Genomic DNA, 114848 nt, shown 5'->3' with positions numbered 1-114848 from the left:
CTCCGCAATCGGCGCTCTTGCCCAGGGCGCGATAGACCTTTCGCGGGGTGATGATGGCGGTGGGATCGGCCGCGCGCATCCAGTCGATGGCACGGTGGATGTCCTGGTCCGTGATCCCGGTGCAGTGACAGACGATCATTGCGGCCTTCCTGTCAGGGGTGGCGGGCGCGGCCCCCCGCGCCCCGCATCCGGGCGGTCACTGAAAGACCGCGCCCGGGTTGTCGAGACTGTCGGATCCCTCGATGGTCACATCGCCCAGATCCAGCGCGGCGACGACACGCTCGATCCAGCGAGTCTGGGCGATCAGGGCCTCGACGCCATCCATGACAAGCCTTTCCCCGCCGGCATTGCCGCGCTCCAGCATCTGGTCATAGGCTAGACCGGCCTCTGCGGCGGACTTGATCCGCCCAAGCGCCATCATGGTTTCCATCAGGCTCTGCCGCATCCCGATATCCAGCGTCGGGTCCTGGCTGGCCACCAGCTCGGCCAGCGACGGCCCCGATACCCGCGTCCCGTCGATGCGGACATAGTCGCCCAGATACACGTTCGCGATGCCCAGCCCGTCGTAGTAATGGCTGTTGTGGGTATTGTCCGAGAAGCAGTCATGCTCTTCCTCGGGGTCGTTCAGCATCAGGCCAAGCCGCATCCGCTCGCCTGCCAGTTCGCCATAGGACAGCGACCCCATGCCCGTCAGCATCGCGCGCAGGCCCGCGGATTCGTCCGCCGTGACCGCGACGCGCGCGGCGGCGCCCTCTTCCCACTGGCTGGCCATCCATTCCAGGTCCTCGACCAGAAGGTCGGTCACGACCGAAAGATACGCTGCCCGCCGGTCGCAATTGCCATGGGTACAGTCGTCACCCCGGGCGTAATCGGTCCATGGGCGGCTGCCCGCCCCCGGGGCATGCCCGTTCAGATCCTGCCCCCAGAGCAGGAATTCGATCGCATGATAGCCCGTGGCGACATTCGCCTCGATCCCGTCGGCCTCGTGCAGCGTCTCGCGCAGCAATTCGGGCGTGATCCGCGTCGCATCCACCTCGCGACCGGACAGGGTGAAGACCGGGTGGGCAATCACGTTCAGCCCGGCAAAGGGATTCTCGTCGCTCTCGCCACCCATCTCGACATAGTCGATCAGCCCTTCGTCCAGGGGCCAGGCATTGACCCGCCCTTCCCAGTCATCGACGATCGGGTTGCCAAAGCGAAAGACCTCGGTCTGCTGATAGGGCACACGCGCGCGGATCCAGGCCTCGCGCGCGGCCTGAAGCGTTTCGGGCGAAGGCGTGGCAATCAGCGCATCCACCGCTTCCTTCAGCTTGCGCGCCGCCTGCAGGCTGTCGGAATAGGCCGCATGGGCAATGTCGGCATAGGTGTCCAGGACTTCGCCTCGCTCCACGGCCCAGACCGGGAAGGCGGTCGCGGCGGTCGCCGCAAGCGCGGCCAGAAACGCGTGTTTCATCTTGTGCCTCTCATTCAGTGTCGATGGATTGGTTTGCCGGTCACGTCCGGCCTGGGCAGGTGATCGGCGACGCGCGCCACCCGCAGGAAAGCCCGCCCCATCCGCTGTGCCATCCGGACGACCGGATATGCGGCATCACCGCGCGTCAGGGCGGCGGCGAACAGCAGGGCGTCGTCGCAATCCCCGACGGCCGCCGCGGCGATCATGTTGGCAAAGGCGCTTTCGTCGCCGCCAAGACAGCCGCAATCCAGCGCATGGTGCATGATCGGGCGGCGCGCATGGCGCGTCAGGACAGTCATCAGCGCATCGAACTCATCGGCGGCCTCGTCGCCGGCAATCTCGCCCATGACAAGGCGAAAGTCCCTTGCGATATACCCGCGATCGGGCAGGCCCGCGCACCAGGCGCGGAAGTAGAAGACCGCCGTCATCTCCAGTGGCGGCAATTCGCGCAGATGGCCCACCGGGGCCGCGCCACGCTGCGGCAAGGCGCGCCGCGCGCCATCCATGTCCCGAAACCGCAACTTCATCTTCCGATCCTTCGCACGCCGACCCTCTGCCTGCCGAAGCTGGCGCCGCCCGATACTGGGCACCAGTCGCGGCCCACCGGCCCTGCCCGGCCGTCACGTTGACCCCGACAGGCGGCTGGGACGACCGGCATCATGGCTGCCGCTCGATCCGGTCAAGGACATGTTCCAGCCATTGGCCGCCGGGAAATGCCCCTCCGACGGCCAGATGGACCAGCTCCTGCCAGCACAGCGCGCAATCGGAGGCTTCGTCGCGGCCGGTACGGTCGCGCCGGTCGCCGGACGGTGTCTCGACAAGTCTGATCGCGACGGACATACGGATAACCTTACTGCCTGATCCAACTGGGATTGTACGCGCTGCTGGCAGATAAATGACTGAAACAGTCAACTATGTCAATCAATAGTTGACAACTTCACTTGGTAATTTTGCCGTATGCGGCCGCCCGGTTTTCCGGCGGGCCGGGAACTGGTCGATCTCGGGCGCCGGGTTGGCCCCGTCCCTGAAACTCGCCTCTGCCCAGACAACGCCACCGCCAAGCATCGTGGCGCACGGCAGAACACGTATGGCATCGCGATCGACCGGGATTTTCGCGCATCTTGCGAACAACGATCCGGAAGATTCGCGGTATCGAACGCGTGGCGCGGGACGGGTTCGACAACCCGCCCGGTTGTCCGGGACAGGCGGTCAAGTCGATCACGCCGTGGCAGGATTTTTACCAATCGGCCGGCAAGGCGGTCCGCGCAACCCGGCAATCCCATGTGCCTGACCACGTTGCCGACGGGACGCTCGGCATCAAGTGGCATGTGACACCTGCGCGCCGCGAATCGGCCCAAGGACCGAATGAAACGCGCCCGCAGATACTGTTTTCAGATCGACCAGAACCGCCGGGGCACGGTGCGGACGGCGCCCCGCGCCCCGTGGCACAGCCTATGCCGGTGCCGAGTGTCCACGCTCGGCGGCCAGGCGTTTGGCCGCCGCACCGGGTGTTGCGCCCCAGACCGCGATCCAGCGATAGAAGATCGGCGTCAGGAACAGCGTGAACACCGTTGCGAATCCCAGTCCGCCGACGATGACCCAGCCCACCGCGACGCGGGCCTCGGCCCCGGCGCCCGAGGTAAGGACCAGCGGCAGGCCGCCGAACACCGTCGAGACCATCGTCATCATGACCGGCCTGATGCGCAAGCGCAGGGCATTTCGAATCGCGCTGTCGATGTCTTCGCCGACCTCGCGCAGCTGATTGGCGAATTCCACGATCAGGATGCCGTTCTTGGCCATGACCCCGATCAGCATCACCAGCCCGATCTGGCTGTAGTAGTTCAGCGAACCCCCGGTCGCCGCGATGGCCAGAACCGCAGCCGCAAGCCCGAAGGGCACCGTCAGCATGATTGCCACCGCGCTGGCGAAACTTTCGAACTGGGCCGACAGGACCAGAAGCACCACCACCAACGCCACTCCGAAGACCAGGTAGATCGACGACATGCTTTCGTTCAGCGTCGCAGCCTCGCCGGTGAAGATAATGGCCATCCCGTCCGGCAGGACTTCGTCGGCGATCTGCTGCAGCCGATCCATTGCCATGGACAGATCCACGCCTTCTGCCAGATTGGCTTGCGCCGAAACGGCTATTGCCCCCCCCTGCCGTTCGATCTGGGCCGGCCTGACCACGGTTTCCATCGTGGCCAGCGAGGACAGCGGCACGAAAGTGCCATCGTCAAGCCGAACCGAGATCGAGGCAATGTCGGACGGATCGTCCAGCGGCGGTCCGCCGGGAACGACGTTGATGTCAACCTCGGTATCGTCCTGGAAAACGCTCACGGCTACGTCGCCCTGTACCAGCGCGCGGATCAGCGCGGTGACCTCGGAGGGTTCCAGCCCCATGTCATTTGCGGCGTCGTCGTCGACCGTGACCTGCAGCTGCACATCCACGCTGTCATTTGACAATTGCGGGTTCAGGAAGGTTTCATCCTGCGCCATCGCGGCGACAAGGCTTTCCGCGGCCTCGGTAATCGCTTCCAGGTTGGAACCGGTGACGGCAAAGCTCAGCCCGTTGCCCGCCCCGCGTATGTTCAGGCTGTTGGTCGAAATCGCGTTGACCTGCACGCCGGGGATCAAGGCAAGCTGCCGACTGATCTGCGCCATCAGTTCCTGCTGAGTGAAGTCGCGGGCTTCCCAGTCGGGCAGCCGCACGATCGCGAAGGCGCTGGTGCCGCCGCCCACGCCGATGATGCTCTGCACCGCTTCGATCTGGCCGCTCTGTTGATAGTCGGTCAGGATGTCCTCGACCTGGGCCACCTCGCTGTCGAGATAGTCAAGCGACGTGTCCGGCGCGCCCCGCACCCGTATCAGAAAGAAGCCCCGGTCCTCGGACGGGGTTACGGTGGACGGCAGGTTCGCGCCGGTTCCGATGGCGATGATGACGAAGCCGACCGCAACCGCCAGCACCGGCAGCGGGTTGCGGATCGCCCAGTCCATCACCGCGTCAAAGCCGCGGGCAAGACGGGTGGCCGATCTGGGCGCCGCGACAGGCGCCGTCACGCCCCTGCCCGGGTCGAGAATGCTCGCCAGCACCGGCGCAAGTGTCAGCGCCGTCATCGACGAGAGCGTGACCGAAAAGGCCAGGACAAAGCCGAATTCGGAAAAGACGCCACCAGCCTGGCCGGGCATGAACGATATGGGAATGAACACGGCTGCCAGCGTCGCGGTGGTCGAGATGACGGCGAAGAACACTTCGTTGGTGCCCGCGGCCGCCGCCGCGAAAGCCCCCATACCCTGCCGGCGCTTGCGGACGATGTTCTCGATCACCACGATGGCGTCGTCCACGACCATGCCGGTGGCCAGGACCAGCGCCAGCAAGCTGATGGTGTTGACCGAAAACCCGGCAAGCCAGATCGCCGCCACCGTGCCGATCAGCGCGACCGGAATGGTGATTGCCGGAATGACCGTCGCCCGGGGCGAGCGCAGGAACAGGAAGATCACCGCGACCACGATGACCGTTGCCATCGCGATCGACTTCACCACCTCCGAGATCGCCCCCTCGATGAAGATTCCATCGTCCGAGGTGATGACCAGCTGCACATCATCGGGCAGCTGGTCGCGCAGTTCCTTGACCGCATCGTTGACGGCGCGCGAAATCTCCAGCGTGTTGCCGACCGACTGGCGGGTGATGTCCAGCCCGACGGCGGTCTGCCCGTTGACCCGGGAATAGATGCTGGCTTCCTCGGGCGCGAGCTGGACCAGCGCCACATCCGCCACCGAAGTGGTGGCGTTGATGCGCAGATTCTTGATGGTGTCGACGGTGACATCCTCGTTGCCCACGCTCAGCGTCAGGGTCTGCGACTGGCCATCCAGTTCGCCCAGCGGGGTATCGTCGCGCAGGGCCGACAGCGCGTCGCTGACGTCGAAAATGGTCAGGCCCCGGCCCAGCAGCGACGGCATGTCCAGGGTCACGCGGAACTCGTTCTGCCGGTCGCCGCGGATCGTGACCTCGGCGATGCCATCGATGGTCGACAACCTGTCATAGACCGGGCCCTCGGCGATGCGGGTCAGTTCGTCCAGCGTCGCATCACCCATCAGCGCCAGGCGGATGATCGCGTTGGCGTTCATATCGCTCTTGGACACGGTAGGGTCGTCCACGTCATCCGGCAGAGACCGCATGGTTGCGGACACGATCTCGCGCGCCTCGTTGGCCGCGGTGTCCACGTCGATCCCATCCGAAAGGTCGATGGTGATGCGGCTGGAACCCGAGCTGGATTCGGATTCCATGTAGGACAGGCCGTCAAGCGCGCTCAGAGCATCCTCGAGAACCTGGGTCACCTCGGTGTCGACCGTCGCCGGGGTCGCGCCTTCATAGGTTGTGCGGATCGACAGCACCGGCCGATCCACGTCCGGCATCTCGCGCACGTCCACGCCGCTCAGCGCGGCCAGGCCGGCAATGATGACCAGCAGGTTGATGACAAGCCCGAAGATGGGCCGGGCGACAAAGAGATCGGCAAGTCCCGTCCTGTGCAGCACCTTCTCCAGGCTCATGTGTTCGACTCCTTGGCGGAACGCAACGCTTCGACGTCCTGCACCATTGAGCCCTCGCGCAGCTTGGCGGCGCCTTCGATGACGACGCTGGCGCCGACCGGCACGGTGGTATCCAGCCAGACTCGTTCGCCGTCGCGGTACCTGATGGTGACCGGCACGCGCGCGGCGCGGCCGTCTTCGACCACCCAGATGCCCGCCCCCGAGCGGTCCCATGTCACGGCCGTTGCCGGAACGGTCGGCAGGGGATCGGTTTCTTCGATCATGCGCACGGTGAAAGTCATGCCCGACCACAAAAGCCCTTCGGTATTGTCGACCTCGGCCTGTACGGTCACGCTGCGCGTGACCGGGTCAAGACGGCTGTCAAAGGCTGTGACGCGGCCCTGAAACACGCGGCCGGCATGGGTCGGCGTCCCAAGCAGGACCGTTTTGCCGATCTCGAGCAAACCCATGGAGCGTTCGGGGATCTCGAATTCGACCACCAGGGTCGAGGAATCGTCGATGGTCACGATCACGTCGCCGACATTGACCACGTCGCCCACCTGTACGTCGCTCAGCCCCATGCGCCCCGAGATCGGGGCAATGACGCGGCGTTCCTCCAGCGCCAGCCTGGCCATGCCCACGTTCGCTTCGGCCAGCCGCAGCGCAACTTCGGCCTCGCTCAGCGTGACGTCGGTGACGGTCAGGTTGCCGTTGGCGCGCAGGCTCTTGTAGCGCTCATAGGTGTCGCGCGCCTGATCCCGCTCGGCCTCGGCGACCTGCAGCGACAGCCGCTGCGACCGGTCGTCAAGCCGCAACAGAACGTCACCCTTTTCGACATGGGCATTTGCCTTCAACGCGCTCTCGACCACTTCGCCGGTTTCGCGCGCGGTGACGTCGGCCTTGCGAAGCGACCTGGCGGTGCCGACCGTGCGCAGCACAAGGGAATAGCTGGTTTCTTCCAGCGGCGAGATGACCACGGTCGTGGCCTGGCCCCGCCGCATTCCGCCCCCCGGCGGTCCGCCGCGTGCCTGCTGCGCCGTGCCAGCGTCGGCTTCCGAGCTTTCGGGCGTTTTGCCCTGCCACAATTGTGCGACCGGACCAGGCATGCCAAAGGTCATGCCATAGGCCCCCGCGATAATGCCGAGAGAGACGACAAGAATGACTGTGTTTTTCACGAATTTCACCCGGGGTTGTGGCGGCAGCCAGGATAATGCCTCGCTTCAACGGATCGCCGGCCGCTTTCCGTCGCATTTTTTTTCGTCATGAGCGTTGCCCGCTGACACGGTTTCACGACCGCAGACCGCGCCGGACCATGAGCCCGCGCGCATCCGGCAGGGCATGTCGTGACCCATGTCGGCCATGGCCGGGAAAGAAGGGTCTGAATCGGTACGGGTTTGCCGGATCTCCGTCTGCCAGGCAGGATCGCGCATCATCGGCACGACGACGAACACGTTTCCCCAAGATCGCGCGACCCGGTCGGTATTCATCAGCGAGGGTCGGCGCCGATTGGACAGGCGCGGAATTGTGCCGCCTCGTCTGTCTGACGTCCGGACCCACCGAACAAGTTTCGGGGTTCGCGACGGAGGATCTCGCTTCGCGGACCCTCGGTTCCGATAGTGTCCCGGGAATTGGCGTGCCCTTGTTCTTCGGCATTGGCTTGGCCGCAGTTGCAGGGCAGAGATGTTCGCCGCGCCCATGGGGTCAGTGTCGCAAAAGGGGCGACGGTTTCCAGTGTCATGTAGCGCCGCGTGATTGCCCAATCGTCGTCTTGTTCCAGCGGTGAGCCATTGATGCGCCATCCAGGTTGACCGCGACGGCCACTATGGCCACGATGCTGGCGATGAGGCGCGCGACGGCCACTGGTTCGAAGGCTGCCCCGAACGCCACGACGCCGCACCTTGATGTCGGTGGCGCCGCGCCACAGGCAGGGCCATTCGCCTTCCGGCGGGCGGTTCAAGTTTCATCGGGACGGGCGAGGAACGGAGACAGGTCTTGGAAGCTCGGGGAGGCAATTCTCTTCTTGCTGCGATCGCGGCCATCGTCATCGGCATCGCCGCGATCGTCGCGTCCCTGATCTTCCATCATGCCGAGGATGCGTTTCTCGCCACGGCAGTGCGGACGACGGCGACCGTCATCGACAAGGACAGGATCCGGCACCCCAATCCCAGTCGCTCGGATCGCTTCCGCCTGACCTACCGTTACACGATTGACGGACGCACCGTCACCGATACCAGAACCTGGACGACGACGCGGCGGACCTTCAACGCGCTGGACGTCGGGGACAGTATCGAGATCGTATACAGGGTCGACGAGGACGGACGCGGGCATGAAAGCCGGATCCTGACCGGCGTGAACCGGGGCTTGCCGATTGGCCCGATAATGGTCGGGCTGGTGTTTGTTCTTGCCGGAATGGGGCTTGGCATGCGCATTCGGGGCGCCCACTGACAGGCGGGCGGAACCGCGCGACCCGCGCAGTGGGGGATCCTTCCCGGTACAACCCTGAAGCGATGCAACGGGTTGTCGGCGCGGCGCGGGCTTTGCTAAACTTCGAAGGATTTTCAAGAGCAATTCTCAAGGAACAACATTTTGTCCCTTGGCCGGATCACGAAGCTGCGCGGCGACCGCGCGTGGATTTTGCAGACAGGGTGGCCGCCGGCGGTGCGGCCGGGCGCGTCAGGGCATGTAAGACGCGCCTTGGCGGGGGCGGCGCGTGCTTGCGCGGCCATCGCCATACGCCGCGTCCCGCGGATCCTGTGCCTATGCGCCCGTCCGGATCCATGCACCAGTTCAGAAGGAGGGTTCCAGGCATGATCCTTGCCACGCGCCCAAGCGGGCTTTTCGGGGGTCTTCTTGCGATGCTGCTGATGGCCGGACAGGCGCAGGCGGATCTGCTTGAGGCCGCCGAGACTGCTGCCCCCATGCAAAGGCTGGAACTCGCTTCGGATGCCGAGCTTGGCGGCCGTTCGGTTCTGGTGACGGGAGCGGCAGACCCGACCGGGCAACGCTATCATGTCTCCAAGGTCGATGTGATGAGCCCCATCGTCGTCAAGGTTCTGGCCGATGACATCGAAAAGCCCATCGAGGTCAGCCTGCACCGCGTGATCTGGCAGTCCGCAGATGCCGCCGGCACGACCGGCCCGGACGGCATCTTCGACTTTACCGGCCGCATCGACGACGAGTTCGGAATCTGGCTCAGGGCGGACGAGCCGTCGGCCTATCACCTGTTGGTCTGGATTGGCGATCCGGTGCCCGTCGAGGTGCCGCCGACCTTCTATATTGACGGCCAGCCCATCGCGGCTCCGAAGGAGAATTGACCCATGTCGCGCGCTGCATCCCCCGTTGTCGCATGGCTGGCTGCCTTGGCCGTTCCGCTTCTGGCCGCCGCGTCAGTCGAAGCGCAGTCGGATGGCTTGGGTGCCGCCGGCGACTCCGGGATCTTCGTGCCCGGCGGCGAAAGCTCGTCCGTCCCCGGGGACGACTACAAGCCCGAGCCGAAACCGGACCCCAAATCGGACCCCAAGTCCGATCCCAAGTCCGATCCCAAACCCGAGCCCGGTGCGGAAGCCGACGCTGAGGCGCCCAAGGATGGCGCCGAACCGGCCGGTGACGACAAGGGCGATGGCGGAACGGACATCAAGGATGTCGAGCAACGCCTTGAAGTCGCGAGGTCCGACATCCGGTCTTTGCGCGATCAGGTCGCCGCGAATGCGCGCGCGATACAGGAATTGCGCATGTTGCTGGAAAGCGACCGCGATGCCGAGCCAAAGCCGAACGAGGATCTCGTGCCATTGGACGCCGATTGCAAGGGCGACATGTCCTGCGTCTACTGCCTGATGGATGTTCAGGACGAGATGGACGAACTGGCTTTGCTGTTCGAGAAGCTCCAGCTGATCTACAGCCGCTACAAGGACACGTATGATTACGCCGTCGCCTTTGGCGATGCCGCATCCGGTTTCCACGGCGCATCGGGGCTGGCCTGGAACAGTGTCAAGATCGGCCTGTTGAAAGGGCTGAAACAGCTTCAATCCGCCTATGACGACAAGTACGACGAATTCATGGCAAAGGAGATCGAACTGTTGAAGGCGGCAGATGCCTGCCTGCCGCCCGGCGCGCCACCGATCTCGACCTCGATTGCCGCGCGCACGCGCCTGAACATGCTGGCGATCGCCTACAAGCGGAAGGACTGATGAAACACCTGTTGCGCACCACACGGCCCCGCGCCGCCGCGATTGTCGCATCGCTTTGGGTGGCCTGTCTTCTGGCCTTCATGTGGGTTGCGCCGTCGCATGCACAGACTTCGGGGCTTGACGCCTTTCGCCAGCAGCTCGAGGAGCTGGACATCACCGCCCTGCCCAATACTTTCGCGGAGCTTTCGGCCTTCGAGAAGGGGATCGCTCTTGATGCCATCGAACAGCGTCTGGACGCGGCGGATGCGCAGGGTGACGATCGGGCCTATCGTGCGCTCGACCTTTTCCTTTCCTTCCTCAACACCAGGGCAATTCGCGAGGCCGCGGCCCGGGCCGGATCGGAACCCTCTGCCGCGGTCTTCGGTGTCGTCACCGATGCCGGGACAGGCGTTCCCCTGGCCGGGGCGCGCATCGCCTCGGCGGGCTATCATGCCCTGTCGGGGTCAGACGGCAGTTTCCGCCTCGAGGGGCTTCCGCCGGGTCTGCGCAGGTTCACGGTGACGCTTCCGGCGGGCTATGACCCGTTCGAGGAAGAGCTTTTCCTGCCACCGCACGAACCGGTCGAGCTGAACCCAAGGCTGCAGGCGGCCGAGGGCGCCCAGATCGGTCGGATCGTGGGGAGCGTCCGCGATGCCGAAAGCGGCGCGCCCTTGGCAAGCGCCACGGTGCTGATGTCCGTTGCCGGCGGCGAGAACATCGGGCTTGGGCCTCGCGTGGCCCGTACCGATGCCGCGGGTGAATTCGTCTTCGATCAGGTGCCCGCCGGGCCCGCCCGGCTGGTCCTGGACCCGTTTGCGCAAACTGCGGATTTCTACGCCGCGAATGGCTACAAGCTGTTCAGCAGGACGCAAGTCGACATCGAGCTTGCCGCGGGCGAAACCGCCACGCCCGAGATCGTCGTGGCCGTTGCCGGTGCCAAGCCGGTCAGGCGCACGGCAACCGTCACGGGGCATGTCCTCGATTTGGCGAGCGGCGCGCCGATCCCCGGTGTCAGCGTATTCATCGGGCGCAGCAGCGACCAAAGCGCGGCCGATGGCAGCTTTCGCGTACGGCAGATCGAGACGGGCAGCCGCAAGCTGATCGCCGAACATCCAGACTATCTGGAGTATCGGCGCGATCTTGGCGCGCTGACGCCCGGAATCCACGAAATCGAGCCGATCCTGATGCAGCCCGCCGGGACAGGCAATCTTGAAGGCGAAGTCGTGGCCGCCGACACCGGGCGGCCGGTGGCCGGCGCGCGGGTCGTGGTCGGCGACCGCGAGACCGAGACCGACATGGACGGTGTCTTCCGTCTGCTTGCCCTGTCGGCGGGTGACATGGCGGCCACGGTGTCGAAGGAACGTTATCTGCCGGCCACGACCGCGATCGTGGTCGCCGAGGGTGAAACCCTGCAGAAAAGGATCGTGCTGGAGCCCGTCACGACGGGCAGGATTGCCGGAGAAGTGCGCGATGCCGAGTCCGGTCGCGCGCTGGCAGGGGTCACGGTTGAAATCGGCGCGCTTGCGCTGGCGACCGACTCGATGGGCCGGTTCGAAACGCCCGACCTGCCGCGCGGACCGATCACGCTGCTGGCCCGGCACGACAGCTATCACCCGGTATCCCACGGCGCCGAGGTGGTGCCGGCGGAGACCGTCGAGGTCGTGATCGCGCTTGCGCCGATCACGACCGGCGACTTGCGTGTGCGGGTGCGCGACGACGAAACGGGCGCACCAATCGAAGACGCCACCGTGCGACTTCGTGATCGTGTCGCGCGGACCGATGCCGCGGGCGAGGTCAGCTTCGCCGGTATCGAGGCCGGTCACATCGTGGTTTCGGCCGAACGCGAGGGCTATTTCGGGGGCACGATCGAGGTCGAATTGCCGCGGGCATCTGCGGTGACTGCGGAATTGCGGCTGGCACCGGTCACAACGGGCGACATCGTTGGCCGCGTGGTGAACGCCAGCGACGGTAGCCCCGTCCAGGGGGCCACGATCCGCGCGCCCGGCGCCTCGGCCAAGACCGACACGGACGGTCATTTCCGGCTTGCCGGCCTTGCCGCGGGGCCGATCACGCTGAACGCGACGGCAGACTTGTTCGAACCGGCGCAACTTGCCCTGCGACTTGGCCGGAACGAGACCGTCGAGCTGCGCCTCGAGATGACACCGATCACCCATGGCAGGATCGCGGGGCGGGTGATCGACGCCGACACCGGCCGTGCCCTGCCGGGGGCTCGCGTCACGGTGGGCGATCTGGCAGCCGAAAGCGAGACCACCGGAAGCTTCGTCCTTGACCGGGTCCCCGCGGGCGAGATGACGCTGATGGCGCAGTTTTCGGGGTATGTGCCCGGAACGAAGAGCGTCCGGCTTGCGCCCGGCGCGACCCTGGACGTGATCGTCGAGCTTGAACCGATCCGGACTGGCATCATTTCCGGCCGCGTGGTCGATGCCGAGACCGGCGAGCCAATTGCGGGCGCTCTTGTCTCGGTCGGCGGCAGGGTGAGCGAAACCGACGCGAACGGCGTCTACCGCATCGAAGGCGTGGATGCGGGCACGGCCGAGATCAGGGTGCAATATCCTGGCTATCGGGCCACGGCGGCTGCCGGCGAGGTGCCGCCGGGCGGGACAGGGAAACAGGACATCGTCCTGTCGGTGCGTCAGGAGACGGCCGATGAGATCGACAGCGCCCTGTCGCAGGATGGTGCCATTGACCTTTACGGCATATATTTCGACGTCAACGACGACCAGTTCACACCGGCCTCGCTGCCGACCCTGCGCGCGCTCAAGGCTTTCCTTGACGCCAATCCCGAACAGGCTTTCGTTCTCGAGGGACACACCGATTCCGACGGGGCGGAAGCCTATAACCAGGATCTGTCCGAGCGGCGCGCCGCCTCGGTGCTGCGGTGGCTTGCTGAGAACGGCGTCGCGACGGATCGGATCACCTCTGTGGGCCTTGGCGAAACGCGCCCGGTCGCAAGCAATGCAACCGCCGCTGGCAAGGCGTTGAACCGTCGCGTGGTCCTGCGCCGCGGCGGAAACTGACCCAAGGGTCTTGTCCGGGGGGATGAACCGGCGCCGGTTTAACCGGATAGCTGGGCATGTGCCCGAGCACGTGCTTGTGTCTGGAATGGAAATCATCGCCGATGGACCTGTCCCGTTCTTGTGCCGCCCTCGGGAATGGCCTCGTTGTTCTTTTCCGGCATGGGCGTCCCTTGGTGGAAAATCCGGGCGACGCCGGACGCGCATCATCGGAATCTTCCCGGGGGCGTTGCGCCATTAGTTACATACCATCGCTAATCGGCCATCAGGCGGCGGGTGCGGCATCTGCACCGCTTGCGCGATCCGTGTCCCTGCCCCCGCGCACCGCGACGCGCAAGCGTGGGCTCAGACCTCGCCGCACTATCTGGCAACCCGGTCCGGCAGCAGCGTGAACGACCCAAAGGCCTCGGCATGGGGGATCGTCTCGACCGGTGTCTCGCGCAGATGCCGCCGGTGAACGCGGTGGACGACACGGCACCAAAGACGCTGAACCGACTCAATCGTCGATTGTGCCTCATGGCACACGGCATCACCTGCCCAAGTTCAAGGACTGGCTGGAACACAGACGCCTGATCCACGTCCCGGCCGGAAATCGTTTCTGTCCAACAAGATACACGGCGCGACCTGCCAGGACGCACTGCAAGGCAAGGGGCGGGCAGGCGGCGCCGGATCATTTCGCGGTTGATTGCCAGTTGTGCTTGCACCGCGTCTCTTCTAGATACCGCCCTGACCGAGGGCGACTTGGTAAGGGGTAACGATGAAGATCATTTCGCGCATTCACACGGCCATGCTGTATCCGATGGCCCGCGCCATCGTCGGCGCGCAATCCGAAGCTCAAAGGCTGCGGACCCTCACAAAGAAGCCGCGGGTTCATTTCGAACGCCCCTTTGAAGGGCAGCGAATCGTCCTGCTGGCACTCTACCAGAAGGGAGAGCTTCGCCCGGATCTGGTGCGCCTGCTGAAAGCCGCCAAGGCACAGGGCCTTTATGTGCTGGGCGTGAACACGCTTCGCCTGCGCGACCCCGAAAGCGTGCGCGATCTGATCGACTGCTATATCGAACGCCCCAATTTCGGCCGGGATTTCGGCAGCTACAAGACGGGCTTTCTGCATCTTTATGCACGGGGTTGGGAAAAGACCTGCCCGCGCCTGCTGATGATCAACGATTCCGTCTATTACTCGACCCGCGGTCTGGACAAGTTCCTGACCGACATGACGACTTCGGATGTCGAGGTACTGGGCGCGACCGAGAACTACGAGATCGAGTACCACCTTGGGTCATTCTGCATCGCGATGTCGCAATCGGTGCTGACGCATGAAAGATTGCGCAAATACTGGCGCAAATATCCCCTTACCGACGTGCGCCCGATCGTCATCAAGCGCGGCGAAATGAAGCTGTCCAAGACGCTGAAGCGCTGCGTATCCGTTCCGAACCAGTTCCGCGCGCTCTACAGCAGCGACCGATTCCTGAACGAGGTCCGCCGCAGCCCCGAGTTGCAGGATCTGGTGATAAAGGATGCCAGGACCGGGTCGTACACCCCGGCACCGCGCTTCAGCGTCGAGGCTGTAACCAAATTGCTGTCCGGCAGATTCATTGCCCGAGAATATGCGATCAGCGACAAGCTGGAGGTGAGTGTCGACACTCCAATCAAGGATCTGAGCAAGGAAACCTTGATCACGGGCCGCGAAGATCTGAAGCGATACTTGCTTCGCCACGTATCCGATGCCGACCTTCAGAAATTTGATCCGCTCCTTAACGATGCCTTGTCGGCTGTTGCCTCTGAAGTGTTCATGCTTGGCAGCCAGATACACCAGAACGCAGCGATCCTTCTGGAGATCGGCTTGCCCATCATCAAACTGGACGGCATGTATCGCGGAATGTTCAACACATATGACGTCATGCGCATCCAATCGAAACTACCCGCGGACGAAGCACGCGAGCTAAGCGCGATCCTGCTTGAGCGTCCGTACGGCGGACAGATGCTTTACGGCTGGAAACGCGCGGCATTCATGAAGGGGTTGATCTGATGTCTCAGGTTGAATTCATCCTCGGCGGGTACGAGAGGGGCGGCACAACGCTTCTGTCCGAGATCTTTCGGGCAAACGGATATGAATCCGGCTTCGAATGTGGCGTTCTTCTGGGACGCCATCCCTCCGAAATGCCCAGGATCCAGCCCTACTGGGACATGCTCCTGAACGGTTGGAAGATTGACGATGTCACCCGGAAAGAAGCGATCAGGGGTGACTTCGATCACTTTTACCGCGTACTTACGCGGGCGGCTTTCCCCAACCATTCCGGTCCATTCTTTGACAAGACTCCCAAGTATATGGAACACTTGGGCTTGTGCCTAAACAGGGCCCCGTTTCTCAAGGGCGCAGTAATCATTCACCGCGATCCGCGCGCTTTCTTCGTTTCTGCCGCCAAGCGACTTGCCCCGAATGTTGCCCCCGAAGAAGGCGTGGATGTCAACTTCAAGCACCTTGCAGACCATTATCTTTCCTACTTTATCGGGTCCATCGCCCACTTGTCGCAACCCAATGTCCTCTTCGTACCCTTCGAGGAGCTTGTGAGCAGGGAAGATGCGTGGCTGAAGACGTTGGGAATGTTCGCGATCGGCAAACCATTTCAGCCACGGCAAAAACCACCACGCTTCGTCAACGTGACCTCATCGAAAATGGATCTGTCGAAAATCGTTGAGTTCGACGAAGTCCTATCCAGGAAGATGCAAGAGCGTATCCTAGACGCGACCCGCCTTGCTGCACCTTTCTTCGCCAGCCCGGTCGAGCGTGCAAGGTTCGGCGACCTCTGGGAGGAAACTATTGACAAAGCCAAACGGCGACTCAAGCAATTCGACTTGCCTGCAGTGGGCATGGTGGTCGAGGGAAATTACTTCGAGCCATTGACCTACCTCATCCGTTATCCCGACATCCTCAAATCCGGCGTCAATCCTGTCAACCATTATCGCAACCGTGGAATTCGCGAGAAACGCATTCCCGCTTGACGGTGACGTAGAGGAACAGGAAGAGCGGCTGACCGTCCATGAAGAATTGACCGTAACATTCCGGCGATACTCAAAAAACCTTTGGCACAAGACATGCGTAGACTCAGCCTGCATATCGGAACGCACAAGACCGGATCAACCGCGATACAGGCGGCATTCGATGGCTATTCATGGGGCGATGCACGTTATGCGAGCCTTGAATTCAGGAACCATTCGATACCCTTTTACACGGTCTTTTCCGGCAAGCATCAGGATTATCACATATGGCGTTCCGCGAATCTGACGCCTGCGGAAATTGAGAAAAAGAAACAGCAACTCCATCGCCTGATCGAATCGGAAATCGGGTCGGATACGCGCCATCTGATTGTATCAGGAGAAGATATTTCTTTGATCGATCACAAGGGAATAGAAGCCATCGCCGATCTGTGCAGCAAGGCAAACAGAAAAGTCGATGTCATCGTCTATGTGCGCGACCCGGTATCGTTTACCCAAAGTGACTTTCAAGAAACAATCAAGAGTGGTTCAGTTCTGGCGCGACCGCCATATATGAATTATCGCAACCGAATCGAGAAATTCCTAACGATCTTTGGCGCCGATCATGTCACTTTCCGGCACTACGACAGATCGAAGCTTGTCGATGGCGATGTGGTTTCCGACTTTTCCGAAGTTATCGGTGTCAGAAAACCACGCAAGACGGCGACCGAGAACACGTCATTGTCGACCGAGGCCGTGCGCATCCTGTGGGCGCTGAATTCTCTTGTGCCCAGGTTTACGCCGGACAAGGCAATCAAGATCGCCCGCACGTCGTTGATCGACCATCTGCGCACCGTCTTCCCGGGCAAGTTCCAGTTCCCGGAAAGTATTTCTCGCAGTCTGATCGATATCGAGGACGTCGAATGGCTAAAGCACAATTCCGGTATCGATTTCACCCCGGTCGGTCCCAGGCCCGGGCCGTTCGACAACAAGGAATACCTGGCATTCCTGAATGCGTTCACCGATGAAATGACGACGAAATTGCGCGATCACGTTCAGGGCATCGCTTCCGACTGGAACGATACCGATGACCGGGTCGGGCTCGTTGCGCGCTATTTCATGACCTTCCTGCGTGACCGGGACCAAAGAGCAGCAGACTTCTCACCGGGCAGATACCTGGATCTCAATCCGGACGTTCGTCGCGCGGGCGTCGATCCATTCGTTCACTTCGTCAAACACGGCTTTGAAAAGGGTCGGCGCGTCGTCTAGACCGTCAGGCCGGCATGTCGTTACCGGCCTGATCCAACGCATCCTCTCATCCGTCGGAGGTCTTCCCTACCGCAGCCGCTTCTCGGTCTGCGCGTCGAAGAACAGCGCGTCGGCGGGGTCAAAGTCCACGCGGACGCGCGCGCCTTCGGGGGCGGCTTCGTCGCTGCGGGTTTCCACGATCAGCTTCTCGCCCGACGGCCCCATCAGATAGTCATAGGCCACGCCGCCCAGACGCTCGCGGATGTCCAGAACCAGCGAGCCGTCGGGGTCTTCCTGCACGCTCAGATGCTGGGGCCGCAGCCCGACCAGCACCTTCGAGCCTTCCGAGGGCAGCCGGACCGATGTCGGGATCGGGCGACCCGACAGCACCGGCGCCACGACCGCGCCGCCGCGCACCTCGGCCTCGACGAAATTCATCGAAGGCGACCCGATGAAGCCCGCGACAAAGCGGTTGTCGGGGTCGCGATACAGGTCCATCGGGCTGCCCACCTGCTCGATCCGGCCCGCGCGCAGCACGACGATCTTGTCGGCCAGCGTCATCGCCTCGACCTGGTCATGCGTGACATAGATCATCGTCGCGCCGATCTCCTTGTGCAGACGCGCGATCTCGACCCGCATCTCGACGCGCAGCTCGGCATCCAGGTTCGACAGCGGCTCGTCGAACAGAAAGACCTCGGGTCCGCGCACGATCGCCCGGCCGATCGCCACGCGCTGGCGCTGGCCGCCCGACAGGGCCTTGGGCTTGCGGTCCAGCAGCTGTTCCAGCTTCAGGATGCGCGCGGCCTCGGCCACCTTGGCGGCGATTTCCTCGCGCGGCACGCCGTTCATCTTCAGGCCAAAGCCCATGTTCTCGGCCACCGTCATGTGCGGATACAGCGCATAGGTCTGGAAGACCATCGCCACGCCGCGCTCGGCCGGATCCAGGTCGGTCACGTCGCGGCCGTTGATCTCGATCCGGCCCGCGCTGGTCTGTTCCAGCCCCGCGATCATGCGCAGCAGGGTGGACTTGCCGCAGCCCGAAGGCCCCACGAAGACGCAGAACTCGCCCTCGGCCACATCCAGGTCGACGCCATGGATCACGTCCACGTCGCCAAAGCTCTTCTTCACCTGTCTTAGGGTGACGCCCATCTGTCAGTTCATCCTTCGACGATTTCGGGAAAGCGCCAGCTTTCCGCCTCGGTTGCGATACGTCCGGCGACCTGCTTCAGCAGATCGGCCTGTGCTTCCAGTTGGCTCAGGCTGCTGCGCGCCGTGGTCGATGTCAGCGACAGCGCCCCAAGCGGCCGGCCCGAGCGGCCGAGAATCGGCACCGCGCAACAGATGATGCCGGGCTCGTGCTCCTCTCGGTCGAAGGCATGGCCCGCGGCGCGAATACGCGCCAGCTCGTCCATCAGGGCCTCGACCGTGGTGATCGTGTTGGGCGTGTGGCGCAGGAAGCTTTGCCGCGCCAGCGCGTCGCGCAGCGCATCGGGCGGCAGATAGGCCAGGATCGCCTTGCCCACCCCGGTGCAATAGGCCGGCCCGACCTTGCCCGCCTGCGAGAACATCTCGACCGGGTTGCGGGCATTGCGCTTGTCCACATACAGCACCTGCCCGCCATCCAGCTGCGCCAGGTGCACCGTCTCGCCCGTCATCGCGGCCAGTTCGTCCACATGCGGCCGCGCAATCGGCGCCAGAGAGGACTGCGCCCAGGCCGCATGGGCCAGCCGCACCAGCCGCAGCCCCACGGCATAGGTGCCGGCCTCTTCGTCATGCGCCACCATCTCCTGGCTGACCAGCGTCTGCAGCAGACGATACAGCGTTGCCTTGGGATAGGATGACCGATCCAGCAGTTCGGTAAAGCGCACGGGCCGGCCGTAGGCGGCTACCGCCTCCAGCACGTCCAGCGCCTTGCCCACCGTTCCGTCGGCATGACCGCGTTCGGCCATCACATCCTCCTCCTCGCTTGTTGACAAGCATAGCGAGTCGTTTCATAGTTTCAATATTCAAAATCGTGTTTCACTATACGAAACCTAGGGAGGACCACATGTCAATGAAACGGACAGGCCGGACAATCGGCGCGCTGGCGCTTGGAACCGCGCTTGCGCTGGCGGGCACGGCCATGGCGCAGGAAAAGCGCGTGCTGCGTTACTATGCCGACTATGACCCGATTCCGCTGGCGGCGATGGAAGAGCTGATCGCCGATTTCGAGGCCGCGAACCCCGACATCGACGTGCAGCTGAACAATTTCGACCACGAAGGCTACAAGACTGCGATCCGCAACTTCCTGTCGGCGGATGCCCCGGACTTGGCCAACTGGTATGCCGCGAACCGCATGCGCCCCTTCGTCGAGGCCGGCCAGTTCATGGACGTTTCGGATGTCTGGCAGGAAAACAACCTGTATGACGCGCTTTCGTCCTCGGTCGCCTCGATGACGATCGACGACAAGCAGTGGGGCATTCCCTATACCTATTACCAGTGGGGCATCTACTATAACCGCGATGCCTACAAGGCCGCGGGCGTCGAGCTGCCCGGCCCCGATGGCGTCAGCTGGGACCAGTTCGTCGAGAACTGCAAGAAGTTCCAGGCCGCGGGCATCGACTGCCTCACCACCGGGACCAAGGCGCTGTGGCCGGGGGCCGGTATCTTCGACTATCTGTCGCTGCGCACCAACGGCTATGACTGGCACATGAAGCTGACCGGGGGCGAGATCCCCTGGACCGACGAATCGGTGCGCAAGGTCTTTGCCGAATGGGCCAAGATCCAGCCCTACATCACCAAGGACCACGCCGCGCTTGACTGGCAGGATGCCGCGTCGCTGCTGGTTCAGGGCAAGGCCGCGCATTACGTCATGGGCAATTTCGCCGTCGGCGTCTTCAAGGAAGGCGGCATGACGAACGAAAACCTGGGCTTCATGGTCTTCCCCGAGATCACGCCGGGCATCCCGCGCGCCGAAGAGGCCCCGACCGACACGATCCACATCCCCTCGGGCGCCAAGAATGTCGAAGACGCCAAGAAGTTCCTGGCCTTCGTGGCTTCGGCCGATGCGCAGACCAAGCTGAACGCCAAGATCGGCCAGCTGCCGACGAACAAGTATTCGACGGTGGGCGACGATCCGTTCATCAAGGCGGGTTTCGAATCGCTCTCGACCGCCTCGGCCCTGGCCCAGTTCTTCGACCGCGACGCGCCGGCCGAAATGGCCAAGGTCGCGATGGAGGGCTTCCAGGAATTCATGGTCAAGCCCGAAAACCTGGACCGCATCCTCGACCGGCTCGAGAAGGCGCGCCAGCGCATCTACAAGAAATGATCTGACGATCCGTCCCGCGGGGCAGGTCCTCGCGGGACCCCTTCGATGACGCGGCGCGGTCGGGCTTTCCGGCCGCACCGGCTTCGGGGCCAGCCCCCTTCCCTTTCGCGCAACCGACGGAGCCGCCACGATGACCCGTCCCGCCCTGCCCGCATCCAGCGCCGAGCGCGTCAGCCGCAGCTGGTGGCGCAGCAACCAGCGCCGCCTTGCGCCATGGCTGTTCCTGGCGCCCGGCATGATCATGTTCGCCGTCTACGTCATCATCCCGATCTTCCAGAGCATGTGGATCAGCTTCTATGACTGGGACGGCCTGGGCGAAAAGATCTGGATCGGGCTCGACAATTACCGCGAACTGCTCGACGACGACGCCTTCTATACCTCGCTGAAGAACAACGTCATCTGGCTGGTGCTGTATCTTCTGGCCATTCCCGCCGGACTGATGATCGCGATCTTCCTGAACCAGAACGTCTGGGGGATGCGGCTTTACAAGTCGCTGTTCTTCTTCCCCTTCGTCATCAGCCAGGTCGTGGTGGGCCTGATGTTCTCGTGGTTCTATGCCCCCGATTTTGGCCTGTTCTACCGCCTGATCGAGCTTCTGACCGGACAGGGCATCGCGGTGCTGGCCGACGAACGCTATGTCACCTATGGCATCATCGCGGCCGGCCTGTGGCCCCAGATCGCCTATGTGATGATCCTGTACCTGACCGGCCTGAACAACGTGGCCCCCGACCAGGTCGAGGCCGCGCGGCTGGACGGCGCGCGCGGCTGGCGGATGCTGTGGTATGTCATCCTGCCGCAACTGCGCCCGGCGACCTTCATCGCCGTGGTCGTGACCGTGATCGGCGCGCTGCGCAGCTTCGACCTTGTCTCGATCATGACCGATGGCGGCCCCTACGGGTCCAGCCGGGTCCTGTCCTTCTACATGTACGAACAGGCGCTGTCGGAATACGGCTATCGCATGGGCTATGGCGCGGCGATCGCGGTCGTCCTGTTCGCGATCATGATGGTCTTCATCTCGGGCTTCATCTGGAAGATGTGGCGCGACGAGGCGGAGCGATAAGCGATGTTTCCAACCCCGATCGAAAAAACCGGCCCGGCCATCCGCATTTCCTATCAGGTCGCGGTGCCGATCGCGCTGTTCATCTGGCTGCTGCCGCTTCTGGGCGTGGCGCTGACCTCGGTCCGTCCGGCATCCGACCTGGCCCAGGGCAACTATTTCGGCATGCCGTCGTATCTGGCCTTCGACAATTACCTCGAGATCTTCCGCAACACGCCGATCGGGCGCTATCTGCTGAATTCGCTGATCGTGACGATCCCGACGGTGATCGGCGCGGTGGCCCTGTCCTGCATGACGGGCTTTGCGCTGGGGATCTATCGCTTTCGGTCGAACCTGCTGATCTTCTTTCTCTTCGTCGCGGGCAACTTCGTGCCGTTCCAGATCCTGATGGTTCCGGTGCGTGACCTGACGCTGAAGATGGGGGTCTACAACACCTGGTATGGCCTTGCGGCCTTTCACATCGCCTTTCAGACCGGCTTCTGCACGCTGTTCATGCGCAACTTCATCCGCGCCCTGCCCGTCGAGCTGATCGAGGCCGCCCGCGTCGAGGGCGTCAGCGAGATCCGCATCTTCTGGCATATCGTCCTGCCGCTGATGCGCCCGGCGATCGCCGCGCTGGCGGTGCTGGTCTTCACCTTCATCTGGAACGACTTCTTCTGGGCCACGGTGCTGACCAACAGCCAGGACAGCCAGCCGATCACGGCCGGCCTGTCGTCGCTGAACGGTCAGTGGGTCGCGCAATGGCACCTGGTCAGCGCGGGTTCGATCCTGGCCGCCCTGCCGCCGGTGGCCATGTTCTTCCTGATGCAGCGCCATTTCATCGCGGGCCTGACGCTGGGGGCCGTGAAATGACGCAATGGCGGCTGGACACACCGACACAGACGCTGATCCTGGGACTTGCCGACGATCGGATGGCGGCGGTGCTCTACTGGGGCGCGCCCCTGCCGCGGGAAGAGGACCTCGCGCAGGTCGCGGCGGCGCCGGTGGCCGACGTCACGGGGGGCATGCTGGACGAAAACCCGCCCCTCTCGGTCTGTCCGCTGGCCGCGCGCAGCTTTCCGGGCCAGCCGGGGATCAGCCTGCGCGGCGCGGACGGGCGCCAGATCCAACCCGATTTCCGCTTCCTGCGGACCGAACAGACCCCCGATGGCCTTGCCCTGCACCACCGGGACGAAACCCTTGGCCTGACGCTGACCGCGCGCTTCGTCGCCCATCCCCAAACCGGCCTGATCGAGGCCACGACCGAGCTTGCATCGGACGCGCCCGTCTGGCTGGACTGGCTGGCCGCGCCCGTGCTGCCCGCGCCGCAATGGGCCGAGACGATGATCGACTTCGCCGGCCGCTGGTGCGGCGAGTTCCAGCCCGTGACCACGCGCTGGAGCCCCGGCATCCGCCTGCGCGAAAGCCGCACGGGGCGCACCGGGCATGAACATTTCCCCGGCCTCTACCTGCCCGGGCGGGGCGCCACGAATACGCGCGGGCCGGTTCACGCGCTGCATTACGGCTGGTCGGGCGGCCATCGCATGATCGCCGAGGAATTGCCCGATGGCCGCCGGCAGATCCAGTTCGGCCATGCCGCGGGAACCGAGACCCGCTCCGGCACGCGCTTTGCCACCGCGCCCCTGTTCATGGCCGTGTCCGATTGCGGGCTGAACGGCTGCGCGGTCGCCTTCCAGCGCCATGTGCGCGACCATCTGGTGCCCTGGCCCGACCGCGCCCGCCCCCGCCCGGTCCACTACAATTGCTGGGAAGCCATCTATTTCGACCACGACCTGCCGCGCCTGAAGGAAATCGCCGCGATTGCCGCCGATCTGGGGGCCGAACGCTTCGTTCTGGATGACGGCTGGTTCGGGCGGCGCGACGACGACACCTCCAGCCTGGGCGACTGGCGGGTCGATCCGCGCAAGTATCCCAATGGGCTGGGGCCGCTGATCGACCATGTCCGCGAACTGGGGATGTCCTTCGGCATCTGGTTCGAACCCGAGATGGTCAATCTCGACTCGGACCTCGCGCGCGCCCATCCCGATTGGGTGCTCGGCCCGGCGGACCAGATCGAGGGCCGCCAGCAGCGCGTGCTGAACATGGCCCTGCCACAGGTACGCGACCACCTGTTCCAGGCCATCGCCGCGATCCTGTCGGCCCATCCCATCGACTATGTCAAATGGGACCACAACCGCGTCCTGCCCCTGCCCGATGCGGACCAGACGCGGGGCACCTATGCCCTGCTTGACCGCCTGCGCGCGGCCTTTCCCGGGGTCGAGTTCGAAAGCTGCGCCTCGGGCGGGGGGCGGATCGATTTCGGCATCCTGTCGCGCACGCACCGGGTCTGGCTGTCGGATTCGAACGACGCGCTCGAGCGGCTGCGCATCCAGCATGACGCGGCCCTGTTCCTGCCCGCCGCCGTGACCGGCAGCCATGTCGGCCCGCGCCACTGCCACACATCGGGGCGCGAGATCGACATCGCCTTCCGCGCCTGGGTGGCCGCGCAGCGCCACATGGGCTTCGAGATGGACCCGCGCGAGCTGACCCCGCACGAAGCCACCGTTCTGCGCGAGGTCACCGCCTGGTGGAAGGCCAATCGCGACTGGCTGATGGCCGCCGACATCCTGCGGCTGGACAGCCCCGACCCGGCGGTCACGGCGGAAATCCGGGTCGCGCGCGCGCAGGACCGCTTCGTTCTGTTCGCGGCGCTGGCCGAAAGCTCGGCCCAGATCCTGCCCCGCCCGCTGCAGCTTGCCGGGCTGGACCCGCAGGCGCGCTATCGGCTGCGGCTTCTGAACCGCGACCAGGCGCCCGGCCTGTCGCGCGGCGCCCCCGCGCTGAAATCGGGCGAATTGACACTTTCGGGCCAATACCTGATGAACCGGGGCCTGACCCTGCCCTGGGCCTTTCCGCAAACCATGTGGGTCATCGAAGGACACAAGGAATGAGCGCCAACAGACGCAGCCGCAACTGGTATGGCAAGCTGGACAAGGACGGCTTCATCCATCGCAGCTGGATGAAGAACCAGGGCTTTCCCGACCATGTCTTCGACGGCCGCCCGATCATCGGCATCTGCAACACCTGGTCGGAACTCACGCCTTGCAATTCGGGCCTGCGCGAACTGGCCGAGGCCGTCAAGCGCGGCGTGTGGGAGGCCGGCGGCTTCCCGGTCGAATTCCCGGTCATGTCGCTGGGCGAAACCCAGATGAAGCCCACCGCGATGCTGTTTCGCAACCTGCTGGCGATGGATGTCGAGGAATCGATCCGCGCCTATGGGATCGACGGCGTGGTGCTCTTGGGCGGCTGCGACAAGACCACGCCGGGCCAGCTGATGGGCGCCTGTTCGGTCGATCTGCCCGCCATCGTGGTCAGCGCCGGGCCGATGCTGAACGGCAAGTGGAAGGGCAAGGATATAGGCTCGGGCACCGATGTGTGGAAGTTCTCGGAAGCCGTCCGCGCCGGCCAGATGAGCCTGAAGGACTTCATGGCCGCCGAATCCGGCATGAGCCGCTCGCGCGGGGTCTGCATGACGATGGGCACGGCCAGCACCATGGCCAGCCTTGTCGAGGCGATGGGCATGAGCCTGCCGCTGAACGCCGCCCTGCCGGCGGTCGATGCCCGTCGCACCGCGCTGGCCCACATGACCGGCCGCCGCATCGTCGAGATGGTCGAGGAGGATCTGAAGCCCTCCGACATCCTGACGCGCGCGGCCTTCGAGAACGCGATCCTCGCCAATGCCGCGGTGGGCGGGTCCACCAACGCGGTCGTCCATCTTCTGGCGATCGCGGGGCGCGTGGGCGTCGACCTGCGGCTCGAGGATTTCGAGATCGGCGCGGATGTGCCGCTTCTGGTCAATTGCATGCCGTCGGGCAAATACCTGATGGAGGATTTCTGCTATGCCGGCGGCATGCCGGTGGTGCTGTCGGAACTGGCGGGCGCGGGGCTTCTGCGCGCCAACCGCACGGTGATGGGCGGCGACATCTCGGCCTATGCCGAGGGCGCGGAATGTTACAACCGCGACGTCATCCGCCCCTTCGACGACCCGCTGAAACCCGCCGCGGGCATCCGGGTGCTGAAGGGCAACCTGGCCCCGAACGGCGCGATCGTGAAACCCTCGGCCGCGACGCCCGAGCTTCTGGAACACGAAGGCCCGGCCTTTGTCTTTGAAAGCATCGAGGACCTGAAGGCCAATATCGACCGCGACGACCTGCCGGTGACGCACGACACGATCCTGGTGCTGAAGGGCTGCGGGCCGAAGGGCTATCCCGGCATGCCCGAGGTCGGCAACATGCCGATCCCCAAGCGGCTGGTCCAGCAGGGCGTGCGCGACATGGTGCGCATCTCGGACGCGCGGATGTCGGGCACCGCCTTTGGCACCGTGGTGCTGCATGTCAGCCCCGAGGCCCAGGCCGGCGGCCCGCTGGCGCTGGTGCGCACCGGCGACCGCATCCGCCTGTCGGCACGCGAGGGGCGCCTGGAACTGCTGGTGGACGAGGCCGAGCTCTCCCGCCGCCGCGCCGAATGGCGGCCCGAGCCGCCGCATTACACCCGCGGCTATGCGAAACTGTATATCGACCACGTCCTGCAGGCCGACCGGGGCGCCGATCTGGACTTCCTCGTCGGCAAGGACACCCGCCCCGTGACCCGCGAAAGCCATTAGGAGAGAGCGCATGACGCAGCATGTCACCTTCCATGACCTGAAGGGCGCCTCGGTCTTCATCACCGGGGGCGGGTCGGGCATCGGCGCCGCGCTGACGGAAGGCTTCGTCGCCCAGGGCGCGCGCGTGGCCTTTGTCCAGCGTTCGGACGCGACCGCCTTCTGCGACCAGATCGAACAGCGCCACGGCATCCGCCCCCTGTTCATCCCCTGCGACATCACCGACATCGCCGCGCTTCAGGACGCGATGGCCCAGGCCGCGGCCGCGCATGGCGACATCACGGTGCTGGTCAACAATGCGGCAAACGACGCCCGCCACCGGCTTGAAGACCTGGGCGTCGAGGACTGGGACCGTTCGATCGCGGTCAACCTGCGGCCGCATTTCTTCACCGCCCAGGCCGCGGCGCCGATGATGCGGCGCGCGGGCGGGGGATCGATCATCAACTTCTCGTCGATCAGCTACATGATGGGCAATGCGGGCTATCCGGCCTATGCCACGGCCAAGGCGGGCATCACCGGTCTGACCCGCGCGCTGGCGCGCGAGCTGGGCCCCGACCGGATCCGCGTCAACGCGCTGATGCCCGGCTGGGTACTGACCGATCGTCAGCTGGAACTCTGGGCCACGCCCGAGGATCTGGCCGCCCATCTGGCCCGCCAATGCCTGAAGGAACATCTGAAGCCGCAGGACATCGTGGATGCAACGCTGTTCCTGGCATCGAATGCCAGCCGCATGATGACCGGTCAGGCCATGGTGGTGGATGGCGGCGTCGTGGTCACGGGCTGAAGGGAACATGGACATGACCTCACCCGACTGGATCGCGGCGGATTGGGGCACATCGCATCTGCGCCTGTGGCTGATGGACGAATCCGACCGCGTGCTGCACCGCATCGCGGCCGATTGCGGCATGGGCAGCCTTGCGCGCGACGGGTTCGAACCTGCCCTGCTGCGGCACGTCGGCGACCGCCTGGCCCCGGGCCGCGTCACGCCCGTCATCTGCTGCGGCATGGCCGGGTCGCGCCAGGGCTGGGCCGAGGCCCCCTATGCCCGCACGCCCTGTCCACCGCCTTCGCTGGCGCAGGCGGCCGCCGCGCCCACGACCGATCCGCGGCTGGAGGTGCGCATCCTGCCCGGCATCGCGCAAGAGCGGCCTGCCGACGTGATGCGCGGCGAGGAAACCCAGATCAAGGGCTGGCTGGCCGCCCATCCGGGCTTTGACGGCGTTCTGTGCCTGCCCGGCACCCATTGCAAGTGGGCCCATATCAGCGCGGGCGAGGTCGTCAGTTTCCGCACCTTCATGACCGGCGAGCTGTTCGCCCTGTTGTCGCGCCAGTCGGTGCTGCGCCATTCCCTTTCGGACGAGGGCTGGGACGATGACGCCTTTGCACAGGCCGTCGCCCAGGCGATGTCGAACCCGGGCTCGGTCGCGGCCGACCTGTTCACGATCCGCGCCCAGTCGCTGCTGGCCGGGCTCGACCCGGCGGTGGCCCGCGCGCGCCTCTCGGGCCTCTTGATCGGGCTTGAGCTGGGCGGCGCCCGGCCCTGGTGGCTGGGCCAGGACGTTGCCATCATCGGCGCGCCGAAGATCGCTGCCGCCTATCAGGCCGCCCTGAGCGGCCAGGGCGTGCCAGCCCGCCTTGCCGATTCCGAGGACATGACCCTGCGCGGCCTGATCGCCGCGCGCCGCGCGCAAAGGGAGAACGCCGCATGAGCTGCGAGATCATCGCCATCCTGCGGGGCATCACGCCCGAAGAGGCCAGCCCCGTTGCCCATGCCCTGGTCGAAGCCGGCATCACCCGCATCGAGGTGCCGCTGAACTCGCCCCGCCCGTTCGATTCCATCTCGCGGATGATCGCGGCGGTCGGCGACCGCGCGCTGGTGGGCGCCGGCACGGTTCTGTCGCCCGAACAGGTCGCCCGCCTGCGTGGCCTGGGCGCGGGGCTGGTCGTGTCGCCCGATTGCAACCCGCAGGTCATCGCCGCCGCGCGCGAGGCCGGCATGGTCACCTGCCCCGGCGTGATGACGCCCACGGAATGCTTTGCCGCCCTGCGCGCGGGGGCGGACGCGCTGAAGCTGTTCCCCGCCTCGCTGATCGGGCCCGAGGGCCTGCGCGCCATGCGCGCCGTGCTGCCCGAAGGCGCCCGCGTCTATGCCGTGGGCGGCGTCGGAGCCGACAATTTCGCCCAGTGGCGCGCGGCGGGGGCCGATGGCTTTGGCATCGGCAGCGCGCTTTACAAGCCCGGCCTGACCGTCGAGCAGGTCGCCGAACGCGCGCGCGAACTGGTTCAGGCGTGGGAGCGTTCCGAACCATGACCGCCACGGTCTTTTCCGACACGATCTGCGAACTGGGCGAAGGCCCGCTGTGGCATCCCGAACGGGGCGAGCTGATCTGGTTCGACATCCTCGGCAAACGGATGTTCGCCCGCGCGCCCGGCGGTCCCGAACGGCACTGGGATTTCGATGAACATGTCTCGGCCGCCGGCTGGGTCAGCGAAGGCGAGCTGCTGATCGCCTCGGAAACCGCGCTGTGGCGCTTCGACATGGAAACGGGCACGCGCGCGCGCGTCGTGCCGCTGGAAGCCGACAATCCCGTGACGCGATCGAACGACGGCCGGGCCGATCCATGGGGCGGGTTCTGGATCGGCACGATGGGCAAGCGCGCCGAGCCGCGCGCGGGATCGATCTGGCGCTACTGGCGCGGCGAGCTGCGCCGGCTGGTGCCCGAGGTCACGATCTCGAACTCGATCTGCTTTGCGCCCGACGGGTCCTGCGCCTACTGGACCGACACCGCCGACGGGCGCATCTGGCGCCAGCCGCTCGACCCCGAAACCGGCTGGCCGCGGGGCAATCGCGAACTCTTCGCCGATCTCTCGGACGAAAGCTTCGGCCCGGATGGGTCGGTGACCGACAGCGCGGGCAACCTGTGGAACGCGCAATGGGGCGCGGGCCGGGTGGCCGCCTACGCCCCCGACGGGCGGCTGGTCACGACCCTTGCCGTGCCCGGCGCGCAGGCCTCGTGCCCTGCCTTCGGCGGCCCGGACCTGCGCACCCTGTTCGTGACCACCGCGGCGCAGGGCCTGTCCGACCCGGCCTCGGGCCGCACCTATGCCCTGCCCGCGCCCGTCGCCGGCCTGCCCGAACATCGCGTCATCCTGTGAGGCTGCAATGAAACGCACGCTTGGCGTCTGCTATTACCCCGAACATTGGCCCGAGGAGACCTGGGAGGAGGACGCCGCGCGCATGGCGCAGGCGGGCCTGACCTGGGTGCGCATCGGCGAATTCGCCTGGAGCCGCATAGAGCCCGAGCCAGGACGGCTGAACTGGGACTGGCTGGACCGGGCCATCGCCACGCTTGGCCGCCACGGGCTGAAGGTCGTGCTGGGCACTCCCACTGCCACGCCGCCGCGCTGGATGCTGGAACGTCACCCCGACATGCTGGCGCTGGACGCCCAGGGCCGCCCGCGCGGCTTCGGCTCGCGCCGCCATTACTGCTTCAGCCATCGCGGCTATCTGCACGAATGCCGCCGCATCGTGCGGCTGCTTGCACAGCGCTATGGCCAGCATCCGCATGTCGCCGCCTGGCAGACCGACAACGAATATGGCTGCCACGACACGGTGGTCAGCTATTCCGATGCCGCGCGCCATGCCTTCCGCGACTGGCTGCGCGCGCGCTACGGCACGATCGCCGCTCTGAACGCGGCCTGGGGCAATGTCTTCTGGTCGATGGAGTATCACGATTTCGACCAGATCGGCCTGCCGAACCTGACCGTGACCGAACCCAACCCTTCGCATGTGCTGGATTTCCGGCGCTTCTCCTCGGACCAGGTCGTGGCCTTCAACCGCGCCCAGGCCGAAATCATCCGCGCCTTCTCGGACCGCCCCATCGCGCACAACTACATGGGCCGGGTGACCGATTTCGACCATTTCAGGGTCGGCGCCGATCTGGACATCGCCAGCTGGGACAGCTACCCGCTGGGCTTTCTCGAGGACCGGCTCGAGGTCGATGCCGACTGGAAGCGCCGCTTTGCCCGGCAGGGCGATCCCGACTTCCAGGCCTTTCACCACGACCTGTACCGCGCCGTCGGCCGCGGCCGGTGGTGGATCATGGAACAGCAGCCCGGGCCGGTGAACTGGGCCCCCTACAACCCCGCTCCCCTGCCCGGCATGGTCCGGCTGTGGACATGGGAGGCCTTCGCCCACGGGGCCGAGGCCGTGTGCTATTTCCGCTGGCGCCAGGCGCCCTTCGCGCAGGAACAGATGCATGCGGGCCTTTTGCGCCCCGACAGCGCCCCGGCCCCCGCGCTGGACGAGGCCGCCCGCGTCGCGGCCGAGCTGGCCGACGCGCCCCGGGTCCATGCCGCCCCCGCCCCGGTCGCGCTGATCTTCGACTATGACGCCGACTGGGCCTGGGCGATCCAGCCCCATGCCCGCGGGGCCAGCTATTTCGCGCTGGTCTTCGACCATTACCGGGCGCTGCGCCGGGCGGGCCTGTCGATCGACATCGTGGGGCCGGATTGCCGCGACTTCTCGGGCCGCAGGCTGGTCGTGGCGCCGGGCCTGATGCACATGCCCGACGATCTGAAGACCGCGCTGGCCGAAAGTGGCGCGCAGGTGCTGATCGGGCCGCGCAGCGGGGCGCGGGATGCGTCCATGCGCATTCCCGTGCCGCTGCCGCCGGCCTTTCCGGGGCTGGATGTCACCGTCTCGCGCGTGGAAAGCCTTGCGCCGGGGATGGAGATGCCGCTGCAGGGCGGCGGCCAGATCCGGCTCTACCGCGAGGAAATCGAGGGCGGCGCGACGCCGGTCCTGACGCTGGCCGATGGCGCGCCCGCCGCGATGCGCGCGGGCAATGTCACCTACATGGCCGGCTGGGGCGATGGCGCGGCGCTGGACCGGCTGGTGACGATGCTGGCGGATCAGGCCGGGCTGACCCGCCTGCCCCTGCCCGAAGGCGTGCGCATCCGCGACACGGGCGCCGAACGGTTCTGGTTCAACTACAACCCCTACGCGGTGGACACGCCGGTCGGGCGGCTGGACCCGGCCGGGGTCCTGCGTCAATCCTTCTGAGCGCGCCGGAATATCCGGTGGAACCAGGACAGCGGCAGGAACCGGCCCAGCGTGAAAAGCAGCGCAAAGGGCCTGGGGAAGTTCGTCTCGAACCGGCCGCTTTCGATCTGGTCCAGGATGCGCGCGGCGGCGTCTTCGGGGTCCATCAGGCTGGGCATGTCGAAATCGTTCTTTTCGGTCAGGCGGGTGCGGATGAAGCCGGGATTGGCGATCTGCACGGTCACACCCGTTCCCGCCAGATCGGCCCGCATCGTCTGGGCCAGCGACAGCAGCGCCGCCTTCGACGCGCCATAGCCGATCGCCCCGGGCAGGCCGCGATGGGCCGAAAGCGACCCGACGATCATCACCTGCCCCCGCCCGCGCCGCGCCATTTCGGGCACGACCCGGCCCAGGACGCGCAGCGCGCCGACGAAGTTGACCTGGGCCATGGCGACGGATTCGGCCGCGTCCCAGTCCCGCGCGCGCATCGGCTCATAGCGGCCGGCGGAATAGATCACGCCGTCCGTGCTGCCGGCCTCGCGCACGGCCCGATCGGCCGAATCGTCGTCGGTCACGTCCAGCGTCACGACCCGCGCCCGCGGGGCCAGCTCGGCGGCCAGATCCTGAAGGCGCCCGGCACTGCGCGCCGACAGGACGACCCGCCCGCCCCGCGCCACGATCCCGCGCGCCAGCGCCCGGCCAAGGCCCTCGCTGGCGCCGATGATCCAGAATTCCCGCCCGGCGATGCGGCTCATTGCGCGGGCTCCATCGCCTCGGTCCCGACAGGGGCCGGGGACATGCGCGCCTCGGTATCGGGGCGCATCGTGGCGATCAGCTCGGCGACCCTGATGCCGAACTTGCGCATCTCGGACCGGTTCATCACCGTGCCGTTGTCCATCAGGTACAGCCAATCGGTGACGTCCAGAACATGCCCGCCCGCGCTTTCGGGCAGGCGGATGCGATAGGTCAGATGGGCCACGGCGCCCGCCTGTTCGCCCCGGCCCGTGCCGATGATGTCATCGGCCGTGGCGACGAAACTGCCATCGCCGTTCACCTTCAGATGCCACAGGCGGCGCTGGTCGGTGCCGTTGTCATAGATGAAATGTTCGCTCAGCGTGCCGGAATTGCCGGTCCAGCTGCCCTCCATCCGGGCGACGAAGCGGGTGGTCACCCGCCCCGTGGGGCCAAAGATCACGCCTTCGGAGATCATCGGCCCCGAAAGCACGCGCCGGATGTCCATCGGCGGCCCGGTATCTGCATAATCCGTGACGCTTTGCGCCGAGAAGGAAAGAAAGCCCCGCTGCACGGCGATCAGCGCCAGTGCAAGAAGGGCCAGAACAAGCAGCGTTTTCATGCGCTTTCTCCGTCCAGGGGGTGACGCGCGACCCACAGGATCACGCCAAGTTTCAGGATGCAGGGCAGTCCGGCATACAGGATCAGCAGGGCACCCATCGCCCGGGCCGGGCTGTCTCCGCCCGGCTCGAATCCCGCGATCTGCAGCAGGGGCAGCGCGACGCCCGCCGCCAGCCCCAGCGCCGCCTTGCCCGCAAGGCTCCACAGGCCAAAGGCCAATCCCGGCGCAAGCCCCGCGCGGGCCAGCGCGGCCGAGAACAGCGCCGGCAGGATCACCATATCCGCCCCCAGTGCCGCACCCGACGCCGCCGAGATCGCCGCAAAGGCCACAGCGTCGCCGGGCTGCAGGACGCCCGCAAAGACAAAGGCCGCCACGGCCAGCGCCATCCCCGCGATCAGCGTCGGCCGCGCGCCGGCCCGGCGGGCCAGCCGCGACCACAGCGGCGCCGACAGGCCCGCGGCCACGAAGAACAGGATCAGGAAGACCCCCGCCATGCCGGGCAGGCGCAGATAATCGCCCACGAAGAACAGGAACAGCGTCGAGGTAAAGGCCACCGGCAGCGCGTTGACGAAGGCCAGCGCGATCAGCCCGCCCGCGCCCGATCGGCTCAGCGCCGCGCGCGTCAGCGGCGCGGCTGGTGCGACCGGCCCCGACCACAGCCCACGCGATACGGCCAGCGCGACCAGGCACAGAGCCGCCAGCACCACCCCGAAGACGCGCCAGGCGCCTGCCCCCGGCACGGCGCGGCCCAGAAGATCGGGCAGCGCCGCGGCCAGAACGATGCCCGCGATGATCCCGGCCTCGCGCCAGCCGGCCAGCGCAAGCTGCCCGTGCCGCCCGCCTCCGATCGCCACGCCCCGGCCATACAGCAGGATCGTCGCAAGGCTGAAGGCCGTGAACAGCAGCATCAGCGCGGCAACCAGCCAGGCAAGGCCGGGCATCGGCGCCACAAACAGCATCAGGAACCCCGCCGCCAGTCCCAGCGCGGAAAGCCGCGCCAATGTCGCCCCCGACAGGGCAAGCCGATCGGTGAGCCGGCCCAGAAACGGGTCCTGCGCCAGATCGAACAGCCGCATCGCCATCAGCACGACACCCAGGGTCGCCAGGGGCAGGCCCAGGACCTGCCCGGCATAAACCGGCAGATGGATGTAAAGCGGCAACCCGGCCGTGGCCAGCATCGCGCCAAAGACCGCGACCCGCGCGCCCGTGGCCGGATCGACCGCCCCGCCACGCGCGACAGGCGATTCCGCGGGCGATGTCGCGGGCGCGGTCACGACACGTCCCCTTCGGGCGCGGGCGGGCGCGACCGGAAGGGCGCGCGCTTGAGAAACAGGAACAGCGCCTGCCAATGGATCAGCGCCAGCGTCCGCCAGCCGCCGCCGGGCCGGGCCAGCGCCGCGCGCAACAGGCGCGCATTCGTCATCGGACGGCGCGGGCCGGACAGCGTCGCGATCAGCCCGTCCCTGCCATCGGCAAACAGGATGCGGATGCCGATCCGGTCGTCGCGGATGTCAAAGGCGAATTCGTAGCCGCCCGCCACGCGCTGGAACGGCGAGACATGCAGGACCTTTTCGGCCCGCAGCCGGTCGGTGGGCCGGATCGGCCGCAGATCGGGACGGGCGATGAAATAGCTGTGGCGGTCGCCGAAGGTGTTGTTGACCTCGGCGATCGCGGCGATCAGCGCGCCGTCCCGAAAGGCCAGCCAGAAGCTGACGGGGTTGAAGACAAGGTTCAGGAAACGCGGCTGCGTCAGCAGGCGCAGATCGCCCGGCGCGACCCTGACGCCGCGCGCCTCCAGCACCGCGCGCGCCCATTCGGCGCCGCGCCGAGGATCCTTTGGCCCGCCGTGATCGCGGTCCCGCACCGTCGCCAGATTGAACCGGTTGCGCGAGAACAGCGCGGGCCCCGCCGTCGCGTCGGGATCGATCAGCACGTAATCGACCCGGTGGCGAAAGGCATGGGCGATCGCCCCGCGCCGCGCATGGGTGGTCTGGCCGGCGACGATTTCGGGCCAGTTGGTCATGCCGCGACGGCCTCCGACCGTTGGTCCCGGATCGCGCGGGCGGCGTTCAGGCCGCTGGTGAACCCGTCCTCGTGAAAGCCATAGCCGGTCCAGGCGCCCGCGAACCATGTGCGGTTGCGGCCCTGGATCCCGCCGATCCGCGCCTGCGCCGCGAATGCCGCCTGGTCAAAGACCGGGTGGCGAAAGACCGTGTCGTCGTGGACCAGGTGTTCGGGGATCTCGCGCTCGGGGTTCAGCGAGACGAACAGCGGGTCATCGTCGGGAATGTTCTGCAACCGGTTCATCCAGTAGGTGACATTGATATGGGGCGCGTCCTCTCCGGTTTTTGCGCGATAGACCCACGAGGCCCAGGCGCGCCGACGCCGCGGCATCTGGTCGGTGTCGGAATGCAGCACCACGCGGTTGTCCTGATAGCGCACGGCCGAAAGGATCGCGCGTTCCTCGGGGCTGGGCGAATGCAGCATCCGCAAAGCCACGTCGCTGTGAACGGCCAGGATCACCGCGTCGAAACGCGCCTCGGCCCCCTGGGCATGGATGGTCACGCCGGCTTCGTCCCGCACGATCGCGTCCACCGGACAGCCCGCGCGGATGGTCGCGCCCCGCGCGGCCAGATGGGCCTCGACCCGGCGGACATATTCGCGGCTGCCGCCCCGGACCGTGTACCATTGATGCTGGCCCGTGATGCCCAGCAGGCCATGATTGCGAAAGAAATCGACCAACGCCCGCGCCGGAAAGCGCCCGACCTGGCCCGGCGGCGTGGACCAGATCGCCCCGCAGATCGGCAGCATGTAATAGTCGCGGAACCACCGGCCCAGCCGCAGCGTCTCGACCAGGTCGGCCAGCGTCATGGTATCGTCCCGCGCCGCGCGCTCGGCATGGGCGTGGAACCGCATGATGTCGCGCAGCATCCGCAGATAGCCGGGGCGCATCAGGTTGCGTTTCTGCGCCACCAGCCCGGCCAGATCGTGCAGGCGATACTCGACCTTGCCATCGTCGATCGTGGCGCCAAAGCTCATGCAGCTTTCCTGCACGGGCACCGAGAGCGCATCGAACATCGCCGTCAGATTGGGGTAATTGGCGTGGTTGAAGACGATGAACCCGGTATCGACCGGCTGATCGCCCCGGCGCCCCGCCATCACCGTGCGTGCATGGCCGCCCAGGCGCGGTTCGGCCTCGAACAGCGTTACGTCATGGTCGTCGGCCAGATGATAGGCCGCCGCCAGGCCCGATACGCCCGCGCCGATGACGGCCACGCGCCTGCGTTGAACGAAAGCTGCATCGAATGACATGTGATCCGTTCCCTTGTCCCTTGTTCTTGTCACAGGGATACGCCGGACGATGCCGGCCGGATCATTCCGCGCAATCATTCCGCGGATCCCGTGCGCGAAACTTCCCCGACAGGTTTTTTCGCCCAAAGGTGATCCGCCCGGATCGCGGCCGCGTATTCGTGGCATGTTGAACCAGATCGCCCAGCCTGACACAGTGTTTCCGAACCGCGTCGAAAGGCGTGCCGGCCGGCCCGGGCATTCGCCCTGGCGCAAGCCACAGGCAGATGGGAACGACATGGACGACACCTCGGGCACGGAAAAACCCTGCCCCCAGACCGAATGGATGATCGCGGTGCGCGATCGCCGGGACCGCACGGCCTTTGCAAGGCTGTTCGACCATTACGGTCCGCGGCTGAAGGCCGTCGCCATGCGGGGCGGCGCCTCGGCGGCCGAAGCCGAGGATATCGTGCAGGACGTGATGTTGACGATCTGGCACAAGGCGCACCATTTCGATCCCGGCCGGGCGCAGGTCTCGGCCTGGATCTATCGCATTGCGCGCAACCGCCAGATAGACCTGTTCCGGCGCCGCGCGCGTCCCGAACCCGAAGAGATCGTCGGCGAAGAGCGCAACGCCGACGACGCCGCCGAAGCGGTGGCGCTGGATCAGGAGGCCGCGCGGCTGCGCGCCGCCCTTGCCCGCCTGAACCTCGATCAGCGGCACATGATCGAAAAGGCTTACCTGGGCGAAATGACCCATGTCGAAATCCAGGAAGAGACCGGCCTGCCGCTTGGGACGATCAAGTCACGCCTGCGTCTTGGCCTGCAACGGCTGCGGCACGAGCTGAAGGAGCTACGAAAAGCATGAGCGACATCCGCCACCACATCCCCGACTGGATGATGCGCGACTATGTCGCAGGGGCGCTTGCCCATCCCTTTGCCCTGGTCGTGGCGACACATGTCTCGATGTGCGACGAATGCCGCGCCCTGATGGGCACGCACGAGGTGCTGGCCGGTGCCGCGCTCGAGGATGTGGACGCGGCCCCCCTGTCGGCCGACCTGCGCGAACGGCTGTTCGCCCGTCTCGACGACGCCCCGCCCGACCATGTCCGCCCCGCGCCGCGCCGGCAGGGCATCTATCCCGGTCCGCTGGCCGAGGCGATCGGCGCGCCCGAGCCGCGCTGGCGGTCGCTGGGAATGGGCGTGCGGCAAAGCATCCTCCATGACGGCCCGGACGGCTCGGCGCGGCTGCTGTTCATCCCGCCCGGCCAGGCCATGCCCGAACACAGCCATCGCGGCCTCGAGGCCACGCTGGTCCTGCAGGGCAGCTTCCGGGACGAGACGGACCATTTCGGCGTTGGCGATGTCGAGGTCGCGGACGAGAACCTGACTCATGTGCCTGTTGCCGGGCCGGACGAGCCCTGTATCTGCCTGGCCGCGACGGACGCGCCACTGAAATTCTCGGGCCTGATCCCGCGGCTGGCCCAGCCCTTCCTGCGGATCTGAGGTCATGGCGCGGGCGCTGATCATCGGCGCTTCCGGCGGGATCGGCGCGGCGCTGACCGGCGCCCTGGTCGATCGCGGCTATCAGGTGACCGGCCTGTCGCGCCGCCGCGACGGGCTGGACCTGACCCGCCCCGAGACGGTCGATCCCTGCCTGTCGGCCCTGTCGGGGCCGTTCTCGCGCGTCATCGTCGCCACCGGCATCCTTGCCCCGCCGGGCGGGCGGCCGGAAAAGTCCCTGTCGCAGATCTCGGCCCCGGCGATGGCACAAGTCATGGCCGTCAACGCGATCGGCCCGGCGCTGATCTTGCGCCACGCACCCCGGCTTCTGCCGCGCGATGCGCGCTCGGTCCTGGGCGTGCTGACGGCGCGCGTGGGCTCGATCGGCGACAACCGGCTGGGCGGGTGGTATTCCTATCGGGCCTCGAAGGCCGCGGCGAACCAGATCGTCCACACCGCCGCGATCGAGATCGCACGCACGCACCGGCAGGCCTGCCTGGTCGCGCTGCATCCCGGCACGGTCGCCACCCCCTTTACGGCGGATTACACCGGCCACCGCAGGGTCACGCCCGACCAGGCCGCGCGCAACCTGCTGGACGTGATGGACGGGCTTGGCCCGGGCGATAGCGGGCGGTTCCTGGACTGGGCCGGCAAGGAGATCCCGTGGTAAGGCTGGTCCTGGTCCTTGGCGATCAGCTGACCCCCGACATGGCCGCCCTGCGCGCGGCCGACCCCGCCCATGACCGCGTCGTGATGGCCGAGGTCATGGCAGAGGCGACCCATGTTCGCCACCATCCCCGCAAGATCGCCCTGATCCTTGCCGCGATGCGCAAGTTCGCCGCCCGCCTGCGCGCGGCCGGCTGGCGGGTCGATTACACGCGGCTGGACGATCCCGACAATGCAGGCTCGATCCCCGCAGAGCTGATGCGCCGCGCGGGCCAGCACGGGGCCGAAACCGTCCTTGCCACGCGACCTGGCGACTGGCGCCTGTTTGCCGCGATCGACGATCTGCCGCTGGCGCTGGACTGGCACGAGGACGACCGCTTCATCGCGACCCCGGCCGAATTCGACGCCTGGGCCACGGGGCGGCGCGAATTGCGGATGGAATGGTTCTATCGGCTGATGCGGCGCAAGACCGGCATCCTGATGCAGGGCGACCGGCCCGAAGGCGGCCGCTGGAACTATGATTCCGAAAACCGCAAGCCCCCGCGCGCCGATCTGTTCGCGCCGCGCCCCCCGGACTTTCCGCCCGATCAGGTGGTGAACGAGGTACTGGATCTGGTCGAGGCACGCTTTGGCGACCATTTCGGGCGCCTGCGGCCCTTTGGCCTGCCCACCGACGCGGATCAGGCGCAGATCCTGCTTGACCATTTCATGACCCATGCGCTGCCGCATTTCGGCGACTTTCAGGACGCGATGCTGGCGGACAACCCGTTCATGTATCATTCGCTTCTGTCGCCCTGCCTGAACCTGGGCCTTCTGGACCCGCTGGAGGTCTGCCGCCGGGCCGAGTCCGAATGGCGGGCGGGCCGCGTGGCCCTGAACGCGGCCGAAGGGTTCATCCGCCAGATCCTGGGCTGGCGGGAATATGTGCGCGGCATCTGGTGGCGCGAAGGGCCGGACTATGTCACCCGCAATGCGCTGGGGCATGACCGCGACCTACCGCCGCTGTATTGGGGGGCGGAAACACGCATGAACTGCATGGCCCATGTCGTCGGCCAGACCCGCGACCTGGCCTATGCCCATCATATCCAGCGGCTGATGGTGACGGGCAATTTCGCGCTGCTGGCCGGGATCGACCCCGCACAGGTGCATGAATGGTACCTGTCGGTCTATTTCGATGCCTTCGAATGGGTCGAGGCCCCGAACACGATCGGGATGAGCCAATTCGCCGATGGCGGGCTGGTGGCGTCCAAACCCTATATCTCTTCGGGGCGCTATATCGACCGGATGTCGGATTACTGCGCGGGCTGCCATTACCGCGTGGACCGGCGCACCGGGCCGCGCGCCTGCCCCTTCAACCTGCTTTACTGGCATTTCCTGGACCGGCACGCCGACCTTCTGTCGCACAACCGCAGGATGGGGCCGGTCATGGCCAACTGGGCGCGCACCGATGCCGCGACCCGGGCCGAGATCCTGGATCAGGCCGATGCGCTGTCGCGCGACCTGCAGGACGGGCGCACCGTCTAGGGGCGGGGCATTGATCCGCGGGCGCGGTCCATGCGTAAATCGGACAAAGGGGAGCAAACGCCATGCCACGAATGTCCAGGCCCGAAATCGCCGCAACCACCCGCCGGGGAACGATCGTGTTGATCGTCTCGGCCTGTGCGCTGACCGCGATGCCCGCGCGGGCCGAAACCGCCTGGGATTTCGGCTTCGAGGCGCTCGAGGGCGGCCCCCTGCCGATGGAGCAGTTCCGCGGCAAGGTGGTTCTGGTCGTCAACACCGCGTCGTTCTGCGGCTTCACCCCGCAATATCGCGATCTGGTCCAGGTCTGGACCGATTACCGCGCCCGGGGGCTGGTGGTGCTTGGCGTGCCCTCGGACGATTTCGCGCAGGAATATGACGAGGCCGGCAAGATCAAGGAATTCTGCGAACTGACCTATGGCGTCGATTTCCCGATGACCGCGCCGGTCCATGTGCGCGGCACGCGGGCGCATCCGTTCTTTCAATGGGCGCGCGCCGAAACGGGCGAATCCGTGCGCTGGAACTTCAACAAGTACCTGATCGGCCGGGACGGGCGCGTGATCGCCTGGATGCCAAGTCGTCTGAAACCCACCGACGAACGCGCCCGCGCCCTGATCGAACGGGCGCTGGCACAGGGTGCGGCATGAGCCGGCGGATGCAGGCGGGCCGATCCGCGACGCTTCTGGGCCTTCTGGGCCTTGTGCCCTTTGCCGGTCTGACGCTTATCGTGTGGGTATCGGGCCCGTCCTATGACCGGCTCCTGGCGATGCAGGCGCTTGTCGCATGGGGAACGGTGATCCTGGGCTTCATGGCCGGGGCCCGCTGGGCGATGATCCTTCTGTCCGATGCGGCGCCGTCCCTGGGCCGGCTGGCCGCGGTGGGGATCGTTCCCCCGACCATCGGGCTGATCGCCCCGCTGCTGGAACCGCGCATCGGCCTTGGCCTGCTGGCCGTGGCGCTTGCGGGGCTGCTGGTCTTCGAGCTTTCCACCGTCTCGCGGGCCGAAGCGCCCCCTTGGTATCCGCGCCTGCGCCTGTTCCTGTCATCGGGCGCGATCGCCTGCCTGATCGTGGCCATCATCGTGGGCGGCTGACCGGCGCTGCGCGCGGCAGCGCTCGGAACAATACCGCACCTCGTCCCAGACCCGGGCCCATTTCCGGCGCCACGCAAAGGGGCGCCCGCAGATCGCGCAGGTCTTGACGGGCAGATTGCCCTTGCGGCGCATCTTCATGGCGTCTCTGGCGGGAAAAGCGGCATCTGGCGCGCATCCGCCCGGCCAGGTGCATCGCGCAGCACGGCCACGCTTTCGCGCCAGACGCGGAAGAGGCGGCCCGAGACATCCTCGGGCCGCCCACAGCCGGGTTCGATGAACGTGAGTGGCGGCACCGGCCCGGCCCTGTCCGCCCCGCGACGCCGCCGATCACATCGGCGGCATGATCACCGAGTCGATGACATGGATGACGCCGTTCGAGGCCTCGATATCGGCCTGCACGATGTTGGCGTCATTCACCTTGGCGCCGCCCATCAGGCTGATCGTGACGTCCGAACCCTGCACCGTGGCGGCCTTCATGCCGTCCTGCAGATCGCCCGACATCACCTTGCCCGGCACGACGTGGTAGGTCAGGATCGCCACCAGCGTGTCCTTGTTCTCGGGTTTCAGAAGGTTCTCGACCGTGCCCTCGGGCAGCTTGGCAAAGGCCTCGTCGGTGGGCGCAAAGACGGTGAACGGGCCGGGCCCCTTCAGCGTATCGACCAGCCCCGCGGCCTGAACGGCGGCAACCAGCGTGTTGAAGCTGCCCGCCGCGACGGCGGTATCGACGATGTCCTTGGACGCCATGTGGCCATCGGCCATCACGCAGCCGGCCGCGCCGACGATGCCAAGGGCGGTGGTGGCGGCAATGAAGGTTCTGCGAAGCATGGTGATCTCTCCCTGTTGATCCGTTCTGGTGCGGTGATTACGGACCGTCGGGCGGTTCGGATCACTCTTTGACGGATTCGCGGAACAGCAGGACCGAAACGCGGCAGGTGCGGATCATCTCGGTGGTGGTCGAGCCGATGAACAGGCTGCGCAGCCGCGAATGGGCATAGGCCCCCATGACCAGCATGTCGAACTGCGCCTCCTCGACCAGACGGCCCAGAACCTGCGCGGGCTCGCCCTGCAGGACCGAGGCGCTGGCCTCGATCCCCGCGCCGGCCAGCCGGGCCTCGGCGGACTCCAGCCAGTTGCGCGCGCGCTCGGCGGGCTGGCCCACGGTGACGACATGCGCCTTCAGACCGCGAAAGGCCGGGCTGTTGGCGACATGCTCGACCGCGATGCGGGCCGAGGCGCCGCCGTCATGGGCGATCAGCACCTTTTCGATCGGGCGGAAGGCGCGCGCGGTCACCAGAACGGGGCGGTGGCTGGCGCGCACGATGCGTTCCAGGTTCGACCCCAGATGCATCCGCGCGAAATCCGCCGCCTCGCCGCGCTTGCCGATCATCAGGACGCGCGCCTGCGCCTCCAGCTCGGGCAGGACTTCCAGCAGATCGCCATGCAGCAGCCGGGCGGTGACGGGCACGCCCGCCCGTTCGACAATGGCGCGCGCGTCGTCCAGGATCGCGCGGCCCCGTTCGGCCGCCAGCCGCGCGCGGCGCGCGTCCAGCTCGGCCAGCTCCTCCATCAGCGCGCTGCGCGCGCCCAGCCGGATCGCGCCCGACAGGTCGGCCTGTTCGGGCGCCTCGCGCCGGCCCAGAACGTGGATCAGCTCGACCGGCGCACCGGTGCGCCCGGCCAGCCATGACGCGTGTTCGCAGACGCTGGCCGAATAGATCGATCCATCGACCAGCGCGACGATGCGTTTGGTTGTGTCGTTCATGTCCTGCCCCTTCGCCTCAATGCGCCATCAGGCGATCCATCGCGCCCGGCTTGTCATGCACGGCCAGCCGGTCCACCAGTGTGGCCGAGGCCTCGTTCATGCCGCGCAGCTCGACCTCGGCGCCCTCGCGGCGGAATTTCAGCACCGCCATGTCCAGCGCCTGGACCGAGGAGATGTCCCAGATATGCGCATTGCTGACATCGATGATGACGCGTTCGGGCACTTCGCGGAAGTCCAGCGCGTTCATGAAATCCTCGACCGAGGCATAGAAAAGCTGGCCCTCGACGACGTAGTGCCGCACCCGCCCGTCGGCCGAGACGGTCGAGCGCACGCGGAACAGCTGGGCGATCTTGGCGGCAAAGAAGATGCCCGACAGAAGCACGCCCACCAGCACGCCGATCGCCAGGTTGTGGCTCCAGACCACCACCGCCACCGTGGCCAGCATCACGATCGAGGACGACCGCGGATGGGTCCGCAGCGCCTTGATCGACGACCACGAGAACGTGCCGATCGACACCATGATCATGATCGCCACCAGCGCGGGCATCGGGATGCGCCCGACCCAGTCGCCCAGGAAGACCACCAGCACCAGCAGCCCCACCCCCGCGACAAAGGTGGACATCCGCCCCCGCCCGCCGGATTTGACGTTGATGATCGACTGGCCGATCATCGCACAGCCCGCCATGCCGCCGATGAAGCCGGTGGCGAAATTGGCAACCCCCTGGCCCACGCATTCCTGGTTGCGGTCGCTGCGCGTGTCGGTCAGTTCATCGACGATGTTCTGGGTCATCAGGCTTTCCAGCAGGCCCACCACCGCCACCGCCACCGAATAGGGGAAGATGATCGCCAGCGTCTGGAAGTTCAGCGGCACGTCCGGCAACAGGAAGACCGGCAGCGTATCGGGCAGCGCGCCCATGTCGGCGACGGTGCGCACCTCCCAGCCGGTCAGCTGGGTCAGCGCGGTCAGCACGATGATCGTCACCAGCGGCGACGGCACCGCGCGTGTCAGGCGCGGGAACAGATAGATGATCGCCAGCCCCAGCGCGACCAGCGCATAGGTCAGCGGCGGCACGCGCGTGGGGTCCAGCTCGGGCAGCTGGGCGATGAAGATCAGGATCGCCAGCGCGTTCACGAAACCCGTCATGACCGAGCGCGAGACATAGCGCATCACGAAGCCCAGCCGCAAAAGCCCCGCGCCCACCTGCAGGATGCCTGCCAGGATCGTCGCGGCCAGCAGGTATTCCAGCCCGTGATCGCGCACCAGCGACACCATCAGCACCGCCGTCGCCGCCGTCGCGGCCGAGATCATGCCCGGCCGCCCGCCGACAAAGGCCGTGATGACCGCGATGGAAAAGCTGGCATACAGCCCCACCTTCGGGTCCACGCCCGCGATGATCGAAAAGGCGATCGCCTCGGGGATCAGGGCCAGCGCCACGACCAGACCCGCCAACAGGTCGGCGCGCAGATTGCCGAACCATTGGTCGCGATAGACATCAATCGAGATCATCCCGAACTTCCCCTTTTCATCACTTGCGGCACCGGCCGACAGGGCGCATCCCCGGTCGGCGGACAAGGCCGGGTCAGAAGCATGGCAACCGCGCCGGCGTCAAGGGCGAAACGGGGCCGCGACGCGGCTTTTCCGCCCGCGCGTGTCGCGCGCACGGCACGAAACACGGCACGAAATCGGGCGGGGACTGGCCCCGCCCGGGTCGCGCGATCGGGTCGCGCGTCTCTGCCGCGTCAGGTGAACTTGCGGATCTCGCCCGAACGCAGGCGGGACAGATAGCCGTTCACCTCGCGCTTGACGATCGGCATCAGGACATACAGCCCGATGATGTTGACCACCGCCATGGCAAAGATCGCCGCGTCCGAAAAGTCGATCACCGGCCCCAGATTGGCCGCCGCGCCGACGATGACAAACAGGCAGAACAGGATCTTGAAGATCAGCTCCTGCTGCTTGCCCTCGCCAAACAGGTAGGTCCAGGCCTTCAACCCGTAATAGGACCACGAGATCATCGTCGAAAACGCGAACAGCACCACCGCCACGACCAGAAGATACGGGAACCACGAAAAGGCCGAGGCAAAGGCCGCCGAGGTCAGGCCCACGCCGGTCGCGCCGGTCGCCGTGACGATGTGGCCGCCCTGATCGACGACATAGCGCCCGGTTTCGGGGTCGATCACCAGCTGGCCGGTAAAGATGATGACCAGCGCCGTCATGGTGCAGATTACCACCGTGTCGATGAAGGGCTCCAGCAGCGACACGAAGCCTTCGGTCACGGGCTCCTTGGTGCGCACGGCCGAATGGGCGATCGCGGCCGATCCCACGCCGGCCTCGTTCGAAAACGCGGCCCGCTTGAAGCCCTGGATCAGCGCGCCCACCGCGCCGCCCGCGATCCCCATGTCGGTGAACGCGCCCCGGAAGATCTGGGTGAAGGCCCAGCCGATATTGCCGATGTTCATTCCGATGATGACCAGCGCCGTGCCGACATAGAGGATGGCCATGAAGGGCACGACCTTTTCGGTCACGCGCGCGATCGACTTGATGCCGCCCACGATCACGATGAAGACGATGAAGGCAAAGACGACCCCCGTGATCCAGCCGGGATAATCGCCGAACACGCCCGCCAGCTGCTGATGCGCCTGGTTGGCCTGGAACATGTTGCCGCCGCCAAAGGCGCCGAAGATGCAGAAGATCGAGAACAGCACCGCAAGGACCCGCCCGCCGGGCACGCCGCGTTCGGCAAAGCCCTTGGTCAGGTAATACATCGGCCCGCCCGAAACCGTGCCGTCCTCGTATTCGTTGCGGTATTTCACGCCCAGCGTGCATTCGGTGAATTTCGAGGCCATGCCCAGAAGACCCGCCAGGATCATCCAGAAGGTCGCGCCCGGCCCCCCGATGCCCACGGCAACCGCCACGCCGGCAATGTTGCCGAGGCCCACCGTGCCCGACAGCGCGGTCGCCAGTGCCTGGAAATGGCTGACCTCGCCCGCATCCCGCGGGTCCGAATAATCGCCGCGCACCAGCGCGATCGAATGGCCCAGCACGCGGAACTGGATGAAGCCGAAATACAGCGTGAAGACCGTCGCCGCGACCACCAGCCAGCCCACGATCCACGGAAAGGACGTGCCCGGGAAGTTCGAGAAGATCAGGCTGACGAACCAGCCGGTGGAATCGGCAAAGATCCGGTTGATCGTGTCGTCCAGCGTCTCGACCTGGGCCCAGGCCGGGGCGGCGGCACACAGCGCAAAGGCAAGGGCCAGGGCACGGGACAAGGCACGGGACCCGAATGAATGTTGCATGTCTTACTTCCCTGTATGTTCCGTTACGGCACGATCGTGCAGGCGACCGGCGAGATCTGGGCAAGCGTCACGGCGACCGAGCCGAACAGCCGCTGCGCCAGACGCGATTCCCCCGTGCGCCCGACAAAGACCTGCCCGGCGCGGGCCTCCTTGGCGATCTGACAGATCGTCTCGGCGACATGGCCATAGCGGACCTCGGCCGAAACCGGAACGCCCGCATCGCCCAGTTCCTTCAGCAGCGGGTCGATCAGCGCGTTCTGCGCGCGCGCCAGCTCCTCGGCGCGGCGCTTGTGGCGCTCGGCGATTTCTTGCGGCGTCAGAAAGGAATAGGGCGACCATTCCAGGACATGGGCAATCACGACCGAAGCGTCGATCAGCCCGGCCTGCCGGATCGCGAAATCGACCGCCCGGCGACTGGCCGCGCTGCCGTCATAGGCCGCAACAAGGATATCCTTCATTCCCGCTGTCCCTTTCCTGTTTCGGCGCAAGGGTCCAGGCCAGCGAAAAGGGCCATCGACCAATACGCGGTGTGGTCAGTCCGTCGGGATCCAAGCGGACAGGATCACCCCGTTGGCCGATTGACGCAAGGGAAATTCCCGGCCGGGCCGATACCCGCCGGGATCGTGTTGCACCCGCGCCCCGCCACGGGGGGCGCAAAGGGGCGTGTCCCTGCTCAGCCGTCCTTGCGCATCGCCGCGCGCAGCGCATCGGCCAGCGCGCCATTGGACAGAGTGTCACTGGCCTGTGGACGGGACCCACGAGGGGCCGCCTTCGCCGGCCCGCCCCTGTCCGGTCCACCCCGGTCCGGTCGGCCCTTCTGCGGCTGGCCCTTCTGTGGCTGGCCCCTGTTCTGCTGATTCGCATCCTGCGCGCCGCCATCCTTGCGCATCGTCAGGCTGATGCGGTTGCGCTTCAGATCGACCTCCAGCACGCGGACGCGGACGATGTCGCCCGGCTTGACCACCTCGTGCGGGTCGCGGACAAAGCGGTCGGCCAGCTGGCTGACATGGACCAGCCCGTCCTGGTGCACGCCGATATCGACGAAGGCGCCGAAGGCGGCGACATTGGTCACGGTGCCTTCCAGCACCATGCCCGGGCGCAGGTCGCGGATCTCCTCGACCCCGTCGGCAAAGGTGGCGGTGCGGAAACTGGGGCGCGGGTCGCGGCCGGGTTTCTCCAGCTCGGCCAGGATGTCGCGGATCGTGGGCAGGCCGAACCGGTCGGTGACGAAATCCTCGGCCCGGATACCCTTCAGCGCGGCCGGATTGCCCATGATTTCGCGGATGTCGCGGCCACAGGCGGCCACGATGCGTCGCGCGACCTCATAGGCCTCGGGGTGGACGGCCGAGGCGTCCAGCGGCTCGTCGCCCTCGCGGATGCGCAGAAAGCCCGCGCATTGCTCGAAGGCCCGCGGCCCCAGCCCCGGCACATCCATCAGCTGCGCGCGCGACCGGAAGGCGCCGTGTGCGTCGCGATGGGCGACGATGGCGCGCGCCAGCGACGGCCCCACGCCCGAGACACGCGCCAGAAGCGGTGCCGAGGCGGTGTTGAGATCCACGCCCACGGCGTTCACGGCATCCTCGACCACCGCGTCCAGTGCCTGCGCCAGCCGGCGCTGGTCCACGTCGTGCTGATACTGGCCCACACCGATGGATCGCGGCTCGATCTTCACCAGCTCGGCCAGCGGGTCCTGCAGGCGGCGGGCGATCGACACCGCCCCGCGCAGCGACACGTCCAGGTCGGGGAATTCCTGCGCCGCCAGTTCCGAGGCCGAATAGACGGACGCCCCGGCCTCGGACACGACCACGGCGCGCGGCCGCGCCACACCCTCGGGCAGGTCGCGCAGGACCTGCGCCACGAAACGCTCGGTCTCGCGGCTGGCGGTGCCGTTACCGATGGCGATCAGCTCGACCCCGTGCGCGCGGACCATGCGCGCGATCTCGGCCGCCGCGCCGCGCGTATCGTTGCGCGGCTGGAACGGATACAGCGTCGCGGTTTCCAGCAGCTTGCCCGTCGCATCGACCACCGCGGCCTTGACGCCGGTGCGGATGCCGGGGTCCAGCCCCAGAACCGGGCGCGGCCCGGCGGGCGCGGCCAGCAGCACGCCGCGCAGGTTGCGGGCAAAGACCTCGATCGCCTCTTCATGGGCGCGGGCGCGCATCTCGGACAACAGGTCCATGTACATCGACAGCGACAGCTTGACCCGCCAGGTCCAGCCGGCGGCCTCGCGCAGCCACAGATCGCCGGGCGCCTCGCCCGCAATGCCGATCTGCGCCGCGATCAGGCCGATGGCGCGGGCCAGCCCCTCGTCCCCGTCGGGGGCGATTTCCAGGCTGACGATCTCTTCCTTGGCCGCGCGCAGGATGGCCAGCGCCCGGTGCGAAGGGATCGTCGCCCATTTCTCGGCATGGTCGAAATAGTCCGAGAACTTGGCCCCGGCCTCTTCCTTGCCCGCGATCACGCGGGCGCGGACCACGGCGTTGTGGCGCATGAAATCACGCATCGCGCCCAGCAGCGCGGCGTTCTCGGCCAGCTCCTCGGCCAGGATGTCGCGCGCGCCCGACAGCGCCTCGCGCACCGTCGGGACGGCCTCGGTCAGATAGGCCTGGGCCAGATCCTCGGGCCGTGCGGCGCGGTCGTCCAGGATCGCGCGCAACAGCGGCTCCAGCCCGTTTTCGCGGGCGATCATCGCGCGCGTGCGTCGCTTGGGCCGGAAGGGCAGATACAGGTCCTCGAGCTCGGCCTTGGACGGGGCCGCGGCGATGGCGCGGGCCAGCTCGTCGGTCAGCTTGCCCTGCTCGGCGACCGATTTGAGGATCGCGGCGCGGCGCGCTTCCAGCTCGCGCAGATAGGCCAGCCTTTCGGCCAGACGGCGCAGCTGCGTGTCGTCCAGCCCGCCCGTCACCTCCTTGCGATAGCGCGCGACGAAGGGCACCGTCGCCCCGCCGTCCAGAAGCCCCGCCGCCGCCACGACCTGTTCGGGGCGCGCGCCGATTTCCTCGGCGATGCTGCGGGCGATGCGCGCCTCTGTCCGGGCCGGGTCGATCTGGGGAAGGGTCGTGGTCACTGCGGGCCTCCTGCGGTCTTGGGAAGGCCGTGATACCGCCGCGCGCGGCCAGCGCCAAGGGGGCCATTCTTGTCAATGCTGACATTTCGCGCCCCTTTTCCCCGGCCGCGATCCGGGCCAGACATGGGAAACGCAACCGCCCCGGGACACGCGCCGCGATGATGACCCTGACCGTATTCCTGGCCGTGCTGGCCGCGGCCTTCCTGCATGCCGGCTGGAACGCGCTGATCAAGGCCGGCCCCAGCAAGCAGACGGCGATGTTCGTCCTGACGACGGGCCATGCCGCGATCGGGCTGGCCGTGGCGGCGCTGCATCCCCTGCCCGCGCCGCAGGTCTGGCCGTGGCTTCTGGGCTCGGCGCTGATCCATACGGCCTATCAGCTGTTCCTGGCCCATGCGCTGGAACAGGGCGATCTCAGCCGTGTCTATCCGATCGCGCGCGGCACCGCGCCGCTGATCGTGCTGGCGGTCAGCCTGGCGCTGCTGCCCGACCGGGTGGCGCCCCTGTCGGTGGCGGGGATCGTCACCCTGGGCGCGGGCATCGCGATCATGGCGCGGGGCGCGCTGCGCCTGGGCGAATCGCGCCGGATGCTGCCCCATGCGCTGGGGGCTGCTGCGGCCACGGCGGGCTATACCCTGACCGACGGGCTGGGCGCGCGCGTCTCGGGCGCGCCGGTGGCCTATGTCGGCTGGCTGATGGTGCTGTCGGCCGTCTTCTTCACCCCCGCCATCGTGGCGCTGAAGGGGCGCGGGGTGCTGCGTACGGGGCGGCGCGGCTGGGCGGTGGGACTGCTGGCCGCGGCGGGGTCGTTCGGGGCCTACGCGATCGCGGTCTGGGCCATGACCCGCGCGCCGATCGCGCTGGTGGGCGCGCTGCGCGAAACCTCGATCCTGTTTGCCGTCCTGATCGGCTGGCTGGCCTTTGGCGAACGGATGGACCGGACCAAGGCACTGGCCGCGGCGCTGATCGTGACCGGGGTCATCCTGACGCGCCTTGCCCCCACGGCATGAGCCGTCGCCGCTTGACGGTATGTCTGGGCGGTCGTCACATTGGCATGCTGACGCCACGGACTGGAAAGACATGATGGACGATCTCTCGACACCGCCCGATTCCGTGCGCCTGCAGGGCCTGTTCGATGCCATGAGAACCGCCGCGCGCGCCCGGCCGGTCGTCGACCTGGCCACGCGGCTGGACCGATTGACGCGGCTGCGCGCGATGGTGCTGACGCATGAACAGGCGCTGGTCGATGCGATCGGGCGCGATTTCGGGCACCGCCCGGCGGCCGACACGCGCATCCTGGACATCGCGCCGCTGCTCAACGCCATCCACCACGCGCGGCGCCGGCTGAAATCCTGGATGCGCCCGCGCCGGCGGCCGGTTTCGTGGCTGTTCCAGCCCGCCCGCGCCTGGATCGAGCCGCGCCCGCTGGGCGTGGTCGGCGTGGTCGCGCCGTGGAACTATCCGCTGTATCTGGCACTGGGGCCGGCGGTGGATGCGCTGGCCGCGGGCAACCGGGTTCTGATCAAGCCCTCGGAACTCTGCCCGGCCTTTTCGGACCTTCTGGCGCGCATCGTGGCCGACAGCTTTGCCCCCGACGAGCTGGCCGTCGTCACCGGCGGGCCGGATCTCGCCGCGCGATTCTGCGCGCTGCCCTTCGATCACCTGGTCTTTACCGGATCGACCGCCGTGGGCCGCAAGGTCGCGCAGGCCGCCGCGCCCAACCTGACGCCCGTGACGCTGGAGCTGGGCGGCAAGTCGCCCGCGATCCTGGCCCCCGATGCCGATCCCGCCCGGGCGGCGCGGTCGATCCTGTTCGGCAAGATCATCAATGCGGGCCAGACCTGCGTCGCGCCCGACTATGTGCTGGCGCCCCGCGACATGCTGCCCGCCCTAACCGACGCCCTGCACGGCCGCGCCCGGGACATCCTGGGCGACGGCCCCTGCCCCACCGCGATCATCAGCGACCGCCACCACGCGCGGCTGATGGGACTGCTGGACGACCTGCCGCCCGGCACGCGGGTCCAGACGATCGGCCGCGACGATCCCGCGACACGGCGCATGGCGCTGCGGCTGGTGATCGACCCAGCCCCCGACAGCGCCCTGATGCGCGAAGAGATCTTCGGCCCGATCCTGCCCGTCCTGCCGGTGGACGACATCGCGCAGGCGCTGGACTTCGTCGCCGGGCGAGACCGGCCGCTGGCGGCCTATGTCTTTGCCCGATCGTCCCGCGCGGCGCGGGCGCATCTGGCGCCGCTGGTCGCGGGCGGGGTCACGATCGGCGGCACGATCCTGCATCTGGCACAGGACGAACTGCCCTTCGGCGGGGTCGGCGCCTCGGGCATGGGCGCCTATCACGGCAGCGCGGGATTCGAACGTTTCTCGCACATGATGCCCGTCTTCGACCCCGGCCCCGTCAACGCGTTTGAACGCATGGGCCCGCGTTTCGGGCGGATGGCCATGGCGGCCTATCGCCTGCTGCGGATGCGGTGAAAAAGGGCCGGCCCCCGTCTGGGGACCGGCCCGGCGCCTGCGTGAGTGGTGGTGGAAACGTCAGGCCTGCAGGTCGTAGCGATCCGCGTTCATCACCTTGGTCCAGGCGGCGACGAAGTCGCGGACGAACTTCTCGCGGTTGTCGTCCTGGGCATACAGCTCGGCATAGGCCCGCAGGATCGAGTTCGAACCGAACACCAGATCCGCCCGGGTCGCGGTGTATTTCACCTGGCCCGTCGCACGGTCGCGGATGTCATAGCTGTTGCGCCCGGTCGGCACCCATTCATAGTTCATGTCGCACAGCGTCACGAAGAAGTCGTTGGTCAGCACGCCCACGCGGTCGGTAAAGACCCCGTGCTTCTGGCCGCCGTAATTGGCGCCCAGCACCCGCAGGCCGCCGACCAGAACCGTCATCTCGGGTCCCGTCAGGCCCATCAGCTGGGCGCGGTCCAGCATCAGCTCTTCGGGGCTGCAGGCATAGTCCTTCTTCATGTAGTTGCGGAACCCGTCGGCGATCGGCTCCAGCAGGTTGAAGCTGTCGATGTCGGTCATCTCCTGCACCGCATCGCCGCGACCGGGGGCAAAGGGCACCTCGACATCGAAGCCCGCCTTGCGGATCGCCTCTTCCAGCGCGACATTGCCCGCCAGCACGATCACGTCGGCGACCGAGGCGCCGGTTTCCGCCGCGATCGGCTCCAGCGCGGCCAGAACGCGGGCCAGACGCTCGGGCTCGTTGGCCTCCCAGTCCTTCTGGGGCGCAAGGCGGATACGCGCGCCATTGGCGCCGCCGCGGTAATCCGACTGGCGGAAGGTGCGCGCCGAATCCCAGGCCGTGGCGATCAGCTCGTGGCCGGGAATGTCCAGCGCGCGGATCTTCGCCTTGACGGCCTCGACGTCGTAATCGGCATTGCCGGCGGGGATCGGGTCCTGCCAGATCAGGTCCTCCTGCGGCACTTCCGGCCCGAACCAGCGCGTCTTGGGCCCCATGTCGCGGTGGGTCAACTTGAACCAGGCCCGCGCGAAGACCTCCGAGAAATACTGCGGGTCCTTGTAGAAGCGCTCGGCGATCTGGCGATAGACCGGATCGACCTTCAGCCCCATGTCGGCATCGGTCATGATCGGGTTGTGCCGGATCGAGGGATCCTCGACATCGACGGGCTTCAGCTCTTCGGGCAGGTTGACCGGCTCCCACTGCCATGCGCCGGCGGGCGATTTCTTCAGCTCCCAGTCATAGTTCAGCAGCAGCTCGAAATAGCCGTTGTCCCAGCGCGTCGGATGCGTGGTCCAGGCACCCTCGATCCCCGAGGTCACCGTGTCGCGCCCGATGCCGCGCGTCTTGCGGTTGATCCAGCCCAGGCCCTGTTCCTCGATCGGGGCGGCCTCGGGCTCGGGGCCCAGATTGGCGGCATCGCCATTGCCGTGGCACTTGCCCACCGTGTGGCCGCCCGCGGTCAGCGCGACGGTTTCCTCGTCGTTCATGCCCATGCGGGCAAAGGTCTCGCGCACCTGCTGGGCGGTCTTCAGCGGATCGGGCTGGCCGTTCACGCCTTCCGGGTTGACGTAGATCAGGCCCATCTGCACCGCCGCCAGCGGGTTTTCCAGCGTGTCGGGCTTGTCCACGGACTCATAGCGGTTGTCCGACGGCGCCAGCCATTCCTTCTCGGCGCCCCAATAGACGTCCTTTTCCGGCTCCCAGATGTCCTCGCGGCCGAAGGCAAAGCCATAGGTCTTCAGCCCCATGGATTCATAGGCCACGGTGCCCGCCAGGATCATCAGGTCGGCCCAGCTGATCTTGTTGCCGTATTTCTTCTTGATCGGCCACAGCAGCCGCCGCGCCTTGTCCAGGTTGGCGTTGTCGGGCCAGGAATTCAGCGGCGCGAAGCGCTGGTTGCCGGTATTGCCGCCGCCCCGGCCATCGGCCGCGCGGTAGGACCCCGCCGCGTGCCAGGCCATGCGGATCATCAGCCCGCCGTAATGGCCCCAGTCCGCCGGCCACCAGGGCTGGCTGTCGGTCATCAGCGCGTGCAGATCGGCCTTCAGCGCGGCCACGTCCAGCTTCTTCAGCTCCTCGCGATAGTTGAAGTCGGGCCCCATCGGGTTCGACTTGGTGTCCTGCTGATGCAGGATGTCCAGGTTCAGCGCATTCGGCCACCACGCCATGACCGAGGACCCGGCCCGCGTGTTCGACCCGTGCATGACGGGGCACTTGCCGCCGCCGGCGCCACCCTTGGGGATGTCGTTTCCGTCCATCGTCGTTCTCCTGTCTTGCCAAGGCGGGGGTCGCCGCCGCGAATGCGGTCGGTCGCGCCCCGCGCCAAAATTCGATGCGCATGGTGTAACAGCCGCGCGTCATAATTGGAAATTGCATTTTCCAACCGATCCGATAGGTTCTTCCTATGACTCGGCTGACCATCAAACATCTGCGCTATTTCGATGCGCTGGCCCGCCACGGCCATTTCGGCCGCGCGGCCGAGGATTGCGCCATCTCGCAGCCCGCCCTGTCGGCCCAGATCAAGGAGCTGGAACAGATCATGGGCGCCAGCCTTGTCGAACGCGGCGCGCGGCAGGCGCATCTGACAGCGCTGGGGGCGGAATTCGTGGCCCGCGCCCGCCCCATCCTGCGCGCGCTGCAAGAGCTGGAATCGCTGGGCCGCGTCGCGCGCGGGCCGCTTTCGGGCCATCTGCGGCTGGGGGTCATTCCCACCATCGCGCCCTATCTGCTGCCCGGCCTGATTCGCGCCGCGACCCGGCGCTGGCCGGATCTGGACATTCGCCCGCGCGAAACCGTGACCAGCCGCCTGATCCGCGACCTGGCCGAGGCCCGGCTGGACGCGGCGATCCTTGCGCTGCCTGTCTCGGAACCCTTCCTGCACGAGGAAGAGCTGTTCACCGAGGATTTCGTTCTGGTCCGCCCCGCGGCGGATGCCGACCGCCCGGTCCCCAGCGCCGAAGGCCTGCGCGAGATGCGGCTTTTGCTGCTGGAAGAGGGGCACTGCTTCCGCGATCAGGCGCTGGAATTCTGTGCCCGCAACGGCCCCGCCCCGCGCGAGCTGATGGAGGGATCATCGCTGGCCACGCTGGTCCAGATGGTGGGCGCGGGGATGGGCGTGACACTGATCCCCGAAATGGCCGTGCCGGTCGAGACCCGCGCGGCCGATGTCGCGCTGGCCCCGCTGGCCCCGCCGCGCCCGCAACGGACCATCGGCATGGTGTGGCGCAAGACCTCGCCGCTGGCGGGGCAGCTTGCCGACCTGGCCGAATGCGTGCGCGAGATCGGCCTTGCCGCGCGGGAAGAGGCGCGCGCCATGATGGCCCCCGGCTGACGGGTCAGGACCGGGACGGCGGTTGTTGCCCGTGTCGGCACAGGCGCACGCCCCGGCCCTGGATCATCCCCAGAACCGCCGCCTCGCGCAGGATCTTCCAGGTCGCTTCGCGCACCGCCCGCGGCCCGGCATCGTCGGCAAACGGCAGATGCACCACGCGATCCACCGTGCCCAGGCTATCGGCCAGCGTGGATTCGATCGCCCGCGCATTGGCGCGATCGGCGCGCAACAGGCACAGCGTTCCGCGCAGCCATGGCAGCGACGGGATCCGTCCCAGCCGCGCGGCGACATGCGCGACCAGATCATCCGATCCCATCGCGACCAGGACCGGGCCGGGCCGCACCCCGCCGAAACGATAGCCGAACGTCTTCCCCGTGACGGGATCGATCAGACGCGCCTGCGCGCTTCTGCCCGCGTGGCCCCGCGTCTGGTCGGGCTGGTGTGACATCGTCATCCCCTCCTCCCCCGGTTTGAAAAAAGGGGCGGCCGCAGCCGCCCCAGGAAAAGATTCTTCTTGCGGGTCCGCGGCCCGGATCAGCGGAAGCTGTAGACCAGCGAGACGTTCAGCTCGTTGTCGGTGTGCTTCTGGCCCGGCAGCGGATCGCTGTCATACTCGGTACGATAGCCGATACGGGTCGACCAGGCGTCCGACATCGCGATGTTCACGCCGAGGTCGTTGGTGACCAGCGTGTTGGTCTCGTCACCCAGGATGTCGGTGTCGTTGGTCAGCGCCACCGTATCGGTGATGCGATAGAACAGGCGCGACGAGATGATCGCCGCCGGATCGGTCGACTCAGTGCCGTCCGACAGTTCGGTGTAACGCGCGCCGACACCGGCCTGCAGACGCCATGCCACGTCGTCGGTATTGACCACGCGATAGCCCGGGCCGAAGCCGACGAAGGCATCCTTGGTGGTCGAGGCAAAGTCGTCGGTTTCAAGCCGCGCCATGCCGAAAACATAGACACGATCCGAGAAGGCCCGCGTCAGGTCATACATCAGCAGCGTGCTTTCCTCGTTCTTCACGCCATTGGCCTCGCCATAGGACAGGGCAAAGCCGATGCTGTGGGCCCAGTCGCCGTTGCGGATGGTATAGCGACCGCCGGCGGCAAAGTCCTGCGTGTCGGTGTTGCCGGTCACGCCGCTATAGGTCATCGACAGCGACCCCGTCTGCGACTGTTCGCCCGTGCCAAAGGTATAGCGAACGCTGTCGTTCGACCGGGCCAGGTTGCGCTGGGTCTCGATCTCGATGTCCGAGATGCGGTCGTTCAGCTCGCGGTCCGTGCTCAGCGTCTGGGCCGCCACCGGGCCGGCCAGGGCCAGCGCGAGGACCGAGACAGTGCCGAGTTGGGCAAATTTCGTCATGGTTCCATCCTTTCCGATCCGGCCGCCCACCATGGGCGGCAAGCGCGGATGAACGCAGACTTGCGCGGGATGTTCCCCACCCGTCCCGATTGCCGCTGCCGGTTTCGATCCGGCGGCGCCCGTTCCGGGGCAGGTGGTCAACCGCTCTCCGTCATCCGCAGACGACAGATAGGGAGAGGGCTGATATAAGGCAAATTCAAAATTATGATGGTTGTATCAAGTTCTACTCATCATAGATGGCGCCATTGCCGCCCAGTTCATGCAATTCGCCGTCCGAGCTGAGCTCGCGCAGGTCCGCCAGAACGTCCTCGGCCTCGTTGGACAATTCTTCGGCCACGTCCGCCAGCGCGCGGCGCAGGTCGGCCGCCGTCCGATCGTCCAGGTCCTCGCGCCAGATCGCCCAGATCGGATAGGGAAAGGCCGGCGCGTCGGGCACCAGATGCAACCGCCCCTCGTCCAGATACCGCTTGGCATAGCGGGCGGGCAGATAGGCCGCGCCCGACCGGCGGATCAGGAAATCGGCCACCATCGCCCCCAGCGCCAGCGTGACGCCCGGATTGGTCAGATGCGGCAATTCCATCGCATGGGCCTGAACGAATTCCGGCCCCCAATCGACAAAGACATAGTCATCCAGCGCGTCCAGCCGCGCGTCCTTGCGGGTCGAGACCAGGATCAGGTCCTCCTCCAGCACCTGTTCGGCCTGCAATCCGGGCCGCAGCTGCGGCGTGTACATGAAGGCCATCTGGATCGCCCCTTCCAGCAGCATTCGCGTCAGCCGGTCGGGCATGCCCAGTTCGCCCCGCAGGCTCAGATCGGACGCGATCCGACGCAGCCGGTCGATCGTGCGAAAGCCCAGCCGCGGCCACAGCGAATATTGCGCGCCGATCACCAGGCTGCGACGGAACCCTTCGGGAATCGCGATCTGCTGGCGGGCCTCTTCCCACAGGCGCATCAGCGACAGCGCATAGCGTTCGAACTCGCGCCCCGCCGGGGTCAGCTCGGCCCCCGCCTTCGAACGCGTGAACAGCGCCTTGCCCAGCGATTCCTCCAGTCGCTGGATGCGCAACGATACGGCAGACTGGGTGACGAACAGCCTTTCGGCCGCGGCGCCGAACGATCCCGTGGCGGCGATTTCCAGAAAGGTCCTGATCAGCGTAATGTCCATTCCCGATGCTTAAGTCCGGCCCGAGGCGCGCACAAGGCCGACGGCCGCCGGGCCGCTTTCCCCCACGTCACCCAAAAAATGTGTTGTGCCGCGCGCCCCGATGGCTCATAAGGGGCCTGCGAACGATTTCTACCGACTCTCTGTTACCGCTAAGGCCTGCAGTTGATCGTCAAGAAAGACTGCGCCAGGCTGCCGCGTCTTGCGGGCAGCGATGTAACAGGAGATACACGGATATGGCTACTGGCACCGTGAAATGGTTCAACAGCACCAAAGGTTTTGGCTTCATCGAGCCCTCGACGGGTGGACGTGACGTTTTCGTCCACATCTCGGCGGTCGAGCGCGCCGGTCTGACCGGCCTGGCCGACAACCAGAAGGTCAGCTACGACGTGGAAAGCGGCCGTGACGGTCGCGAAAGCGCCGCGAACCTGCAGCTTCTCTGAGCTGAGAGATCCGGCACGCCCCGACGGGCCTGCCCAGATCCACGCAGCCGCCGTCCCGCAAGGGGCGGCGGTTTGCGTTTGGTGCAGGTCTTTCCTGATAAACCGAATTGCCCCGCCACCGCGCCCGGGGCAAGCTGCCCTTGCAGGCATCGCAAGGAGCATTCGATGGACATTTCCGTATTCAAGGGCGTCCTGCCCGCGCTGATGACCCCCTGCACGGCCGACCGCCTGCCCGATTTCGACGCGCTGGTCGCCACGGCGCGCGATCTGATGGCGGTCGGCATGTCGGGCGTGGTCTATTGCGGCTCGATGGGCGACTGGCCGCTTCTGACCGATGCCCAGCGGATGGAGGGCGTCAGCCGCCTGACCCGGGCCGGCATCCCCGTCGTCGTGGGCACCGGCGCGGTCAATACCGCCAGCGCCGTGGCCCTTGCCAGCCATGCCCGGCAGGTCGGCGCGGCGGGGCTGATGGTGATCCCGCGCGTCCTGTCGCGCGGTACGTCGGCCGTGGCGCAGCGCAACCATTTCCGCGCGATCCTGTCGGCCGCGCCGGACATCCCCGCCGTGATCTACAACAGCCCCCATTACGGCTTCCAGACGCGGGCCGATCTTTTCTTCGCCCTGCGGGCCGAGCATCCCAATCTCGTGGGCTTCAAGGAATTCGGCGGCGCGGCGGCCATGACCCATGCGGCCGAGCACATCACCAGCGCCGACCCCGACGTGCTGCTTCTGGCCGGGGTCGATACCGGGGTCTATCACGGCTATGTCAATTGCGGCGCGGCGGGCACGATCACCGGCATCGGCAACGCCCTGCCACGCGAGGTCCTGCACCTGGTCGATCTGTGCCAGCGCGCGGCGCGGGGCGACCACCCGGCCCGCCGCCGGGCGCAGGAATTGTCCGAGGCGCTGGCAGTCCTGTCCTCGTGGGACGAAGGCTGCGACCTGGTGCTGTATTACAAGCACCTGATGGTGCTTCAGGGGCACGACGCCTATCGGCTGAACCTGAACCCCGACGACGAACTGTCCCCCAGCCAGCGCGCCTGGGCCGAACGCCAATTCACCCAGTTCCAGGCCTGGTACCGGACTTGGAGCCGCGCGGATGCAGACGGGACATGAAATTGCCGTCCGGTACCGGCAGGTGCAAATCCCAAAGTGTCGAACCGTCACGCTTCCAGGTAATGTTCCAGCATGTGCGACACGATCTGCTGCACGACGACAGGCCTTACATGAACATTGTCCTCGCCAAATGCGCGAAGACCTGCCGTGGTGACGATTTCATAGCTGGGAAAATAATCCACCGAGGCATGATCCTCGGCAATCTGTTCGGCAAGGACACGCAGCAAGGCCTTGGAATAGGCATTGGCGACAACGGCATCGCCGCCGGCAAACGTAACCTGCAGGGGCACAGGCGACACTGTCAGGACGATGTGACGCTTCCTGTCAGCGGTCAGAGCATTCACCATGCGCTCCATGATGTCCCGACATTCCTCCAAGCCCATGCGACGGAACTCGAACCGGGCGCCGAACCTGTCCAGCATTGGCCTTGGAGGAACCTCGTTCAGATATAGCTCGGCTTCCCAATCATACCACGCTTCGATCAGCCCCAGCGTGATGACCACGGTATCGGATTCTGCCAGCCCGTCGCGATAAAGCGTATTGATCTGCCCGCGACGTTCCAGGGCGCGTTCCCGCGATACGGGACGATTTCCGGTCGCAAGCAGACTGTCCAGAACCATCCCGTCATCGGAAGCCGGGTAAAGCGCCCGTTCATCCACCGCCTGACCGGCCGCCAGAACGCATTGCAACATGGTGCCCGGATTGTACTGGTTCAGTATGCGATTGGGTCGTCCCGGTGCCTCGTCATGCGGCGCCGCGAAATGGGCAGTCGGAACGCGAACTCCGGCAGTCAGCAAGGCGTCCTCGACCTCACGGGCAAAACACGACCCGATCGTGAACACCGCGCTGTCGCGTGCGATGCCAAAGGACGGATTGATCGACGGAAGGATCAGATCATTCCTGAACCTTGAATCATTCCTGTCAGGATACTTGCGCATCTTGTTGCGCAGCGTGGTCCTGAAAGCAAGCGATCCTTCCTGCCGCATCAACACGCTCCCTTGAATCGGCCTCTTTCAGGCACCTTACCATCAAGCACCGGGATTCGTAGTCACCCCGCGCGTCTTCCCCCCGCCCCTTGTCTGGCCGGCCTTGCCGGATTCGCCGGCCTCGGGCGGTGGGGCGAAGATCGACCATTCGCCCTCGGTGCCGGGTTTGGGCAGATCGCCGCGGCGCAACTTGCCCACCATGTGCACCTTGGCGATGAACTGCGCGCTGACCGGGGCGGTCAGGAACAAGAACAGCGTGATCAGCAGCTCGTGAAAGGTGAACTGGCCCTCCTGCAGGCCGAAATGGATCATCGAGGCCAACAGCGCGCCGCCCACGCCCAGCGTCGTCGCCTTGGTCGGCGCGTGCAGCTGCTGCATCACGTCGCGCAGCCGCACCATGCCATAGGACCCCACCAGCCCGAAGATGCCGCTCAGCACCAGGCAGATGGAAACGACCAGTTCCAGCGGATCGATCATCGGCCCCCTCCTATTCGATCACGTTGCCGCGCAGCACATAGCGGCAATAGGCCACGGTCGAGACGAACCCCACCATGGCGATGATCAGCGACACCTCGAAGAAGATCTGCGACCGGATATGCAGGCCATACAGCACGACCAGCGCGATCACGTCGATCGTCATCGTGTCCAGCGCCAGGATCCGGGTCGCCCGGTCGGGCCCGACGACCAGCCGCCACAGGTTCAGCACCAGCGCCAGCGAAAAACAGCCAAAGGCAAAGATCAGCGCGGCATCCATCATTCGAAGATCTCCTTCAGACGGCGCTCGTAGCGCGCCTTGATCTGGTCGCGCACCGTGCCGGGGTCATCGGTGTCCAGGCAATGTACCAGGAGCGCGCGCCCATCCGCCGACAGCACGGCCGAAATCGTGCCCGGCGTCATGGTGATCGTGCCCGCAAGGATGGTGATCGCCTCGGGCTCGTCGATCTCCAGCGGAACGGGAATCCAGGCCGAGCGGATCGAATCCCGCCCGCGGAACAGGATGATCGCCGCGACCTGGAAATTGGCGACGATGATGTCCCACAGCACCACGACCGCGTATTCGGCAAACAAGAGCGGCCGGCGCAGCCGCATCCGGCCGGGCCAATAGGCCTTGGTCACATGCGGAATCGCGACGCCCAGGATCGCCCCCATCAGCACCGTGCCCGCCGAAACCGAATTGACCAGCGCGACCCAGGTCGCGGTCAGCACCAGACTCAGCAGCGGATGGGGAAAGATGCGGTCGAACATGGCTCAGCCCCCTTCCTGCGCGCGCGACAGGATCGCGTCGATATAGCCCGCCGGATCGTGCAGCTGCGCGGCCGCCGCGCCCAGATAATCATGCACCGGCCCGGCCAGCACCGTCAGCGCCACGATCAGCGCCACCAGCCCCGCGATGCCGGCGAACTGCGCGAACCCGGCCACTGGAACAACATCCTCGGGCGCAGCCTCCTGCCCGGGCGCCGCCGCGACCGCCTCGGGCCGCGACCAGAACAGCATGCTGCCCGCCCGCGCCAGCCCGACGATGGTCAAAAGCGAGGCCGTCAGCAGCACGGCCCAGCTCAGCGCCACGTCCGGCCGCGGCCACAGCGCCTGCAGCACCAGGATCTTGCCCAGAAATCCCGACAGCGGCGGCATCCCCGCCATGGCGATGGCGGCGAACAGGAACAATCCCGCCAGCAGGCCGGGCCGCGCGCCGGGCGCGATCGCCGCCGGGCGCAGGTGATCGCGCGCCGCGCCCCGGGCCGAGACCACGAGATCGGCCAGAAGGAACAGCACCGCCGCCGCCAGCGTCGAATGCAGCAGATAATACAGCGCCGCCGAGGCCGCTTCGGGCGTGAACGCGGCAATCCCCGCCATCAGAACGCCGACCGAGCCGATCACCGCAAAGGACAGTTGCGCAAACAGCTGCCGCGCGCCCAGCACGCCCACCGCCCCCACGATCGCCGTGACCAGCGCCGCGGGCATCAGGACCGATTGCAGGAACCCGCCCATCGCCGCGCTCTGCGGCGGAAAGGCAATGGTGAACAGCCGCAGGATCGCATAGGCCCCGACCTTGGTCATGATCGCAAACAATGCCGCCACCGGGGCCGAGGCCCGGGCATAGGTCGCCGGCAACCAGAAATGCACCGGCACCAGCGCGGCCTTCAGCGCGAATACGATGGCCATCAGCGCCGCGCCCGTGCGCAGCAGCGCCGCGTCCCCGGCCGGCATCGCGCCAACCTTCTGCGCCAGATCGGCCATGTTCAGCGTGCCCGTTGCGGCATAGATCGTGCCAAGCGCGAACAGGAACAGCGCTGAACCGACGAGGTTCATCACCACGTATTGCAGCCCCGCCCGCAGCCTTTCGGCCCCGCCGCCATGGATCATCAGGCCGTAGGAAGCGATCAGCAGCACCTCGAAGAAGACGAACAGGTTGAACGCATCCGCCGTCAGGAAGGCGCCGCACAGGCCCATCACCTGGAACTGGAACAGCGCGTGGAAATGCTGCCCCCTTCGATCCCATCCGGTGGCCGCGGCATGGACCACCACCGCCAGCGCCAGAAGCGTGGTCAGCAGCACCATCGCCGCCGACAGCCGGTCCAGCGCCAGCGCGATGCCAAAGGGCGCGGGCCAGTCGCCCAGGAAATAGGGATGGGTCTGCCCGTCCGCGGCGATCCCCACCAGCAGCGCGGCGATGCCCACCATGACGACCGCGCCCGCGATGGAAAAGGCCCGCGCCAGCACGATGTCATGGCGCATGACCCAGGCGATGATCGGCGCCAGCACGGCCGGCAGCACGATCGGAGCGATGATCAGATGCATCAGCGCGCCTCCCCGCTCGTGGCCTCGGGCGCATCCTCGGCGCCGTCGCCCTCGACCCCGTCGTCGCGGCCTTCCAGATAGGACCCCAGCGCCAGCATCACCAGAAGCGCGCTCATCCCGAACGAGATCACGATCGCGGTCAGCACCAGGGCCTGCGGCAGCGGATCGGTATAGGCCGCGGCATCCTTCGACAGGATCGGCGGCGCGCCCGTCACCAGCCGCCCGGTCGAGAACAGGAACAGGTTGACCGCATAGCTCAAAAGCGCCAGCCCCAGCACCACCGGGAACGACCGCAGCCGCAGGGTCAGATAGATCCCCGCCGCCGTCAGCACGCCTATGCCGGTTGCTATCAACAGCTCCATTTCAGGCAACCTCCCCCTCGTCCGGCTCTTGCGTCGGATCGACATCCATCGGCTCGACATTGACCGTCTCGCCCGCGGTGCGCGCCATGGTCGACAGGCTGTACAGCGCCAGCATGACCGCGCCCAGCACCGTCAGGAACACGCCCAGGTCGAAGGCCATCGCGCTGGCCAGCTCGAACTTCTCGATCAAGGGCGGCTTGACATAGCCGAAGGCGCTGGTCAGGAACGGCCGCCCGAAGAACCACGCCGCCATGCCGGTCAGCCCCGCGATGAAGACGCCCGCGCCGATCAGGCCGTGATATTCGATCCGCTGGCGCGCCTGCGTCCACTGAAAGCCCGAGGCCATGTACTGCACCAGATAGGCCACGGCGATGATCAGCCCCGCGATGAAGCCCCCGCCCGGCTGGTTGTGCCCGCGCAGGAAGATGAACACGCCCACCATCAGCGACAGCGGCATCATCAGCCGCGCGATGACCACCATCATCATCGGGTGACGGTCGCCGCTGCGCCGCTCCAGCGGCCGCCACTGGCGCAGCCTGCGCCCCGCGCGCCCGTCCAGCATCGCCATCAGCAGGGCATAGATCGTCAGCCCCGCGATGCCCAGCACGATGATCTCGCCGAACGTGTCGAAGCCGCGGAAATCCACCAGGATCACGTTGACCACGTTGGTGCCGCCGCCGCCGGTCTTGGAATTGGCCAGGTGATAGGCCGAGATCGACTGGAAGTCGCGCGTCATGAAGATCAGCGACAGCGCCCCGACCGCCGCCCCCGCGGCCACCGCCACGATCCCGTCGCGCAGCCGCCGCCCGGCCGAGCTTTCGACCGGCGTCTGCTTGGGCAGGAAGTTCAGCGCCAGCAGCATCAGCAGCGTCGTCACCGTCTCGACCGAAACCTGCGTCAGCGCCAGATCCGGCGCCGACAGATAGACGAAGGCGACCGAGACGCTGAGCCCCACCACCGCGACCAGGATCAGCGCGATGAAGCGTTCCCGGTGCAACAGCACGATCGCACCGACGCAGATCAGGCTGATCGTCCAGATCACCGCGATGGGCAGCGGCACGGGCAGCATCGGCCGCGTGCCGGGCACATGCGCCGCGCCCAGGAAGGCCGCCGCGCCGACGGCCACGGTCGCGGTCACGAAGATCGCGACATAGCGCGACAGCGACCCGTCATGCAGGCGCGCGCTGATCCGGGCGCTGATCCGTCCGGCACAGGCGACCAGCGCGGTGAAGATGGCCTTGGCCTCGATCGACAGCAGGCGCCGCCAGGCCGCCGCGACGCGCGCGTAATTGGCCAGCGCCACGATCCCGCCCAGCACCGCCACGCCCGACATCAGCAGGGCCGGCGTCACGCCATGCCACAGCTTCAGCTTCAGCGGCCCGACCGGGGCACCCACGACCGCGGCCGCGACCCGCTCGACCAGCGGCGCGGCCAGAAGCTGCGGCATCAGGCCCAGCAGGATGCAGGCCAGCGCCAGGATCGCCGGACCGCCCCACAGGCCCGGCCCGGCCTCGTGCGGTTCGTGCGGATAGGAATCGCGCGGGGCGCCAAAGAAGACATGGCCCACGAAGCGCAGCGAATAGGCCACCGAGAACAGCGCCGCCAGCGTCGCCACCGCCGGCATCGCCCAGTGCGAGCCAAGCCACAGCGCGTGGGTCGTCTCCTCCAGCATCATTTCCTTGGTCAGATAGCCGTTCAGCGGCGGGATCCCCGCCATCGACAGGCCCGCCACGGTGGCGATGGTCGCGGTGATCGGCATCAGCCCGGCCAGCCCGCCCAGCCGGCGGATGTCGCGCGTGCCGGTGGAATGGTCCACGATCCCCGCCACCATGAACAGCGTGGCCTTGAAGGTCAGGTGGGTCAGCACGTGCAGCACCGCCACGATGGCCGCCGCGCGCGTGCCGATCCCCAGAAGCAGCGTCAGAAAGCCCAGATGGCTGACCGTCGAATAGGCCAAGAGCGCCTTCAGGTCGTCCTTGAACAGCGCGATCGCCGCGCCGACCAGCATGGTCACCAGCCCGGTCGTGGCGACGATGGCGAACCACGCATCGGTGCCCGCCAGCACCGGCCACAGACGCGCCAGCAGGAATACCCCGGCCTTTACCATCGTTGCCGAATGCAGATAGGTCGAAACCGGGGTCGGCGCGGCCATGGCATGGGGCAGCCAGAAATGGAACGGAAACTGCGCCGACTTGGTAAAGGCCCCCAGCAGGATCAGCAGCAGCGCCGGCAGATACAGCGCATGGGCGCGGATCTCGTCACCCTTCTCCAGCACGACAGCCAGGTCCAGGCTGCCCGCGATCTGGCCCAGCACCAGCACCCCCGCCGCCAGCGCAAGCCCCCCCAGCCCGGTCACGGCCAGCGCCATGCGCGCGCCCTGGCGGGCCTCCTTCAGATGGCTCCAGAACCCGATCAGCAGGAACGAGGCAAGCGAGGTGATCTCCCAGAAGATCACCATGACCAAAAGGTTGGCCGACAGCACGATGCCCAGCATCGCGCCCTGGAACAGCAGCAGGAAGGTGTAGAACCGGCCCATCGGGTCCTCGCCCGACAGGTAGTGGCGGGCATAGATCGTGACGATCACCCCCATGCCCAGGATCATGCCGGCGAACATCATCGACAGCGCGTCCAGCCGCAATCCCAGCGACAGCCCCAGCGCCGGCAGCCAGTCCAGCCGCGCCTCGATCACGCCGCCCTGCCAGACGACGGGCACCATCACCGCCAGCGCCGCCAGCGCCACCAGCGTCGGCGCCAGCGCAAAGCCCGTGCAGACATTGCGCCCTGCCCGGATCGCCAGCCCCGGCGTCAACGCGCCCAGGAACGGCAGAAACGCCATCAGGATCAGAAGGTTTTCGTTCATCGCGCGAAGCCCTGCTGCTAGGTCCCGGCCATATAGAAGCCTTTTGCCGCGCCGGGCAAGTGACAGCCGATATTTTGGCGCGACGGGGGCGCCACTGGCGCGGGAAAGCCATTTACACGGCGCGTCGTTCCTGCTCACCATCGACCAGACACATGAGAGGCCCATCCCCCATGCCCCGCCACGCCTTCTTCTGCATCGACGGCCATACCTGCGGCAATCCGGTGCGGCTGGTGGCGGGGGGCGCGCCGTGGCTGGAGGGCACGACGATGCTTGAACGGCGGGCGCATTTCCTGCGCGACCATGACTGGATCCGCACCGGCCTGATGTTCGAGCCGCGCGGCCACGACATGATGTCGGGCGCGATCCTCTATCCCCCCACCCGGCCCGATTGCGAGATCGGCGTGCTGTTCATCGAAAGCTCGGGCTGTCTGCCGATGTGCGGCCATGGCACGATCGGCACGATCACGCTGGGCGTGGAACACGGCCTGATCGCGCCCCGCATCCCGGGCCGGCTGTCGATCGACACGCCCGCGGGCAAGGTCGATATCGCCTATCGCCAAGAGGGCGCGCATGTCGAGGAAGTGCGCCTGACCAACGTTCCCGCCTTTCTGCATGCCGAGGGGCTGACCGCGACGGTCGAGGGGCTGGGCGAGATCGTCGTCGATGTCGCCTATGGCGGCAATTTCTATGCCATCGTCGAGCCGCAGCGGAATTTCCGCGACATGGCCGATTTCACGGCGGCCCAGCTGATCGCCCTGTCGCCGCGGCTGCGCGCGGCGCTGAACGCGAACTACGACTTCGTCCATCCCGAACAGCCGCAGATCCGGGGGCTCAGCCACATCCTGTGGACCGGCGCGCCGACGCGGCCCGACGCCGATGCCCGCAACGCGGTCTTCTACGGCGACAAGGCGATCGACCGCAGCCCCTGCGGCACGGGCACCTCGGCGCGCATGGCGCAGCTGGTGGCACGGGGGCGGCTGAAGGTGGGCGACGAATTCCGTCACGAAAGCATCATCGGGTCGATCTTCACCGGCCGGGTGGAATCGGCCACGACCGTCGCGGGACGCCCGGCCATCATACCCTCGATCACCGGCTGGGCGCGCATGACGGGGCTGAACACGATCTTCATCGACGACCGCGACCCCTTTGCCCACGGCTTCGTCGTGCCGTGACGACTGGGCCGACTGGACCGGCCGGGCACCCTTACCCGTGCACCCTTACCTGTGGGCGGGCGTGGCGCAAGGCGTCTCGGCCCCGGCCATGGCGCAGGCCGCGCGCTCGACCTGCACGGTGACGTGATCGATGCCGAACTGCGCGCACAGGTCCCGGTTCAGGTCGCGGACAAAGGCATCCTGGTCTTCGCCCTGCCAGACCAGATGCACCGACAGCGCGCTGCGCGTGGTGGACAGGGCCCAGACATGCAGATCGTGCACGTCCGTCACGCCCGGCCGGTCGGCCAGCCAGCGCTGCAGCCGCGCCATGTCGATGTCGCGCGGCACGCCGTCCATGCCCAGATGCAGCGCCTCGCGCACCAGGCCCCAGGCGCTCCATGCGATGGCGACCGACACGCCGATGGCCACTGCCGGGTCCAGCCAGTGCCACCCCGTCCAGATCATCCCGATGGCGGCCAGCACGACCGCGCCCGACACCGCCGCATCGGCCACCAGATGCAGGAACGCGCCGCGCGCGTTCAGGTCATGCGCATGGGCACCCCGGAACAGCAGCGCCGACCCCGCATTGATCCCCACCCCGATCAGCGAGACCGCCAGCACCGCGCCGCCCGGCACCTCGGCAGGATCGGACAGGCGATGGATCGCGTGCCAGACCACCAGAACCACGCCCACAAGGATCGCCGTGCCATTGGCCAGCGCGGCCAGGATCGTGGCCCGGCCCAGCCCATAGGTATGGCGGCGCGTTCCCGCCCGCCGCGCCAGCACCGCCGCAAGCCAGGCGATCAGCAGCCCCGCCACGTCGGTCAGGTTATGCGCCGCATCCGCCAACAGCGCCAGCGAGCCCGCCCACAGCCCCGCGCCGATCTCGACCAGGACATAGGCCACGTTCAGCCCCACCGCCCAGCGATAGGCGCCCAGCGTCCCGTCCGGCCCCATCCCGTGATGATGCCCGTGCTGATGTGCGTGCCCGTGATGATGCCCATGATCGTGCGGCATGGCGAGTCTCCTCGATTCGGCCGCACCATGCCACTGCACCGCCCGCGGAAAAAGTTCGGTCTCGGGTCTTGAAAGCGCGCCCGCGCCCGCCAGTTATGAACCGCGCGGTTCAGTTTTGCCGCAACCGCCAGACGCTTCCGCACGCAAACAGGAAAGGGACGACCATGCCGCAACCCTCTGACCGCAACCGCCGCTATGTGCTGGCCGAACGCCCGGTGGGCGAGCCGACCGACCAGACCCTGCGACTGGAGGTCACCGAGATCCCGCGCCCCGGCCCGGGGCAGATGCTGTTGCGCAACGAATACCTGTCGCTTGACCCCTATATGCGCGGGCGGATGAGCGACGCGCCCTCTTATGCGCCGCCGGTGGGCATCGGCGAGGTCATGGTCGGCGGCACGGTCTCGCAGGTCGTCGAATCGAACCTCGATGGTTTCGCGCCGGGCGACTGGGTCGTGGCCTTCGGTGGCTGGCAGGATTACGCCCTGTCCGACGGCAGGGGCGTGGTGAACCTCGGCCGTTCGCCGAAGAACCCTTCGTGGTATCTGGGCGTCCTCGGCATGCCGGGGCTGACCGCCTGGGCGGGCCTGACGCAGATCGGCCAGCCACGGGCGGGCGAAACCCTGGTCGTCGCCGCGGCCAGCGGCCCGGTCGGCGCCACCGTCGGCCAGATCGGCAAGATCCTGGGCCTGCGCGTCGTGGGCATCGCGGGCGGGCCGGAAAAATGCGCCCATGTCGTGGACACGCTGGGCTTTGACGCCTGCATCGACCATCGCGCGCCGGATCTGGCCGAGGCGCTGAAACGGGCCGTGCCCGACGGCATCGACATCTATTTCGAGAATGTCGGCGGCAGGGTTTTCGACGCGGTCCTGCCGCTTCTGAATACCCGCGCGCGGGTGCCCGTCTGCGGGCTGATCGCGCAATACAACGCGACCGGCCTGCCCGAAGGGCCGGACCGGCTGCCGCTGCTGATGGGGCATATCCTGCGCAAGCGCATGACCTTCCGCGGCTTCATCGTGTTCGACGATTTCGGCCATCTCTACCCGGAATTTGCCCGCCAGATGACCGAATGGGTCGAACAGGGGCGGATCCGCTATCGCGAAGAGGTGATCGAAGGACTGGAACAAGCCCCGCGCGCCTTCATTGGTCTGCTGCGCGGCGAGTCCTTCGGCAAGCGCGTGGTCCGGCTGACCGCGTGAAACGCAAGAAAACAGGAGAACGACAATGAAGATCCTGATGGTTCTGACATCGCATGACAAGCTGGGCGATACCGGCGAACGCACCGGCTTCTGGCTGGAGGAATTCGCCGCGCCCTATTACGTCTTCAAGGATGCGGGGGCCGAGATCACGCTGGCCTCGCCCAAGGGCGGGCAGCCGCCGCTGGACCCCAAGAGCGACGACGAAAGCGCCCAGACCGAGGCCACGCGCCGCTTCCGCAACGACCCCGAGGCGCAGAAGGCGCTGGCCAATACCGTCAAACTGTCCGAAATCGACCCCGCGCAATTCGACGCGGTCTTCTATCCCGGCGGGCACGGGCCGCTTTGGGACCTGGCCGAGGACAAGGACAGCATCCGCGTGATCGAGACGCTGGCCCAGGCCGGACGCCCCGTCGGCGCGGTCTGTCACGCGCCCGCGGTGCTGCGCCACGTCAAGGGCGCCGACGGCAAGCCGCTGGTCGCGGGGCGCAAGGTGACCGGCTTCACCAATACCGAGGAAGCGGCCGTCGGGCTGACCAATGTCGTGCCCTTCCTGGTCGAGGACATGCTGAAGCAAAACGGCGCCAGCTTCACCCGCGGCCCGGACTGGGCATCCCATGTCGTGACCGATGGCAACCTGGTGACCGGGCAGAACCCGGCCTCGTCCGAAGAGGCCGCGCGCCAGATCCTGGCGCTTCTGCAGGGCAGGTAAGCGCCTGTTCCACGCCCGCGGCCCCGGATACCGTCCGGGGCCGCGTTGCATCCGGCGCCTATTGCGGCGCCATGCGGATCGCCCCGTCCAGCCGGATGACCGACCCGTTCAGCATGTCGTTGTCGCAGATATGCAGCACCAGCCGCGCGAATTCCTCGGGCGCGCCCAACCGGCGCGGAAAGGGCACCTGATCGGCCAGCGAGTCCTGCACCTCCTGTGGCAGGCCGCGCAGCATGGGCGTGCCGAACAGGCCCGGCGCGATCGCGACCACGCGAATGCCGTGCCGCGCAAGATCCCGCGCCATGGGCAGCGTCATCGACGCCACCCCGCCCTTTGACGCCGCATAGGCCACCTGCCCGATCTGCCCCTCGAAGGCCGCGACCGAGGCCGTGTTCACGATCACCCCGCGCGTGCCGTCCGCATCCAGCGGCTCGGCCCCGGCCATGCCGGCCGCCGCGCGCGCGGCGCACAGGAACGGCCCGATCAGGTTGACGCGGATCACCCGTTCGAACAGCGCCGGGTCATGCGGCCCCTCGCGCCCCACCGTGCGCGCGCCGGGGGCGATGCCTGCGCAATTGACCAGGATGCGTTCCTGCCCATGCGCGTCGCGCGCCTGACGAAAGCCCGCCTCGACGCTGGCCGCATCGGTCACGTCCACGCGCAGGAACAGCCCGCCCAGCTCCTCGGCCAAGGCCGCACCGGCCTGATCGTTCAGGTCCATGATCGCGACCCGCGCCCCCGCCCGGGCCAGTGCCCGCGCGGTCGCCGCCCCCAGCCCCGAGGCACCCCCGGTCACGATCGCGCCCATGCCTTCGGTGATCTTCATTCCTCTCCTCCCCCTTCTGCCCGTTCGGCGCGTCGCATCTGGCGACGGCGCTTGCGAAAGGCCAGGCGCAGACGTTCGGCCCGATCCTCCTGCCCGCGCGCGCGCAGATGCGCCTCCATCGCCTGGCGATACAGATACACGTCCCGCCGCCCACGCGCGAGACGCGCGAATTCCACGGGCGTCAGGCGATCCTCGACCACGGCCTCCATCACGGGTTTCAGCGCCCCGGCCCGGTTCAGCACCAGCGCCGACTTGTGCCCTACGCCCGGCGCGTGCAGCCTGACGACATTGTCGCCGTCAAAGCGATCGGCCTGCATCCGGTCCAGCCTTTCGAACGGGTCCAGCACGATCCAGACGCGCCCGGCCGCGCGCGATTCCGCCGCGGCATCGGAATGCGGCAGCGTCCAGTCGCGCGCGCGCCCCGGGGCAAAGCGCGTCTCCCACGGGGCCAGATCGGCCGCCAGCGTCGATTGCGGCGAAAAGGCGATCACCCGGCAGCCCGGCGCAAGCGAGGCGAACGCCGCCGCGGCAAAGCCGCCCATCGAGGCGCCGCCAAGGATCACCCGCCCCCAGCCCTGAAAGAAACCGTCATCGCGCAGACCGTGCAGCGCCGCGATCAGCTCGGGGTCGCGGAACCAGTCGTTCTCGCCCGCCATCACGCCCAGATGCGAGATGTCGCGGTCGGCGCAGAATTTCGCGGCCCACGGGTCGCGTTCGGGCCGCGTGTCGCCGGCATTGTGCAGGTTGTCGAAGGTGACCATCAGCACATCGCGCCCGCGCTCGACAAAGGCGATCGAATGATGCCGCAGCGCGCGAAAGAAGCCCCGACGCCGCAGGACCGGGGCGATCTCGGCAAACCAGATGGGCCGCGTTTGCTCGGCCGCGGGCGGAACGTCTTCGGGCTGGGGCTGGGGCGCAGGGGCGGGTTCCGGCGCGGCTTCGGGGACAGGTCCGGGCGCGGTGTCGTCGGGTTCCGCCTCGGCATCGGCGCGGCGACGCGCCACCAGCGCCATCGCGCGCGCCAGCGCCAGCGCCCCCTGGTGCGACCGCCGCGCCACGGCCGAGGGGTTCAGCGCGGCAAGGCGCGTGGCGTCATCCAGATCCCCGGTATCGAACAGCGGCTGGCCATCGGCGAACATGCGGGCAAGGGCGTCATTGTCCTCGGCCACATGGGCCATGATGCGCCGCCGGTCGGCAAGGCTGAACGTGTCGTCGCGCGAAAACAGGTCCGGGTCATCCATCTGCGCGATCTCGCGGATGATCTCGCGGACATTGATCCTGTGATCATGCGCGATGCGGCCCAGCATCTCGCTCAGCTCGACCGACAGCGTGGGATTGGCCCGGTCGGTCGTCCGCGCCAGCCCGGCCAGATCCTTCAGCCCCAGCGCGTGATGCGCGAAATCCGCCACGATGTCGCCATCGATCAGCCGGTCGCGGTCAAAGGGCCGCAGGATCACGTTTTCCGCGCCGACCAGATCGGCAAAGGGGCCAAGGATGTTGGAATAGCGCAGCCGGGGCAGCCGCGCCTCCAGGAAGGCCCGCCGGTCGGTGCCCGCCAGCCCGTTCTTGGCAAGCTGCTTGTACAACACCTCGGCATAGCGGTCCTGCCGGCGCAGATAGCACACGACCCGCAGCTGTCCGCGCAGGCTTGCGGGCAAGAGATCCGCCATCTGCCGCGCGACCAGCGCGCGGAACATGATCTCGCTGGAAACCACATGCACCGCATCCGGCGCGGCATCGTGCTCGCGCGCGATTTGGTCGAACAGCGGCCCGGCCTTTCCCGCGGCGATCGCCATCGGCAGGGCGTTATGCGCGATATGCGGCCGCCCGGCCCTGACATAGCGAATGCCCCGTTCGGCCAGCGCGGATTCGTTCTCGGTCAGGAATTGCTGCAGCACCGTGGTGCCGGTCTTGGGCGCGCCGATATGCAGGACGATCATGACGCCAACCTCATCAGCTTGAACCCCAGCGCCTGGCCCCAGGCGATGTGACAGCCGATGCAGCGGAACCCATCGCGATCCCAGTCCCGCAGGCGCAGCCGCGCGGTCTCGAACGCACGCGCGTAATCGGCATCCTGCGCCAGATCCGGCCGCAGCGGGTTCAGCAGCACCACGACCGTCCGGCGGGCGACGCGGCACATCTCGGCCACGATCTCGTCCCAGCCTGAAGGGTGGCAGTAATGCTCGATCGCCTGCAGGGACAGCACGACGTCAAAGGACTTGTCGGCGACCGGCCAGGGCAGGCGGCCACAATCGAAGATCTTCATCGGGATGCCGATGCTTTCGATGATCGGGCGATAGGGCCAGTCGGCGGGCGCGCCGTCGGGGCCAAGGGGGATACCGTAATCGTCCACCGCGCGGCCGGTGATCGCCTCTCCCGGCGCGCGCAGCAGGGTGCGGCCCTCGCCGGCCGCCACGAAATTGGCATAGTCGTTTCCCGTGACGCGGTGGCCGAAATGGCGCAGCACCTCCAGCACCGCGCCATGGGCGGTGGACAGCTCCAGCACGTCCTGCGCGGGGCCGCCCATCAGCTCGGGCAGAAAGACCTGCACACGGTTCCAGGCCCGGCGGATATTGCGCCGGCGCGACAGATACTTGCGTTGCGGCCGACGGGTCAGGTGATCCCACGCATCGGCGGGCAGGTCGTATTCGGCCATCAGCTCGCGCGGGGGGGCCGAGGGAAACAGCTGCCCGACATCCATCACCCGCATCAGCCGCGCATGGGCGCGCTCGGCGGCCTCTGCCCGATCCTCGCTCATTTCGCCCTCCGCCTTTCCAGCTCGGCCTCGGCCGCGCGCAATGCGGCGCGGAATTTCGGCCCCCGCCAGCGCGCCAGATAGGCCCGGCACAGCATCGCCGTCAGGCGCGGGCGCGCTTGCGGCGACAGCTTGTCCAGCATCTCGCGCCAGTATCGCGGAAAGTCGCGCCGCGCGCGCAGCAATCGGTAGAAGTCGGCGCGTGTCAACGTGCCCTCGATCGCGCCCTCGACGACCGGTTTCAAAATCCCCATCCCCTGCATCGCCGAGGCGATACGGTGGCCCATGTGGCGACAATCCAGCCGCAGGATGTTGTCGCCCTGAAACAGCCGCGCGTGGCCCGCATCCAGCGGCGCCATCGGGTCGTGGAACAGATAGACCCGCCCGGCGCTGGCGATCATGTCGGGGGCATAGCCATAGCGGCTTTGGAAATCGCGGTCCCAGGCCTTGCGATAGCGCGTCTCCCAGGGCACGACGGCACGGTCCAGCGTGGCCTGCGGGCTGATCGTCACCACCGTCGCGCCCGGATGGGCCGCCGAGAAGGCCGCCGCCGCATAGCCCCCCATCGAGGCGCCGTAGAACACCACCCGGCGGAAATCGTCGAAGAATCCGCTGTCGCGCAGCTCGTCGAAGAAGTCCCACACCGCCGGGTCGCGATACCACGTCCAGTCATGCGCCATTAGCCCAAGGATCGACCAGCCCCGCGCCTTGACGAAGCCAAAGCCCCACGGCAACCGGTCGCCCGCGAAATCATAGACATGGTCGAGATTCTCGAAGGTCACGACCAGCGTGTCCCCGCCCCTTGAATGCAGGGCGGTGTGCTGGGGGCCCAGCTCCTTGTAGAATCCCTGTTCGTCGCCGATGCGCATCAACGCGCGGCGCCAGGCTTCACGGTCCAGGCCGGACAGATCGTTCATGCGTCCTCCCTCAGCGCGGCCATCAGGCTGGCCATGTCGGCGCGGCTCAGCGCGCGTTCGATCTCGGCCGCGTGCCAGTCCTGCGCGGCGCGGTGCAGATCGGCCAGCACCGGATCGGACAGCAGCGCCGCCATCACCCGGTCGGCCGCCGGGGCCAGAAGATCGGCCGAGCGGTCCTCGACCTCGTTGCGGTCCATCGCGCGCCAGTAGCCCGCATCGCGCGGCATGCCCCCGTGCGCCGAGCCGCGCAGCACCTTCATCAGATAGCTTTGTGCCGATTTCACGGCATAATGGTTCACCTGCGCGACCCGGTAGGTGATGTTGTCGCGCCCGAAGCGCCAGCCGCCGCGCTCCAGCGCGTGATAGCGTTCGGGCATCGGGCGGCCTTCGGCATCCACCCAGCGGATGGATGACCAGTCGCCCCCGGCGGGCACCTTGGGACGGTGCAGGCCAAAGACCTCGATCCGGTCGGGCCGGAACAGCGACTTCATCCCCCAGGCCTGTGCCGGGCGCGGGCAGAATTCCGGCGCGGCCAGGCGAAAGGCGCGCGTGACGGGCCCCCGGTCATAATCCAGCCGCCCGCCCGACCCGAAGACCCGCCACGGGATCGAGACGACATCGGCCGGGCCGGCGGCGGCGAACAAATCGTCCAGCCGCCCTTCTCCGGCCTTGATGGCCAGGAATTCATCGGCGTCCAGGATCGCCGCCCATTCGGCGGCGCGCACCAGATCCTCGCGCCGCGCCCGGCGCAAGGCGCGGATCTGGTAGCTTGCCCGCTGTCCCGCCTTGCGCGCGTTGTCGCGCCGCGTGACCAGGCCCATCTCGCCCAGGCGGTCCAGTATGGCCTCGGTCGGGTCCTCGCAATCATTGGTATAGACCAGGAAATGGCCGAATCCCGCGGCAAGGTGCCAGGCGATCCATTCGACGATCCATGCGCCTTCGTTGCGCATGCAGGTGATCACGATGCGCCCCTTCGCGGATTCGGGCAGCGGCAGATCCGGCAGCGTCACGCTCATGCCCCCGCCCCGAGATACAGCCCGTGCCGCGCCATCAGACGCCCCATGATCGATCCCCGGCGGGGCAGCCCGTCCGGCGGGGCCGCCAGCCGCGCGCGCATCCACGACCCGTAAAGATGGACCGAGACACTGTCCCCGCTCAGCCATTGCCGCAGTCTTTGCCCGCGCTGCAACAAGGCGTGGCGCTGGCGGTAGGGCACGGGATACAGGACCTCGCGCCGGGCGGCATGGCGGATCTCCCCGCTCTGGCGCAAGGCCCGGGTCAGCGCGCGCGGCCCCCGTGCCCCCCAGGGCAGATCGCGTGGCGGCTGCGCGGTCAGCTCGATCAGCCGCCCCAGCGCCTCGGAATCGGGCGGCAGGGCCAGAACGCCGTTCGCCACCCGGCCCCGCGCCTCGTCCTCGATGGCATGAAGATGCCCGTCCACCGGCTGCAGCGGGCGCAGGCAATAGGCATCGGTATCCACCCAGATCGTCCTTTCCATCCGCGCCAGCATCAGATAGCGGAACCGGTCCGCATGCGGCGCGGGCGAGCCATGGCGCGGCGATCCCGGCTGGTCGTGACGGATCATCGGCCGGGCCGGCAGGATCTGGGCGGCGTCACGGATCTCGACGCCTTCGGGCACGCCTGAAACCGCGCCATAGGTGAACAGGATCACGTGCTGGCCCACGCGCAGAAAGGATTCGAGGCAGATCCTTTCGACCGGGCCAAGCGCCCCGCCGATCCAGAGACTGGCGACCTGGTATTCGGGGGCCATTCCTACCTCTTGTGGATCACCAGGACCTGGTCGCGGCGGTCCTTGCGGTAATGGGCCGGAAAGACGAAGACGCCCTGCATGTCGTGGGCCAGGCGGTTCAGCGTGCTCTCGATCCCCGGATCGGGATGGCTGAAGCGGCCGGTCTTCTGATAGGCGCGGAACAGCTCGGCCGTCTTGGGCCAGCCCATCGTCTCCATGTCGGCCGGCTGCCAGCGCAGGTCCTCGATGATATACAGCCCGCCCGAATTCAGCCGCGGGAACAGCTCGGCCAGGGCCAGCTGCTGGTGATGCGAGGCATGCGAGGCATCGTCGATCATGATATCGGCCTGGCCGATCTCCTCGCCCGCGCGGGCCAGCGCGATCCGGTCGCCCATGTCGCATTGGACGAACCGAAAGCGCGGATGGTCGAACCACGAGAAATCCGAAACATCCAGCCCGATGATCTGGGCCTTGGGGAAATATTCCAGCCACATCCGGATCGAGGGCGCATCGCGGGTTTCGCGCCCGGCCGGGTTGCCATGTTCCGGCCCCCCGATCAGCAGGCCCATCTCGACGAAACGCAGCTTGCGCCGGCGGATCGGGCGAAACAGCATTTCGTACAATTCGGTATAGCGATGCTTGCGCGCGCCCTTGTCCGACCCGAACGCATCGGCCAGATCCGTCAGCGTGCGCCAGCCTTCCGGCGCGGCGGGTCTGTCCGCTGCCGAGGGTTTCGGCATTGCCGGGGCGCGGGCCGTCTCTGCGCGCGCGGCGTCGGCCTGCGGCGGCAGCCCCGGCAGGGGTGCGGCGTCCATGTCGATCCCGTGGCGCGCCACCAGCCGGCCGATCAGGCTGTCGGGATGGGGGCGGCCGCCCTCCTTCTCGACCAGGCGCTTGCGCATCCGCCGGCCATAGAAATGGATCGAAACCGTCTCGGGCCGGATCCAGCGCGACAGGTCCAGCCCCGGCTTGAGCATGTTGCGCCGCTCCTTGAACGAGATCGGATACAGCGCCGCGCGCGGCAGGGCGTATTTCGCCTCGCCCGTCTCGTGCAGGAAATGGGTCAGCGCATGGGGCCCCCAGACGCCCCAGGGCATTTCGCCCGCATGGACGGGATTGCCCGCATCGCGCAGGGCTTCAAGCCGCGCGCGCTCTTCGGCGTCGAACCAGGGCGGGATCGCGAATTCGTCAGCGGTGAAGTCCAGAAGCCGCCCCAGCGCCTCGCTGTCCGCAGGCAGGCCCAGCACGCCGCCATTGATGTGGTGATCGGATTCCCAGCCAAAGAAATGCCCCGTTTCCGTCCGAAAGGGCGCGCGGCAATAGGCATCGGTATCGGCCCAGATCGTGCGGTCGCATTTGGCCAGCAGGTGATAGCGGAACAGGTCGGAATGCAGCGCCGGGCTGCCGGTGCGTTCATGCTGCAGGAACCCCGTCCGGGGCAGGATCTGCGCGGCATCGGCGGCCTCGATCCCCTCGGGGATGTTGGGCACGGGGCCATAATGATACAGCGTGACATGGTGCCCCGCGTCGCGAAAGGACACCAGGCACAGCTGGTCCAGCCAGCTCAGCGGTCCCTCCATCCACAGCGCGGCGATGCGATACTCGTGACTCAAGCGCCTGTTCCTTCCCCTCTGGTTTGCGGCCAAGATGCCGGGGGTCGCGCGCCATTGCAACGCCCGATCCGCCCCCCCTTTACCCCGGCGCGCGGGGGCGGCATTCTGCGCCCCTGCAGACGACAGGCTAAGGGGATGGGATGATCCGCGTTCTGGGCTCGATCAACATCGACATCACGATGAAAGGGGCGCGCCTGCCCGGCCCCGGCGAAACGGTGCCCGCGACGCACCATTTCCTGGCGCCCGGCGGCAAGGGCGCCAATCAGGCGCTGGCCGCGGCGCGGGCCGGTGTGCGGGTCGCCATGGCCGGCGCGGTCGGGCGCGACAGCCATGCGGATCTGGCGCTGGCCAATCTGCACCAGGCCGGGATCGACCTGGAGGCGGTTGCGCGGCTCGACGAACCCACCGGCGCGGCGCTGATCATGGTGGCCGAGGACGGCGAGAACGCCATCATGGTCCATCCCGGCGCGAACGGGCGGGTCGATGCGCTCTTGGCGCGCGCTGCCTGCATCGGGCTTGGACCGCATGACGTTTTGCTGTTGCAACAGGAAATACCCCGGGCCGCCGTGGCCGAGGCCATCGCCGCCGCGCGCAGCGCCGGGGCGCGGTCGATCCTGAACATCGCGCCGCTGAAGGACTGGACCGAACAGGTGGCGGCCGAGGCCGATATCGTCATCGGCAACGAACACGAACTGGCCGGGCTGGCGCGCGCAATCGGCGCGCCCGACGACAGCCCCGAAACCCTTGCCGCGCGTCTGGGCCGCATCGTGGTGGCCACGCTGGGCCCCCGCGGCGCTCTCGCCTGCGCACCGGGCCAGCCCCCGGTTTCGGCCCCCGCCCCCGTCGTCGAGGCAATCGACACGGTCGGCGCGGGCGATGCCTTCTGCGGCTATTTCGCCGCGGCGCTGGCCGAAGGCGCCCCCCTGCCCGATGCGCTTGGGCTTGGCGTGGCGGCGGGCAGCCTGACCTGCACCCGCCCCGGGGCCCAGGCCGCGATCCCCGCGCGCGCCGACGTGGACCGATTGTGCAGCGCCTGAATACAACCGGCCACCCCGGTCAGGCGATCACCCGGACCTCGCGGATCGAAGGGTCCTCGCGCCGCAGCGCGCGCATCAGCCGCTCGCGCAGGTTGGACTGGACATAAGTCGCATGAAAGCGCGTCGGCGCGGCCAGCGTCAGACAGCCCTCCTCCTGCCCGATCTCGGTCAGCGCATGAAACCACGCGCCATAGATCGCGGCATCCTCGGCATGCAGCCGGGCCTGCACGCGCGCCCACAGCCCCCCGTCCCTGTCCGGCGAGGGCACCGGGCGCAGCGGCACGACATTGGTGGGCGCACCCCCCTGCCCCGCTTCGGCGCCGCGGTCGCGGCCGGTCATCCGTTCGACGAAATCCTCTCCGATCAGCGGCCAGGCCGGGCGGGTATCCTCCATCATCCGGTTCAGGTCGATGCCATAGCAGCTGACACGCCCGCGCGCGCCCTGCCGTTTCAGCACCAGCCAACCCTTGGCGCGCAGCCGCGCCATCTCGCGCTTGACGGTTCGTTCGTCCACCGACCACAGCCGCGCGATCTCGGCCTGGCCCATGGTCAGTTCGTCGCGCTGCCAGTTATAGCGCGTGGTGATCAGCGCCATCAGCCGCATCACCTGGCGCTGGACATGCTTGTCCTGGGCCAGCGCAAAGGCCATCAGCGCCGAGAGGATGTCATATTTGCGCGATGCCGCTTCGCGCCCGACGGGCCGGGCCAGCTGCATGTCACTCTCCTGTTCCTTGCCGCGACCGGCGCGCAGATCCCTGCCGGACCCGTTTGCGTGACCCCGATCGATTCTGCCTCTGGGCCTGGGCCTTATGACCTTCTTGGCTGAAAGAGTGGTTAAGTCAACGTTCTTTCAGCAGCCAAGGCCATTAGCGTCCAGTTTTTCGATTCTGTCAAGCAGCCGGCCACCGGGCCCGGTCCCCTGACCCCAAACCATTTCGAAGAAAAGGGTATCAATGGTATTGGGGGCCATCCTGAGCGTCCCCTATTGGCGGCTTTTTGTCCCCCAATATGTGGCGTGGCGCGATCTGGTGTCCCCCTAGATCGGCCGGGCCCGCGCCCGATTCGCCATGGTGGGGCGATTCGGCCTGTCCCCTGCCCCGTCCGCGCGAATCGGGCCTGATTCCATGGGCCCGGCACGGCCTTCCCTTCCCCGCGGGGAAGATCGCTTTCACTATATATTCCCTTTTGCACTTTTGGCAAATTCGGCGTATTTCAAAAACACAACAGAATTTACGTTGCGGAGCGAGGCAGATGTACACGCATGAAGACCTGTCAAGATTGCAGGCCCAGTCGCTGAAGATGCAAAGCTGGATCCGCCAGCAGACCTTCAGCCCCGAAAGCCGCAAGACCCTGCGGCGCTTTTCCTCGTGGGAGGTGTCCGAACTGATCTTCAAGATCAACCAGTCCACCTTTCGCGGCCGGCTGGCGGCGGAACCCGACCTGCCCGGCGGCGAGGTCGAGCCCGACGGGCGTCAGCGCTGGTTCTCGCTGGACGAGATCAACGAGCTGCGCCGGCGGATGAAGATCAACCGCAAGTCGCTGATGCCGCCCCGGCCGGCGGGCAAGCGCGCCTTCCGCGTGGCGGTGGCGAATTTCAAGGGCGGCGCGGGCAAGTCCACCGTGGCGCTGCACTTCGCCCATGCTGCGGCGCTGGACGGCTATCGCGTGCTGCTGGTCGATTTCGACCCCCAGGCGACGCTGAGCCATTCGATGGGCCTGACCGACGTGGCCGAGGATTACACCGTCTGGGGCATCATGGCGCGCGACCTGATCCGCGAAACCGACCGGATGAACGCGGCCTCGGTCGCGGCGGCCTCGGGCACCGCCCTGCCCCGCCGCCAGATCCCCGCCTCGATCCGCGATCTGGGGCTGGACAAGCTGCGCCACGGCGACTTCATCAAGCCCACCGCCTGGTCCACGATCGACATCATTCCGTCCTGCGCGAACGCGGCCTTCGTCGAATTCGCCTCGGCCCAGTATCGCCACCTGAACCCGGAATGGTCGTTCTTTGCCGCGGTGTCGCGCTATCTCGACGGGCTGCCGGACGAGGATTACGACCTGATCATCTTCGACTGCCCGCCGGCGATTGGCTATCAGTCGATGAACGCGGTCTTTGCCGCCGACATGCTGTATATCCCTTCGGGGCCCGGCTATTGGGAATATGACTCGACGACCAGCTTCATCGGTCAGCTGGCCGAGGCGCTGGAGGATCTGGCCGCCTTTGGCCCGACCTTCCCCGCGGGGAAGATGTCGCTGCCCAAGGCATTCGTCGATATCCGCTTCCTGATGACCCGCTATGAGCCGGGCAACGACCTGCACCGTGCGATGTTCGAAGCCTTTCGCAAGGTTTTTGGGGCACATGTCGCGCAGAACCCGATCGAGATGACCCGCGCGGTGGAACAGTCGGGGCGCTTCCTGTCGTCGGTCTACGAGATCGATTACCGCGACATGACGCGCGAGACCTGGCGCCGCGCCCGGGCCAGCTTTGACCGGGCCTACGAGGAATTCAAGGGCAGCGTGATCGCCGCCTGGGACAAGATCTAAGGAGGGCGCGACATGAGCAAACGTCGCCGCATGTTCGATATCGACATTCCCGAAGAGGCCGTGGCCCAGCCGCCCGAGCCGCGCATCCGCGGCTTTGACCCGATGCCGCCGGGCCTGCGTCGCGGGCCGATGGCCACCGCGATTGCCGAAACCGCCGACGCGACCCGCCAGCGGGCCGAGCTGGAAGCCAAGATCCGCGCCGAGAACGACGCGCTGGCGCATGAACATGTGCGCCTGAAGCGGCTGGGACTTGTCGCGGAACTGGTGCCGGTGGACCGGATCGATTCCTCGAAACTGGTCCGCGACCGCCGTCTGGGCGAAGACGAGGAGCTGGCCGAGCTGATCCAGTCGATCCGCGAGATCGGCCTGTCGAACCCGATCCGGCTGGAATCGACCGAGGATGGCCGCTTCGAGCTGATCCAGGGATATCGCCGCCTGACGGCCTATCGCCGGCTGCTGGAGGAGACGGGCGACGCCGAACGCTGGGGCGCGATCCCGGCCATGGTCAGCGCGCCGGGCGAGGGGTTGGAGGCCCTGTATCGCCGCATGGTCGATGAAAACCTTGTGCGCAAGGACATATCGTTTGCCGAAATGGCGATGCTGGCGCTGGACTATGCCGCCGACCCGGAGACCGAAGAAAACGATCCCGATCGCGCCGTGGCGCTGTTGTTCAAATCGGCGGGATACCAGAAGCGCAGCTATATCAGGGCCTTCATCCCGCTGGTCCGGGCGTTGGGGTCGCAATTGCGCTTTGCCGAACAGATACCGCGGTCCTTGGGGCTGGCGCTGGCCAAGCGGCTGGACCAGGGCGAGGATCTGGCCGCGGCCTTTCGCGCCGAAACCGCCGGGCAGGGCGCCTTGACCGCCGATCAGGAGCTGGCGATCCTGCGCAAGCTGGCGGGCCAGGACCAGCCCGAAGCGGCCCCTGCGCCCGCGCCAAAGGGCAGCACGGCCAAGCCCGCGCGCGCCAAGACCAGCTTTCAGTTCGATCGGCCCGAAGGGCGCGGCAAATGCGTTGCCGCCAATGGCAAGCTGGAAATCCAGTTGCCGGTGGACTTTACGACGATCGACCGCCGCCGGCTGGAACAGGCTGTGCGGCAGATGTTGCAGGTGCTGGACGACTGATCTTCCCCGCGGGGAAGGTCGCATCAGCGGGGCGGGCCGATGGCCTGCCCCTTTTTCTTCCCCGCGGGGAAGGTCAGCCGCCAGCCAGCAATCCCGCGCGTTCGGCCCGTTGCAGGATGACGCGCACCGATGACGGATACCACCTGGCATGGCCGCGCGGCGTCGCGATGCGCATGGATTCCAGCCTCTGGGCGATCTGGGCCAGCGTCATGTCCGGGTTGGCGCGGCGCAGCCCGGCCACCAGCACCAGCAGGCGATCGTCCCCCGACCGGCGCGGCGCGCGGTCCAGAACCTCGGCCGGCAGCAGGCCGTCGCGCACATAGCGCCGCGCGGCCCGGATCAGCCGGGCTTGCGTCCATTTGCGCGCGCCGTCGGGCAGGCGGGCATTGATGGCGCGCACCACGTCCTGCCAGGGCAGGTCGGGGCGCATCCGGCGAAGCTCGGGCACCCAGCTTTCGGCCTCATCGGTGATGCGGTTGAAGTAGCTTTCGTCGCGTGCGCGGCGCAGTTGGGCGATGGCCTGGGGCTCGCGCGCCTTCAGGCGGGGATTGCCGCCCACGCGCCCCCGCGCCCGCGCCGCTTCCAGCCCCGCCAGCGTGCGTTCGCGGATCAGCGCGCGTTCGAACTCGGCCGCCGCGCCCAGAACCTGCAGCGTGAAGAGCCCCTGGGCCGAGGCCGTGTCGATCGGGTCCGACAGCGAACGGAACCACGCGCCGCGCCGTTCCAGGCGTTCGAGGATCTGCAGTAGATGCGACAGCGAGCGCGCAAGCCGGTCGATCCGCACCACGACCAGCGTATCGCCGGGGCGGATGCGCGCCAGAACCTGTCGCAGGACGGGCCGCGCCCGATCCGCGCCCGAGGCATGTTCGATCTCGACCCGCGTGCAGCCGGCGGCGCGCAATTGCGCCACCTGCGCATCGGTCGTCTGGTCCAGTGTCGAGACGCGGGCATAGCCGATGAGCATGGGGCAGGGGACCCGTGACGATGAAATACAATTTCATATGCTATCATGAAACGATGGATTGAAAACGGGTTTCACTTGCATCGGAGATGCGCCAGACCCTTTGCCGGCCGGGCGCGCGGCCCATGGGGCAGGGGGCATGGGGCCCGGGCAGGGGCGCAGGCCGGGCTGTCGGGCGGGGCTGTCGCGGGAAATCCGATGTAATGCGCAAAATGTGTCAATCATGCACACAAGGCACGACAAGGCATTGCGCAGGCGCAGCTTTTGCAAAGGCCATGGAAAAGACAGAACCGGGGGGTTACGCGCCCGTGGCGCGCGTCAGACCGAAATCCTCACAGCGGACCCAGCAGCGCGGCGCCGCGGGGGCGCGGACAGGGCCGCGACCTCCCACCGGCGCAGGATCGGCCGCGCGGCTTTCTGCCACGGCGTGCCGCCGGGCTGGCCCAGATCGGGAATTGCCGCGCGCAGGCCGGCCCGCATCGCGGGCGGGGCGCGGTCGCAGATCATCGGGGCCAGAAGCAGGCTTTCGGTCGCGGCGCCCTCGGCCAGCAGGATCTCGTGCCGGTCAAACAGCAGGTGGATATATTCCACCGCCTGGATCGGGTCCTGGGGCCGTGCCCAGGGCAGGTGGGCGGCAGCGGCCAGGACCTCGGGCGCGCTGAACAAAAGGTCGCACAGGGGGCCGCGCAGCAGCATCCGGTGATGGGGCGACACGATCAGGTCGCGTTCGGGCAGACCGTTCCCCATGCTGCCCCGCGGGATGACGACCGGCGTGAAATGTGGCGCGGCGCGCAGCTGGGCCGCCGACAGGCGGGTGCGCAGCGCAAGCCGGACGGGGCAGGGGCCATGATCCAGCGTCAGGACAAGATCGCCCGCGCGCAAGGTTTCGACCGGGCGCGGCCCGTCGGGCGTAGCGATCCGCGTGCCGGGCGTGAAGCAGGGCGCGACATGGTCCACGTACTCGAAATTCGTGTCATTATGCCTCGGCCCCTCGGTTGCCGCGACGACGGTCAGTGGTTTGTTGACTGGCGGCCAGGCCCCGTCCGGTCCGATGAAGGCCAGACCTTCGATGGTGCCGTAGGAATTTTGGGAACCGGGTTCGCGCACGTTGAACGCGACCACCGTATAGGTGTTGCCCGTGGCGGCATCCAGCAGGGTCAGCTTGTATTCGGATTCGACCCGGGTTCCGTCGGCATAGGTGATGCCGTCGATCGTCTGCGCGCCCGCAAGACCCTGATTCCCATCATTGTCGGCAAAGACGGGGTCGTCGTCGCTGATCTGGACCTTTTCCCAGTTCGGGGCGTTCAGGGTGATCGTCTCTCCGACCAGGTGCGAACCGTCGCCCTGCGTGATCCCGTCCAGCGTCTTGCCGCCCGAGACGGAGATGTTCGATTCGCCCAGAATCCACAGATTGTAGTTTGGCATCGGCCCGGGGTCCCCTTCTGACGGTCGGCGTGGAAAGCGGCATGCGCGATGCGACCATAGCGCATGAACGCGTGCGGGAAAATGGACATGACATGACGTCCGGCAAGGCGTCGGGGATATCGCCCGGAACCTGGATCGACTTCTGCACGGTGTCAGAGCCGGCGGCCGGCCTTAGCCAGTATCATGCCGCATAGAGGCCAAGGGCTGTACCTGGCTTGCGCGGGAACGAGCGCCCGCATCTGGGGCTACCGAAACCGGGGCAGACGACCAATCGAAACCGTCATGTCCTTCGTCAGACATGAAGGCTAAGTGAGCAGCTGTAACTGCGCCCAATCAGGAACAGGCACCGCGCGATCTGATGGAAGTCGTATTCGGGTTTCCGCTTCGCGTCGTGGCGCGCGGTCCATTGATCGCTTTGAAGTGCGCGGGAAAACGAAATGGCCTGACGCAATCTGTCGTTTCGGGTCAGGGTGATCAGGGCGACGTCATGACGTTCGCGGCACCAGGCGATGAAATCCATGCCAAAGGCATCCTGCATCTCATACAGGTGGCTTGGAAAGATCTTGACGAAAAAGCCGGCACATCCCTGGCTGGATCGTTCCAGGGCCGTTTCGAAACAGGTCGTGGCATCTACGGCTTCCGGTTCCAGCCCCAGCTGCCTCTTGTCCAGCCATTCTTCGGAATTGCCAAGCTTCGCGTTGCGCGCAAGAGATCCCAACCAATTCGAACCGCTTCGACGTTCCGTCAACAACAGAACACCCTTGCGCCGGCTATTCATCCTGTCCTCGCATCAACATGATCGTGTTTTCTGATGCCCTGTCAGATCGAATCCGCCGGTTAAAGGCAAACCCCCCACATTGCCCCGTTCCACCCGCTGCGCTAAGGCAGGGGCGAAGGCGGGCCGGTCAGGGGGCGCGATGCTGCGGAAACTGCTTCAACGGGCGAAGATATCGAAGCTGGGCCTGGCCACGCCGCGGCCAAGGGCGGGGCGGCATGGCATCGCCATCGCCGCGATCATGCGCAACGAGGCGCGCTTTGTCGCCGAATGGGCGCGCTTTCACCACGCCGTGGGCGTGCGGCATTTCATCGTCTACGACGATGCCAGCACCGATGGCACGCCCGACATCCTGCGCCGGACGCTGCCCGACGGGGCGCTGACCATCCTGCCCTGGGCCCAGAGGCTGAGCGACATCCGCCTGGGGCGCGAGATCCACAACCAGGTGCTGGCCTATGCCCATGCGGCGGGCAATTTCGGCCCCGACTTTCGCTGGATGGCCTTTATCGACGTGGACGAATTCCTGGTGCCCCGGCGCGGCGACAGCCTGACCGAGGCGCTGGCGCCGCTGGAGGACATCCCCAATGTCTCGTTGCCCTGGCACATGTTCGGCTTTTCCGGCCACGATCAGCCGCCGCCGGGCGGCGTGCTGGAAAACTATGTCATGCGCGCGCGCGACCCGATGAGCGACGCGCCCGGCATCCGCGCCTTCAAGATGCTGGTCGATCCCTGCCGCCTGACGGCCCTGCGCATCCATTCGATGGAGACCGACGGAAACGACGCCACCTGGAACGATGCCGGGCAAAAGGCCAGCCTGTCCACGCGCGACCGGGCGGATTTCTATTCGACCGCTTCGGTGCAGCTGAACCATTACTACACCCGATCGCGCGCGGATCTGGAGGCCAAGATCGCGCGCGGGCCGAACCTGGTGGCCAAGCGCGACGAATATCGCCGCAAGGTCATGCGGACCGTCAACAGCATCGAATCCGACCTGGTCGAGGACACCGCCGCGCGCGACCTGGCCCGGCGGCTGGGCCTGTCCTAGGGATCGTCGCGCCAGGCGTTTTCGACCCATTTCGCGGGCAGGATATAGTGGCGCATGTGGCGAAACAGGCTGCCTTCGCGTTCGCCGCGCAGGCCGGCTTTCAGGTGGTCCCAGCGGCTCATGTGGCGGTGGCGGGCGTTCCAGCGCCCCGCGATCGCATCGGGCGGGTTCAGCCCGCCCGGGAAGATCACGATCTTCGTGCCGCGGGGCAGTTTCGGCGGCGCGATCAGGTTCACGGGGAAGGTGCGGACGCAGTGCCACTTGAAGGTGCGCACCCAGCCGCGCGGCCAGAAGCGGACGCCGCCCGGCGCGCGGCGGGTCACGAAGCGCTGTTCAAAGACATAGCGTTCGGCCACGCCCTGCGGGTCGGCCAGGAATTCCTCGCGCAGGGGGGCGAGCTTGCCCACCGGAAAGCGATAGACCGAGGTCTGGCCCAGCCTCTCGAACGGCGTGTTGGGGTTGCGCGTCAGGATCACGTCGTCGGGCGCGCCATAGGTGAACATGTCGTCCAGGTTGCCCGTTACCACCACGTCGAGATCCAGGAACAGGACCGGTCCCGACAAGCCGCCCAGATCGGCACTCCACAGACGCGACTTGCCCCAGATGCCCTGCCTTGTGCGTGGCAGCTCGCAGCCCAGATCCGGCAGCGGCATGGCCCGGATCGCGGGGTTCAGCCCCTGAGCCGTATCGGTGAAGCAGTAGAAGTCGAAGGGCGGGGTGATGTTGCGCGCGACCATCGCATACAGGCGATTGACGTAATCGACCCCGTACTTGTTGCCCCAGCGGATGCAGATGATCTGTTTTTTCATGCCGATGCCTTGTGATTGCAGTCGCGCGCCTGTCGCTCTGACCCTTGGGAAAGGATTTCCGGTTCCGGCCCGCGCCTAGCCATCCTTGCGCACGGTTGCCGAATTCGGTGCGAACAGTTCGGGATGGGCGCGAAACAGCCGCGTCAGCATCCGGTACTGGCCCCTGCGGATCTTGCCGGTCTCGTGGATCAGGCGAAGCAGCTCGACCGCGGCCAGCGGCAGGCTTTCGTTTTCGCGCGGCGGCTTGACCAGTTCGGCGATGCGTTCGGGCGAGACGCCCGCCACGTCCAGCACGCGGCGGCCCAACAGGCGGTTCTCGCCGATCTCTTCGGCCATGTCGATCACATGCAGCCGGTCCCCCAGCAGGACCCGGAACTGCTCGATCAGACGGCGCGGGGCGTCCAGGTCGGAATGGTCCCGCGCCCAGCTGTCGAAGTCGGTCTTGACCCGGCGCATCTTGAAGGCCTGGTTCCAGGCGCTGCGCTGCCAGGAGTTCGGCTCGCGCCGATAGATGACATATTGCACGTCATGGCCAGACAGGGCCGCATCCAGATGTGCAAGCCACCTGTCGTAGTGCAGCCGCTCGGGCGAATCGAACAGCCTGCCGGATTCGATGCCGATCAGATTTTCGTCCGAGATGATCAGGGTGTCGAAAGACATCGCGTCGATCTTGCGCACCATTTCGCGCAGGGCGATTTCACGCCGCAGCTTCCACCACGGGAACCCGCCGCTGCGGCAGTATTTCAGGGCGTATTTGCGCAGCCGGTAGGTCAGGTCATCCTTGGCCGAGACGCGGATACCGTCGCCCAGCCGGTCATGGTTGGCGGCAAGCAGGCTTTGGATCGTGGTGCTGCCCGTCTTGGGCAGGCCAAGATGGATGACAATGCGGCGCCTGGTGGTCATATGTGTTCCCTCGCAGTCAAAAGCGGGCGGGTTCCGTGCCCGGAATAGCCCGGAAGCCGCCCCGGCGACAGATCAAACCGGTCCCCCCCGGCCCAGGCTTCAGAACGCATAGCCAAAGGCCTTGATTTCGGGCGCATAGAGCCGTTCGACGATGGCGGCGGTTTCGTCGTCATACATCTGGCTGTAATGCGGCCTGTCCTTGCCGGCGGCGCGGGTTCCGCCCTTGGCCCGCGGCAGCCAGCCGTCCCATGCGATGCCGATCTGCTCCAACGTGCGGCCAAGGTCGCGCGTCAGGTTCTCGTACCGGATGACGTGGTGGCACGCGATCTGCCCGTCGATCGTGTATAGCGGCCAGTTGTCGTGAAACGCGACCGGAACGATGCCGCCTAGGTCGTCACCAGCCGCCAGCGCTCGCACATAGGTGGCGAAATCCGGTGGGTTCCGCAGCCCCTTGATGCGCCAGAAATAGTCCGAGACGGTCTTGTCCCACGGGTTTCGGACGACGCAGAACCGGGTATGGGTGGCCCATTCCCCGGGAAAGACCCGCGCCACGGTCGCCGCGGGGCTGTGCGGCGGCTTGCGCCCCAGCCTGCCGCGATAGGCGTGGTCGATGGCGCGGGTCACCGCGCGCCCGTATTGCCGCGTGCCCAGCAGGCGAAACAGCGGCAGGGTTCCCTTCATCTGGCGGTTCGCCTCGCGCAGGACCCGCGCGGTCAGGGGGATGCCCTCGCGCAGGGTTTCGACAATGGCGCTGAGCTGAAGGTCGTCCGGCCCCAGGTAACGCGCAAGCGCGACCGAGATCGAGCTGCCCGCCGTCTTGCGGTTGTGCAGGAAGATGAAGCGATGACGGTTGCTGATGATCATGGACCACCCCCTATCTGAAGAAGCGGGGGCGCAGATGGGCGTTCAGCTTCTTGGCCAGGCGCATCAGCGGGCCCATGCGGCGGCCGCGGCTGCGGCCGATGTCGTGAAAGGCCGCGGGGTCCAGGCGATAGGCGGGCAGGCGCGCGGCCAGGTCCCGGGCGCTGTCGCGGTCGAGGTCGAATTCGATGTAATTGTCCGGCTTGTCGGCCATGAAGGCGCGGACCTCGGCGATGTGGCTGTCCCATTCGGCGCGCCACTGGTCCTTCAGCGTCTCGATATCCGACAGGCCGCGCGCGGCCATCTCGCGGCGCGCGAATTCGCCATGGCCATGCTTGAGCCGCGAGGCGATCCATTGTTCGCGGTCGCGCAGGTTCAACAGCAGGATCGTGTCGGGATAGTCGCGCAGGATCTCGCGAAAGGCGCGGGCGCCGTCCCAGGTGCTGCGTCCGTCATTGTAGATCAGGTCGCAGTAGAAGGTGTAATCCTCGGCGCTGTGAAAGACCGGGCGGCCGGCGGCCAGGTTGTCGCGCATCACCTTGCCGATGCGGCGGGGAATGGGCCAGCGGTCGCGGATCTTGTGGTGGATGACCCGATGGCCCGCGGCGCGGAACAGCTGCGCCAGAGAGCGCGTGCCGCATTTGTTGAAGCCGATCGCGACGACCCGGGGCAGGTTGCCGTGCCGGGGGTCGGTCTGGTCGGGTCTGTCGGTCATGCGCGGGGCCCCTTGTTTCATGCGCGCCGTTCTAGGCCATTCCGCGTGCGGGGCGCAATCGCGCAGTGCCGACCGGCCGTTTCGCGGCCGTTGACATCGTCCCGGTTCGCGCGGAATATCGCGGCCATGACGAACGGGCAGCGCATCATCCGCATATGACCGCCTGACCCCGCAAGCGCGGGGGCGGTCGCGTGCTGCCTGAAATCCCTGCCATTCCGACATGCCGGTCAAGGGCCTTGGCGGGCCGCAGCCCATCCCCCGCGTCGTCTGACGATTTCCAGCGACAGGAGGACACCATGACCCATATCTACACGGCAGATCTGCATCTGGACCATGCCAACATCATCCGGCTGTGCAACCGGCCCTTCGATTCGGTCGAACAGATGCAGGCCCATTACCTGAAGAAGCTGAGCCGCCGCGTGCGGCCCTGCGACGATCTGTGGGTGCTGGGCGATTTCGCCTTTGGCAGCAGACGCAGCCAGCCCGCGCTTGCCGCCTTTCTCGATCGCATTCCGGGGCGCAAGCACCTGGTGCGCGGCAATCACGACAGCAAGTGGGTGCTGGGGCTGGGCTGGCATTCGGTCCACGACCTTGCCGAGATTCACGATGCGGGGCGCAGGGTGGTGCTGTGCCACTATCCCCTGGTGACGTGGAACGGGGCGCATGGCGGCGCAGTCCATCTGTTCGGCCATGTGCATGGCGCCACGCCCGGCTGGCGCAACTGTGTCAATGTGGGCGTGGACCTGTGGGACCATGAACCGGTCGATATGACCCAGATCCTGCCACGGGCGGGCGCCCTGCCGCCCAACGCGATGCTGTCCGGCGGGGCGCGGGCCGAGCCGGCCTGAAGGCGGGGCTCTGAACGCGGGGCCTGTGGCGCGGCGCGCGGGGCTGCTATGGTTGCGGCCATGACGCAGCGCGATGACGACATGACCGGTCAGATGTCAGAGGAGCCGTGGTTCCTGCCCGGCCCGGCCGAACCGGCGCCAGAGCCCGACCCGCTCCTGCCGGGCGCGTCGCGCCAGCCGGGGGAATCGGACATCGTGGCCGAATGGCTGGCGGCGCAGGCGGCGCTGGCAATGCCGCTGGCCCGGCTGGCCCAGCGGCTGGGCGCGCTGGACGAACGGCTGGCGCGGGGGCCCGAAGGCTGGCGTCACCGGCTGGCGTTGATCGAGGCGGCCGAGCTGGGCTGGTTCACCGGCGACCGCATCGCGCCCGATCGGCTGGCGCTTTGGGTGGCGCTGCGCCTGTCGGGCGTGCAGGACGACATGGCCGCGCTGACCCGCGCCGCCTGGGCGGTGCGGCGGCTGACCGGCGGCCCCGGCCCGATGGAGGGGCTGGCCGACTTCCTGGGCCGCCGCGACCCGCGCGAGATGGCGCCCGGCGCCGAAAGCCTGTCGGACCGCGCCAGCGCCTGGGCCGGGATGATGGAGGCGGCGCGGGCCCTGCACCCGATCGCGCGGGCGGCGATGGGGTTCCATCTGTGGGCGCTGGCCGGTCTGGACAACCCCGGCGACCGGCTGGAGGCCGCCGTGACCGCCGCGCGCATCGCGGCGGAGGAATGCCGCGGCGCGGTCTTTGCGCCCCTGTCGCTGGGCGGGGCGGGGGCGCTGCGCGCCTCGGGCCCGGTCGAGCAGCGCCTGCGCCGCTGGATCGAGGGGATGGAGGATGCCATCCGCGCGGCCATGCGGCATCTGGACGACATTCAGACCTGGCAGGCGCGGGCGCAGGACCAGATCGCGGGCCTGTCGGGCCGCACGCCGCCCGCGCTGGTCCGGGTGATGGTCGAATGGCCGCTGGTCTCGGCCCCCATGGCCGAGAAGCTGACCGGCGCCAGCCGTGCGGCGGTTCAGCGCAACCTGGCCTGGATGCAGCGCGCCGGGCTGATCCGCGAGGTCACCGGCCAGGGGCGCTTTCGCATGTGGCGCGCGCGGCTGCGCGCCCCGGTTCAGGCGACCTGAGCGCGGGGCTGTTCGGCGGCCTGATCCGCGCCGGTCAGGCGGTCCAGAAGCGTGGTCCATGCGGTGACGAAATCCCGCGTATGGCGCGCGATGTCGGGCCGTGGCGCGGGGCTGACCTGGCCCGCGACCAGCCGCGAAAGCGCCGCGGTCCAGCCGTTTTCGGTATAGGGCATGACCGGGACCGCGCCATCGGCGACCTGATCGCGCAGCCCGTCATGCGGGGCGACCAGAACCGGGCGACCGGCGGCGCGGGCCTCGCGCGCGACAAGGCCATAGGCCTCCCACCGCGAGGGCATGGCGACGGCATCGACATTGGCCATGGCCAGGACCGGGTCCGACAGATGGCCGACAAAGCGGATGCGGGGATCCTGGCCGGCCAGTTCCTGCAAAGCCGCGCGTTCGGGGCCGTCGCCATAGAAGATCAGCCGCAGGTCGCGGTCGGGCAGGGCGCGGAAGGCCGGGATCAGCAGGTCAAAGCCCTTTTGCCGGTCAAGCCGCCCGATCGCCCCGATCCGGCGCGGCGGGCGGACGGGATCGGCCAGTTCGGCAAAGCGGGACAGGTCCACCATCGGGGGGATGACGCTGGGCGTGCCATGGATCACCAGGTTGCGCTGCGCCATCCAGTTGGCCTGGTCGCGGCTGACCGCGACGACATGGTCGAACAGGGCATAGGCCACGCGCAGTAGCGTCATGAAGCGATCGACCTTCGGCACGTTCAGCGCGGTGAACTGGCGCGTATAGGAATGTTCGACATGGACGATCTTCTGACGCGCATGGGTGGCGCGCAGCGCGACCAGGGCAGGCAGGTTGCGCCAGCTGATCGACAGGTGCGAAACGATCACGTCGGCCGGGATGCGGCGCAGGCCAAAGGCCCCGCGGCGCACGACATGCATCTGGTGGTCGGCATGGCGCGCCATGTCGGGATTGGTGCAGATGAAGTCCAGAAGGCGCATCACGCCCCCGGCGGTGGTGTCGTCGACAAGATGGGCAACTTTCAGTCGGGTCATGGCAATCTCCGTCGGGCTCAGCCGTTCGAGCGGCTGGCAAAGAGGTTCGAGGCACGGCGCAGCGGGGCCGGGCCGACAAGGGCCAGAAGCTGGGCGGCGGTCTGGGTGGTCAGGGTCTTGAGCGGTTCCTCGACCCAGGGGCGCAGCGAGGTCGCGTTGGCCCGGCGCATCAGCGCGCGCGCCGAGGCGCCGTCCAGGTCGCTGATCGCGCGGCGCGCGAGATAGCGCAGCTGGTAGGCCCGCGCCGCGGCTTCGTGGCGGGCAAAGAAATCGGGGGCCAGCGGGCGCAGCTTGGTGACCATCCGTTCCCACGATTCCAGCTGGCGTTCGGTATTGGCCGACAGGCCGCCGGGATTGACGCGATACAGCGTCAGGTCGCCGCGCACGCCCTCGATCCGCCATTCGGTGGTCAGGGCAAGGCGCAGCCAGCATTCGATATCCTCGGACTGGCGGAAGGTTTCGTCGAAGACCCAGTCGCGCGCGGTTTCATGCGTCGGGCGCCAGGCGATCTGGGCCAGGGCCGCACGCCGCATGACGGGGGACGAACCATTGCCCACCGGGTTGCGCTTGAAGACATGGGCCGGGGTGACGCCGCGCAGGCGCGGGCGCTGGCGGTGGCCTGTCGGGCGGCCCGCCGCGTCGATCAGAACCGAGCCGGAATAGCTGAGGCCCACCATCGGTTCGGCCAGCAGGTGATCGACATGGGTTTCCAGCTTGGTCGGTGCCCACATGTCGTCGGCGTCGCAAAAGCCGATGAATTCGCCCGCCGCCGCGGCGATGCCGCTGTTGCGCGCGCCCGCCAGGCCCCGATTGGCCTGGTGGATGACGCGGATCCGCGCATCGTCCCGGGCCAGGCGTTCGGCCAGCGCGCCGGTGTCGTCGGTCGAACCGTCATTGACGATGACGATCTCGAAATCGCGGAAGGTCTGGGCGCGCAGCGAGGCGATGGTCGCCGGCAGCGTTTCGGTGCAGTTGAAGGCGGGAACGACGATGGTCGCGCGGGGCATGGGGGACCTCTTTCAATGGCTGAACAGCGCGCGGCGCAGCGGCCGCGGCAGGAAGGGGGCGGTCAGGGCCCCGATCGCGGTGGCAAGCCCGCGACGCAGCGGTGAACAGAACGCGCGCGCATCCGTGCGAAGACCCTGCAGGGCAAGGCGCATGGCCTCGGCCCCGCCAAGGTCCAGCCGCAGCGCGCGCCGCGCGAGATAGCGCAGATAGACGGCCTCGGCCGCCGGGTCGGGTTCGTGGCCGAAGCGGCGCGCCGTCTGAAGCGCGCGCGCCCGGCTTGCGCGCATCGCGGGCAGATCGGCCGACAGCCCCCCCGTGGAGGCCCGGTACCAGACCTGCAGCCGGTCGATCCCCCGGATGCGCGCGCCACCGCCCACCACGCGGATCAGCCATTCCAGGTCTTCGTTGTGCACCATGGTGGTGTCAAACCCGCCCGAGGCAACAAAGACAGCGCGCCGGATCGACAGGTTCGACATGGTGCAGACGGGATTTTCGCCCAAGAGCATCGGGATGGTCAAAGGCCCGGGCGGCACGGTCGAGAAGCTGCGCGCATCCTCGGGCATCTTGTGGAAGAACGCGATCCTGCCAAAGCAGCCGTCGGTCTGCGGATTGTCCAGCGCGGCGGCAACCTCGGCCAGCTTGGTGGGCGACCAGATGTCGTCGGCATCGCAAAAGGCCAGGATCTGTCCGCGTGCAAGGGCAAGCGCGGCGTGGTTGCGCGCGTCGCTGGGCCCCTTGCCCGGATTGGCAACCGGCCGGATGCGCGGATCGGTCTGCGCAAGCCCTGCCACGATCTGCGGCGTCGCATCGGTCGAGCCGTCATCGACCACGATGGCCTCCCAGTCGGGGAAGGTCTGGGCGGTGATGGAGCTCAGCGTCTGCGCGATCGTGTCGGCGGCGTTCCAGGCGGGCAGGATGATCGAGACATGCGGCATCGCTTACACCCTTGCGGTCAGTCGGGGGCCAAAGGCGTGGATCAGCGCGGGCACCGAGGCGGCGCACAGCACCGTCCAGGTGACGATCGTATAGCCCGTGGCAATCGCCAGCAGCCCGCGCGGCGCCAGAAGGACGGTGTTCAGGATCAGAAGCGCAGTCAGCGCCAGCGTGACCAGGAATTCCTTGTGCGGCTGGTCGGCGGCGCGCAGCCAGCCCGCTGCGGCAGTCCACAGCATGGCGGGGATGGCCGCAAGGCACAGGACGGACACGACCGGCGCGTGCTGGGCCCAGGCGTGCCCCAGAAGCATCGGCACATAGATGGGCGCGAGAAGCGATTGGGCAAGCACGATCGGCGTGACCAGCCCAAGGCTCATCAGGATGGATTGGCGCAGGGCCGTCGCGCGGTCATCGGCCCCGCACAGATGCGGGAACAGCACCGTGGCAAAGGCGGTCGAGAAGGAACTGGCGATCGACAGGCCCGCATTGAAGGCCATGAAATAGATGCCCAGCATCTGCGCCCCCAGAAGCGCGCCGACGACCAGCTTGTCGGCCTGCAGGCGCATGGCCTTGACCAGCTCGACCCCCAGCACGGCCCAGCCATAGCGCAGGAAGGGGCCGATCGGCGCGGGCGTCACCCCGGGTTCGGGCCGCCAGGGGGCCAGCCGGCGCATCAGCACCAGCCACAGCGGCGCGGTCAGAAGACGCGGCAGGATCAGCGCCAGCGCCGAGGGCCAGACCAGCGCGATCACCACGGCCAGGATGTTTGACAGCACGATCTGCGCCCCCGCGATGGCCGCGGTCTGGCGCAGCTTGCCCTGGCGCATCGCCAGTCCCGCCTGGATCAGCCCGCCGGGCATGAACAGGTATTCGCCCGCCAGCATCAGGATCAGCGCCGCGACCAGCGGGTCCGCGCCCGACAGCCAGACGCCAAGCGCCACCAGCGATTGCAGCACGAACAACCCCCCGCACCAGGCCCAGAAGATGCGATGCGCGGTCAGGCAGGTCGCGGCCAGCCGGTCGGCCGGGGCCAGGATGATGCGCTGGATGACGCCGTTTTCCGTCAGCGCCTTCAGGATGTCGGCCGCGGCCAGCGCGGTTGCGGCGATGCCGATCTGCACCGGGTCCAGCCGGTGGGCCACCGCCACGACGACGAACAGGCGCGACAGTTTCGCCGCGGCCTCGGACGCGCCATAGGCGACAAGATTGCGGGCAAGCGTGCCGATGCTGGAGACGTGCGGGGTCATGGCAGTCCATTCATTGCGTCGGGGTCACCATAGCGCCGCCGCGGGGGCCATTCATGCGCGCGGAAGGTGGGGCGCGCGTCGCATCGGGTTGGCCGCCTATCCGACCGGATAGGGCGACCGCGCCAAAGGGGCGTCACGCCGCTGTTGCCTTCGGGCGTGCTTGGCCCATACAACCATGGGGAAACATCGACGGCGGACGAATGGATGAGATCCTTGCGGCTCAATGACCTGGTATCGGGGCTTGCGATTCTGGCGGTTGCGGGCTGTGCGGGCACGGCGCCCCCGCGCAATGTCGAGCCGGTCTCGCGCGGGCTGGGCTATCAGGCGCAGTATCGCGACCTGCCGGCGCGTTCGCCCGATCCGCTGGTCCTGCGCGCGCGCGAGATGAACGCCGCGCGGTGCCGCCCGCCGCTGGGCGGCGCGGTGGCGGGCGATGCCATGGGCAAGGGCGCGGGGCTGGACATCGCCGCCCTGCGCGGCGAGAAGCTGAGCCGCAACGACCTCTTGGACGTGCGCATCGACGGGGACGAGACGCTGAGCGGGTCCTATGTCATCTCGCGCGACGGGATGCTGAAGCTGCCCTATCTGGACCCGATCCCGGCGCAGGGCCGCAGCACCGACGAGGTCGAGGCCGACATGACCCTCGCGCTGATCGCCAACGGATTCTACGACAGCCCGCCGCGGCTGTCGGTGCGGGTGCGGGACTGGGCCTCGGTCACGGTGGCGATCGACGGCGCGGTGTTCGAGCCGCGCGTCTCCGAGATCGGCGGCACGCCGGGCGACCGGATCGATACCGAGCGGCAACTGGCCATCGGTGCCTCGACCGAGGCGCGCAACCTGTCGGCGGCGATCCGCTCGGCCGGCGGGATCCGGCCGGATGCGGATCTTTCGGCGGTCGAGCTGCGGCGCGGCGGGCGGCTTTACCGGCTGGACCTGCGCGAGATGTTCCATGGCCGCGACCCGGACGCGGACGTGATGCTGCTGACCGGCGACGAGATTCGCGTGCCCAGCCGCGACTGCTTTCAGGACGACCTGATGCGGCCGGGCCCGATCAGCCCGCCGGGCGTCAGCCTGTACCTGTCGAACCTGACCCAGCCCGCGACGGGCAATGCGCCTTCGGCCATCGGGCGCGAGGTGCGCGAGGTGCCCTATGGCACGCGGATGATGCAGGCGGTGGTCGATGCCAACTGCGTGGGCGGGGCGCGGGCGACCTCGGCCAACCGCTCGGCGGTGCTGTTCACGCGCAATCCCGTGACCGGCGTGTCCGCCGTGATCGAACGCGATATCGAAAAGATGCTGCGCCGGGCCGAGCGCGACGACCACGACCCCTATCTGCTGCCCGGCGATGCGATCGCGTGCTACGATTCCTCGGTCACGAACCTGGCCGAGGTCGGCCGGGTCATGGGGATCATGGGCGCGGCGCTGCTGCTGGACTGAGCCAGGCGGCGCGGGCGGCGTCGACCAGCGGGGCCAGATCGGCGGGGCCGGCGCCCTGGGCTGCGCGCGTCTCGATGGCGACCAGGGCGTCGCGCAGCGCAAGATGGCCGAAGGCCGCGGCGCTGCCGGCGATCTTGTGACAGCGCGCGGCGATCTCGGCCACGTCCTGCGGCGAGGTGGCGAGCCAGTCGAACAGGGCGTCTGTTTCCTGCCGGAACCTGTCGCGCAGGCGGGCGATCACCGGGTCCGGGGGCTGGCCGGGCGCGTGGCCGTCATCGGTGCGATCCCTTGGGGCGCGATCCTTTGCGGCGGGACCCTCTGGGGCGGGATCGGCCGGGTCCTGTCGGGAAGGCGCGGTGTCATCGGCCGGCTGGTCGGCGGGCGCGTCGATCCGGGCCAGAAGGGCGCGCAGATCCTCGACCCGCATCGGCTTGCCCAGAAAGCCCGACATGCCGGCCTGCAGGATGCGGTCGCGCATCTGGGGCAGGACATTGGCCGACAGCGCCACGATCGGGCTGTTGCGCGACCTGCCTTCGCCCATGCGGATCCGGCGGCAGGCTTCCAGCCCGTCCATCACCGGCATCGAAATGTCCATCAGGATCAGGTCATAGCGGTGGTCATTGGCGGCGCTCACCCCTGCAAGACCATCGGGGGCGGTGGTCACGCGGTGGCCTTCGAGTTCGAGCATCTCGCGCGCCAGCTCGCGGTTGATCTCGTTGTCCTCGACCAGAAGCACGTCCAGCGGCCGCGACCGTCCGGCGCTGGCGCGGGCGGGGCGCGCGTCCTCGGACGGCTCTGCCGGGGCAAGCGGCAGGCGCACCCAGAACACGCTGCCCTGGCCGGGTTCGCTTTCCACGCCGTATTCGCCGCCCATCGCGGTGACCAGCCGGCGCACGATGCCAAGGCCCAGCCCCGTGCCGCCGGTCTGGCGCTGCAGGCTGGGTTCGACGGACTGGAAATCCTCGAAGATGCGGGCCTGCGCGGATTCGGGAATGCCGATGCCGGTGTCGATCACGCGAAACTCGATGCAGGTCTTGCCCGGCTGATCGCAGTCGGGCAGGGCCTCGAGCTCGATCGCGACGCGGCCGTTGCGGGTGAACTTGATCGCATTGCCCACGAGGTTCAGCAGGATCTGCTGCAGCCGGACGGCATCGGCCATCACCCAGTCCCGCGGTTCGCTTTCCCACGACCATTGCAGGCTGTTGCCGTTCCGGGCCGCGTGGCCCTCTTGCGCGTCCACGATGTCCTGCACCAGCCGGCCCAGATGGGTCGGACGCTCGGCCGCCTCGACGATGCCCGATTCAAAGCGCGCGATGTCCAGCACCGTGTTGACGTGGTGCATCAGCTGCTGGGCCGACAGGGCCATGTTGTTGACATAGCGCCGCTGGCGGTCGGTCAGCGCGGTTTCCTGCAACAGCGACAGGCTGCCGATCACGCCGTTCAGGGGGGTGCGGATCTCGTGCGTCATCATGGCCAGGAATTCGGCCTTGGCCTTTTCGCCGGCAAGCGCGCGGTCGCGGGCCTCGACCAGCTCCCGTTCGGCGGCCAGCCGCGCGGTGATGTCGCGCAGAAAGCCGATGACGATGCGGTTGTCCTCGGGGCCCGCGCTTTCCAGCGCCATCTCGACCGGGAAGGTTTCGCCATTGGCGCGCATCGCCGTCATCTGTACCCGCCCCGCGCCGATCACGCGGGTTTCGCCGCTTTCGTTCATGCGGCGCAGGCCGTCCTCATGCGCCTGGCGCTGGTCGGGGGGCACAATCAGGTCGCCCAGTTTGCGCCCCTCGATATCGATGAAGCGATAGCCGAAGATCCGTTCGGCCGCCGGGTTGAACTCGAGCACGCGGCCGTGGCGGTCGGTCACGATCACCGCGTCCAGCGATGTCTGGACCACCGTGTTCAGCCGCAGCCAGGCCTGTTCCAGCGCCTGCGCGCTGTTTTGCGCGGCGCGGCCCAGGCGGAAGGAATGCAGCGCCATCAGACCCAGCGCGCCGATCATCGCGGCGGTGGCCAGCGCCAGCCGTTGCAGCGTGACCGCGATCCCATTTCGGCGCAGGTCGGACTGGGCGGCAAAGTGGAACAGGCCGGCATTGGACAGCTGCCGCACGACGGGGGCGATCTTTTCGCTGGCCTCTTCGAGCTGTTGCAGCCGCGCGATCGGCGCGCTGTCGATCGCGTCGATCACCGGGACGGCCTGGTCCAGGAAATCCTGGATCTGGCGCAGCGGGGCCATGAAATCGGGGATTTCGCGCAGATCGGCATATAACGCGCCGTGGGCCAGCGTGTTGATGCGGCTGTAGAAGACGTCGAATTTCGTCACCACCGGGCTGCGGTCGTCACCGGGGGCGACCAGCGCGTGGTCCAGCGCCTTTTCGAAATAGAGAAACTCGACCTCGGCCTGGGACAGGGTCCATTGCACGTTGTCGGAGCTGGCCTGGCGCAGCAGGTTCAGATCGCGCATCACCGCCTGGCCCAGCGTGACGATCGACAGAAGGCAGATCAGCGTGACCAGCCCCAGAAGGGCATAGCCCCGGCGCGGGCCGGGGCGAAGGCGGCGCACGAGGCGCCGCAGGGCATGTGCCCGTTCTGGCGTGTCAGTCGGTGACATCGATGCGGTTCAGTTGCCAGATGCTGCGCGAATATATCACCTCGGTCCGATAGCGCGAGTCTGAGTCATAGGGATAGACGATCCACAGCGGCCCCTTGTCGCGGACCGACATCGGCGCGCCGTTGCGTTCATAGGCCAGGATCGGGCCGCCTTCGGCCGCGTCCGAGGCGGGAATGTCCACGGCATAGTCGTTGATCGCGACCGCGCGCAGGGTCGTTCCCGTCGCGCCGACATGATCCAGCAGCGCCTGCAGCGGCACGCCGGTGAATTCCTGTTCGCCCTCGGTCCAGATGGTGGTCGTGCGGATGGTTTCGGCGGGCAGGGCGCGCAGCATGTCCAGATCGAATTCGGCCGCGCCTTCGGCATTCGTTTCGGCGATCTGGCCGGTGATGGTCAGGATGACCGGGCCTTGCGGGCGCGGCAGATCCGCCAGCGCGGGCTGGGCGAAAAGAAGGGCAAGTGCGCCGATCAGCGCGGCGCGCAGGTGATGGGCAATGCGGGGCAGGGTCATGGTCGTCCTCGGGGATGGCATGTTTCGGTTACGAATTGATTAAACTTCTAGCGGTCTGGCCCGAGGCGGTCATCCGGGCATCGGGATGGGCGCCTATCCGTTCGGGTAGGCGCCCCCGTTCACGGATCAGGCCGCGAAGCGGTCGTTGCCCGCCAGACGGTCGATGCGCGCGCGCAGGCCCGCGGCCAGCTCGGGCCGGTCCAGCGCAAAGGCCAATGTCGCCTCGACAAAGCCCTGGATCGAGCCGCAGTCGAAACGTTCGCCATCGAAGGCATAGCCCGTGACGCCGACGGTTTCGACATCGGCATTGATCGCGTCGGTCAGCTGGATCTCGCCGCCCGCGCCGGGGCCCTGGCGTTCCAGCCGGTCGAAGATGTCGGGCATCAGGATATAGCGGCCGATCACCGCCTGGGTCGAGGGCGCGCATTCGGGGCGGGGCTTTTCCACCAGCCCGCGGGCGCGCAACAGCCGGCCCCGCGCGGCGTCTTCGTCGCAATCCAGAATGCCATAGGCCGAGACCTGCGCGCGCGGCACCTGCATCGTGGCGACCATGTGGCCGCCGGTGCGGGCATGGGCCTGCACCATCTGGGCCAGCGCGGCTTTGGGCGCGCGGATCACGTCATCGGGCAGGAGCACGGCAAAGGGTTCGTCCCCAACAAGCCGGCGGGCAAGGCTGACGGCATGGCCCAGGCCGCGCGGCATGTCCTGGCGGATGATCGTCAGCGCGGCTTCGGGCATCCGCGTCGGGGCGAGGCGTTCGATGAGATCGGTCTTGCCCTTGTCGGCCAGTTGCCGCTCGAGCGCGGCATGGGCGCAAAAGTAATCCTCGAGCGCGGTCTTGCCGGGGGCCGAGACAAAGATGAATTCCTCGATCCCGGCGGCGCGGGCTTCGTCCACCGCGTACTGGATAAGCGGGCGGTCGACCAGAGGCAGCAGCTCCTTGGGCACCGACTTGGTGGCGGGCAGAAAGCGGGTGCCAAGCCCCGCGACGGGAAAGACGGCCTTGCGGATATGCGTCATAGGAAAATCTCCTGTATGGATGGCCGGAGGTCAGTAGGCACCGTGCCCCGTGAGCACGACGCGGAAGGTCATTGCGATCAGAAGCAGGTCGAGCAGGGTCGAGCGCGAATTGGCATAGGCCACGTCCATGTCGATCATCTTGTCAAAGCCGATATCGGCGCGGCCCGAGACCTGCCACAGCCCGGTCAGGCCCGGACGGACGCTGAGCCGCTCCAGGGCCCGGGCGGGATAGGCCGCGACTTCCTCGGGCAGGGCGGGGCGCGGCCCGACCATCGACATATGGCCCAGCAGGACGTTGATGAGTTGCGGCAGCTCGTCCAGCGAGGTGCGGCGCAGGATACGGCCGACGCGGGTCACGCGCGGATCGTTGCGCGCCTTGAAACACACGCCCTCGCGGTCCGAATTGTCCAGCAGCTGGGCCCGGCGCGCCTCGGCATCGACATGCATCGAGCGAAACTTGTACATGCGGAAGGCGCAGCCGTTCTTGCCCACCCGACGCTGGGTGAAGAAGACCGGGCCGGGGCTGTCCAGCCGGATCGCCAGTGCAATCAGCGCAAACAGAGGTGACAGCGCCATCAGCCCGGCGCCTGCAAGCGCAATGTCGAGCGTGCGCTTGACAAGATCGGTCACGCGCGACCGTGGCACAAGCTGGCCGATGGCGCGGGCCATGAAGGTGAAATTGCCGATCAGGTAGCGGCCAGCCATGCGGCGCGGCTCGACCGCGAGGCGCCAGGCCCATTCCATGCGCGCCTTGCGCACGATTGCGGGCGCGCGGCGAACGTTGCCGGCCAGGAAATCGAACAACGCGCCGACGCCAAGGTTCAGCCGCGTATTCAGGCGTTCCGCATTGCGGTCGATCCACAATTCCTGCTGTGGCACGCCCATGGCCACCAGCAGGATGTCCGCGCCAGAGGCATTGATCCGGGCAATGGCGGCCTCTTCGTCCTGTGCGTCGTCATAGCCGTCCATCGTGCCCAGGACGCGCAGGCCGGGTATGTCGCGGATCAGGCGGTCGGCGGCGCGTTCGGCCGTGCCGGGGCGCGCGCCAAACAGAAAGACCGATAGCCCCCGCCGGGCGGCTTCGCGCAGAAGGGCGGGGATGAAGTCGGTGCCGTTGAGATTGGCGGTCAGGCGATTGCCGCGCAGGCGGGCGGCAAGTTCGATCCCGATACCGTCGGGCAGGATGTGGTCGGCTCGGCGCAGCGCGCTGGCGTAAAGCGGGTCGCGCGCGGCGACATTGGCGCAATGGGCGTTCAGGAAGAAGACCCGTTTGCAGGGCCGCTGCAGCAGCGCATCGACGGCCTGATCGACGGTCGCATCGGCGACGGCATGGGTCAGCACCTGGACCGTGGGCAGCGTGCCGGCGACCTCGCGCGGGAGGTCCGAGGGAACCGGGATGGCCCGGGCGGTGTCGAGACGGGGATTGTGGAACATCGGTTTGCGCCTTGCATCGTGTTGCGTTCGTCGTTGTCCCGAAGATGCGGGGCGCTTGTCCTTTGCGGCAATCGAGCGGGCGGACAGGTCAAGGCGCAGAAGATCAGGCACCCTGAACGATCCGGTGGGGGGCCTCTCTGGCCGGGTCGGGCACCTATCCGTTCGGATGGGACGAGGCCCGAATCTCCTTGCGATTTCGTGCGTGGAGGGAAATATTCGTCATGCGGGAAAATTGAGGGACAGACGTGAGAATCCTGATTGCCGACGATCACGACCTGCTGCGCGACATGTTGGTGGCCTATCTGGGGGCCGAGGGGGGGATCGAGACCGAGACCGCGCCGGATTTCCGCGCGGCCTGCGAGGCGATCGTGGCGCGCGGGCCCTTTGATCTGGTGCTGCTGGACTACAAGATGCCGGGGATGCAGGGGCTGAACAGCCTGCGCGAGGCAATGGAGCTGGCGGGCGGCCAGCGCGTGGCGATCATCTCGGGCGAGGCCAGCCGGGAGTTCGCCGAAAGGGTGCTGGAGGCCGGCGCGGCCGGGTTCGTGCCCAAGACCCTGCCGGCGAAGTCGCTGGTCAACGCGATCAAGTTCATGGCGATGGGCGAGCAATACGCCCCCATCTCGTTCATGACCGCGCAGGAGGACGCCGCGACGAACCCGCTGGCCGAAAGGCTGACCCGGCGCGAGCTGCAGGTGCTGAAGGGCCTGACCGAGGGCAAGTCCAACAAGGAAATCGCGCGCGATCTGGACCTGACCGAACCCACGGTCAAGCTGCACATGAAGACCCTGTATCGCAAGCTGGACGTCTCGAACCGCACGCAGGCGGCCATCGTGGCGCGGGACGCAGGATTGTTCTGAACCCTATCCGGGCGGATAAGGACCCATCCATCCGTCATCCGGAATCATCCGGGCTCGTGCAGGCAAAAGCGCATGGATGGCGCTAGAACACGGCCAAAGGAGATGCCGATGTTCTTGCGAGATGTGCTGCGCGCGCCCGATGGTGACGACCCGGAACTGCCATTTGAACCCGTCTTGACTCCGCGCCGGCGCGGGCTTCTCTGGCGCATGCCGCTGCGGCATCTGTCCCTGCGGCGCGTGCTGATGGGCGGGCGGCTGGGCGATGGCGGGCGGCTGCCGCGCTATGCGGCGGTGTTCCTGCTGGGCGTGGCGGCGATCTGGGTGCCGATCTTGACCTATCTGAAGACCGCGCCGGTGCGCTATACGTCCTCGATGTCGCTGATCCTGCCCGGATCGGGCGTGTCGGCCTCGGTCAACCTGGACGATATCGGGCAGGCCACGTCCTATTCGAACTCGGCCTTTGCCAGCAACGCGGTCAGCCCGACCGAAACCTACAAGCGGCTGATTTCGGCCAATCGGATATTGGCAGCTGCCGCGGCCAGCCTGGGGATCGACACGCGCGATCTGGGCGCGCCGCGCATCACGCTGGTCGATCAGACCGGGCTCATCCACGTCCAGATGACCGGCGAAACGCCCGAGGACGCGCAGGCGCGGCTGAACGCCGTGATGCAGGCCTTCTATGCCGAGCTTGACCGGCTGCGCGCGGACGAGACGCAATCCCGCGCCTCTGGCGGCGATGGGGCGATCGAGGAATATCGCGCATCCGTCCAGCGCACGCGCGCGGCGATCACCGAGTTGCAGAAAAGGACGGGGCTGTTGTCGATCGATCAATATGACGCAATGGTGGCCGAGAATGACCGCCTGCGCGCCGAGGTGGAAGGATTGCGCGCAAGCCTTGAGCAGCAAGAAGAGATCGTGCAGAGCCTGTCGGACCGGCTGGGCCTGACCGCCGATCAGGCGGCGGCGGCGCTGAAGCTGTTTGCCGATGCGGAATATCTGGCCATCGTGCGTCAGATGTCGGACAGCGCGGCGACGCTGGCGCAGCTGGATGCGCGGCATGGACCGAACCATCCACAGGTCGAACGGGCGCGCGCGGCCTATTACAACGAGCGCACCAAGGCGCTGACGCGGGCCGTGTTTCTGACCGGGCTGCCGGAAATGATTCTGGGCCGCATCGACCTGGCGCCGGACGGTGCGCGCGCCGAGCTGCTGGCCGAGCTTGTGCGCCATGAATCCTTGCGCGCGGGGCTGCAGGCCCAGTGGCAGGAACAATCCGCGCGGTTGGAGCGCGAGACGGCCCGGCTGCGCGAGCTGGCGCCCCTGGCCGCGAAGTTGCAGGACCTGCAACGCGACTTTGCCGTGGCCGAAGCGGTCTTTGCCTCGGCCATCGCGCGCAGCCAGTCAACCAAGTCCGATCCCTATGGCTCGTATCCGCTTGTGCAGGTGCTGGAAGATCCAAGCCTGCCCGATGAGCCGTCTTCGCCCCGTCCGAAGCTGGCTGTCGCAGCGGGTATTGCCGCGACTGTCCTGATGCTGATCGGGCTGGTCCTGGGCTGGATCCGCGGCCCGCTGATCGGGTGGCTTCTGGCCAAGGGTCGCGCGGCATGAGCAAGGGGCCAGATGTCACCCCGGCCAATCCGGCCGAATGGATGGTCTGGAAGGCGCTTGTGTTGACCTGGCCCTTCTATGCAATCGGCGCGCTTTACGTCGTGGGGCCGGTCCTGGCCTGGCTGCTGGCCTTCCTGGCGGGGCTGTCGCTGTATCTGGGCCCCGCGATTCGCCCCGACCTGCGCGCGACGGGCCCGGTGCCGCCCATCGTCTGGGCCTGGGGTCTGGGCATGCTGACGATGCTGGTTGCGCTTTGGGTCGGGCATCTGGACTGGGGCCTGGGCACCAAGCAGACGATCAAGAGCTCGATCGGCTGGGCCAAGGGTTGGGCACTTCTGGCGCTGTTCATTCTGGCCGGTTCGGTCCTGCCGATCCGGCGAGAGATCCTGATCCGCGCGCAATGCGTGGTGGGGGCCTGGACGCTGGCGGTGGCGCCCGTGCTGCTGGCCGCGCCCTATCTGGGCCTGCCCGAGCGGGTCTTTACTTCGCCCCTGAAGGCGATCGGCGGGCCGGGGCCGGAATATTTCACGGTCTTCCTGTTCACCTATGACCCGTCGAACTGGACGCCGCGCTGGCAGTTCTATGCGCCGTGGTCGCCCTTTGCCGCGTTGCTGGGCGTGATCATGGTCGTCTTCGCGCTGGAGGAGAAGTCGCCCCGCTGGAAGGCGCTGGGGATCGCGGGGGGCGTGCTGATGATCCTGGCCTCGAAGTCGCGCATGGGGCTGGTGGGGCTGGTGGCCTGCACGCTGGGGCCGCGGATGATGCCGCTGGTCCTGCGCGGATGGGCCTGGCAGGTGTTGGCGGGGCTTGCAGCCTCGGTGGCGGTGATCGGCGGCTGGCTGATTCAGACGGTCGAGACCGCCAGGCACGCGTTTCTCAGCGCGCGGGCCGATTCCTCGCGCGTGCGGGCGACGCTGCAGCGCATCGCCTGGGAACGCTGGCAGAACGAGGCCGTGTGGTTCGGCCACGGCACGGTGCAGCCCGGTCCGCACCTGGTGGAATACATGCCGATCGGCAGCCATCACACCTGGTATGGGCTGTTGTTCGTCAAGGGACTGGTGGGGTTCCTTGCGCTTCTGGTGCCGCTGGTCTGGCAGGTGCTGGTGACGATGGCCGATGCCGCGCGCGGCCCGCGCGGGGTCCTGCCCATGGGCGTGGTGATGACCATCGTGCTGCTGTCCTTTGGCGAGAACCTGGAGATCGAGGCCTACATGGTCTGGCCCGGCCTTGTGATCCTGGGGATCCATGCGCGCGAGATGGCCAATGACCGGATGGCAGACGGGACGACCGACGGGGCGCCAGACGGGACGGCCGACGGGGCGGTTGCCGCCTGACCGATGCCGGGACACGCGCCGATTGCGGCGCGCGTCAAAGGTGCTAGGGTCCTGTGCGACCAGGATGGAGGGTTGCGATGCGTCTGACCTTGCTGGGCACCGGGGGTGTGTGGGCCGCGCCCGTCCATGGCTGTGCATGTGTCGCCTGCGCGGCGGCGCGGCGTGATCCTTCGCGGGCGCGGGCGCCGACTTCGGCGCTGCTGGAGGCGGGCGGGCGGCGCTATCTGATCGATGCGGGACGCTGCGATCTGAACGACCGCTTTCCACCCGGCACGCTGGATGGCGTCCTGCTGACCCATTTCCATGCCGATCACGCGATGGGGTTGGCGCTGATGCGCTGGAGCATGGCCGAGCCGCTGCCGGTCTGGTGTCCGGACGATCCGGCGGGGTTCGACGATCTGACCAGAAGCCCCGGGCGGCTGCGGTTCCACCATGTCGTGCCGGGTCAGGAACTGGATCTGGGCCCGATCCGCGTGACCGCCGTCGCGCTGAGCCATACGCGCCCCACGCTGGGCTGGGTGATCGAATGCGACGGCCGCCGCCTGGCATGGCTGAGCGATACGCGCGGACTGGAGCCTGCCACGATCGCGGCGCTGCGCGCGGCCCGGCCCGGGCTGGTGCTGCTGGACTGCGCCTATCCCGCGGGCAGCCCGGAGCCGCGCAACCACAACGACCTGACCGAGGCCGAGGCGATCCTGAACGAACTGGATGCACCCGCCACGCGGCTGATCCACGTGAACCACGAACTGGATGCCGCGCTGATGACCGGGGCGCAGCAGACCCGCCACGCCCTGGCCCGCGACGGCGAGGTGATCGCGGTGTGAGGTGTCAATCCAGCGTCCGCCTGAACCGGACAAGCGCGATGGCCGCATAGACGACCGTAAAGCCGATCAACGCGGCCAGGGGGACCGCAACGTTCGCCAGATCGGCGCCTTTCAGCATGACCGCGCGGACCACGCGCAGGAAATGGGTCAGGGGAAAGATCTCTCCCAGTGCCTGGGCCCAGCCGGGCATGCCGCGAAACGGGAACATGAAACCCGAAAGCAGCAGGGACGGCAGGAAAAAGAAGAATGTCAGCTGCATCGCCTGCATCTGGGTGCGGGCGAAGGTCGAAATCGTGTAACCGAGCAGCACCAGCGCCATCACGAAGATCAGCACGCTGACCAGAAGCAAGTCCAGGGCGCCCACGAAAGGCACGTTGAACAGGATCCTTGCGGCAAGCAGGACCACCGCGATCTGAACTGCGCCAACGCCGAAGAATGGCAGGATCTTTCCCAACATGATTTCAAGCGGCGTGGCGGGCATGGCCAGAAGGTTCTCCATCGTGCCGCGCTCGATCTCGCGCGTCAGAGCCATCGAGGTCATCATCACCATCGTCATCTGCAGGATGACGCCCAGAAGACCGGGCACGATATTGTACTGGGTGATGCCCTCGGGGTTGTAGCGACGGTGCACGATGACCTGAAGCTGGCCGCGGGCGGCTTCGGCGGCCTGGGCCTCGGCCCGCCGTTCGTGAAGCAATGCCTGTGCTGCCACCGTCCCCAGCGTCGAGATGGCGCCCGACGCCACCGAGGGATCGGTTGCATCAGCCTCGATCAGAATGCGGGGTTCGTCGCCCCGCTCGACGCGCCGCGCAAAGTCCGAGGGGATCGTGACAACAAAGGCCACCTTGCCCTGTTCCATCAGGGCCTCGGCCCGGGCGGCGGTCACGTTCGGATAATCGAAGCGGTAATACCCGGTGAGCTCGAGTGCGGTCACGATGGCGCGGGTATGGCTGTCATGGGTGGGGGCCACCAGCGCGGCGGGCAGGTGTTTCGGGTCGTTGTTTATGGCAAAGCCGAACAGCACCAGTTGCATCAGCGGCACGCCCAGCATCATCGCAAAGGTGATCCGATCGCGCCGCATCTGGATCAGCTCCTTGCGCAACATGGCCAGCAGGCGCCGCAGGGAAAAATCCGGCCTCATGCGGGCTCTCCGTTCCGGTCCGGGGCGCCGCGGCCAATGAAATGGATGAAGGCATCCTCGAGCCGGGTGACCGAGGGTTCGGCCTGAGCATCCGTATCCCGCGCGATCTGCCTCACGACCCTGGCCAGAGCAGGACCGTCCCGGCCCACGACATGCAGTTCCGCGCCGAAGGGTGCGACCTGGTCCACATGCGGGGCGGCGCGCAGCAGCCGTTCGGCCTCATCCATGCGTCCGCCGCGCAGCACCCAGGTGACCAGGCCCGACCGCGCGATGACCTCGTCCACCGTGCCGGTGACGATCAGCCGGCCCTGCGAGACATAGTTGATCTGGTGGCAGCGTTCGGCTTCGTCCATGTAATGGGTCGAGACGAGGACCGTTATCCCCGCCAGAGACAGAGCGTGCAGTTCCTGCCAGAATTCGCGGCGCGCCTTGGGGTCCACGCCGGCGGTCGGTTCGTCGAGCACCAGAAGGCGTGGCTGGTGCATCACGCATGCGGCCAGGGCAAGGCGCTGTTTCCATCCGCCCGAAAGCGTTCCCGCCAGCTGATTGCGCCGCGAGGTGAGGCCCAGATCCGCTAGGGTGCGGCGGACATGTTCGCGCGCCGGATGCAATCGGTAAAGACCAGCGACGAATTCGAGATTCTCCTCGATCGTCAGTTCCTCGTAGAGCGAAAAGCTCTGCGTCATGTAGCCGATCTCTTGACGGATGCGAATTGTGTCGCGCAACAGGTCCATGCCAAGCACGCGGCCTTCGCCGGCATCGGGGGTCAGAAGCCCGCACAAGACGCGCATCGTCGTGGTCTTGCCCGATCCGTTCGGCCCCAGGAAGGCGACGATCTGACCCTGTTCGACCCGCAACGAGACGCCGTCGACCGCGACGCGATCGCCGAAACGCTTGACGATGCCGTGGACGTCGATGGCGAGTTCGCGCGCCGGCGTGGATGCGACCTTCATTCGTCCCCCGCCAGCGCGACATCGACGATCTGTCCGGGTTTCATCCAGGGCTCCGGGCGGTCCGGCCGGGCTTCGACCAGCCAGACAAGCTTTTGCCGGTTTTCCAGCGAATAGATCACGGGCGGCGTGAATTCGGGTTCGTCCGACACATAGGTCACGGTTGCGTGGCTGCCGGGGGGGCAGCCGTCGCAATTGACCACAAGCCGGACGCCCGGCGCGATCCGCGCCAGATCGGGTTCGGAAACATACAGCCGCAAGAGCGCGCCGCCATCGGGCAGGATCGAAAGGATCGGCGCCTGGGGCCCGGCGATTTCCCCGGCGCGGCGCAGGATCTCGTCCACGCGACCTGGTGCCGGAGCGGTCAGGGTGCGCTGGTCCAGCTGCCATGCGGCGGCGTCGCGGCGGGCACGGGCCTGTGCGACTGCGGCCTCGGCCGCGGCGATTTCATGTGCACGGGCGGGCAGGCGCGCGACGGCGAGATTGGCCTCGACCTCGGCCACGCGGGCGCGTGCGACCGCGGCGCGGGTTTCGGCATCGTCCAGCTGGCTTTGTGCAGCCGCGCCACGCTGAAACAGTTCGCGCAGGCGGATGGCCGCACGCTCGGCCTCGGCCGCCTGCGCGCGCGCCGAGGCCAGCTCTGCCTCGACGACACGGATTTCCTCGGGGCGGCGGCCCGCGCGCAGGTCCGCCAGCCGGCTTTCGGCCTGGGCCAATGCGGAATTGGCCTCGGCCAGGGCGATCTGGGCGTCACGCCGTTCCATTCGCGCCAGCACATCGCCAGTCGAGACCGTGTCGCCGCGTTCGACCTCGAGCACGTCGATCTGTGCCGTGGCAACCGGGGCGATGAGCAGGAATTCACCCTCGACATAGCCGGTGGCGATGGGGCCCGGCGGAGCGCAGGCCGACAGAAGCTGCGACACGATGGGGATTGCGCAGATCAGCCCTGCCATGCGGTATTCCCTGCTGTTGTCCGGTTGGATGGTCGTGGGCACAGTCTATACAAGACCGGTGGATGTCGAAGCCGCAAAATGCCCCCTACAGCTCGAAGGATTGGTGCATCATCGGCAGCTCGACCCGGCCGGTCAGGTCCTTGGCCAGTCTTTCGCGTTCGGGCTGTTCGCCGTGGACCAGGAAGGTCACGTCGGGCTTGCCCGTCCGCCTGTGCCAGTCGATCAGGTCGCTGCGCCCGGCATGGGCGGAAAATCCGTTGATCGTGTGGATGCGCGCGCGCACCGGGATGTCGTCGCCCATCAGCCGGACCGAGCGCGCGCCGTCGATGATGATCCGCGCCAGCGTGCCTTCGGCGGCAAAGCCCACGAAGATCACGCTGCAGGCGCTGCAGCCCAGATTGTGCCGCAGGTGGTGGCGCACCCGCCCGCCCGTGGCCATGCCCGAACCGGCCATGATCACCGCGCCCGACCGGATGCGGTTCAGCGCCATCGATTCGGCCGAATCGCGGGTGAAGTGCAGCTCGGGCAGGTCGAACGGGTCCTTGCCCGCGCGCAGGCGGGTGGCGAACTCGGGCCGCATCGCGTCGGCGTGTTTGCGGTAGATCCGCGTGGCCGATATCGCCATCGGGGAATCCAGAAAGACCGGCATCGACCGGCGGATGCGGCCCGACATCATGCCTTCGCGCAGGAAGAACAGAAGCTCTTGCGCGCGTTCCAGCGCGAAGGTCGGGATGATGACATTGCCGCCGCGGTCGTCGGTATCGCGGATCGCGTCCAGGAATTCCTGGACCGAGCCGTCCAGCGCGCGATGGTCGCGGTCGCCATAGGTGGATTCCATCACCACGATATCGGCGCCCGATGGCGGCGCGGGCGGGTTCAGGAGCGGACGTTCGCGCGGGCCGATATCGCCCGAGAACAGGACCCGGCGCGTCTGGCCGGATTCGGCGATCTCCAGCAGGACGCTGGCCGAGCCCAGGATATGCCCGGCCTCGAAGAAGGTGGCGGTGATGCCGCGGCCGATCTGGATCGGCTGGCCAAGTCGGGCCGTGCGGCCGAAATGGTCGAAGCTTTCCACCACGTCCAGCGTGTCGAACAGCGGCGGCTGCTTCTCGCCATGGCGCTGGCGGCGGCGGGCCTCTTCCTCGTTCAGGTTGGCCGCGTCCAGAAGCACCAGCCGGGCAAGGTCGCGGGTGGGCGCGGTGCTGATGATCTCTCCGTCAAAGCCGCGCCGGTGCAGCAGGGGGATGCGGCCGCAATGGTCCAGATGCGCGTGGGTCAGCAGAAGGACATCGACCGCGCCGGGTGAAAAGCCGAAATCGTCGGCATTGTCGATATCCATGTCATGGGCGCCCTGGAACATGCCGCAATCGATCAGGATCGTCTGGCCGTTCGCGCGCAGAAGGTGGCAAGAGCCTGTGACACCCCCGGCCGCGCCGTGAAAGGAAATCTGCATTGCGCCCCCCTTGGCCGGACCCCGTGCCCGATGCCCTGCCGGGTCAGGATAGCGGGCCGGGGCCGCGCAAGGAAGGGCACAGCCATTGGACAGGGCCCGGCCAGTGGCGCTAGAAGCAGGCGCGGAGCCCCTTGCAGAGGATTCGCCATGAGCCTGACCCTGACGCGCCGCGACTTTCCCGCCGGCTTCCTCTTTGGTGCCGCCACGGCGGCCTATCAGATCGAGGGATCGCGCTTTGGCGGCTGTGGACCCTCGCATTGGGACAGCTTTGCCGCAACGCCCGGCAATGTTCTGAACGGCGATGACGGATCGGTCGCCTGCGACCATTACCATCGGTATGAGGGCGATCTGGACCTGGTGCGGGATGCGGGCTTTGACGCCTATCGGTTCTCGACCTCCTGGGCGCGGGTCATGCCGGACGGGCGCGCCGTGAATCCCGAGGGGCTGGATTTCTATGACCGGCTGGTCGATGCGATGCTGGCGCGCGGGCTGAAGCCGTATCTGACGCTGTATCACTGGGACCTGCCGTCCGCGCTGGCCGATCAGGGCGGCTGGGCCAATCGCGACACGGCCGCGCGTTTCGCCGAGTTCGCCGGAATCGTGATGGGTCGGATCGGCGACCGCGTGGCGGCGACGGCCACGATCAACGAGCCCTGGTGCGTGGCCTGGCTGAGCCACTTCCTGGGCCATCACGCGCCGGGCCTGCGCGACATCCGCGCCGCGGCGCGGGCGATGCATCATGTCCTGCTGGCGCATGGGCTGGGGGTCGAGGCGATGCGCGCGGCCGGGCATGGCAATCTGGGCATCGTCCTGAACCTGACCCGGATGCAGCCGGCCAGCGACGATCCCGCCGACATTGCCGCCGCGCGGACCGAGGACGGGATCGCCAATCGCTGGTTCCTGGACGCCGTGTTCGGGGGGGGCTATCCGCAGGACATCCTGCAGGCGCTGGAGCCGCATATGCCGCGCGGATTCGCGCAGGACATGGGCCTGATCTCGGCGCCGCTCGACTGGCTGGGGATCAACTATTACACGCGCAACGTGATCGCGGCCGACCCGGAGGCCCTGTGGCCGGCCACCCGCGCGGTCGAGGGGCCGCTGCCCAAGACGCAGATGGGCTGGGAGATCCATCCCGAGGGCCTGAGCGATCTGCTGATCCGCGTTGCGCGCGATCATGCGGGGGATCTGCCGCTGGTCGTGACGGAAAACGGCATGGCCTGGGATGACCGCGTGGTGGATGGCGCGGTCAACGACGCGCAGCGTGTGGCCTATATCGACCGCCACCTGGCCGCCGCGCGCGATGCGATCGCGGCGGGGGTCAATCTGCGTGGCTTCTTTTACTGGTCGCTGTTGGACAATTTCGAATGGGCCTTTGGCTATGAGCGCCGCTTTGGCCTGGTCCATGTGGACTATGCCACCCAGAGGCGGACGCCAAAGGCTTCGTGGCACGCGCTGGCCGCGATGTTGAAGGAATAGCGGTCAGGGGTCGGAGCCGGGCCGCGGGGGCCGGCGGGTGCCGATGACCCGTGCGGGGACGCCGCCCGCGATCGCCATCGGCGGGACATCGCGCGTCACGACTGCGCCGGCGGCGATGACCGCGCCGCGGCCGATCGTGACACCGCGCAGGATGATCGCGCCGATACCGATCCAGACGTCGTCTTAGATCGTCACGGGCGAGGTGACGATTCCCTGCCTGTTCATCGGAATGTCGAGCCGTTCGGTCGCGTGGTCGCTGTCCCGGATGCTGACGGCCTGCGCGATCATCACGTCGTTCCCGATCGTGATTCGGTGATTGCATCCGAGTCCACAGCAGTCGCCCACGAACGATCTTTCGCCCAGATGCAGGGTGCCGCAGCTCTGGATGATCGTGCCAAGTCCGATGCTGTTGTGGCCCGCAGCGACGATGGTCAGCGATTCGCCGCGGGCGCCTTCGGGCCTGATCTGCCGGATCACCACGCGGGGATGCAGGTAAAGAGGCCCGGTTGCACTTATATATGAACGGTAGCGCAGGCGCAGGACGCGGCTGACAAGGCCGCGCCACCATCGTTCCAGCCTGGCAGTCGGGACTTCCATGGGCCTTGCGGTGCTTGCGAGTCGGGGAATCGTGCCACATTGACCGTATGCCGCAAGCCGCAATCGGTGCCCCCACCTTTGTTTTTCGTGGATTCTTGTGGGTTCGTGGTGGTTATCCACAGGAAGTTGTGTGTTGGGTGTCATTTTTTCTTCATTTTGGGGTTGCGGAGTTTTTTTTGAGGGACTAGATAGCGGCTCACCGGACGGCGCGGGGCGTTGTTCTGGTGGTCCTGGGGGTCTGGCGATGGATTGCTGGTTCTTCGGGGTTTGATCGGAGGCATGATGGGCGGTTGCGCTGATAGGGTTTTGGCGCTTCCGGCTGGTTTTGTCTCTGCTGCTCTTTGACATTGCTGGAATACTGAAGAGATATGAGGGCGGTTTGGTCCGGATCGATGGATCGATCGCTGCATATCGGCTCACTAGGGGTTTCGGCCCCGATGATGTGAGTG

Annotated in this window: 107 protein-coding genes (1 of these 107 running past the window's edge); 44 read left to right on the top strand and 63 right to left on the bottom strand. The window is 67.3% G+C overall.

Translation table 11 applies throughout. The features are described 5' to 3' along the window. From LV82_RS07590 to LV82_RS07560, 7 genes are all read right to left on the bottom strand, one after another. Nucleotides 1–139, bottom strand: the 5' portion of a protein-coding gene (locus LV82_RS07590) for a (2Fe-2S)-binding protein (protein ID WP_104070483.1). It extends 155 nt beyond the left edge of the window; the window shows 139 of its 294 coding nt (coding positions 1–139); the start codon lies at nt 137–139; the stop codon falls past the left edge of the window. A 57-nt stretch (nt 140–196) separates the two neighbouring features. Beyond that, a complete protein-coding gene (locus LV82_RS07585) occupies nt 197–1453 on the bottom strand; it encodes an imelysin family protein (RefSeq protein WP_104070482.1) in 1257 nt (418 codons plus the stop codon). A 14-nt stretch (nt 1454–1467) separates the two neighbouring features. Continuing rightward, nucleotides 1468–1980, bottom strand: coding sequence for a hypothetical protein (locus LV82_RS07580; protein WP_146065142.1), 513 nt, complete (start codon nt 1978–1980; stop codon nt 1468–1470). A gap of 130 nt (nt 1981–2110) precedes the next feature. Next, a complete protein-coding gene (locus tag LV82_RS07575; protein ID WP_104070478.1) occupies nt 2111–2293 on the bottom strand; it encodes a hypothetical protein in 183 nt (60 codons plus the stop codon). A gap of 612 nt (nt 2294–2905) precedes the next feature. Beyond that, nucleotides 2906–6001 carry an efflux RND transporter permease subunit gene (locus LV82_RS07570; protein ID WP_104070476.1) on the bottom strand — a complete coding sequence of 1032 codons (3096 nt, stop codon included), beginning with the start codon at nt 5999–6001 and terminating at the stop codon, nt 2906–2908. Beyond that, complete coding sequence (locus LV82_RS07565; protein WP_104070805.1) at nt 5998–7155, bottom strand: efflux RND transporter periplasmic adaptor subunit; 1158 nt, start codon at nt 7153–7155, stop codon at nt 5998–6000. The genes LV82_RS07570 and LV82_RS07565 overlap by 4 nt, the downstream gene beginning before the upstream one ends. 45 nt (nt 7156–7200) lie before the next feature. Beyond that, nucleotides 7201–7431, bottom strand: coding sequence for a hypothetical protein (locus LV82_RS07560; RefSeq protein WP_146065141.1), 231 nt, complete (start codon nt 7429–7431; stop codon nt 7201–7203). A 541-nt stretch (nt 7432–7972) separates the two neighbouring features. On the opposite strand from LV82_RS07560, the gene LV82_RS07555 reads away from it, so the two are divergent. The 7 genes from LV82_RS07555 (at nt 7973) to LV82_RS07525 (ending at nt 17423) form a co-directional block, all read left to right on the top strand. Then, the gene (locus LV82_RS07555; protein ID WP_170063380.1) at nt 7973–8425 is read left to right on the top strand and encodes a DUF3592 domain-containing protein; all 453 of its coding nucleotides are present in this window, start codon (nt 7973–7975) and stop codon (nt 8423–8425) included. Between the two features lie 362 nt (nt 8426–8787). Then, a complete protein-coding gene (locus LV82_RS07550) occupies nt 8788–9294 on the top strand; it encodes a hypothetical protein (RefSeq protein ID WP_104070470.1) in 507 nt (168 codons plus the stop codon). Nucleotides 9295–9297: 3 nt separating this feature from the next. Beyond that, nucleotides 9298–10167 (top strand): hypothetical protein, encoded by an 870-nt coding sequence (locus tag LV82_RS15060; protein ID WP_104070468.1) that lies wholly within the window; start codon nt 9298–9300, stop codon nt 10165–10167. Further along, nucleotides 10167–13184, top strand: coding sequence for a carboxypeptidase regulatory-like domain-containing protein (locus LV82_RS07540; protein WP_104070466.1), 3018 nt, complete (start codon nt 10167–10169; stop codon nt 13182–13184). The genes LV82_RS15060 and LV82_RS07540 overlap by 1 nt, the downstream gene beginning before the upstream one ends. 754 nt (nt 13185–13938) lie before the next feature. Continuing rightward, complete coding sequence (locus tag LV82_RS07535) at nt 13939–15207, top strand: rhamnan synthesis F family protein (protein ID WP_104070465.1); 1269 nt, start codon at nt 13939–13941, stop codon at nt 15205–15207. Then, nucleotides 15207–16181: a sulfotransferase gene (locus tag LV82_RS07530; RefSeq protein WP_104070463.1), complete on the top strand. Its 975-nt coding sequence runs from the start codon at nt 15207–15209 to the stop codon at nt 16179–16181. The genes LV82_RS07535 and LV82_RS07530 overlap by 1 nt, the downstream gene beginning before the upstream one ends. 93 nt (nt 16182–16274) lie before the next feature. Continuing rightward, nucleotides 16275–17423: a hypothetical protein gene (locus LV82_RS07525; RefSeq protein WP_104070462.1), complete on the top strand. Its 1149-nt coding sequence runs from the start codon at nt 16275–16277 to the stop codon at nt 17421–17423. A 66-nt stretch (nt 17424–17489) separates the two neighbouring features. On the opposite strand, the gene LV82_RS07520 is transcribed toward LV82_RS07525, so the two are convergent. Both LV82_RS07520 and LV82_RS07515 read right to left on the bottom strand, forming a co-directional pair. Beyond that, nucleotides 17490–18551, bottom strand: coding sequence for an ABC transporter ATP-binding protein (locus tag LV82_RS07520; protein ID WP_104070460.1), 1062 nt, complete (start codon nt 18549–18551; stop codon nt 17490–17492). A gap of 8 nt (nt 18552–18559) precedes the next feature. Further along, complete coding sequence (locus tag LV82_RS07515; protein WP_104070458.1) at nt 18560–19351, bottom strand: IclR family transcriptional regulator; 792 nt, start codon at nt 19349–19351, stop codon at nt 18560–18562. Nucleotides 19352–19455: 104 nt separating this feature from the next. Between LV82_RS07515 and LV82_RS07510 the strand changes: the two genes are divergently transcribed. From LV82_RS07510 to LV82_RS07465, 10 genes are all read left to right on the top strand, one after another. Further along, nucleotides 19456–20709, top strand: coding sequence for an ABC transporter substrate-binding protein (locus tag LV82_RS07510; RefSeq protein ID WP_104070456.1), 1254 nt, complete (start codon nt 19456–19458; stop codon nt 20707–20709). Between the two features lie 130 nt (nt 20710–20839). Continuing rightward, nucleotides 20840–21769, top strand: coding sequence for a carbohydrate ABC transporter permease (locus LV82_RS07505; protein ID WP_104070454.1), 930 nt, complete (start codon nt 20840–20842; stop codon nt 21767–21769). A 3-nt stretch (nt 21770–21772) separates the two neighbouring features. Then, nucleotides 21773–22618 carry a carbohydrate ABC transporter permease gene (locus LV82_RS07500; RefSeq protein ID WP_104070453.1) on the top strand — a complete coding sequence of 282 codons (846 nt, stop codon included), beginning with the start codon at nt 21773–21775 and terminating at the stop codon, nt 22616–22618. Continuing rightward, nucleotides 22615–24696, top strand: a complete 2082-nt coding sequence (locus LV82_RS07495) for an alpha-galactosidase (protein WP_104070424.1) — start codon at nt 22615–22617, stop codon at nt 24694–24696. The genes LV82_RS07500 and LV82_RS07495 overlap by 4 nt, the downstream gene beginning before the upstream one ends. Continuing rightward, nucleotides 24693–26408, top strand: coding sequence for an IlvD/Edd family dehydratase (locus tag LV82_RS07490; protein WP_104070423.1), 1716 nt, complete (start codon nt 24693–24695; stop codon nt 26406–26408). Before LV82_RS07495 ends, LV82_RS07490 begins: the two co-directional genes overlap by 4 nt. Before the next feature lie 10 nt (nt 26409–26418). After that, entirely contained in the window at nt 26419–27189 is a 771-nt protein-coding gene (locus tag LV82_RS07485) for an SDR family NAD(P)-dependent oxidoreductase (protein ID WP_104070421.1), read from the top strand. Nucleotides 27190–27202: 13 nt separating this feature from the next. Beyond that, a complete protein-coding gene (locus tag LV82_RS07480) occupies nt 27203–28114 on the top strand; it encodes a 2-dehydro-3-deoxygalactonokinase (protein WP_104070803.1) in 912 nt (303 codons plus the stop codon). Next, complete coding sequence (locus LV82_RS07475) at nt 28111–28716, top strand: 2-dehydro-3-deoxy-6-phosphogalactonate aldolase (protein ID WP_104070420.1); 606 nt, start codon at nt 28111–28113, stop codon at nt 28714–28716. The genes LV82_RS07480 and LV82_RS07475 overlap by 4 nt, the downstream gene beginning before the upstream one ends. Beyond that, on the top strand, nt 28713–29561 hold the full coding sequence (locus LV82_RS07470) for an SMP-30/gluconolactonase/LRE family protein (protein ID WP_104070418.1): 849 nt from the start codon (nt 28713–28715) through the stop codon (nt 29559–29561). The genes LV82_RS07475 and LV82_RS07470 overlap by 4 nt, the downstream gene beginning before the upstream one ends. A gap of 7 nt (nt 29562–29568) precedes the next feature. Then, complete coding sequence (locus LV82_RS07465) at nt 29569–31470, top strand: beta-galactosidase (RefSeq protein ID WP_104070417.1); 1902 nt, start codon at nt 29569–29571, stop codon at nt 31468–31470. Here LV82_RS07465 and LV82_RS07460 read toward each other — a convergent pair. The 5 genes from LV82_RS07460 to LV82_RS07440 are packed head-to-tail and all read right to left on the bottom strand — an operon-like array spanning nt 31458 to nt 36115. Continuing rightward, on the bottom strand, nt 31458–32204 hold the full coding sequence (locus tag LV82_RS07460) for an SDR family NAD(P)-dependent oxidoreductase (RefSeq protein ID WP_104070415.1): 747 nt from the start codon (nt 32202–32204) through the stop codon (nt 31458–31460). The genes LV82_RS07465 and LV82_RS07460 overlap by 13 nt on opposite strands. After that, on the bottom strand, nt 32201–32803 hold the full coding sequence (locus tag LV82_RS07455; protein ID WP_104070414.1) for a DUF3833 domain-containing protein: 603 nt from the start codon (nt 32801–32803) through the stop codon (nt 32201–32203). Before LV82_RS07455 ends, LV82_RS07460 begins: the two co-directional genes overlap by 4 nt. After that, entirely contained in the window at nt 32800–34077 is a 1278-nt protein-coding gene (locus tag LV82_RS07450) for an MFS transporter (protein WP_245873109.1), read from the bottom strand. The genes LV82_RS07455 and LV82_RS07450 overlap by 4 nt, the downstream gene beginning before the upstream one ends. Beyond that, nucleotides 34074–34826, bottom strand: a complete 753-nt coding sequence (locus LV82_RS07445; RefSeq protein WP_104070412.1) for a DUF1365 domain-containing protein — start codon at nt 34824–34826, stop codon at nt 34074–34076. Before LV82_RS07445 ends, LV82_RS07450 begins: the two co-directional genes overlap by 4 nt. Beyond that, nucleotides 34823–36115, bottom strand: a complete 1293-nt coding sequence (locus LV82_RS07440) for an NAD(P)/FAD-dependent oxidoreductase (protein ID WP_104070800.1) — start codon at nt 36113–36115, stop codon at nt 34823–34825. The genes LV82_RS07445 and LV82_RS07440 overlap by 4 nt, the downstream gene beginning before the upstream one ends. A 274-nt stretch (nt 36116–36389) precedes the next feature. Here LV82_RS07440 and LV82_RS07435 point away from each other — a divergent pair, with 274 nt between their 5' ends. The 6 genes from LV82_RS07435 to LV82_RS07410 all read left to right on the top strand — a co-directional run bounded on the left by LV82_RS07435 (nt 36390) and on the right by LV82_RS07410 (nt 40874). Then, nucleotides 36390–36959, top strand: a complete 570-nt coding sequence (locus LV82_RS07435) for a sigma-70 family RNA polymerase sigma factor (protein WP_245873108.1) — start codon at nt 36390–36392, stop codon at nt 36957–36959. After that, complete coding sequence (locus LV82_RS07430) at nt 36956–37597, top strand: ChrR family anti-sigma-E factor (protein WP_104070410.1); 642 nt, start codon at nt 36956–36958, stop codon at nt 37595–37597. Before LV82_RS07435 ends, LV82_RS07430 begins: the two co-directional genes overlap by 4 nt. Before the next feature lie 4 nt (nt 37598–37601). Further along, entirely contained in the window at nt 37602–38264 is a 663-nt protein-coding gene (locus LV82_RS07425) for an SDR family NAD(P)-dependent oxidoreductase (protein ID WP_104070408.1), read from the top strand. Continuing rightward, complete coding sequence (locus LV82_RS07420) at nt 38258–39784, top strand: cryptochrome/photolyase family protein (RefSeq protein WP_104070406.1); 1527 nt, start codon at nt 38258–38260, stop codon at nt 39782–39784. The genes LV82_RS07425 and LV82_RS07420 overlap by 7 nt, the downstream gene beginning before the upstream one ends. Before the next feature lie 62 nt (nt 39785–39846). Next, nucleotides 39847–40428 (top strand): glutathione peroxidase, encoded by a 582-nt coding sequence (locus LV82_RS07415; RefSeq protein ID WP_211289177.1) that lies wholly within the window; start codon nt 39847–39849, stop codon nt 40426–40428. Continuing rightward, entirely contained in the window at nt 40425–40874 is a 450-nt protein-coding gene (locus LV82_RS07410; protein WP_170063379.1) for a DUF3429 domain-containing protein, read from the top strand. Before LV82_RS07415 ends, LV82_RS07410 begins: the two co-directional genes overlap by 4 nt. On the opposite strand, the gene LV82_RS07405 is transcribed toward LV82_RS07410, so the two are convergent. The 8 genes from LV82_RS07405 to LV82_RS07375 all read right to left on the bottom strand — a co-directional run bounded on the left by LV82_RS07405 (nt 40824) and on the right by LV82_RS07375 (nt 49003). Further along, nucleotides 40824–41006, bottom strand: coding sequence for a DUF2256 domain-containing protein (locus LV82_RS07405; RefSeq protein WP_211289187.1), 183 nt, complete (start codon nt 41004–41006; stop codon nt 40824–40826). The two genes, LV82_RS07410 and LV82_RS07405, sit on opposite strands and share 51 nt — an antisense overlap. A 2-nt stretch (nt 41007–41008) precedes the next feature. After that, nucleotides 41009–41167 carry a hypothetical protein gene (locus tag LV82_RS14885; protein ID WP_170063378.1) on the bottom strand — a complete coding sequence of 53 codons (159 nt, stop codon included), beginning with the start codon at nt 41165–41167 and terminating at the stop codon, nt 41009–41011. Nucleotides 41168–41201: 34 nt separating this feature from the next. Beyond that, nucleotides 41202–41699, bottom strand: coding sequence for a fasciclin domain-containing protein (locus tag LV82_RS07400; RefSeq protein ID WP_104070399.1), 498 nt, complete (start codon nt 41697–41699; stop codon nt 41202–41204). A 61-nt stretch (nt 41700–41760) separates the two neighbouring features. Beyond that, on the bottom strand, nt 41761–42636 hold the full coding sequence (locus tag LV82_RS07395) for a universal stress protein (protein WP_104070397.1): 876 nt from the start codon (nt 42634–42636) through the stop codon (nt 41761–41763). Between the two features lie 16 nt (nt 42637–42652). Further along, nucleotides 42653–44143, bottom strand: coding sequence for a SulP family inorganic anion transporter (locus LV82_RS07390; RefSeq protein WP_104070796.1), 1491 nt, complete (start codon nt 44141–44143; stop codon nt 42653–42655). 233 nt (nt 44144–44376) lie between these two features. Next, nucleotides 44377–45936: an alanine/glycine:cation symporter family protein gene (locus LV82_RS07385; RefSeq protein WP_104070395.1), complete on the bottom strand. Its 1560-nt coding sequence runs from the start codon at nt 45934–45936 to the stop codon at nt 44377–44379. A gap of 23 nt (nt 45937–45959) precedes the next feature. After that, nucleotides 45960–46394: a universal stress protein gene (locus LV82_RS07380; RefSeq protein WP_104070394.1), complete on the bottom strand. Its 435-nt coding sequence runs from the start codon at nt 46392–46394 to the stop codon at nt 45960–45962. A 215-nt stretch (nt 46395–46609) separates the two neighbouring features. After that, entirely contained in the window at nt 46610–49003 is a 2394-nt protein-coding gene (locus LV82_RS07375; protein ID WP_170063377.1) for a Tex family protein, read from the bottom strand. Nucleotides 49004–49164: 161 nt separating this feature from the next. Between LV82_RS07375 and LV82_RS07370 the strand changes: the two genes are divergently transcribed. Together LV82_RS07370 and LV82_RS07365 are read left to right on the top strand one after the other, a co-directional pair. Next, a complete protein-coding gene (locus LV82_RS07370; protein WP_104070792.1) occupies nt 49165–50013 on the top strand; it encodes an EamA family transporter in 849 nt (282 codons plus the stop codon). Nucleotides 50014–50086: 73 nt separating this feature from the next. Beyond that, entirely contained in the window at nt 50087–51493 is a 1407-nt protein-coding gene (locus LV82_RS07365; protein WP_211289176.1) for an aldehyde dehydrogenase family protein, read from the top strand. 60 nt (nt 51494–51553) lie between these two features. On the opposite strand, the gene katG is transcribed toward LV82_RS07365, so the two are convergent. Next, the gene (katG, locus tag LV82_RS07360) at nt 51554–53743 is read right to left on the bottom strand and encodes a catalase/peroxidase HPI (RefSeq protein ID WP_104070392.1); all 2190 of its coding nucleotides are present in this window, start codon (nt 53741–53743) and stop codon (nt 51554–51556) included. 146 nt (nt 53744–53889) lie between these two features. On the opposite strand from katG, the gene LV82_RS07355 reads away from it, so the two are divergent. After that, nucleotides 53890–54816, top strand: a complete 927-nt coding sequence (locus tag LV82_RS07355; RefSeq protein WP_104070390.1) for a hydrogen peroxide-inducible genes activator — start codon at nt 53890–53892, stop codon at nt 54814–54816. 4 nt (nt 54817–54820) lie between these two features. Here LV82_RS07355 and LV82_RS07350 read toward each other — a convergent pair whose 3' ends face one another. The 3 genes from LV82_RS07350 to LV82_RS07340 form a co-directional block, all read right to left on the bottom strand. Then, entirely contained in the window at nt 54821–55270 is a 450-nt protein-coding gene (locus LV82_RS07350) for a hypothetical protein (RefSeq protein WP_104070388.1), read from the bottom strand. A gap of 80 nt (nt 55271–55350) precedes the next feature. Beyond that, nucleotides 55351–56178, bottom strand: a complete 828-nt coding sequence (locus tag LV82_RS07345) for a DUF481 domain-containing protein (RefSeq protein ID WP_170063376.1) — start codon at nt 56176–56178, stop codon at nt 55351–55353. 223 nt (nt 56179–56401) lie between these two features. Next, nucleotides 56402–57343: a LysR family transcriptional regulator gene (locus LV82_RS07340; protein ID WP_104070385.1), complete on the bottom strand. Its 942-nt coding sequence runs from the start codon at nt 57341–57343 to the stop codon at nt 56402–56404. A gap of 233 nt (nt 57344–57576) precedes the next feature. Here LV82_RS07340 and LV82_RS07335 point away from each other — a divergent pair, with 233 nt between their 5' ends. Together LV82_RS07335 and LV82_RS07330 are read left to right on the top strand one after the other, a co-directional pair. Then, nucleotides 57577–57783: a cold-shock protein gene (locus LV82_RS07335; RefSeq protein WP_104070384.1), complete on the top strand. Its 207-nt coding sequence runs from the start codon at nt 57577–57579 to the stop codon at nt 57781–57783. A 165-nt stretch (nt 57784–57948) separates the two neighbouring features. Further along, nucleotides 57949–58899 (top strand): dihydrodipicolinate synthase family protein, encoded by a 951-nt coding sequence (locus LV82_RS07330; RefSeq protein ID WP_104070382.1) that lies wholly within the window; start codon nt 57949–57951, stop codon nt 58897–58899. Nucleotides 58900–58946: 47 nt separating this feature from the next. On the opposite strand, the gene LV82_RS07325 is transcribed toward LV82_RS07330, so the two are convergent. From LV82_RS07325 to LV82_RS07295, 7 genes are read right to left on the bottom strand one after another with little or no spacing between them, the layout of a single operon-like run. Continuing rightward, nucleotides 58947–59885, bottom strand: a complete 939-nt coding sequence (locus LV82_RS07325; RefSeq protein WP_104070380.1) for a GSCFA domain-containing protein — start codon at nt 59883–59885, stop codon at nt 58947–58949. Between the two features lie 42 nt (nt 59886–59927). Beyond that, the gene (locus LV82_RS07320) at nt 59928–60362 is read right to left on the bottom strand and encodes a Na+/H+ antiporter subunit G (protein WP_104070378.1); all 435 of its coding nucleotides are present in this window, start codon (nt 60360–60362) and stop codon (nt 59928–59930) included. A 10-nt stretch (nt 60363–60372) separates the two neighbouring features. Then, nucleotides 60373–60642: a K+/H+ antiporter subunit F gene (locus LV82_RS07315; RefSeq protein ID WP_104070377.1), complete on the bottom strand. Its 270-nt coding sequence runs from the start codon at nt 60640–60642 to the stop codon at nt 60373–60375. Next, nucleotides 60639–61130: a Na+/H+ antiporter subunit E gene (locus tag LV82_RS07310; RefSeq protein WP_104070375.1), complete on the bottom strand. Its 492-nt coding sequence runs from the start codon at nt 61128–61130 to the stop codon at nt 60639–60641. The genes LV82_RS07315 and LV82_RS07310 overlap by 4 nt, the downstream gene beginning before the upstream one ends. A gap of 3 nt (nt 61131–61133) precedes the next feature. After that, on the bottom strand, nt 61134–62687 hold the full coding sequence (locus tag LV82_RS07305; RefSeq protein ID WP_104070373.1) for a monovalent cation/H+ antiporter subunit D: 1554 nt from the start codon (nt 62685–62687) through the stop codon (nt 61134–61136). Next, complete coding sequence (locus LV82_RS07300) at nt 62684–63046, bottom strand: Na+/H+ antiporter subunit C (protein ID WP_104070372.1); 363 nt, start codon at nt 63044–63046, stop codon at nt 62684–62686. The genes LV82_RS07305 and LV82_RS07300 overlap by 4 nt, the downstream gene beginning before the upstream one ends. 1 nt (nt 63047) lies before the next feature. Then, nucleotides 63048–65906 (bottom strand): monovalent cation/H+ antiporter subunit A, encoded by a 2859-nt coding sequence (locus LV82_RS07295; protein ID WP_104070370.1) that lies wholly within the window; start codon nt 65904–65906, stop codon nt 63048–63050. Between the two features lie 170 nt (nt 65907–66076). Here LV82_RS07295 and LV82_RS07290 point away from each other — a divergent pair, with 170 nt between their 5' ends. Then, nucleotides 66077–67078, top strand: coding sequence for a 4-hydroxyproline epimerase (locus tag LV82_RS07290; RefSeq protein WP_104070368.1), 1002 nt, complete (start codon nt 66077–66079; stop codon nt 67076–67078). Nucleotides 67079–67123: 45 nt separating this feature from the next. Here the strand turns inward: LV82_RS07290 and LV82_RS07285 are convergent, their stop codons facing one another. Beyond that, nucleotides 67124–68074: a cation diffusion facilitator family transporter gene (locus LV82_RS07285; protein WP_104070366.1), complete on the bottom strand. Its 951-nt coding sequence runs from the start codon at nt 68072–68074 to the stop codon at nt 67124–67126. Nucleotides 68075–68238: 164 nt separating this feature from the next. Between LV82_RS07285 and LV82_RS07280 the strand changes: the two genes are divergently transcribed. Both LV82_RS07280 and LV82_RS07275 read left to right on the top strand, forming a co-directional pair. Continuing rightward, nucleotides 68239–69270, top strand: a complete 1032-nt coding sequence (locus LV82_RS07280) for an NADP-dependent oxidoreductase (RefSeq protein ID WP_104070788.1) — start codon at nt 68239–68241, stop codon at nt 69268–69270. A gap of 25 nt (nt 69271–69295) precedes the next feature. Next, a complete protein-coding gene (locus LV82_RS07275; protein WP_104070365.1) occupies nt 69296–69979 on the top strand; it encodes a type 1 glutamine amidotransferase domain-containing protein in 684 nt (227 codons plus the stop codon). 58 nt (nt 69980–70037) lie between these two features. Here LV82_RS07275 and LV82_RS07270 read toward each other — a convergent pair whose 3' ends face one another. The 7 genes from LV82_RS07270 to LV82_RS15105 are packed head-to-tail and all read right to left on the bottom strand — an operon-like array spanning nt 70038 to nt 77840. Next, nucleotides 70038–70805: an SDR family NAD(P)-dependent oxidoreductase gene (locus LV82_RS07270; protein WP_104070363.1), complete on the bottom strand. Its 768-nt coding sequence runs from the start codon at nt 70803–70805 to the stop codon at nt 70038–70040. Beyond that, nucleotides 70802–72745, bottom strand: a complete 1944-nt coding sequence (locus LV82_RS07265; protein ID WP_104070361.1) for a hypothetical protein — start codon at nt 72743–72745, stop codon at nt 70802–70804. Before LV82_RS07265 ends, LV82_RS07270 begins: the two co-directional genes overlap by 4 nt. Beyond that, on the bottom strand, nt 72742–73563 hold the full coding sequence (locus tag LV82_RS07260; RefSeq protein ID WP_104070359.1) for a methyltransferase domain-containing protein: 822 nt from the start codon (nt 73561–73563) through the stop codon (nt 72742–72744). The genes LV82_RS07265 and LV82_RS07260 overlap by 4 nt, the downstream gene beginning before the upstream one ends. Continuing rightward, a complete protein-coding gene (locus tag LV82_RS07255) occupies nt 73560–74477 on the bottom strand; it encodes a phosphoadenosine phosphosulfate reductase (protein WP_104070357.1) in 918 nt (305 codons plus the stop codon). Before LV82_RS07255 ends, LV82_RS07260 begins: the two co-directional genes overlap by 4 nt. After that, nucleotides 74474–75493, bottom strand: a complete 1020-nt coding sequence (locus LV82_RS07250; RefSeq protein WP_170063375.1) for a glycosyltransferase family 2 protein — start codon at nt 75491–75493, stop codon at nt 74474–74476. Before LV82_RS07250 ends, LV82_RS07255 begins: the two co-directional genes overlap by 4 nt. Next, complete coding sequence (locus LV82_RS14880; protein ID WP_170063374.1) at nt 75490–76248, bottom strand: hypothetical protein; 759 nt, start codon at nt 76246–76248, stop codon at nt 75490–75492. Before LV82_RS14880 ends, LV82_RS07250 begins: the two co-directional genes overlap by 4 nt. Before the next feature lie 2 nt (nt 76249–76250). Further along, complete coding sequence (locus LV82_RS15105) at nt 76251–77840, bottom strand: hypothetical protein (RefSeq protein ID WP_245873107.1); 1590 nt, start codon at nt 77838–77840, stop codon at nt 76251–76253. 140 nt (nt 77841–77980) lie between these two features. On the opposite strand from LV82_RS15105, the gene LV82_RS07230 reads away from it, so the two are divergent. Next, on the top strand, nt 77981–78877 hold the full coding sequence (locus LV82_RS07230) for a ribokinase (RefSeq protein WP_104070352.1): 897 nt from the start codon (nt 77981–77983) through the stop codon (nt 78875–78877). Nucleotides 78878–78896: 19 nt separating this feature from the next. On the opposite strand, the gene LV82_RS07225 is transcribed toward LV82_RS07230, so the two are convergent. After that, on the bottom strand, nt 78897–79592 hold the full coding sequence (locus tag LV82_RS07225; RefSeq protein ID WP_104070350.1) for a DnaA N-terminal domain-containing protein: 696 nt from the start codon (nt 79590–79592) through the stop codon (nt 78897–78899). A 536-nt stretch (nt 79593–80128) separates the two neighbouring features. Between LV82_RS07225 and LV82_RS07220 the strand changes: the two genes are divergently transcribed. Next, the gene (locus LV82_RS07220) at nt 80129–81421 is read left to right on the top strand and encodes an AAA family ATPase (protein ID WP_104070348.1); all 1293 of its coding nucleotides are present in this window, start codon (nt 80129–80131) and stop codon (nt 81419–81421) included. 12 nt (nt 81422–81433) lie between these two features. Beyond that, the gene (locus LV82_RS07215; RefSeq protein WP_104070347.1) at nt 81434–82546 is read left to right on the top strand and encodes a ParB/RepB/Spo0J family partition protein; all 1113 of its coding nucleotides are present in this window, start codon (nt 81434–81436) and stop codon (nt 82544–82546) included. 73 nt (nt 82547–82619) lie between these two features. Here the strand turns inward: LV82_RS07215 and LV82_RS07210 are convergent, their stop codons facing one another. The 3 genes from LV82_RS07210 to LV82_RS15280 form a co-directional block, all read right to left on the bottom strand. Continuing rightward, nucleotides 82620–83510 (bottom strand): recombinase family protein, encoded by an 891-nt coding sequence (locus LV82_RS07210; RefSeq protein WP_104070345.1) that lies wholly within the window; start codon nt 83508–83510, stop codon nt 82620–82622. A gap of 315 nt (nt 83511–83825) precedes the next feature. Beyond that, on the bottom strand, nt 83826–84932 hold the full coding sequence (locus LV82_RS07205; protein ID WP_104070344.1) for a Hint domain-containing protein: 1107 nt from the start codon (nt 84930–84932) through the stop codon (nt 83826–83828). A gap of 292 nt (nt 84933–85224) precedes the next feature. Then, nucleotides 85225–85452 carry a Stf0 family sulfotransferase gene (locus LV82_RS15280; protein ID WP_170063373.1) on the bottom strand — a complete coding sequence of 76 codons (228 nt, stop codon included), beginning with the start codon at nt 85450–85452 and terminating at the stop codon, nt 85225–85227. Here LV82_RS15280 and LV82_RS14870 point away from each other — a divergent pair. After that, on the top strand, nt 85420–85731 hold the full coding sequence (locus LV82_RS14870; protein WP_170063372.1) for a hypothetical protein: 312 nt from the start codon (nt 85420–85422) through the stop codon (nt 85729–85731). The genes LV82_RS15280 and LV82_RS14870 overlap by 33 nt on opposite strands. Before the next feature lie 118 nt (nt 85732–85849). Then, a complete protein-coding gene (locus LV82_RS07195; protein WP_104070340.1) occupies nt 85850–86752 on the top strand; it encodes a glycosyltransferase family 92 protein in 903 nt (300 codons plus the stop codon). Here the strand turns inward: LV82_RS07195 and LV82_RS07190 are convergent. From LV82_RS07190 to LV82_RS07175, 4 genes are all read right to left on the bottom strand, one after another. Beyond that, on the bottom strand, nt 86749–87561 hold the full coding sequence (locus tag LV82_RS07190) for a glycosyl transferase (protein WP_104070339.1): 813 nt from the start codon (nt 87559–87561) through the stop codon (nt 86749–86751). The two genes, LV82_RS07195 and LV82_RS07190, sit on opposite strands and share 4 nt — an antisense overlap. Nucleotides 87562–87636: 75 nt before the next feature. Beyond that, entirely contained in the window at nt 87637–88464 is an 828-nt protein-coding gene (locus LV82_RS07185; protein ID WP_104070337.1) for a hypothetical protein, read from the bottom strand. A 99-nt stretch (nt 88465–88563) separates the two neighbouring features. Beyond that, nucleotides 88564–89328: a sulfotransferase family protein gene (locus LV82_RS07180; protein ID WP_104070336.1), complete on the bottom strand. Its 765-nt coding sequence runs from the start codon at nt 89326–89328 to the stop codon at nt 88564–88566. 10 nt (nt 89329–89338) lie between these two features. Further along, nucleotides 89339–90040, bottom strand: coding sequence for a sulfotransferase (locus LV82_RS07175; RefSeq protein ID WP_146065138.1), 702 nt, complete (start codon nt 90038–90040; stop codon nt 89339–89341). A gap of 296 nt (nt 90041–90336) precedes the next feature. Here LV82_RS07175 and LV82_RS07170 point away from each other — a divergent pair, with 296 nt between their 5' ends. After that, nucleotides 90337–90888 (top strand): metallophosphoesterase, encoded by a 552-nt coding sequence (locus LV82_RS07170; protein ID WP_104070333.1) that lies wholly within the window; start codon nt 90337–90339, stop codon nt 90886–90888. Between the two features lie 60 nt (nt 90889–90948). Then, nucleotides 90949–92001: a helix-turn-helix domain-containing protein gene (locus LV82_RS07165; protein WP_245873104.1), complete on the top strand. Its 1053-nt coding sequence runs from the start codon at nt 90949–90951 to the stop codon at nt 91999–92001. Here the strand turns inward: LV82_RS07165 and LV82_RS07160 are convergent. From LV82_RS07160 to LV82_RS07145, 4 genes are read right to left on the bottom strand one after another with little or no spacing between them, the layout of a single operon-like run. After that, nucleotides 91989–93008, bottom strand: coding sequence for a glycosyltransferase (locus LV82_RS07160; RefSeq protein WP_104070330.1), 1020 nt, complete (start codon nt 93006–93008; stop codon nt 91989–91991). The two genes, LV82_RS07165 and LV82_RS07160, sit on opposite strands and share 13 nt — an antisense overlap. A gap of 17 nt (nt 93009–93025) precedes the next feature. Continuing rightward, the gene (locus tag LV82_RS07155; protein ID WP_104070328.1) at nt 93026–94015 is read right to left on the bottom strand and encodes a glycosyltransferase family 2 protein; all 990 of its coding nucleotides are present in this window, start codon (nt 94013–94015) and stop codon (nt 93026–93028) included. Between the two features lie 12 nt (nt 94016–94027). Continuing rightward, nucleotides 94028–94951, bottom strand: coding sequence for a glycosyltransferase family 2 protein (locus tag LV82_RS07150; RefSeq protein WP_104070327.1), 924 nt, complete (start codon nt 94949–94951; stop codon nt 94028–94030). 3 nt (nt 94952–94954) lie between these two features. Then, entirely contained in the window at nt 94955–96196 is a 1242-nt protein-coding gene (locus LV82_RS07145) for an oligosaccharide flippase family protein (protein ID WP_104070326.1), read from the bottom strand. A gap of 204 nt (nt 96197–96400) precedes the next feature. Between LV82_RS07145 and LV82_RS07140 the strand changes: the two genes are divergently transcribed. Then, nucleotides 96401–97633 (top strand): polysaccharide biosynthesis/export family protein, encoded by a 1233-nt coding sequence (locus tag LV82_RS07140; RefSeq protein ID WP_104070324.1) that lies wholly within the window; start codon nt 96401–96403, stop codon nt 97631–97633. On the opposite strand, the gene LV82_RS07135 is transcribed toward LV82_RS07140, so the two are convergent. The 4 genes from LV82_RS07135 to LV82_RS07120 all read right to left on the bottom strand — a co-directional run bounded on the left by LV82_RS07135 (nt 97605) and on the right by LV82_RS07120 (nt 103203). Further along, nucleotides 97605–100238 (bottom strand): ATP-binding protein, encoded by a 2634-nt coding sequence (locus LV82_RS07135; protein ID WP_104070322.1) that lies wholly within the window; start codon nt 100236–100238, stop codon nt 97605–97607. The genes LV82_RS07140 and LV82_RS07135 overlap by 29 nt on opposite strands. Continuing rightward, on the bottom strand, nt 100225–100749 hold the full coding sequence (locus LV82_RS07130; protein WP_104070320.1) for a putative pterin-binding protein: 525 nt from the start codon (nt 100747–100749) through the stop codon (nt 100225–100227). Before LV82_RS07130 ends, LV82_RS07135 begins: the two co-directional genes overlap by 14 nt. Nucleotides 100750–100875: 126 nt before the next feature. Next, entirely contained in the window at nt 100876–101769 is an 894-nt protein-coding gene (locus tag LV82_RS07125) for a UTP--glucose-1-phosphate uridylyltransferase (protein WP_104070319.1), read from the bottom strand. 30 nt (nt 101770–101799) lie between these two features. Further along, the gene (locus tag LV82_RS07120; protein ID WP_104070317.1) at nt 101800–103203 is read right to left on the bottom strand and encodes a WecB/TagA/CpsF family glycosyltransferase; all 1404 of its coding nucleotides are present in this window, start codon (nt 103201–103203) and stop codon (nt 101800–101802) included. A 245-nt stretch (nt 103204–103448) separates the two neighbouring features. Between LV82_RS07120 and LV82_RS07115 the strand changes: the two genes are divergently transcribed. The 4 genes from LV82_RS07115 (at nt 103449) to LV82_RS07100 (ending at nt 107829) form a co-directional block, all read left to right on the top strand. Next, a complete protein-coding gene (locus LV82_RS07115) occupies nt 103449–104063 on the top strand; it encodes a response regulator transcription factor (protein ID WP_104070315.1) in 615 nt (204 codons plus the stop codon). A 108-nt stretch (nt 104064–104171) separates the two neighbouring features. Continuing rightward, on the top strand, nt 104172–105671 hold the full coding sequence (locus LV82_RS07110) for a GumC family protein (RefSeq protein WP_245873103.1): 1500 nt from the start codon (nt 104172–104174) through the stop codon (nt 105669–105671). Then, nucleotides 105668–107005, top strand: a complete 1338-nt coding sequence (locus LV82_RS07105; RefSeq protein ID WP_245873102.1) for an O-antigen ligase domain-containing protein — start codon at nt 105668–105670, stop codon at nt 107003–107005. The genes LV82_RS07110 and LV82_RS07105 overlap by 4 nt, the downstream gene beginning before the upstream one ends. A 77-nt stretch (nt 107006–107082) precedes the next feature. Further along, complete coding sequence (locus tag LV82_RS07100; protein ID WP_104070314.1) at nt 107083–107829, top strand: MBL fold metallo-hydrolase; 747 nt, start codon at nt 107083–107085, stop codon at nt 107827–107829. A 4-nt stretch (nt 107830–107833) separates the two neighbouring features. Here LV82_RS07100 and LV82_RS07095 read toward each other — a convergent pair whose 3' ends face one another. The 4 genes from LV82_RS07095 to LV82_RS07080 all read right to left on the bottom strand — a co-directional run bounded on the left by LV82_RS07095 (nt 107834) and on the right by LV82_RS07080 (nt 112326). After that, on the bottom strand, nt 107834–108970 hold the full coding sequence (locus LV82_RS07095) for an ABC transporter permease (protein WP_104070312.1): 1137 nt from the start codon (nt 108968–108970) through the stop codon (nt 107834–107836). After that, on the bottom strand, nt 108967–109923 hold the full coding sequence (locus LV82_RS07090; RefSeq protein ID WP_104070310.1) for an ABC transporter ATP-binding protein: 957 nt from the start codon (nt 109921–109923) through the stop codon (nt 108967–108969). Before LV82_RS07090 ends, LV82_RS07095 begins: the two co-directional genes overlap by 4 nt. Continuing rightward, complete coding sequence (locus LV82_RS07085; protein WP_104070308.1) at nt 109920–110873, bottom strand: HlyD family secretion protein; 954 nt, start codon at nt 110871–110873, stop codon at nt 109920–109922. Before LV82_RS07085 ends, LV82_RS07090 begins: the two co-directional genes overlap by 4 nt. Nucleotides 110874–110958: 85 nt before the next feature. Next, nucleotides 110959–112326, bottom strand: a complete 1368-nt coding sequence (locus LV82_RS07080) for an MBL fold metallo-hydrolase (RefSeq protein ID WP_104070307.1) — start codon at nt 112324–112326, stop codon at nt 110959–110961. Between the two features lie 153 nt (nt 112327–112479). Here LV82_RS07080 and LV82_RS07075 point away from each other — a divergent pair, with 153 nt between their 5' ends. Then, entirely contained in the window at nt 112480–113802 is a 1323-nt protein-coding gene (locus tag LV82_RS07075) for a GH1 family beta-glucosidase (protein ID WP_104070782.1), read from the top strand. Between the two features lie 3 nt (nt 113803–113805). On the opposite strand, the gene LV82_RS07070 is transcribed toward LV82_RS07075, so the two are convergent. Further along, nucleotides 113806–113952: an LbetaH domain-containing protein gene (locus LV82_RS07070; RefSeq protein ID WP_281259916.1), complete on the bottom strand. Its 147-nt coding sequence runs from the start codon at nt 113950–113952 to the stop codon at nt 113806–113808. Nucleotides 113953–113985: 33 nt separating this feature from the next. Further along, complete coding sequence (locus tag LV82_RS15210; RefSeq protein ID WP_281259914.1) at nt 113986–114399, bottom strand: LbetaH domain-containing protein; 414 nt, start codon at nt 114397–114399, stop codon at nt 113986–113988. Nucleotides 114400–114848 lie beyond the last annotated feature (449 nt).

This window comes from Albidovulum inexpectatum, assembly GCF_002927635.1.
In the GTDB taxonomy this organism is placed as follows: Bacteria; Pseudomonadota; Alphaproteobacteria; order Rhodobacterales; family Rhodobacteraceae; genus Albidovulum; species Albidovulum inexpectatum.
The sequence above is the reverse complement of the archived record's forward strand: the minus strand, read 5'-3'. Positions and strand labels throughout refer to the sequence as shown.

Coding starts and splice junctions, on each gene's coding strand:
- LV82_RS07130 (WP_104070320.1), bottom strand. CDS start 100,749: ATGACCCTGCCCCGCATTGCCCATCACCTGCGCGCCGCGCTGATCGGC.
- LV82_RS07215 (WP_104070347.1), top strand. CDS start 81,434: ATGAGCAAACGTCGCCGCATGTTCGATATCGACATTCCCGAAGAGGCC.
- LV82_RS07125 (WP_104070319.1), bottom strand. CDS start 101,769: ATGACGCATATCCGCAAGGCCGTCTTTCCCGTCGCGGGGCTTGGCACC.
- LV82_RS07440 (WP_104070800.1), bottom strand. CDS start 36,115: ATGTCATTCGATGCAGCTTTCGTTCAACGCAGGCGCGTGGCCGTCATC.
- LV82_RS07460 (WP_104070415.1), bottom strand. CDS start 32,204: ATGAGCCGCATCGCCGGGCGGGAATTCTGGATCATCGGCGCCAGCGAG.
- LV82_RS07585 (WP_104070482.1), bottom strand. CDS start 1,453: ATGAAACACGCGTTTCTGGCCGCGCTTGCGGCGACCGCCGCGACCGCC.
- LV82_RS07195 (WP_104070340.1), top strand. CDS start 85,850: ATGCTGCGGAAACTGCTTCAACGGGCGAAGATATCGAAGCTGGGCCTG.
- LV82_RS07365 (WP_211289176.1), top strand. CDS start 50,087: ATGGACGATCTCTCGACACCGCCCGATTCCGTGCGCCTGCAGGGCCTG.
- LV82_RS07270 (WP_104070363.1), bottom strand. CDS start 70,805: ATGAAGATCACCGAAGGCATGGGCGCGATCGTGACCGGGGGTGCCTCG.
- LV82_RS07280 (WP_104070788.1), top strand. CDS start 68,239: ATGCCGCAACCCTCTGACCGCAACCGCCGCTATGTGCTGGCCGAACGC.
- LV82_RS07355 (WP_104070390.1), top strand. CDS start 53,890: ATGACTCGGCTGACCATCAAACATCTGCGCTATTTCGATGCGCTGGCC.
- LV82_RS07265 (WP_104070361.1), bottom strand. CDS start 72,745: ATGATCGTCCTGCATATCGGCGCGCCCAAGACCGGCACCACGGTGCTG.
- LV82_RS07155 (WP_104070328.1), bottom strand. CDS start 94,015: ATGCCCCGCGCGACCATCGTCGTTCCCGCCTTCAACTGCACCGAAACG.
- LV82_RS07470 (WP_104070418.1), top strand. CDS start 28,713: ATGACCGCCACGGTCTTTTCCGACACGATCTGCGAACTGGGCGAAGGC.
- LV82_RS07320 (WP_104070378.1), bottom strand. CDS start 60,362: ATGATCGATCCGCTGGAACTGGTCGTTTCCATCTGCCTGGTGCTGAGC.
- LV82_RS07485 (WP_104070421.1), top strand. CDS start 26,419: ATGACGCAGCATGTCACCTTCCATGACCTGAAGGGCGCCTCGGTCTTC.
- LV82_RS07175 (WP_146065138.1), bottom strand. CDS start 90,040: ATGACCGACAGACCCGACCAGACCGACCCCCGGCACGGCAACCTGCCC.
- LV82_RS07150 (WP_104070327.1), bottom strand. CDS start 94,951: ATGCCGCATGTCTCGATCATCCTGCCCGCCTGGAACGCCGCCGACACG.
- LV82_RS07140 (WP_104070324.1), top strand. CDS start 96,401: ATGAGATCCTTGCGGCTCAATGACCTGGTATCGGGGCTTGCGATTCTG.
- LV82_RS07425 (WP_104070408.1), top strand. CDS start 37,602: ATGGCGCGGGCGCTGATCATCGGCGCTTCCGGCGGGATCGGCGCGGCG.
- LV82_RS07445 (WP_104070412.1), bottom strand. CDS start 34,826: ATGACCAACTGGCCCGAAATCGTCGCCGGCCAGACCACCCATGCGCGG.
- LV82_RS07165 (WP_245873104.1), top strand. CDS start 90,949: ATGACGCAGCGCGATGACGACATGACCGGTCAGATGTCAGAGGAGCCG.
- LV82_RS07430 (WP_104070410.1), top strand. CDS start 36,956: ATGAGCGACATCCGCCACCACATCCCCGACTGGATGATGCGCGACTAT.
- LV82_RS07085 (WP_104070308.1), bottom strand. CDS start 110,873: ATGGCAGGGCTGATCTGCGCAATCCCCATCGTGTCGCAGCTTCTGTCG.
- LV82_RS07385 (WP_104070395.1), bottom strand. CDS start 45,936: ATGCAACATTCATTCGGGTCCCGTGCCTTGTCCCGTGCCCTGGCCCTT.
- LV82_RS07255 (WP_104070357.1), bottom strand. CDS start 74,477: ATGAACGATCTGTCCGGCCTGGACCGTGAAGCCTGGCGCCGCGCGTTG.
- LV82_RS07225 (WP_104070350.1), bottom strand. CDS start 79,592: ATGCAGCTGGCCCGGCCCGTCGGGCGCGAAGCGGCATCGCGCAAATAT.
- LV82_RS07300 (WP_104070372.1), bottom strand. CDS start 63,046: ATGGAGCTGTTGATAGCAACCGGCATAGGCGTGCTGACGGCGGCGGGG.
- LV82_RS07185 (WP_104070337.1), bottom strand. CDS start 88,464: ATGACCACCAGGCGCCGCATTGTCATCCATCTTGGCCTGCCCAAGACG.
- LV82_RS07415 (WP_211289177.1), top strand. CDS start 39,847: ATGCCACGAATGTCCAGGCCCGAAATCGCCGCAACCACCCGCCGGGGA.
- LV82_RS15210 (WP_281259914.1), bottom strand. CDS start 114,399: ATGGAAGTCCCGACTGCCAGGCTGGAACGATGGTGGCGCGGCCTTGTC.
- LV82_RS07160 (WP_104070330.1), bottom strand. CDS start 93,008: ATGACCCGACTGAAAGTTGCCCATCTTGTCGACGACACCACCGCCGGG.
- katG (WP_104070392.1), bottom strand. CDS start 53,743: ATGGACGGAAACGACATCCCCAAGGGTGGCGCCGGCGGCGGCAAGTGC.
- LV82_RS07435 (WP_245873108.1), top strand. CDS start 36,390: ATGGACGACACCTCGGGCACGGAAAAACCCTGCCCCCAGACCGAATGG.
- LV82_RS07510 (WP_104070456.1), top strand. CDS start 19,456: ATGAAACGGACAGGCCGGACAATCGGCGCGCTGGCGCTTGGAACCGCG.
- LV82_RS07550 (WP_104070470.1), top strand. CDS start 8,788: ATGATCCTTGCCACGCGCCCAAGCGGGCTTTTCGGGGGTCTTCTTGCG.
- LV82_RS14880 (WP_170063374.1), bottom strand. CDS start 76,248: ATGGCCCCCGAATACCAGGTCGCCAGTCTCTGGATCGGCGGGGCGCTT.
- LV82_RS07395 (WP_104070397.1), bottom strand. CDS start 42,636: ATGAACGACACAACCAAACGCATCGTCGCGCTGGTCGATGGATCGATC.
- LV82_RS07340 (WP_104070385.1), bottom strand. CDS start 57,343: ATGGACATTACGCTGATCAGGACCTTTCTGGAAATCGCCGCCACGGGA.
- LV82_RS07575 (WP_104070478.1), bottom strand. CDS start 2,293: ATGTCCGTCGCGATCAGACTTGTCGAGACACCGTCCGGCGACCGGCGC.
- LV82_RS07105 (WP_245873102.1), top strand. CDS start 105,668: ATGAGCAAGGGGCCAGATGTCACCCCGGCCAATCCGGCCGAATGGATG.
- LV82_RS07400 (WP_104070399.1), bottom strand. CDS start 41,699: ATGCTTCGCAGAACCTTCATTGCCGCCACCACCGCCCTTGGCATCGTC.
- LV82_RS07210 (WP_104070345.1), bottom strand. CDS start 83,510: ATGCTCATCGGCTATGCCCGCGTCTCGACACTGGACCAGACGACCGAT.
- LV82_RS07500 (WP_104070453.1), top strand. CDS start 21,773: ATGTTTCCAACCCCGATCGAAAAAACCGGCCCGGCCATCCGCATTTCC.
- LV82_RS07530 (WP_104070463.1), top strand. CDS start 15,207: ATGTCTCAGGTTGAATTCATCCTCGGCGGGTACGAGAGGGGCGGCACA.
- LV82_RS07295 (WP_104070370.1), bottom strand. CDS start 65,906: ATGAACGAAAACCTTCTGATCCTGATGGCGTTTCTGCCGTTCCTGGGC.
- LV82_RS07515 (WP_104070458.1), bottom strand. CDS start 19,351: ATGGCCGAACGCGGTCATGCCGACGGAACGGTGGGCAAGGCGCTGGAC.
- LV82_RS07275 (WP_104070365.1), top strand. CDS start 69,296: ATGAAGATCCTGATGGTTCTGACATCGCATGACAAGCTGGGCGATACC.
- LV82_RS07505 (WP_104070454.1), top strand. CDS start 20,840: ATGACCCGTCCCGCCCTGCCCGCATCCAGCGCCGAGCGCGTCAGCCGC.
- LV82_RS07250 (WP_170063375.1), bottom strand. CDS start 75,493: ATGAGCGTGACGCTGCCGGATCTGCCGCTGCCCGAATCCGCGAAGGGG.
- LV82_RS07525 (WP_104070462.1), top strand. CDS start 16,275: ATGCGTAGACTCAGCCTGCATATCGGAACGCACAAGACCGGATCAACC.
- LV82_RS07475 (WP_104070420.1), top strand. CDS start 28,111: ATGAGCTGCGAGATCATCGCCATCCTGCGGGGCATCACGCCCGAAGAG.
- LV82_RS15280 (WP_170063373.1), bottom strand. CDS start 85,452: ATGGATTTCATCGCCTGGTGCCGCGAACGTCATGACGTCGCCCTGATC.
- LV82_RS07345 (WP_170063376.1), bottom strand. CDS start 56,178: ATGACGAAATTTGCCCAACTCGGCACTGTCTCGGTCCTCGCGCTGGCC.
- LV82_RS07390 (WP_104070796.1), bottom strand. CDS start 44,143: ATGATCTCGATTGATGTCTATCGCGACCAATGGTTCGGCAATCTGCGC.
- LV82_RS07230 (WP_104070352.1), top strand. CDS start 77,981: ATGATCCGCGTTCTGGGCTCGATCAACATCGACATCACGATGAAAGGG.
- LV82_RS07090 (WP_104070310.1), bottom strand. CDS start 109,923: ATGAAGGTCGCATCCACGCCGGCGCGCGAACTCGCCATCGACGTCCAC.
- LV82_RS07120 (WP_104070317.1), bottom strand. CDS start 103,203: ATGTTCCACAATCCCCGTCTCGACACCGCCCGGGCCATCCCGGTTCCC.
- LV82_RS07370 (WP_104070792.1), top strand. CDS start 49,165: ATGACCCTGACCGTATTCCTGGCCGTGCTGGCCGCGGCCTTCCTGCAT.
- LV82_RS07570 (WP_104070476.1), bottom strand. CDS start 6,001: ATGAGCCTGGAGAAGGTGCTGCACAGGACGGGACTTGCCGATCTCTTT.
- LV82_RS07220 (WP_104070348.1), top strand. CDS start 80,129: ATGTACACGCATGAAGACCTGTCAAGATTGCAGGCCCAGTCGCTGAAG.
- LV82_RS07315 (WP_104070377.1), bottom strand. CDS start 60,642: ATGATGGATGCCGCGCTGATCTTTGCCTTTGGCTGTTTTTCGCTGGCG.
- LV82_RS07310 (WP_104070375.1), bottom strand. CDS start 61,130: ATGTTCGACCGCATCTTTCCCCATCCGCTGCTGAGTCTGGTGCTGACC.
- LV82_RS07535 (WP_104070465.1), top strand. CDS start 13,939: ATGAAGATCATTTCGCGCATTCACACGGCCATGCTGTATCCGATGGCC.
- LV82_RS07260 (WP_104070359.1), bottom strand. CDS start 73,563: ATGAGCGAGGATCGGGCAGAGGCCGCCGAGCGCGCCCATGCGCGGCTG.
- LV82_RS07145 (WP_104070326.1), bottom strand. CDS start 96,196: ATGACCCCGCACGTCTCCAGCATCGGCACGCTTGCCCGCAATCTTGTC.
- LV82_RS07170 (WP_104070333.1), top strand. CDS start 90,337: ATGACCCATATCTACACGGCAGATCTGCATCTGGACCATGCCAACATC.
- LV82_RS07350 (WP_104070388.1), bottom strand. CDS start 55,270: ATGACGATGTCACACCAGCCCGACCAGACGCGGGGCCACGCGGGCAGA.
- LV82_RS15060 (WP_104070468.1), top strand. CDS start 9,298: ATGTCGCGCGCTGCATCCCCCGTTGTCGCATGGCTGGCTGCCTTGGCC.
- LV82_RS07495 (WP_104070424.1), top strand. CDS start 22,615: ATGACGCAATGGCGGCTGGACACACCGACACAGACGCTGATCCTGGGA.
- LV82_RS07520 (WP_104070460.1), bottom strand. CDS start 18,551: ATGGGCGTCACCCTAAGACAGGTGAAGAAGAGCTTTGGCGACGTGGAC.
- LV82_RS07465 (WP_104070417.1), top strand. CDS start 29,569: ATGAAACGCACGCTTGGCGTCTGCTATTACCCCGAACATTGGCCCGAG.
- LV82_RS07290 (WP_104070368.1), top strand. CDS start 66,077: ATGCCCCGCCACGCCTTCTTCTGCATCGACGGCCATACCTGCGGCAAT.
- LV82_RS07405 (WP_211289187.1), bottom strand. CDS start 41,006: ATGCGCCGCAAGGGCAATCTGCCCGTCAAGACCTGCGCGATCTGCGGG.
- LV82_RS07110 (WP_245873103.1), top strand. CDS start 104,172: ATGTTCTTGCGAGATGTGCTGCGCGCGCCCGATGGTGACGACCCGGAA.
- LV82_RS07480 (WP_104070803.1), top strand. CDS start 27,203: ATGACCTCACCCGACTGGATCGCGGCGGATTGGGGCACATCGCATCTG.
- LV82_RS07490 (WP_104070423.1), top strand. CDS start 24,693: ATGAGCGCCAACAGACGCAGCCGCAACTGGTATGGCAAGCTGGACAAG.
- LV82_RS07135 (WP_104070322.1), bottom strand. CDS start 100,238: ATGTCACCGACTGACACGCCAGAACGGGCACATGCCCTGCGGCGCCTC.
- LV82_RS07190 (WP_104070339.1), bottom strand. CDS start 87,561: ATGAAAAAACAGATCATCTGCATCCGCTGGGGCAACAAGTACGGGGTC.
- LV82_RS07095 (WP_104070312.1), bottom strand. CDS start 108,970: ATGAGGCCGGATTTTTCCCTGCGGCGCCTGCTGGCCATGTTGCGCAAG.
- LV82_RS07205 (WP_104070344.1), bottom strand. CDS start 84,932: ATGCCAAACTACAATCTGTGGATTCTGGGCGAATCGAACATCTCCGTC.
- LV82_RS07100 (WP_104070314.1), top strand. CDS start 107,083: ATGCGTCTGACCTTGCTGGGCACCGGGGGTGTGTGGGCCGCGCCCGTC.
- LV82_RS07325 (WP_104070380.1), bottom strand. CDS start 59,885: ATGCGGCAGGAAGGATCGCTTGCTTTCAGGACCACGCTGCGCAACAAG.
- LV82_RS07540 (WP_104070466.1), top strand. CDS start 10,167: ATGAAACACCTGTTGCGCACCACACGGCCCCGCGCCGCCGCGATTGTC.
- LV82_RS07455 (WP_104070414.1), bottom strand. CDS start 32,803: ATGAAAACGCTGCTTGTTCTGGCCCTTCTTGCACTGGCGCTGATCGCC.
- LV82_RS07410 (WP_170063379.1), top strand. CDS start 40,425: ATGAGCCGGCGGATGCAGGCGGGCCGATCCGCGACGCTTCTGGGCCTT.
- LV82_RS07580 (WP_146065142.1), bottom strand. CDS start 1,980: ATGAAGTTGCGGTTTCGGGACATGGATGGCGCGCGGCGCGCCTTGCCG.
- LV82_RS07330 (WP_104070382.1), top strand. CDS start 57,949: ATGGACATTTCCGTATTCAAGGGCGTCCTGCCCGCGCTGATGACCCCC.
- LV82_RS14870 (WP_170063372.1), top strand. CDS start 85,420: ATGACGTTCGCGGCACCAGGCGATGAAATCCATGCCAAAGGCATCCTG.
- LV82_RS07285 (WP_104070366.1), bottom strand. CDS start 68,074: ATGCCGCACGATCATGGGCATCATCACGGGCACGCACATCAGCACGGG.
- LV82_RS07380 (WP_104070394.1), bottom strand. CDS start 46,394: ATGAAGGATATCCTTGTTGCGGCCTATGACGGCAGCGCGGCCAGTCGC.
- LV82_RS07080 (WP_104070307.1), bottom strand. CDS start 112,326: ATGCAGATTTCCTTTCACGGCGCGGCCGGGGGTGTCACAGGCTCTTGC.
- LV82_RS07180 (WP_104070336.1), bottom strand. CDS start 89,328: ATGATCATCAGCAACCGTCATCGCTTCATCTTCCTGCACAACCGCAAG.
- LV82_RS07335 (WP_104070384.1), top strand. CDS start 57,577: ATGGCTACTGGCACCGTGAAATGGTTCAACAGCACCAAAGGTTTTGGC.